This is a genomic window from Photobacterium sp. Hal280 (assembly GCF_037162255.1).
In the GTDB taxonomy this organism is placed as follows: domain Bacteria; phylum Pseudomonadota; class Gammaproteobacteria; order Enterobacterales; family Vibrionaceae; genus Photobacterium.
Genome location: NZ_JARLUO010000005.1, coordinates 1,651,667 through 1,767,009, shown reverse-complemented (window position 1 = coordinate 1,767,009; position 115,343 = coordinate 1,651,667). Strand labels below are relative to the sequence as shown.

At 49.3% G+C, this 115,343-nt stretch carries 100 protein-coding genes, 5 tRNA genes and 7 pseudogenes (2 of these 112 running past the window's edge); 72 read left to right on the top strand and 40 right to left on the bottom strand.

What is annotated here, in order from left to right:
- The 10 genes from P4S53_RS17500 to P4S53_RS17455 form a co-directional block, all read left to right on the top strand.
- Positions 1-191, top strand: the final stretch of a protein-coding gene (locus tag P4S53_RS17500; protein ID WP_337113677.1) for an imm11 family protein. 367 nt of this gene lie to the left of the window's left edge; only the last 191 of its 558 coding nucleotides appear in the window; its start codon lies off the left edge, out of view; its stop codon occupies positions 189-191.
- Positions 191-556 (top strand): hypothetical protein, encoded by a 366-nt coding sequence (locus P4S53_RS17495; RefSeq protein ID WP_337113676.1) that lies wholly within the window; start codon positions 191-193, stop codon positions 554-556. Before P4S53_RS17500 ends, P4S53_RS17495 begins: the two co-directional genes overlap by 1 nt.
- Before the next feature lie 2 nt (positions 557-558).
- Positions 559-1,188 (top strand): hypothetical protein, encoded by a 630-nt coding sequence (locus P4S53_RS17490; protein ID WP_337113675.1) that lies wholly within the window; start codon positions 559-561, stop codon positions 1,186-1,188.
- Between the two features lie 122 nt (positions 1,189-1,310).
- Positions 1,311-1,910 carry a hypothetical protein gene (locus P4S53_RS17485; RefSeq protein WP_337113674.1) on the top strand — a complete coding sequence of 200 codons (600 nt, stop codon included), beginning with the start codon at positions 1,311-1,313 and terminating at the stop codon, positions 1,908-1,910.
- A 141-nt stretch (positions 1,911-2,051) separates the two neighbouring features.
- On the top strand, positions 2,052-2,648 hold the full coding sequence (locus P4S53_RS17480) for a hypothetical protein (RefSeq protein ID WP_337113673.1): 597 nt from the start codon (positions 2,052-2,054) through the stop codon (positions 2,646-2,648).
- A 123-nt stretch (positions 2,649-2,771) separates the two neighbouring features.
- Complete coding sequence (locus tag P4S53_RS17475) at positions 2,772-3,398, top strand: imm11 family protein (protein WP_337113672.1); 627 nt, start codon at positions 2,772-2,774, stop codon at positions 3,396-3,398.
- A 98-nt stretch (positions 3,399-3,496) separates the two neighbouring features.
- Positions 3,497-3,898: a hypothetical protein gene (locus tag P4S53_RS17470; protein ID WP_337113671.1), complete on the top strand. Its 402-nt coding sequence runs from the start codon at positions 3,497-3,499 to the stop codon at positions 3,896-3,898.
- Between the two features lie 59 nt (positions 3,899-3,957).
- Positions 3,958-4,653, top strand: coding sequence for an imm11 family protein (locus tag P4S53_RS17465; RefSeq protein ID WP_337113669.1), 696 nt, complete (start codon positions 3,958-3,960; stop codon positions 4,651-4,653).
- A 58-nt stretch (positions 4,654-4,711) separates the two neighbouring features.
- The gene (locus tag P4S53_RS17460; RefSeq protein WP_337113668.1) at positions 4,712-5,308 is read left to right on the top strand and encodes an imm11 family protein; all 597 of its coding nucleotides are present in this window, start codon (positions 4,712-4,714) and stop codon (positions 5,306-5,308) included.
- Positions 5,309-5,431: 123 nt separating this feature from the next.
- On the top strand, positions 5,432-6,055 hold the full coding sequence (locus tag P4S53_RS17455; protein WP_337113667.1) for an imm11 family protein: 624 nt from the start codon (positions 5,432-5,434) through the stop codon (positions 6,053-6,055).
- Positions 6,056-6,103: 48 nt separating this feature from the next.
- Here the strand turns inward: P4S53_RS17455 and P4S53_RS17450 are convergent, their stop codons facing one another.
- Positions 6,104-6,712 (bottom strand): sugar O-acetyltransferase, encoded by a 609-nt coding sequence (locus P4S53_RS17450; RefSeq protein ID WP_046221333.1) that lies wholly within the window; start codon positions 6,710-6,712, stop codon positions 6,104-6,106.
- 185 nt (positions 6,713-6,897) lie between these two features.
- Here P4S53_RS17450 and P4S53_RS17445 point away from each other — a divergent pair, with 185 nt between their 5' ends.
- From P4S53_RS17445 to P4S53_RS17400, 10 genes are all read left to right on the top strand, one after another.
- Complete coding sequence (locus P4S53_RS17445; RefSeq protein ID WP_337113666.1) at positions 6,898-7,758, top strand: hypothetical protein; 861 nt, start codon at positions 6,898-6,900, stop codon at positions 7,756-7,758.
- 26 nt (positions 7,759-7,784) lie between these two features.
- The gene (locus tag P4S53_RS17440) at positions 7,785-8,369 is read left to right on the top strand and encodes a DUF6151 family protein (protein ID WP_161456972.1); all 585 of its coding nucleotides are present in this window, start codon (positions 7,785-7,787) and stop codon (positions 8,367-8,369) included.
- Positions 8,370-8,502: 133 nt separating this feature from the next.
- Positions 8,503-9,570: an endonuclease/exonuclease/phosphatase family protein gene (locus P4S53_RS17435; protein ID WP_337113665.1), complete on the top strand. Its 1,068-nt coding sequence runs from the start codon at positions 8,503-8,505 to the stop codon at positions 9,568-9,570.
- 94 nt (positions 9,571-9,664) lie between these two features.
- On the top strand, positions 9,665-10,264 hold the full coding sequence (locus P4S53_RS17430; RefSeq protein ID WP_337113664.1) for a DJ-1/PfpI family protein: 600 nt from the start codon (positions 9,665-9,667) through the stop codon (positions 10,262-10,264).
- 3 nt (positions 10,265-10,267) lie between these two features.
- A complete protein-coding gene (locus P4S53_RS17425; protein ID WP_337113663.1) occupies positions 10,268-11,017 on the top strand; it encodes a PhzF family phenazine biosynthesis protein in 750 nt (249 codons plus the stop codon).
- A 64-nt stretch (positions 11,018-11,081) separates the two neighbouring features.
- Positions 11,082-11,498, top strand: coding sequence for a GNAT family N-acetyltransferase (locus tag P4S53_RS17420; RefSeq protein ID WP_337114522.1), 417 nt, complete (start codon positions 11,082-11,084; stop codon positions 11,496-11,498).
- Between the two features lie 28 nt (positions 11,499-11,526).
- Positions 11,527-12,030, top strand: a complete 504-nt coding sequence (locus tag P4S53_RS17415; RefSeq protein WP_337113662.1) for an AAA family ATPase — start codon at positions 11,527-11,529, stop codon at positions 12,028-12,030.
- Positions 12,027-12,455, top strand: a complete 429-nt coding sequence (locus P4S53_RS17410; protein WP_337113661.1) for a VOC family protein — start codon at positions 12,027-12,029, stop codon at positions 12,453-12,455. Before P4S53_RS17415 ends, P4S53_RS17410 begins: the two co-directional genes overlap by 4 nt.
- Entirely contained in the window at positions 12,455-12,871 is a 417-nt protein-coding gene (locus P4S53_RS17405) for an NUDIX domain-containing protein (protein WP_337113660.1), read from the top strand. The genes P4S53_RS17410 and P4S53_RS17405 overlap by 1 nt, the downstream gene beginning before the upstream one ends.
- A 77-nt stretch (positions 12,872-12,948) precedes the next feature.
- Complete coding sequence (locus P4S53_RS17400; protein ID WP_337113659.1) at positions 12,949-13,437, top strand: GNAT family N-acetyltransferase; 489 nt, start codon at positions 12,949-12,951, stop codon at positions 13,435-13,437.
- Here P4S53_RS17400 and P4S53_RS17395 read toward each other — a convergent pair.
- Positions 13,400-14,272: a LysR family transcriptional regulator gene (locus P4S53_RS17395; RefSeq protein ID WP_337113658.1), complete on the bottom strand. Its 873-nt coding sequence runs from the start codon at positions 14,270-14,272 to the stop codon at positions 13,400-13,402. The two genes, P4S53_RS17400 and P4S53_RS17395, sit on opposite strands and share 38 nt — an antisense overlap.
- A 149-nt stretch (positions 14,273-14,421) precedes the next feature.
- On the opposite strand from P4S53_RS17395, the gene kynA reads away from it, so the two are divergent.
- The 6 genes from kynA (at position 14,422) to P4S53_RS17365 (ending at position 20,073) form a co-directional block, all read left to right on the top strand.
- Positions 14,422-15,300, top strand: a complete 879-nt coding sequence (kynA, locus tag P4S53_RS17390) for a tryptophan 2,3-dioxygenase (protein WP_337113657.1) — start codon at positions 14,422-14,424, stop codon at positions 15,298-15,300.
- Entirely contained in the window at positions 15,293-15,922 is a 630-nt protein-coding gene (gene kynB / locus P4S53_RS17385; protein ID WP_337113656.1) for an arylformamidase, read from the top strand. The genes kynA and kynB overlap by 8 nt, the downstream gene beginning before the upstream one ends.
- A gap of 28 nt (positions 15,923-15,950) precedes the next feature.
- Complete coding sequence (gene kynU / locus P4S53_RS17380) at positions 15,951-17,192, top strand: kynureninase (protein WP_337113655.1); 1,242 nt, start codon at positions 15,951-15,953, stop codon at positions 17,190-17,192.
- 209 nt (positions 17,193-17,401) lie between these two features.
- Positions 17,402-18,802: a sodium-dependent transporter gene (locus tag P4S53_RS17375; RefSeq protein ID WP_337113654.1), complete on the top strand. Its 1,401-nt coding sequence runs from the start codon at positions 17,402-17,404 to the stop codon at positions 18,800-18,802.
- A gap of 137 nt (positions 18,803-18,939) precedes the next feature.
- Positions 18,940-19,362: a MarR family winged helix-turn-helix transcriptional regulator gene (locus P4S53_RS17370; protein WP_337113653.1), complete on the top strand. Its 423-nt coding sequence runs from the start codon at positions 18,940-18,942 to the stop codon at positions 19,360-19,362.
- A 96-nt stretch (positions 19,363-19,458) separates the two neighbouring features.
- Positions 19,459-20,073 carry an MliC family protein gene (locus P4S53_RS17365; RefSeq protein WP_337113652.1) on the top strand — a complete coding sequence of 205 codons (615 nt, stop codon included), beginning with the start codon at positions 19,459-19,461 and terminating at the stop codon, positions 20,071-20,073.
- Positions 20,074-20,131: 58 nt separating this feature from the next.
- On the opposite strand, the gene P4S53_RS17360 is transcribed toward P4S53_RS17365, so the two are convergent.
- Together P4S53_RS17360 and P4S53_RS17355 are read right to left on the bottom strand one after the other, a co-directional pair.
- Complete coding sequence (locus tag P4S53_RS17360; RefSeq protein WP_337113651.1) at positions 20,132-20,503, bottom strand: hypothetical protein; 372 nt, start codon at positions 20,501-20,503, stop codon at positions 20,132-20,134.
- A 59-nt stretch (positions 20,504-20,562) separates the two neighbouring features.
- Positions 20,563-22,260, bottom strand: coding sequence for a BCCT family transporter (locus tag P4S53_RS17355; RefSeq protein ID WP_337113650.1), 1,698 nt, complete (start codon positions 22,258-22,260; stop codon positions 20,563-20,565).
- A gap of 704 nt (positions 22,261-22,964) precedes the next feature.
- Here P4S53_RS17355 and mglB point away from each other — a divergent pair.
- From mglB to galM, 7 genes are all read left to right on the top strand, one after another.
- Positions 22,965-23,942, top strand: coding sequence for a galactose/glucose ABC transporter substrate-binding protein MglB (gene mglB, locus P4S53_RS17350; protein ID WP_337113649.1), 978 nt, complete (start codon positions 22,965-22,967; stop codon positions 23,940-23,942).
- 78 nt (positions 23,943-24,020) lie between these two features.
- Complete coding sequence (mglA, locus tag P4S53_RS17345; protein ID WP_337113648.1) at positions 24,021-25,529, top strand: galactose/methyl galactoside ABC transporter ATP-binding protein MglA; 1,509 nt, start codon at positions 24,021-24,023, stop codon at positions 25,527-25,529.
- A gap of 11 nt (positions 25,530-25,540) precedes the next feature.
- On the top strand, positions 25,541-26,551 hold the full coding sequence (gene mglC, locus P4S53_RS17340; protein WP_337113647.1) for a galactose/methyl galactoside ABC transporter permease MglC: 1,011 nt from the start codon (positions 25,541-25,543) through the stop codon (positions 26,549-26,551).
- A 92-nt stretch (positions 26,552-26,643) separates the two neighbouring features.
- A complete protein-coding gene (locus P4S53_RS17335; protein WP_337113646.1) occupies positions 26,644-29,799 on the top strand; it encodes a beta-galactosidase in 3,156 nt (1,051 codons plus the stop codon).
- A gap of 202 nt (positions 29,800-30,001) precedes the next feature.
- Positions 30,002-31,105 carry a UDP-glucose--hexose-1-phosphate uridylyltransferase gene (locus P4S53_RS17330; RefSeq protein ID WP_337113645.1) on the top strand — a complete coding sequence of 368 codons (1,104 nt, stop codon included), beginning with the start codon at positions 30,002-30,004 and terminating at the stop codon, positions 31,103-31,105.
- Positions 31,102-32,310: a galactokinase gene (galK, locus tag P4S53_RS17325; protein ID WP_337113644.1), complete on the top strand. Its 1,209-nt coding sequence runs from the start codon at positions 31,102-31,104 to the stop codon at positions 32,308-32,310. The genes P4S53_RS17330 and galK overlap by 4 nt, the downstream gene beginning before the upstream one ends.
- On the top strand, positions 32,300-33,370 hold the full coding sequence (gene galM / locus P4S53_RS17320; protein WP_337113643.1) for a galactose-1-epimerase: 1,071 nt from the start codon (positions 32,300-32,302) through the stop codon (positions 33,368-33,370). Before galK ends, galM begins: the two co-directional genes overlap by 11 nt.
- A 151-nt stretch (positions 33,371-33,521) precedes the next feature.
- Here the strand turns inward: galM and P4S53_RS17315 are convergent, their stop codons facing one another.
- The 3 genes from P4S53_RS17315 to P4S53_RS17305 form a co-directional block, all read right to left on the bottom strand.
- Complete coding sequence (locus P4S53_RS17315; protein WP_337113642.1) at positions 33,522-34,526, bottom strand: substrate-binding domain-containing protein; 1,005 nt, start codon at positions 34,524-34,526, stop codon at positions 33,522-33,524.
- A gap of 221 nt (positions 34,527-34,747) precedes the next feature.
- Positions 34,748-35,416, bottom strand: a complete 669-nt coding sequence (locus tag P4S53_RS17310) for an SDR family NAD(P)-dependent oxidoreductase (RefSeq protein ID WP_337113640.1) — start codon at positions 35,414-35,416, stop codon at positions 34,748-34,750.
- An 18-nt stretch (positions 35,417-35,434) separates the two neighbouring features.
- Positions 35,435-36,592 carry a glycosyltransferase gene (locus tag P4S53_RS17305; RefSeq protein ID WP_337113639.1) on the bottom strand — a complete coding sequence of 386 codons (1,158 nt, stop codon included), beginning with the start codon at positions 36,590-36,592 and terminating at the stop codon, positions 35,435-35,437.
- Between the two features lie 392 nt (positions 36,593-36,984).
- On the opposite strand from P4S53_RS17305, the gene P4S53_RS17300 reads away from it, so the two are divergent.
- Positions 36,985-37,944 (top strand): hypothetical protein, encoded by a 960-nt coding sequence (locus P4S53_RS17300; protein WP_337113638.1) that lies wholly within the window; start codon positions 36,985-36,987, stop codon positions 37,942-37,944.
- Between the two features lie 53 nt (positions 37,945-37,997).
- Here the strand turns inward: P4S53_RS17300 and P4S53_RS17295 are convergent.
- The 6 genes and pseudogenes from P4S53_RS17295 to P4S53_RS17270 form a co-directional block, all read right to left on the bottom strand.
- A tRNA-Val gene (locus P4S53_RS17295) sits at positions 37,998-38,074 on the bottom strand.
- Between the two features lie 46 nt (positions 38,075-38,120).
- A tRNA-Val gene (locus tag P4S53_RS17290) sits at positions 38,121-38,197 on the bottom strand.
- 48 nt (positions 38,198-38,245) lie between these two features.
- A tRNA-Val gene (locus tag P4S53_RS17285) sits at positions 38,246-38,322 on the bottom strand.
- A 161-nt stretch (positions 38,323-38,483) separates the two neighbouring features.
- On the bottom strand, positions 38,484-38,744 hold the full coding sequence (locus tag P4S53_RS17280; RefSeq protein WP_027252100.1) for a DUF5062 family protein: 261 nt from the start codon (positions 38,742-38,744) through the stop codon (positions 38,484-38,486).
- Positions 38,745-38,882: 138 nt separating this feature from the next.
- Positions 38,883-39,874: pseudogene (locus tag P4S53_RS17275) on the bottom strand (DUF3080 domain-containing protein).
- A 178-nt stretch (positions 39,875-40,052) separates the two neighbouring features.
- On the bottom strand, positions 40,053-41,423 hold the full coding sequence (locus tag P4S53_RS17270) for an MATE family efflux transporter (protein ID WP_337113637.1): 1,371 nt from the start codon (positions 41,421-41,423) through the stop codon (positions 40,053-40,055).
- 298 nt (positions 41,424-41,721) lie between these two features.
- Here P4S53_RS17270 and P4S53_RS17265 point away from each other — a divergent pair.
- Positions 41,722-42,329: pseudogene (locus P4S53_RS17265) on the top strand (riboflavin synthase subunit alpha).
- Between the two features lie 60 nt (positions 42,330-42,389).
- Here the strand turns inward: P4S53_RS17265 and P4S53_RS17260 are convergent.
- Positions 42,390-42,593 carry a CPXCG motif-containing cysteine-rich protein gene (locus P4S53_RS17260; protein WP_337113636.1) on the bottom strand — a complete coding sequence of 68 codons (204 nt, stop codon included), beginning with the start codon at positions 42,591-42,593 and terminating at the stop codon, positions 42,390-42,392.
- A gap of 75 nt (positions 42,594-42,668) precedes the next feature.
- Between P4S53_RS17260 and P4S53_RS17255 the strand changes: the two genes are divergently transcribed.
- Positions 42,669-42,908, top strand: coding sequence for a hypothetical protein (locus P4S53_RS17255; protein ID WP_337113635.1), 240 nt, complete (start codon positions 42,669-42,671; stop codon positions 42,906-42,908).
- Positions 42,909-43,034: 126 nt separating this feature from the next.
- Here P4S53_RS17255 and hxpB read toward each other — a convergent pair whose 3' ends face one another.
- The 6 genes and pseudogenes from hxpB to hutC form a co-directional block, all read right to left on the bottom strand.
- Entirely contained in the window at positions 43,035-43,688 is a 654-nt protein-coding gene (gene hxpB, locus P4S53_RS17250) for a hexitol phosphatase HxpB (protein ID WP_337113634.1), read from the bottom strand.
- Between the two features lie 85 nt (positions 43,689-43,773).
- Positions 43,774-44,648: pseudogene (locus P4S53_RS17245) on the bottom strand (fructosamine kinase family protein).
- 462 nt (positions 44,649-45,110) lie between these two features.
- Positions 45,111-46,796 (bottom strand): urocanate hydratase, encoded by a 1,686-nt coding sequence (gene hutU, locus P4S53_RS17240; RefSeq protein ID WP_337113633.1) that lies wholly within the window; start codon positions 46,794-46,796, stop codon positions 45,111-45,113.
- Positions 46,797-46,820: 24 nt separating this feature from the next.
- On the bottom strand, positions 46,821-47,828 hold the full coding sequence (gene hutG / locus P4S53_RS17235) for a formimidoylglutamase (protein WP_337113632.1): 1,008 nt from the start codon (positions 47,826-47,828) through the stop codon (positions 46,821-46,823).
- A 12-nt stretch (positions 47,829-47,840) separates the two neighbouring features.
- Positions 47,841-49,070 (bottom strand): imidazolonepropionase, encoded by a 1,230-nt coding sequence (gene hutI / locus P4S53_RS17230; RefSeq protein ID WP_337113631.1) that lies wholly within the window; start codon positions 49,068-49,070, stop codon positions 47,841-47,843.
- A gap of 261 nt (positions 49,071-49,331) precedes the next feature.
- A pseudogene (gene hutC, locus P4S53_RS17225) lies at positions 49,332-50,038 on the bottom strand (histidine utilization repressor).
- Positions 50,039-50,323: 285 nt separating this feature from the next.
- Between hutC and thrS the strand changes: the two are divergent.
- From thrS to rplT, 4 genes are all read left to right on the top strand, one after another.
- On the top strand, positions 50,324-52,252 hold the full coding sequence (gene thrS, locus P4S53_RS17220) for a threonine--tRNA ligase (RefSeq protein WP_337113630.1): 1,929 nt from the start codon (positions 50,324-50,326) through the stop codon (positions 52,250-52,252).
- A gap of 3 nt (positions 52,253-52,255) precedes the next feature.
- On the top strand, positions 52,256-52,807 hold the full coding sequence (infC, locus tag P4S53_RS17215) for a translation initiation factor IF-3 (protein WP_205576862.1): 552 nt from the start codon (positions 52,256-52,258) through the stop codon (positions 52,805-52,807).
- A gap of 95 nt (positions 52,808-52,902) precedes the next feature.
- Positions 52,903-53,097 carry a 50S ribosomal protein L35 gene (gene rpmI, locus P4S53_RS17210; protein WP_027252113.1) on the top strand — a complete coding sequence of 65 codons (195 nt, stop codon included), beginning with the start codon at positions 52,903-52,905 and terminating at the stop codon, positions 53,095-53,097.
- Between the two features lie 40 nt (positions 53,098-53,137).
- Positions 53,138-53,491: a 50S ribosomal protein L20 gene (gene rplT / locus P4S53_RS17205; protein WP_027252114.1), complete on the top strand. Its 354-nt coding sequence runs from the start codon at positions 53,138-53,140 to the stop codon at positions 53,489-53,491.
- A 90-nt stretch (positions 53,492-53,581) separates the two neighbouring features.
- Here rplT and P4S53_RS17200 read toward each other — a convergent pair whose 3' ends face one another.
- Complete coding sequence (locus P4S53_RS17200) at positions 53,582-54,892, bottom strand: polysaccharide deacetylase family protein (protein ID WP_337113629.1); 1,311 nt, start codon at positions 54,890-54,892, stop codon at positions 53,582-53,584.
- Positions 54,893-55,298: 406 nt separating this feature from the next.
- On the opposite strand from P4S53_RS17200, the gene pheS reads away from it, so the two are divergent.
- The 8 genes and pseudogenes from pheS (at position 55,299) to P4S53_RS17165 (ending at position 62,870) form a co-directional block, all read left to right on the top strand.
- Complete coding sequence (gene pheS, locus P4S53_RS17195) at positions 55,299-56,282, top strand: phenylalanine--tRNA ligase subunit alpha (protein ID WP_337113628.1); 984 nt, start codon at positions 55,299-55,301, stop codon at positions 56,280-56,282.
- 20 nt (positions 56,283-56,302) lie between these two features.
- On the top strand, positions 56,303-58,690 hold the full coding sequence (gene pheT, locus P4S53_RS17190; protein WP_337113627.1) for a phenylalanine--tRNA ligase subunit beta: 2,388 nt from the start codon (positions 56,303-56,305) through the stop codon (positions 58,688-58,690).
- 438 nt (positions 58,691-59,128) lie between these two features.
- The gene (ihfA, locus tag P4S53_RS17185) at positions 59,129-59,425 is read left to right on the top strand and encodes an integration host factor subunit alpha (RefSeq protein ID WP_027252117.1); all 297 of its coding nucleotides are present in this window, start codon (positions 59,129-59,131) and stop codon (positions 59,423-59,425) included.
- Positions 59,426-59,638: 213 nt separating this feature from the next.
- Positions 59,639-60,607: pseudogene (locus tag P4S53_RS17180) on the top strand (succinylglutamate desuccinylase); the annotation flags it as partial.
- Positions 60,573-60,731, top strand: coding sequence for a succinylglutamate desuccinylase/aspartoacylase domain-containing protein (locus P4S53_RS22660; RefSeq protein ID WP_442958672.1), 159 nt, complete (start codon positions 60,573-60,575; stop codon positions 60,729-60,731). The pseudogene P4S53_RS17180 and the gene P4S53_RS22660, both read left to right, overlap by 35 nt.
- Before the next feature lie 162 nt (positions 60,732-60,893).
- A pseudogene (gene btuC / locus P4S53_RS17175) lies at positions 60,894-61,885 on the top strand (vitamin B12 ABC transporter permease BtuC).
- Between the two features lie 4 nt (positions 61,886-61,889).
- Positions 61,890-62,672 (top strand): vitamin B12 ABC transporter ATP-binding protein BtuD, encoded by a 783-nt coding sequence (gene btuD, locus P4S53_RS17170; protein ID WP_337113625.1) that lies wholly within the window; start codon positions 61,890-61,892, stop codon positions 62,670-62,672.
- Positions 62,673-62,796: 124 nt separating this feature from the next.
- A tRNA-Cys gene (locus P4S53_RS17165) sits at positions 62,797-62,870 on the top strand.
- Positions 62,871-62,959: 89 nt separating this feature from the next.
- Here the strand turns inward: P4S53_RS17165 and P4S53_RS17160 are convergent.
- Positions 62,960-63,271 (bottom strand): high-potential iron-sulfur protein, encoded by a 312-nt coding sequence (locus P4S53_RS17160; protein WP_337113624.1) that lies wholly within the window; start codon positions 63,269-63,271, stop codon positions 62,960-62,962.
- A gap of 307 nt (positions 63,272-63,578) precedes the next feature.
- Between P4S53_RS17160 and P4S53_RS17155 the strand changes: the two genes are divergently transcribed.
- From P4S53_RS17155 to P4S53_RS17120, 8 genes are all read left to right on the top strand, one after another.
- Complete coding sequence (locus tag P4S53_RS17155) at positions 63,579-64,235, top strand: haloacid dehalogenase-like hydrolase (protein WP_337113623.1); 657 nt, start codon at positions 63,579-63,581, stop codon at positions 64,233-64,235.
- A 159-nt stretch (positions 64,236-64,394) separates the two neighbouring features.
- The gene (locus P4S53_RS17150; protein ID WP_337113622.1) at positions 64,395-64,760 is read left to right on the top strand and encodes a hypothetical protein; all 366 of its coding nucleotides are present in this window, start codon (positions 64,395-64,397) and stop codon (positions 64,758-64,760) included.
- A 232-nt stretch (positions 64,761-64,992) separates the two neighbouring features.
- Positions 64,993-65,403 carry an ester cyclase gene (locus P4S53_RS17145; protein ID WP_337113621.1) on the top strand — a complete coding sequence of 137 codons (411 nt, stop codon included), beginning with the start codon at positions 64,993-64,995 and terminating at the stop codon, positions 65,401-65,403.
- Positions 65,404-65,877: 474 nt separating this feature from the next.
- A complete protein-coding gene (locus tag P4S53_RS17140; RefSeq protein WP_337113620.1) occupies positions 65,878-66,588 on the top strand; it encodes a helix-turn-helix transcriptional regulator in 711 nt (236 codons plus the stop codon).
- Positions 66,589-66,867: 279 nt separating this feature from the next.
- The gene (locus P4S53_RS17135; RefSeq protein WP_337113619.1) at positions 66,868-67,668 is read left to right on the top strand and encodes a transporter substrate-binding domain-containing protein; all 801 of its coding nucleotides are present in this window, start codon (positions 66,868-66,870) and stop codon (positions 67,666-67,668) included.
- 88 nt (positions 67,669-67,756) lie between these two features.
- A complete protein-coding gene (locus tag P4S53_RS17130; RefSeq protein WP_337114521.1) occupies positions 67,757-68,368 on the top strand; it encodes an HAD family hydrolase in 612 nt (203 codons plus the stop codon).
- 127 nt (positions 68,369-68,495) lie between these two features.
- Entirely contained in the window at positions 68,496-68,831 is a 336-nt protein-coding gene (locus P4S53_RS17125; protein WP_051288043.1) for a hypothetical protein, read from the top strand.
- Positions 68,832-69,000: 169 nt separating this feature from the next.
- On the top strand, positions 69,001-70,623 hold the full coding sequence (locus P4S53_RS17120; protein ID WP_442958671.1) for a peptide ABC transporter substrate-binding protein: 1,623 nt from the start codon (positions 69,001-69,003) through the stop codon (positions 70,621-70,623).
- Positions 70,624-70,861: 238 nt separating this feature from the next.
- Here P4S53_RS17120 and P4S53_RS17115 read toward each other — a convergent pair whose 3' ends face one another.
- The 3 genes from P4S53_RS17115 to P4S53_RS17105 form a co-directional block, all read right to left on the bottom strand.
- Positions 70,862-73,396, bottom strand: coding sequence for a glycosyl hydrolase family 18 protein (locus P4S53_RS17115; RefSeq protein WP_442958670.1), 2,535 nt, complete (start codon positions 73,394-73,396; stop codon positions 70,862-70,864).
- A gap of 521 nt (positions 73,397-73,917) precedes the next feature.
- Positions 73,918-75,399, bottom strand: coding sequence for an alanine/glycine:cation symporter family protein (locus P4S53_RS17110; RefSeq protein WP_337113618.1), 1,482 nt, complete (start codon positions 75,397-75,399; stop codon positions 73,918-73,920).
- A 748-nt stretch (positions 75,400-76,147) separates the two neighbouring features.
- Positions 76,148-76,223 (bottom strand) — tRNA-OTHER (locus P4S53_RS17105).
- Between the two features lie 567 nt (positions 76,224-76,790).
- Between P4S53_RS17105 and P4S53_RS17100 the strand changes: the two genes are divergently transcribed.
- On the top strand, positions 76,791-77,096 hold the full coding sequence (locus P4S53_RS17100; protein WP_337113617.1) for a hypothetical protein: 306 nt from the start codon (positions 76,791-76,793) through the stop codon (positions 77,094-77,096).
- A gap of 380 nt (positions 77,097-77,476) precedes the next feature.
- On the opposite strand, the gene P4S53_RS17095 is transcribed toward P4S53_RS17100, so the two are convergent.
- From P4S53_RS17095 to P4S53_RS17080, 4 genes are all read right to left on the bottom strand, one after another.
- Positions 77,477-80,299, bottom strand: a complete 2,823-nt coding sequence (locus tag P4S53_RS17095) for an Hsp70 family protein (RefSeq protein WP_337113616.1) — start codon at positions 80,297-80,299, stop codon at positions 77,477-77,479.
- 123 nt (positions 80,300-80,422) lie between these two features.
- Positions 80,423-82,258 (bottom strand): Hsp70 family protein, encoded by a 1,836-nt coding sequence (locus tag P4S53_RS17090; protein WP_337113615.1) that lies wholly within the window; start codon positions 82,256-82,258, stop codon positions 80,423-80,425.
- On the bottom strand, positions 82,258-82,872 hold the full coding sequence (locus P4S53_RS17085) for a DUF2760 domain-containing protein (protein WP_337114518.1): 615 nt from the start codon (positions 82,870-82,872) through the stop codon (positions 82,258-82,260). Before P4S53_RS17085 ends, P4S53_RS17090 begins: the two co-directional genes overlap by 1 nt.
- A 398-nt stretch (positions 82,873-83,270) precedes the next feature.
- Entirely contained in the window at positions 83,271-83,564 is a 294-nt protein-coding gene (locus P4S53_RS17080; RefSeq protein ID WP_027252143.1) for a winged helix-turn-helix domain-containing protein, read from the bottom strand.
- Between the two features lie 560 nt (positions 83,565-84,124).
- Here P4S53_RS17080 and lpxL point away from each other — a divergent pair.
- Positions 84,125-85,054, top strand: coding sequence for an LpxL/LpxP family Kdo(2)-lipid IV(A) lauroyl/palmitoleoyl acyltransferase (gene lpxL / locus P4S53_RS17075; protein ID WP_337113614.1), 930 nt, complete (start codon positions 84,125-84,127; stop codon positions 85,052-85,054).
- 63 nt (positions 85,055-85,117) lie between these two features.
- Here the strand turns inward: lpxL and P4S53_RS17070 are convergent.
- The 5 genes and pseudogenes from P4S53_RS17070 to P4S53_RS17050 form a co-directional block, all read right to left on the bottom strand.
- Positions 85,118-85,958 (bottom strand): annotated as a pseudogene (locus tag P4S53_RS17070) (pirin family protein).
- 122 nt (positions 85,959-86,080) lie between these two features.
- The gene (locus tag P4S53_RS17065; RefSeq protein ID WP_337113613.1) at positions 86,081-86,698 is read right to left on the bottom strand and encodes a DNA-J related domain-containing protein; all 618 of its coding nucleotides are present in this window, start codon (positions 86,696-86,698) and stop codon (positions 86,081-86,083) included.
- Between the two features lie 239 nt (positions 86,699-86,937).
- Positions 86,938-88,560 (bottom strand): glycoside hydrolase family 19 protein, encoded by a 1,623-nt coding sequence (locus tag P4S53_RS17060; protein WP_337113612.1) that lies wholly within the window; start codon positions 88,558-88,560, stop codon positions 86,938-86,940.
- A 271-nt stretch (positions 88,561-88,831) separates the two neighbouring features.
- Positions 88,832-89,317, bottom strand: a complete 486-nt coding sequence (locus tag P4S53_RS17055; protein WP_337113611.1) for a YajQ family cyclic di-GMP-binding protein — start codon at positions 89,315-89,317, stop codon at positions 88,832-88,834.
- A gap of 85 nt (positions 89,318-89,402) precedes the next feature.
- On the bottom strand, positions 89,403-90,455 hold the full coding sequence (locus P4S53_RS17050; RefSeq protein ID WP_337113610.1) for a 3-deoxy-7-phosphoheptulonate synthase: 1,053 nt from the start codon (positions 90,453-90,455) through the stop codon (positions 89,403-89,405).
- 270 nt (positions 90,456-90,725) lie between these two features.
- Here P4S53_RS17050 and P4S53_RS17045 point away from each other — a divergent pair, with 270 nt between their 5' ends.
- Entirely contained in the window at positions 90,726-91,649 is a 924-nt protein-coding gene (locus P4S53_RS17045) for a putative PEP-binding protein (RefSeq protein ID WP_337113609.1), read from the top strand.
- Between the two features lie 83 nt (positions 91,650-91,732).
- Here P4S53_RS17045 and P4S53_RS17040 read toward each other — a convergent pair whose 3' ends face one another.
- Positions 91,733-93,202: a protein adenylyltransferase SelO gene (locus tag P4S53_RS17040; RefSeq protein WP_337113608.1), complete on the bottom strand. Its 1,470-nt coding sequence runs from the start codon at positions 93,200-93,202 to the stop codon at positions 91,733-91,735.
- Positions 93,203-93,355: 153 nt separating this feature from the next.
- On the bottom strand, positions 93,356-94,699 hold the full coding sequence (locus P4S53_RS17035) for a hypothetical protein (RefSeq protein WP_337113607.1): 1,344 nt from the start codon (positions 94,697-94,699) through the stop codon (positions 93,356-93,358).
- 301 nt (positions 94,700-95,000) lie between these two features.
- Between P4S53_RS17035 and P4S53_RS17030 the strand changes: the two genes are divergently transcribed.
- Together P4S53_RS17030 and P4S53_RS17025 are read left to right on the top strand one after the other, a co-directional pair.
- The gene (locus P4S53_RS17030; protein WP_337113606.1) at positions 95,001-95,840 is read left to right on the top strand and encodes a CvfB family protein; all 840 of its coding nucleotides are present in this window, start codon (positions 95,001-95,003) and stop codon (positions 95,838-95,840) included.
- Between the two features lie 212 nt (positions 95,841-96,052).
- Positions 96,053-97,669, top strand: coding sequence for a peptide ABC transporter substrate-binding protein (locus P4S53_RS17025; protein ID WP_337113605.1), 1,617 nt, complete (start codon positions 96,053-96,055; stop codon positions 97,667-97,669).
- Between the two features lie 85 nt (positions 97,670-97,754).
- Here the strand turns inward: P4S53_RS17025 and P4S53_RS17020 are convergent, their stop codons facing one another.
- Positions 97,755-98,660, bottom strand: coding sequence for an HARLDQ motif MBL-fold protein (locus tag P4S53_RS17020; protein ID WP_337113604.1), 906 nt, complete (start codon positions 98,658-98,660; stop codon positions 97,755-97,757).
- 81 nt (positions 98,661-98,741) lie between these two features.
- On the opposite strand from P4S53_RS17020, the gene P4S53_RS17015 reads away from it, so the two are divergent.
- Both P4S53_RS17015 and P4S53_RS17010 read left to right on the top strand, forming a co-directional pair.
- On the top strand, positions 98,742-99,170 hold the full coding sequence (locus tag P4S53_RS17015) for a LysR family transcriptional regulator (RefSeq protein WP_337113603.1): 429 nt from the start codon (positions 98,742-98,744) through the stop codon (positions 99,168-99,170).
- Complete coding sequence (locus P4S53_RS17010) at positions 99,146-99,643, top strand: LysR substrate-binding domain-containing protein (RefSeq protein WP_337113602.1); 498 nt, start codon at positions 99,146-99,148, stop codon at positions 99,641-99,643. Before P4S53_RS17015 ends, P4S53_RS17010 begins: the two co-directional genes overlap by 25 nt.
- A 68-nt stretch (positions 99,644-99,711) precedes the next feature.
- Here P4S53_RS17010 and moeB read toward each other — a convergent pair whose 3' ends face one another.
- Both moeB and moeA read right to left on the bottom strand, forming a co-directional pair.
- The gene (gene moeB / locus P4S53_RS17005; RefSeq protein ID WP_337113601.1) at positions 99,712-100,458 is read right to left on the bottom strand and encodes a molybdopterin-synthase adenylyltransferase MoeB; all 747 of its coding nucleotides are present in this window, start codon (positions 100,456-100,458) and stop codon (positions 99,712-99,714) included.
- A 24-nt stretch (positions 100,459-100,482) separates the two neighbouring features.
- Positions 100,483-101,718: a molybdopterin molybdotransferase MoeA gene (gene moeA / locus P4S53_RS17000; protein WP_337113600.1), complete on the bottom strand. Its 1,236-nt coding sequence runs from the start codon at positions 101,716-101,718 to the stop codon at positions 100,483-100,485.
- Positions 101,719-101,898: 180 nt separating this feature from the next.
- Here moeA and folE point away from each other — a divergent pair, with 180 nt between their 5' ends.
- The 9 genes from folE to P4S53_RS16955 all read left to right on the top strand — a co-directional run bounded on the left by folE (position 101,899) and on the right by P4S53_RS16955 (position 114,333).
- On the top strand, positions 101,899-102,552 hold the full coding sequence (gene folE, locus P4S53_RS16995) for a GTP cyclohydrolase I FolE (RefSeq protein WP_046221259.1): 654 nt from the start codon (positions 101,899-101,901) through the stop codon (positions 102,550-102,552).
- Positions 102,553-102,873: 321 nt separating this feature from the next.
- Positions 102,874-104,640, top strand: coding sequence for a L,D-transpeptidase family protein (locus tag P4S53_RS16990; protein ID WP_337113599.1), 1,767 nt, complete (start codon positions 102,874-102,876; stop codon positions 104,638-104,640).
- Between the two features lie 167 nt (positions 104,641-104,807).
- The gene (locus P4S53_RS16985; RefSeq protein ID WP_337113598.1) at positions 104,808-106,217 is read left to right on the top strand and encodes an FAD-dependent oxidoreductase; all 1,410 of its coding nucleotides are present in this window, start codon (positions 104,808-104,810) and stop codon (positions 106,215-106,217) included.
- Positions 106,218-106,634: 417 nt separating this feature from the next.
- A complete protein-coding gene (locus P4S53_RS16980) occupies positions 106,635-108,035 on the top strand; it encodes a peptide MFS transporter (protein ID WP_337113597.1) in 1,401 nt (466 codons plus the stop codon).
- Between the two features lie 224 nt (positions 108,036-108,259).
- Entirely contained in the window at positions 108,260-109,630 is a 1,371-nt protein-coding gene (locus P4S53_RS16975; protein WP_337113596.1) for a hypothetical protein, read from the top strand.
- 95 nt (positions 109,631-109,725) lie between these two features.
- Entirely contained in the window at positions 109,726-110,169 is a 444-nt protein-coding gene (locus P4S53_RS16970) for a GNAT family N-acetyltransferase (RefSeq protein ID WP_337113595.1), read from the top strand.
- Positions 110,170-110,231: 62 nt separating this feature from the next.
- Positions 110,232-110,606, top strand: a complete 375-nt coding sequence (locus P4S53_RS16965; RefSeq protein ID WP_337113594.1) for a GFA family protein — start codon at positions 110,232-110,234, stop codon at positions 110,604-110,606.
- Between the two features lie 606 nt (positions 110,607-111,212).
- Positions 111,213-111,482 carry a hypothetical protein gene (locus P4S53_RS16960; protein WP_337113593.1) on the top strand — a complete coding sequence of 90 codons (270 nt, stop codon included), beginning with the start codon at positions 111,213-111,215 and terminating at the stop codon, positions 111,480-111,482.
- A 94-nt stretch (positions 111,483-111,576) separates the two neighbouring features.
- Positions 111,577-114,333 carry an immune inhibitor A domain-containing protein gene (locus P4S53_RS16955; RefSeq protein WP_337113592.1) on the top strand — a complete coding sequence of 919 codons (2,757 nt, stop codon included), beginning with the start codon at positions 111,577-111,579 and terminating at the stop codon, positions 114,331-114,333.
- Between the two features lie 70 nt (positions 114,334-114,403).
- On the opposite strand, the gene P4S53_RS16950 is transcribed toward P4S53_RS16955, so the two are convergent.
- Positions 114,404-115,343, bottom strand: partial view of an oligosaccharide flippase family protein gene (locus P4S53_RS16950; protein ID WP_337113591.1) — the 3' portion only. Its footprint extends 368 nt past the window's final position; only the last 940 of its 1,308 coding nucleotides appear in the window; the start codon falls outside the window, past its right edge; it ends in the stop codon at positions 114,404-114,406.

Genomic DNA, 115,343 nt, shown 5'->3' with positions numbered 1-115,343 from the left:
ATTTTGAGACATATGGATTTATCATGGATATGGTATTTGATTCAAATAAAGTGAATAAAGTGAATATTAAGCATGATGTATTCAGAGTGAAAGAGTTTAGTAGCTCAATTGTTATCAATGAAAAAGTCAAAAGAATCATTGAAGAGAACAATATCACCGGTGTTGTTGCTTTTCCTGTGGAGATCGTCTAATGGAAAACTGGATCAAACAAAGCTTTCAACAACCGGGTCTGCTAGCGGAAGTGGCAAAGACAAAATTTTATTCAGACGAGCCAAGAGTTATCCTTGATTTCACTCTTTTTCCTGGCATTTACATCAGCGATGAATTAGATATTACTGAGAATATCGATACCCTGCCGGCTATGGTACGTTTCGATGAAGAGGATTGGGAATACGAGTTTGTTCAGGCAAAGCCATTGCATAGGGTCGCGGCTGCCATTCAATCTGGAGAACAAGTTTGGTTGGCCTATGATGATGAGGCATTATATTTTCATCCAGATTTGGCGTATAAGATTCAGCATGCAGATCAACATATTCGGATTCACCGGAAGCTGTAATCATGAAATACGACAGTCAGTATTATCTTCTGGAAGAGAGTGGTGAATCAACTGGCTATATGCTAAACCAAATTGAAGGTTCAGATGATGGATTAGAGAGGTTAATGTCTCTTTTCCCTATTAACAGAAAAGTGCTGGGGCCAGGGCGAGTGGGCATATCGGAGGGTAACCGGGCTAAGTTTCAGCCATGTGATTACCATGAAACCGCAGAGCAGTTGGTCTCTGAAAAATTCAGGCAAGTTCTGGCGCCCTTTCACTTACCTGGCGTGGATTTTTATCAAACCAATATCGTCAATGGTGATAAAATTTGGTCAGAACACTATTACATGCATATCTGGAATCATCATCAAGCGATTCATAAGAAGCGGAGTGAAATACTAGGGACTTATATTGATGACCGATTTACCCTACTGAAGTTGTCTTTAGATGAAAAAGTCCTTGATCAAGTCTCTTTAGAAAAAAGGCTTGTTTTCATCACCTTGGAAGAAAAACCTGTTTTTTTGTTTCATGAATCTGTCGTTGCAGCCCTCAGAGCCGCTGACCTCAGCGGCTTAGGCTTTCGCCGTGTGGATAGCTGGTCTATCGGATCTGCCTTTGAAGACGACGACGATGATTTTTATGATGATTTATAATTGATATAAATAATGCTATAGATGTGGCCCCTTCAGTGGGGCTTTAATGATATATGCGCTGACTGTAATAACCTCTGATTGAGAGACCTGTGGCTAGTTAAGTTCATCTGGAAGTTACTTATATGAAATATGATAAACAATATTATTTATTGACGGGTGATTCTTTATCTGGTTCATACATGTTATCTGAAAGTGAGAAATCAGATGAAGGTCTTGATGATTTGTTAGTGATGCGTTCAATAAAATGCAAAGTTCTCGGTCCAGGATATGTGCATATTACCTATGGGGATGATGGTCATTTCAGCCCCTGTGATTATCATGAGGTTTTACCTGCTGGGCTGATTTCTGAGAAGTTTAAAAATGTTTTAGAATTATTTCAGCTTCCTGGAGTGGATTTCTATCCAACATATATTGAAAACAGGGGGCGGACTTGGGATGGCCGTTATCTACTTCATATCTGGAAAAATCATCGAGCTTTGCACCCAAAACGTTCTTTTTATGATGGAACGTATGAAAATGATCGCTTTCAGTTAGAAAAAATGTGCTTAAATGAAGATGTGTTAGATAAAGTATCTTTAAATGAACGGCTTGTCTTTCGACTAAACGAAAAGCCTCATTATCTATATCATGAGTCGGTTGTCGTTGCATTAAAGGCAGCAGGGTTAACTGGTGTTGGGTTCTTGAATGTTCAGGATTGGGGCCCCAATAGTGCTTTTATTTAAAATTACTTTATAAGTACATTTTCCGCCACAAGAAGTGGCGGATTTTTAAGCTTACTAAGTGATACAGTACTTCTGTTTGATATCATCGAAGTAATATAGCAAGTAGACCAGCATATCCAAACGCATCGGAAGTCGTAAATAATGAAATATGATAGCGATTATTACTTTTTAAGAGAAAGTGGTAACTCATCCAGTTACATGCTAGAACAAAAAAGAACTTCTGATCAGGGGTTAAGGCATTTGATGTCGATTCGTTCAATTAAACATCGTGTTCTTGGTCCAGGTGTGGTTGAAATTATTGAGGGAAATCCAGATTTATTTACACCATCAGATTATCATGAGACTGCAGAGCAATTAGTTTCAGAAAAATTCATGCAGGTGTTGCAAGGGTTTAATTTGCCTGGTGTGGATTTTTACCAAACAAATATTGTTAGCGGAAATAAAATTTGGTCAGAACATTACTATATGCATATATGGAATAACTATCAGGCAATTCATAGAGGTAGATCAAAAATTGATGGAACTTTTGTGGATGATGATTTTATTTTAGAAGTATTATCATTAGATGAAAATGTACTAGATAAAATCCCCTTAGAAGAACGATTAGTATTCACATTGGAAGAGAAGCCAAAATTCCTGTTCCATGAAACAGTTGTACTAGCACTTCGTGAGGCAAATCTCACAGGTTTGAGTTTTCAGCGGTTAGATGAATGGTCAATTGGTTCGGCCTTTGAATAACAGACTATTACGACACTGGATACCATAAAATGTTTATGGTGGCCATATGTTTTTTCAATATTCTGGATTGTCAACTGTTTGAGAAATGGTCAATGAGAAGACGAATCGTGTGATGGCAAGAAAATGAAATATGATAGTCAATACTACATGTTAAAAGAAAGTGGTCGTGCAGCGAGTTATATGTTAGATCAAGTTGAAGGTTCAGATGAAGGTTTAGGAAGACTCATGGCCATTCATCCAATTCACAGAAGAGTGTTGGGACCGGGAAGAGTTGGTATTTCAGAGGGTAATCGCGCAAAGTTCCAACCATGTGATTACCATGAAACCGCAGAACAATTGGTCTCTGAAAAATTCAGGAAAGTTCTGGCTCCGTTTAACTTGCCGGGCATAGATTTTTATCAAACTGACATTGTTAATGACGATAAAACATGGTCTGATTATTACTTTATGCATATCTGGAATCATCATAAAGCGATTCATAAAAAACGGAGTGAAATCAAAGGAACCTATGTTGGCAACAGATTTACTTTATTAAAGCTTTCCTTACATGAGAAAGTCCTGGACCAAGTACCTTTAGAAGAACGGCTTGTTTTCACCTTGGAAGAAAAACCTGTTTTTTTGTTTCATGAATCTGTCGTTGCAGCCCTCAGAGCCGCTGACCTCAGTGGCTTAGGCTTTCGCCGTGTCGATAGCTGGTCGATCGGATCTGCCTTTGAAGACGACGACGATGATTTTTATGATGATTTGTAATTGATATAAATAATGTGATTGATATTGGCCCCTTAAATGGGGCTTTAATCAACCTTGATTCAGAGGCCTGTGGCTAGGTAAGTTCATCCGGAAATGACATGCAAGAAAATAATATGAAATACGACAGTCAGTACTATATATTGAGAGAAAACCATGAGTCTGGGGCCTATATGCTCGGCCAGGATGAAGATTCAGATGAAGGATTAGAGAACCTAATGTCACTTCGATCGATTAAACGGCGTGTATTCGGACCCGGTATTGTAGAAGTGTTGGAGGGTGATTCTAGAAGATTTACTCCATGTGATTACCACGAAACAGCTGAACAGTTAGTCTCAGAAAAATTTAAGCATGTTTTGTTGCCATTTAATTTACCTGGTGTTGAGTTCTATCAAACAAATATAATTTGTGATGATAGCATTTGGAAGGGACATTACTATATGCATATCTGGAATCATCACAGAGCAATTCATAGAAGAAGATCCAATATTCTTATTCCATGAAACAATCGTTCAGGCACTTCGTGAGGCTAATCTCACTGGTCTAAGTTTTGAACGGGTAGATGAATGGTCAAATTTTATTGATTACTAACGGGTTGAGAGATGATCGACTTGAAGACGAATTGTGTTATGGCAAGAATATGAAATACGACAATGAATACTATATCTTGAGAGAAAACTCAGAGTCTGGTGCTTACATGCTAGGTCAGCGTATGGATTCAGATGAGGGGTTGGAACACCTAATGTCAATTCATTCAATTCGTCGTCGTGTGTTAGGGCCTGGTAAAGTTAAAGTTTCACATGGTGATATGAGTAATTTTAAGCCTTTTGATTACCATGAAACAGCAGAGCAGCTGGTATCTGAAAAATTCAGACAAGTTTTGTTGCCGTTTAACTTGCCTGGTGTTGATTTCTATCAAACAGATATCATTCATAATAATAGTGTCTGGCATGATCATTATTTTATGCACATATGGAACCATTATAGTGTGATCCATAAAGGCCGCTCAAAAGTAGATGGTACATATAGAAATGATGATTTCATATTAGAGGAGTTATCATTAGATGAAAATGTGCTAGATAAAATACCCCTTGAAAAACGATTAGTATTCACATTGGAAGAAAAACCTAAGTTTCTGTTCCATGAAACTGTTGTAAAAGCACTCCGTGATGCTAATGTAACTGGTGTGAGTTTTATTCGTGTTCATGAGTGGTCTATTGGATCAACATTCGATGATGAATTGTATGACAGTCTTTAGTAGTAAAAATCTGGAAAAATTAAATCGATATATTTGAAGCTATAGGGTATGTGACACCATGAAATATGACAGTCAGTACTATATTTTGAGAGAAAATCATGAGTCAGGCGCATATATGCTTGGACATACAGAGGGTACTGATGAAGGATTGTTCAGTCTGATGTCATTGCGTTCGATTAGTCGTCGAGTTTTAGGACCAGGAAACGTGAAAGTATATGATGGTAATATATCAAAGTTTTTCCCTTGCGATTATCATGAAACGGCAGAACAATTGGTTTCTGAAAAATTCAGGCAAGTTCTGGCACCGTTTAACTTACCTGGCGTGGACTTTTATCAAACCAATATCGTCAATGGCGATAAAATTTGGTCAGAACACTATTACATGCATATCTGGAATCATCACAAAGCAATCCATCATGGAAGATCAAAAATAGATGGTACTTATGTTGATGATGATTTTACGTTAGAGGTGTTATCGTTGGATGAAAATGTACTAGATAAAATCTCCTTAGAAAAACGATTAGTATTCACATTGGAAGAGAAGCCAAAATTCCTGTTCCATGAAACAGTTGTGCAAGCACTTCGTGAGGCTAATCTCACAGGTTTGAGCTTTCAGCGGGTAGATGAATGGTCAATTGGTTCGGCCTTTGAATAACAGACTATTACTACGATGGCTGCCATAAAATGTTTATGGTGGCCATATGTTTTTTCAATATTCTGAATTATCAACAGTTTGAGAGATGGTCAATGAGAAGACGAATCGTGTGATGGCAAGAAAATGAAATATGATAGTCAATACTACATGTTAAAAGAAAGTGGTCGTGCAACGGATTACATGTTAGATAAAATAGAAGGATCAGATGAAGGGTTAGGGCATTTGATGTCTCTATGGTCCTTGAAAAGGCACGTTATTGGACCGGGAAGAGTTGGTATTTCAGAGGGTAATCTCGCCAAATTTCAGCCGTGTGATTATCATGAAACGGCAGAGCAATTGGTCTCTGAAAAGTTCAGGAAAGTTCTGGATCCATTTCACTTACCTGGCGTAGATTTTTATCAAACCAATATCGTCAATGGCGATAAAATTTGGTCAGAACACTATTACATGCATATCTGGAATCATCATCAAGCGATTGATAAGAAACGCAGTGAAATATCTGGAACCTATGTTGGTGACAGATTTACTCTATTGAAACTGTCGTTAGATGAAGAGGTGCTGGATCAAGTGCCTTTAGAACAAAGATTGGTTTTCCGGTTGAGAGAAGACCCAACATTTTTGTTTCATGAGTCTGTCGTTGCAGCCCTCAGTGCCGCTGACCTCAGTGGTTTAGGCTTTCGCCGTGTTGATGACTGGTCTATCGGATCTGCCTTTGAAGAAGACGATGATATTGATGACGATTTGTAATAGAGAAAACGATATCCGTTGTCAGCAATGATGTTCAAGGGTGGGCAATTACGCTTTTAACCCTAATTGCTGATATAACGCCTGAATCTCTTCTTCTGTGGGTAACTGACCATGATCGATGCGTCTGAGAACCTTGCAGGGGTTACCGGCAGCGATCACATTTGAAGGGATGTCTTTTACCACGATACTGCCTGCGCCAATCACTGTGTTATCGCCAATCGAAACCCCTCCCAGCACAATGGAACCAGCACCAATCCACACATGATTGCCAATCGTAATGGGATCGCCACAGGCATAGGGTTGTACCCGTTCTGATAACAGCACCGGATGGCCGGCTGCACAAAGCTGAACGTTTGGGCCTATCAGCACATGGTCGCCAATCGTGACGGGTGCAATATCCAGCACAATCAGACCGTAATTAATGAACCCGTCTTTGCCAATCGAGAGGTTGCTGCCCATGTCGCAGCGAAAGGGCGGTTCAATATGTGTGCCCTGGCATTGTTTGAGGATCTTGCTCAGGATGTCTTGCCGTTTTTGCTGCTCACTGGGGCGCGAGTGATTAAAGTCGTACAGCAATTCTCTGCAGGCGATTTGATGATCAATTAACGCCTGATTGATGAGCAGTTTGGTACTGAAATCGTTGAGCTTATCCGGCATTGATGTGTCTCTTTCACTGGCAGGTTGTCACACTATAACTGAGGTCAGCCAAAATGTGTCTGTCCGGGATAAGTTGAAATCGTTGAGTTGAGGAAATGTGCATTGCCGCACATTAACCTTAATATCATGCGATGTTATGCATCATGATTGTTATAGTGAATTCTTCTGAGTAGCGAGAATCTGATGTGTTATCTATCTTATTGTATTTTATTGCTTTAACGCTTGCTTTTGATGGTGCCGCTTCATCGAATCAGTTGCAGTTGCCTGAATGCGAAATGACGGACGTGGTAGATACCCCGATTACCTTTTTTGTGTCGAAAGAAGCAATGGAGGATTATTCACCGTTTGTCAGGAGCGGTATTATCGACAGTTGGATACAAACATCTAACCAGATTCTGAAAAACTCCTGCGTGCCTATGCGCCGTACATTACACCAGATTGTGGTTGCTGATGAACTGAATCTTGCAGAGTTTGATGAGATTACACTTGTCCATGATTTGCTTGAGTACCATCACTTTGATCAGATTGAGACGTTCGCGTCCAGACCCAACCATTTTTACGGCGTGTTGTTCAGCACTAAGCGATCTACAAACACATTACCGGAACAGTGCGGGATGACATATGTGGATGTTTATCCTCAGTTCTTTATTGCTGATTTAGCCTGTAGCAGTGACATACTTGAACATGAGCTAGGACACCTGGCCGGTGCCGAGCATGATATAGATACTCTCTCAGATCAGATACATGTGCGAATAGATGAATTGAAAGAGACCACGGCATCACATCAGCAACACGCATTCCGGCCATATGCATTTGGTTATCGATGTGGCGGGAAAGGTACTGTGATGGCCTATGCAGATGAGTGGCTTCCTGTTTATTCAAGCCCAGATATTACTTACAAAGGGATAGCATGTGGCGGTGAAAAGTTTGCGAATAATGCAAAGCGTCTGAGAGAGTATGCCTTACAGTTGCAAGAGCGGATGGTGTCGGACTTGAATGCCAGTATGGCAGACGTGAAAGAAAACCCATCAGCGACAACACAGTAAATCTCATTGAACAGGGAGAAAGCAGCATGGCGACAATTCAACTGAGTTGTGAATGCGGTCAGATACAGGGAAAAGCCGATGTGCCTACGCCGTCGTCCGGCAACCGTGTGGTGTGTTATTGCAAAGATTGTCAGGCATTTGCCGAGCAGTTGTCGCCTGAACGGATACTCACGGCACATCGGGGTACGGCAATTTTTCAGCTCAGCCCGGCCAGTGTGCAATGGACAAATGGCAGCGAGCATATTCGCTGTTTACGGTTGACGCCGGAAGGCTTATTTCGCTGGTATGCCGGATGTTGCAAAACGCCGATAGCAAATACCCTCAAGCCTGGTTTTCCTTTTGTAGGTTTGATCGAAAAAGTAATCGCAGCACAAGACAGAACGGAAGAGCGGCTTGGCCCGGTGCGTGCGCATGCCTACCCGCAACATGCCAACCCGCCATTACCTGAAGACATACTGCGCAATAACCGTGTCTGGCCGATGATGATTCGCGTATTGCTGAAAATTCTGAGCTGGAAGCTGACCGGGAAAGGGCGCCCGAACCCCTTTTTTGATCGCCATGCGCAACCTATGAGCCAGCCAGAGATTGTGAGTAAAAAAGCGGACGAATGATGCGTCATTGTGAAACGGATCTAGCTGAAATATCCCCAGTGTGAAAACACCTTCTAAACTCAATACTTAGGGCAGGAAGCACTACCTTCCTGCATGGGCCGAATGGTGAATGTTGGGTTTCAGAGCAAATGTTATGGTTGATGCGCTAACGTTTCTGACGTTGTTCCTTGTGATTGTCACACTGTTGCCTTTATGGCGACAGTCGCACTGGCTGGTGCGCGGCTGGGATTTTCCTCGTCTGCAACTGGCAGTGTTTGCCTTGTTTGTGCTGATGGCGAATGTTTTCGCTCACGCGCACTGGCTGGCGATTGTGGTGTGCTTTGTGTGTCTGGGCTGGCAGTTGTGGTGGATTTTGCCTTATACGCGGCTCTGGCGTCAGGAGGTGAAGACGGCGAACGGTGAGAACGGGCATAGGCGGTTGCGCATCATCACAGCCAATGTGCTGACACCGAACCGTCAGGCATATAAGCTCATCACATTGGTGCATCAGTTTCAGGCTGACGTGCTGGTGACGCTGGAGTCGGATGACTGGTGGCAGTCTCAGCTGGAGACGCTTGAAACGCAACTGCCTTATACCATGAAGTGCCCTCTGGATAATCTCTACGGCATGCATGTTTATGCCCGCTTTCCTTTAGAGGATACCAGCGTTGAGTTTTTGATCGAAGACGACGTGCCTTCCATGCATGCGTTGCTGGTGCTTCCCTGCGGCGAAAAAATCAGAATGCATTTTCTGCATCCTGCGCCACCCAGCCCGACAGAAAATCCGGCCTCTGCCGAACGGGATGCCGAACTGATACTGGTGGCACGCAGTGTATCTGACAGCGCACAGCCGATTATTGTGACCGGGGATCTGAACGATGTTGCCTGGTCGTCGACCACACGGCTGTTCCGGAAGATCAGCGGCTTACTGGATCCGCGCGTGGGGCGGGGCATGTTTAATACCTTTCATGCCGACTATCCGTTTCTGCGCTGGCCTTTGGATCATATCTTTCACAGCCACCATTTCAGACTGCGCCAGATCCTGCGTCTGCCGTCGATCGGATCGGATCATTTCGCTCTGTTTACTGAACTGTATCTTGAACCATCTGCCGTACAAAAGGAGAACGGCCTGCAAGCTGAGGCGGAAGATGAGGAGTGGGCGGAAGAGATAATTCAGGAGCAGAATGTCAGCGATGAAAAAGTGCCGCGTCCCGGACAGTGAAAGGGTGATTTCGGGCTGGTAACTGGCTGTTCAATCAGGGTAATCTGTCTTTTGTTACTCTAGCGTACCATTCTGATTTGCAAAGGATGCTGCAATGAAAATAGCCATACTGACTTTCGATGGATTCAATGAACTCGATTCACTGGTTGCTTACTCAATCCTGAATCGGGTCAAAAGCGAGAACTGGCAGGTGCAGATCACCAGTCCCACGCCGACAGTGACCTCAATGAACGGATTAACCATCTCCGCCCACCAACCTCTGGCCTACGCCAATCAGGCCGATGCAGTCATCATCGGCAGCGGGTCGCTGACCCGGCAGATCGTGGCCGACCAATCACTCATGAGCACATTGACGCTGAACCCGCAAAAACAGCTGATTGCGACGCAGTGTTCGGGGGTGCTGCTGTTGCCGGCACTGGGTATATTGGATAACGCGCCTGTCTGTACCGATCTGACCACACAGCCCTGGGCGATGGACGCCGGATTAGTGGTGCTTGAGCAGCCTTTTCATGCCTCTGAGTCGGTCGCAACAGCAGGAGGCTGTCTGGCATCTCAGTATCTTGCCACCTGGCTTATCGCGAAATTAGCGAGTGTGGAGGCCGCCAAAAACGCAATCCACTATGTGGCGCCGGTTGGAGAGAAAGAAGACACGGTCAATCGTTGTTTGTCTGTGGTTGAACCTTATCTGGACTGAAAGATGCACATTTATAACGTATTTGGTAAACGCAGAGGTGTCGGCGGGAATCTGATGGCTGTCTCTGAGGTACCGGAAAATCCGATGGATTCTGGCCTTCCTGTGACTGTTGTGATCTCACCCAGCGAGCAAGCCGATGTCCGGTTTCGTTTCTTTTACCCGGATTCAAAAGAAGCGCCGATTTGCGGTCACGCCCTGCTGGGGGCGGCAAGTCATATCGATCAGGCGGCGTTTCGTGTCGAAACCGGGGCGGGCATCAGCAACGTACGAAAATCCGGAGATGTGGTCAGCGTCAGCATGGCCTTGTCGACGGCAGTCACTCCCGATTTTACCGGTCAGCCTGAGCCTGGCTGGTTTGGCCTGGAGGCCAGCCAGATCCTGAGTGCAGGAATTTTCAGTGCCGGTAAACCCAAATGGTGTATCGAACTGAAAGACATCTCCGCCCTGAACGCCGTCCGATTTGATCTGGATGCGTTGGCAGCGTGGAACCGGGGGAAAAACTTCAGCGGTTATATATTGTACGTGTCTGCGAGCAGCGGCTGGCATGCCAGAGCCTCTAATCCCTTGTATAACATACCGGAGGATCCGGCTTGCGCAGTGTGCTGTGCGGCGCTGCCTTTGCCTCTGGAACAACCGGCTTCCGTTCACATGGGGTATCCGGAATATTCGAATCTGATTCATCTGGAAGCCAAAGACGGTAAATTATGGGTTGGCGGCAAGGTGTATCGGTATGAACAGAGCGGAGCCGTCTGACATGGTCGTCAATGACACGAACACCGTTGCAAAACCGGGTGCGGAAAGCGTGGTGATACGCTTGATGGATATTCAAGATTATGACGCCATCATGGCATTGTGGGCAGAAGCTGAAGGGCTGTCACTACGCGACGCCGACTCAAGGGAAAGCATCGCCCGGTATCTGGCGCGAAACCCGGCAACCAGTTTTGTGGCTGAAATTGATGGCAATATCGTCGGCACTGTATTGGCCGGTACGGATGGCCGCAGGGGATATCTGCAGCATCTTGTCGTGAGTGAAACGCTGAGATCTCAAGGGATCGGACAGATCTTGGTTGAACAAGCCATTGAAGGGCTGGCAAGTATTGGGATCGCCAAAACACATCTGTTTGTCTTCTGCGATAATGTCGCGGCACAGCGATTCTATGAACGTATGGGATGGTTTGCACGGGATGAGGTGCGAATGTATTCCTTTAACGCTTCAGACAATCTGAATGTCTGATAATCATATGACATACAAGGAGAAGCGAATGACTGCGATTCCGACACTGCATTTTATGTGCGGCAAAATGGCGGCGGGAAAATCGACATTAGCGACACAGATTGCCCAAACACATCAGGCCGTGTTGCTGGTCGAAGATGACTGGCTCAGCACCTTATACCCGGAAGAGGTTCGCAGTCTGGCGGATTACATTCAGTATTCAGAGCGGCTCAAGAAAACCTTACAGCCGCATGTTGAGGCTTTACTCGGCAAAGGGATATCGGTTGTGCTGGATTTCCCGGCCAATACGGTATCGCAGCGCCAGTGGTTTACCGGCCTGATTGCCGCGACAGGGGTTGAGCATTGCCTGCATTATGTCGACAAACCGGACGAGGTTTGCAAAGCGCAGTTGAAAATTCGCAGCCAAAATTTGCCTGCGGGCAGCCCGTTTACCACGGATGAGGCGTTCGATGCGATTACCCGTTTTTTTGAGCCGCCGCAAAGCAGCGAAGGCTTTATGATTCAGCACTATCAGCAGGATACACCGATATGAAACAAGCCATAGTGCATATTGCGCTGGTCGTTGATGACTACGATGAAGCGATCGACTTTTACGTCAATAAGCTTAAATTTGAGTTGATTGAAGATAGCGATCAACCCGAACAGGATAAGCGCTGGGTGGTGGTGTCGCCACCGGGCTCCAACGGTGTCACTTTGTTATTGGCGCGAGCGTCAAAACCTGAACAGCGTGATTTTATCGGCAATCAGGCCGGAGGCCGGGTATTTCTGTTTCTGAGCACAGACGATTTCTGGCGAGATTATGAGCGTATGGTATCCGAGGGTATCCGGTTCGTGCGTCCGCCTCAGGAGCAGGACTACGGCACAGTCGCGGTGTTTGAAGATTTGTACGGGAACTTGTGGGATTTGCTGCAATTGCACCCGGATCATCCCATGGCGAGAAGAGGAAGAGCAGAATAATGCAAAGAGAAGTACATGATTGCGTGTCATTTTTGCTGATACGCGGTGAAGAGGTCTTGCTTGAAAAGCGGAAGCTGAGCAAAGTGGTTGATCCTGGCCTGATGGCCATTCCCGGCGGGCATGTCGAAGCTGGAGAGAGCCTGGAGCAGGCACTGCACCGTGAAATTGCCGAAGAGCTGACGGTGACAGCGATGGCCTATTTTCCGTTGTGTACGCTGTATCATCCCACCACCGAATTACAGCGGCTGCATTATTATGTGGTGACCGACTGGACGGGTGAGCTGTCGGCACAGGAAGCGGAAGCGGTGATCTGGACATCTATCCACGAGCCGGACGCTGCCACCGTAGCGGCGGATAACATTGCGCTGGCAGAATATCGGCGTGTGATTTTACCGCTGTTGAATGAGCAGTGCTAAAAGAGCAATGCTAAAAGAGCGGCGCTGACAGAGCGACAGTAAAACGATTCAGCAAATTGCGGCAGGAGGGGAAGCGCATGACAATCAGACGGATGACGGCAGAGGATGCCGGCGAGGTTGCAGCGTTAGTGAAAACCAGTTTTATGGCGAGCGCGGCCAAGCAACTCGCACCGGCGGGTATTGATACTTTCTTTAAAGTGGCTTCAAAAGAAGCGCTGTTGCTTCGCCTGCAGGAAGACAACCTGATGCTGGTGTATACGCAGCAGGGTAACATTCTTGGCATGGCAGAACTCAAGCAAGGGGCACATCTGGCGATGTTATTTGTGTTACCGGACTGGCAGGGAAAAGGCATTGCGACTCAGTTGCTGCAAGCTTTACTGCCACAGGTGCGACATGCTGAGCTGACCGTGCGTGCTTCTTTGAATTCCGTCTCTTTTTATCAAGCCCAGGGATTTCGGGTAACGGATGCGGCGGCAGAACTTGCCGGCCTGCGATACCAGCCCATGTCACTGACCATGGCCAGCACAGTCACAGTGCCGGCAGATCCGTCCGCTTCAGCGCTTTAGCAAAGGTTACGATGGGTGAATCGGAGCGCTCATCTTTCCGAATCAGGGCCTGCCAGTTCAGGTAGAGCCCTTGCTCTGTAACCCGGGCAGTCCGCAACTCGCCGCATTTCAGATACGGCTTGATCACCCAGCTCGGCATGATGGTTATCCCCATACCCGCTCTGACAAATTCCACGACCGCTTCGGTCACACCAGCCCGGATGACTTTCGGCGGCAACAGGTGATTCGGGCTGAACAGTTGTTCGTATTCACGCCCGGGGCCGGGTGTGGTGTGATACGTAATGTAGGTATCGGCGGCGATTTCCTGCGGCGTCAGCCAGGATTTTCCGGCATTCGGATGGTCTTGATGCATCACAGCGATCATTTCATCCCGAAACAGTTTCAGCACCCGAAAGCCCGTCTGGGTCACCGTACCGGAGACAATTGAAATGTCGATCGTCCCGTTGCGTAAAGCCGTAAACGGGTCGAGTGAAACATCGGGAATGATTTCGACCGAATAGCTGGGAAATTCCTGATGAAACAGCTTGATGAAGGGCGGCAGCCAATGATAACCGCCGTAGGCTTCATTCCCCACCCGAATCACGTGCTCTATCCCCACCGACAGTTTATCGATGTCATTTTCAGCTCTTTCCAGCTCACTGAGGACCACAGTGGCCGATAGCAGCAGCCGTTTGCCGGCACTGGTCGGAATGAGCTTTTTATGCTGGCGGTAGAACAGCTCGGTATTTAACAGTCGTTCTGCTTCGCGAATGCGGTGGCTGAGCGCAGATTGCGTCAGGCCAATCTGACTGGCCGCTTCCGACACACTGCCTGCCTTTGCCACAGCCATGATCATTTGCAAGTGTCTTGTGCTGATTTTTGTAGCCATAATGTATGAAAAAAGTTAATGAGTTTTGAATATTTTATGAAATTTACAGTGAAAAAGGCGTCTCGTAAACTAATAAATGAATGGTCAATAGCCTCTGACAGGCAAGGAAATTGTTGATGAACAAAATGGATAAAAATCAGACTGCGCCCACGCTGAAAGTGGACCTGGACAATGAAAAAGTGCATTGGGATCAGGACATGAGCTATGGGCAGTATCTCGCCCTGGGACCATTACTCTCCTGCCAGCATCCGGTAACCCAACAGCACGACGAAATGCTATTTGTGGTGATTCATCAGGTGTCTGAACTATGGATGAAGCTGTGTCTGCACGAAGCCTACGGGGCGGTGGAGAATATTCGTCAGGACAAGCTGCGTCCAGCCTTTAAAATGATGAGCCGCATGGCACGCATTCAGTCTCAGATGCTGAACGCCTGGGAAGTGCTGGCCACCATGACCCCGGCCGATTATGCCAGTTTCCGCGATGAACTGGGCCAGAGTTCGGGATTTCAGTCTTATCAGTACCGCGAACTGGAATTTCTGCTGGGTAATAAAAACGAGGCCATGATTCAGGCCCACCGCGCACACCCGAAATATTACGATCACCTGAAATCTGTGCTTCATGCGCCCAGCATTTATGACATCACGCTGCAGCTGCTCAAAGCCCGCGGATTTGATGTGCCTGAGTCGCACCTGAGCCGGGACTTCTCCCAGCCGTATCAGGCCTGCGAAGCCATTGAACGTATCTGGGCGGAAATCTACAACAACAGCAACGAATACTGGGATCTCTATGAGCTGGCCGAAAAGCTGGTCGACATGGAGTTCAACTTCCAGAAATGGCGCTTCAGCCACATGAAAACTGTTGAGCGCATCATTGGCTATCGTCGCGGTACGGGCGGCACCTCGGGGGTGAAATACCTCAATAAAGCGCTGGAGCTGCAATTTTTCCCGGAACTGTGGTCGGTACGTACCTCGATTGAAGGGCCGAAGCATGACTAAGATCTGGGATATTTCGCAAACGCTGCGACAGGGATTACCGGTCTGGCCGGGCGATACGGCATTTACTTCACACTTCCATTGGGAAATGAGCGAGGAATGCCCGGTTAACGTGGGTCAGTTTTCCCTGTCGTGTCATTCAGGCACTCATGCCGATGCGCCTGTGCATTACGATGCCCAGGGTAAAACCATGGAAGCGGTCAGCCTGGAGTGTTACATCGGGCCGTGTGTGGTGATTGATGCCACCCAGGCAGTTGGCTGGGTCAAACCGCAGGACATTATCGATCAGTTGCCTGATCAGGTCGAGCGGGTGATTTTCAGAACCTACCGGCAGTTTCCGCACCATGAGTGGCGCTCTGATTTTACGGCGGTGGCCTCAGAGACAATCGACTTACTTGCAGAGCGTGGTGCCTGTCTGATTGGCATCGACAGCCCGTCACTGGACCCGCAGACCTCAAAAACCATGCGTGCCCACAATGCGGTGAAGCGTCATCGCATGGCGATATTAGAAGGCCTGGTCCTGGATGATGTCCCAGCCGGAGCGTATGAGCTGATCGCCCCGCCTTTAAAACTGGATGCACTGGATGCGTCCCCGGTACGGGCACTGTTGCGCAGTGTGGCCTAGTCATCGGATAAATCAGGAGTCATTGAACATGCAAACACTGGACAGAGCCTATTTCGAAGCACTGGATCGCGACGATCCTCTGGCAGCGTATCGAGATCAGTTTGATTTGCCCGCCGGGCATATCTATCTCAACGGAAATTCCCTGGGTGTGTTGCCCAAGGCGGCAAAAGAAACAGCCCGGCAAGTGGTGGAAGAGCAGTGGGGCCAGGGCTTGATCCGCAGCTGGAACACCCATGATTGGATCCGCATACCGCACCGGGTGGGAGATAAAATCGCAGGCCTGATCGGGGCAGACGCAGGCGAAGTGATCGTGGCGGACTCCACCTCTGTCAATCTGTTCAAGATGGCGGCGGCAGCGGTGAAGCTGAACGCAGGGCGCCATAAGATCCTGTCTGAACCGGGCAATTTCCCGACGGATCTTTATATCTTGCAAGGACTGGAACAGTTTCTGGATGGCAAAGTGCGTCTGGTGACAGAGCATCGCGATAACATTCTGGATGCCATTGATGAAGACACCGCGGTCGTGGTGCTGACTCATGTGCACTACAAGAGTGGTGCCATGTTTGACATGGCGGCCATTACCGCCAGAGCGCACGAAAAAGGCGCTTTGGTGATCTGGGATCTCAGCCACAGCACAGGCGCAGTGCCGGTCGAACTGAACCGGGTGGGGGCCGATTTTGCCATTGGCTGTGGCTACAAATATCTCAATGGCGGGCCGGGTGCTCCGGGGTTCCTGTTTGTTGCCAAGCGCCATCAGGCTCAGTTGCAGCAACCGCTCAGTGGCTGGTTTGGTCACGCGAATCCCTTTGCAATGCGCGATGACTATGAAGCGGCACCGGGCATTGCCCGTGCACTGTGCGGCACCACCCCTGTTGTAGGGGCCAGTTTGCTGGAAGTGGGGGTGGATATCATGGCCTCGGCTGACATGCACCAGATCCGTGAAAAGTCCCTTCGTATGGGCCAGTTGTTTATTGAGCTCATTGAGCAGCGCTGCAGCCAGTACGGCTTCGGGCTGGCATCGTCAAAAGATCCGGCGGTGCGGGGCAGTCAGGTTTCCCTGACCCATGAACAGGGCTTCGCCATCATGCAGGCCTTGATTGCACGCAATATCATCGGCGATTTCCGAGCACCGGATATTCTTCGCTTCGGCTTCACGCCGCTGTATGTCCGCTATGCCGATCTCTGGGATTGTGTGGAGGCGCTGGTCGACATCATGGCGAACGATCGCTGGGATCAGGCGGCATTCAAAAAGCTCACCGCAGTGACCTGATGTTCATCGTTGCAGAGTCTGTCAGGTCTCAATATTCAAAGCAGGAGCACTAAAAGCAATAGCACCAAATCCAATTACATCAAACCCGTACACAAGAAGCACTGAACCTGTCTTGCCGGAGAGGGTAAACCGGCAGGACAACCTGCACTGATTTCAAATCCGGTGCGGGGTTCAGAATGATAATTATAAAAGTTAAAGGACGAACGAAGATGCAAAAGAATGCGACCGCATCCATCAATACAGCGGCGAACGCGGGTGGTATGCCTGCAGCTGGCCGACTGAACTGGTCAACCCGAATGGCATTTATCCTGGCGGCGACCGGCTCGGCTGTCGGCTTGGGTAATATCTGGAAATTTCCCTACATCACAGGTGAAAACGGCGGCGGTGCTTTCGTACTGCTGTACCTGTTCTGTATCGCGTTAATTGGTATCCCATTGCTGATTGCCGAGGTCATGATTGGCCGCCGCGGGAAGCACAGTCCGCCAGATGCGATGCGGGCGCTGGCAAAAGAAGCCGGCGTCAGTCGACACTGGAGCCTGGTTGGCTGGATTGGCGTGATCACCGGCTTTTTGTTGCTGAGTTTCTATCTGGTTGTTGCAGGCTGGGCGGTCTCTTATATCTTTACCGCGGGCACCGGCGCTTTTAACGGCGCCTCGGGGGATGAGATTGGCGCTATGTTTGGCGGGCTGGTGGGCGATCCGGTTGCCACAACCGTCTGGGGCAGTGTGGTGCTGCTGATCACCTCGGCTATCGTCATCAAAGGCGTGAAGCAAGGGCTGGAGCGTGCCGTCACGACCATGATGCCGGGACTGCTGGTGCTGTTGCTGGTCTTAGTGGGCTATGCCATGACAACCGGTCATTTTGCCGAAGGGGTGAATTTTATGTTTAACCCTGACTTCAGCAAACTGACCGGCACCAGTGTGCTGGTGGCGCTGGGCCATGCTTTCTTTTCACTCAGTCTGGCCGGTGGCGGCATGATGACGTATGGCTCGTACCTGGGTAAAGATGTCTCGCTGGGGAAAACCGTACTCACGATCGGTGTGCTGGATACCCTGGTTGCCCTGATCGCCGGTCTGGCGATTTTTCCGATTGTTTTTGCGAATAACCTTGAGCCGGGTGCGGGGCCGGGCCTGATTTTCGTCACCTTACCGATTGCCTTTGGCCAGATGCCGATGGGGCAGGTGGTCGGTTTGCTGTTCTTCATTATGTTGTCGTTTGCGGCGCTGACATCCGCCATTTCGCTGATGGAGCCTGCCGTCTCGTTTCTGACCGAAAAGAAAGGGTATTCACGCCTGAAAGCGGGCTCGATGACAACAGCAGGGATCTGGGTGCTGAGCCTTGGTTCGGTGTTCTCATTCAATATCTGGCAGGATCATACCCTGTACGGGAAAACCTTCTTTGACGTACTGGATTATCTGACCAGTAGCTGGATTATGCCGCTGAGCGGTTTAGCCATGGCCGTTTTCACTGGCTGGGTCATGAAGAAAACTGCAACGAAGGAAGAGTTGCCACACGGAATGACACACACACTGTGGCGGTTCCTGATTCGTTACGTCACGCCAGTCGGCATTCTGGCGGTCTTTCTGAATGCCATCGGTGTGATGGGATAAAAGCTCCCTTCCTGTCACGTGGGGACCAAGCCGGGTGCATTGTATGCTCCGGCTTTTTTTATCGCTTACAAAAAAAGCTTGATGCAATACCAATCATTGATCAATACTTGACTGGTCAAATAAATGGTGAGGTATTTATGTCTGTAATGTCAATCAATGGTCAGCTGATTACCGAGCTGGCAGTAAGGTATTCGGGAATGTTGAAATCCATCGACAGAAAACTGAGTGCGCATGGTATCAGTCTGTCGGAATTTCTGGTTTTGCATCAGCTGAGTGCAGCAGCAGAGCACTCGATGAGCCGGATAGCCCTCGCGGAGACTGTCGGGCTGACAGCGTCTGGCGTGACGCGGCTTCTGAACCCGATGGAAAAAAATCATCTGGTCGAAAAAGAAAAGAACAGCCGGGATGCCCGAATCAGTTTGGTGAAACTGACTCAAACCGGTGCGGAGGTATATCAGGATGCGCTGGTGAGTTTTAATCATGGCGCTGAGGCGATGACGGACAGACTGACATCCGCACAGCTCACACAACTGCTGACCCTCATTGGTAAGCTGAATTAACCTGGCCCGGAGCTGGCGTTGTCACGTTATACCTGACGGACAGCCTCTGATTGCCTATAGTTGATGGGGAGCAGGCTGATCCGTTCAGGAGTCCGGATGAAAATCAGAAAATTCAGAGTTGGCTGGGTGGTTTTCAGTCTCAGTGCTGCAGCTGTGCTGGTATATCACCAGGTGAATGCCGCGGAGCCGTCGTTTGACTGCACAGCAGTGGCAGACGGCAGTATTGAGGCAATGATTTGTCAGGACCAAGCATTAGCGGCGTTAGATAACAAGCTGTCTGAGGTTTATCATCAGGCTGCTGACAAAGCGACCAATGAGTACCCCCCGACCTTGAAAGCAGAGCAACGCGGCTGGGTGAAAGGCCGCAATGAATGCTGGAAAGCCGATGATAAAAAGTCATGTGTTGCGTCTGAATATCAGTGGCGTATTGCTGAGTTGCAGGCCAGATACGGCTTAATTCGGCCCACAGCAAGCGTCACCTATCTGTGTACGGATCAACCGGGCAGTGAAGTGATTGCGACTTACTACCCGACGGATCCGCCAACCCTGATTGCCGAACGGGGTGACAGTGTCTCGCTGATGTATCTGCAGGAAAGCGCCAGTGGCACAAAATATGTCGGACGCAATGAAAGCCTGTGGGAGCATCAGGGCGAAGCAAAAGTCACCTGGGGATACGGTGCGCCAGAGCTGGACTGCAAAGTGAAGCCCTAGCGCGATAAAACATGAGCCGGATAAAACATGCTTCCTGCAGTCAATATCGGGCTCACGTTTACAAAATGATGTACACCATAAAAGCGCCGAACAGTGTTGCAAATATGCCTGCGAATCGTCCCTGAATGTCGTTCAGATCAACTGCCCAGCTGATGAGCTTTTTAAAGTTTCCCCTGCCGAGAATTAACAGAAAAATCGCCGCAATAATGGATATCCAGCCGATGGCGGCGACCACAAAGGGAATGTCGGTATTATCTGCATACTCAATTAACAGATAGCCAATCAGCAAGCGCACAGCAACCGCCATAAAATGCAGCCAGAGCTGTTTTTTGTGCCTGTCGATAAAGTCCAGAATCAGCCTGGGCTCAGCGGCAATGACCAACCCTGAAAATGCAACAGCGACACCTATCAGGCCAATCAGTAATCTCATATCCGCTCTCCTGTGATGGGAGAAAAGTCAGCAAGGGTCAGCCGGTCCAGAGACAAGGTTTACAGCCTTGACGGGTGGCTGTCCGGATCCCCTTCGATATGAGGTTTATCACCATGAGAGACACCGTGCTCTTCCGGTCCTTCCTGATCCCAGGAGCCTTCTTCGGTCCAAGGGTCGTCATCCGGTAATTCTTCGATATAGATCTCTTTGTCCTCATAATCGGGTTGATAGCGAAGATCAAAGTGCGCAGCGCGAATAATGGAAATGCACAGCAGCAAGGCGACGAGAAGCAAAGGGACGCCCCCGATCACACTGGCTGTTTGCAGAGTATCCAGCCCGCCGATGAACATCAGGGTAATCGGCATGACCGACAGCGCAAATGCCCAGAACAGACGGTTCCAGCGCGCCGGCTCTTCATCGATCTCTTTTTGCACCACGGCGGCCAGAATGTAGGAAATCGAATCGAAGGTAGTCGCTGTGAAGATCACCGCCAATATGGTAAAGGCGAAAATCACCAGTTTACTGAGGGCCAGGGTGTGCAGCATGGCGAAAATCGCGGCAGTGGCCCCCTGGTTGTTCAGTATGGAAATGACATCTAACTGCCCGGAAAGTTGTAGGTAAATGCCATAATTACCCATGATCATGAAAAACAGAAAACAGCCCAGCGTACCGAAAAAAATCGAGCCGACCACCATGGCTTTGATGGTTCGCCCTTTGGATATCCGGGCGATAAACAGCCCTACACTGGGCGCGAATACCAGCCACCAGGCCCAGTAGAATATGGTCCAGTCCTGAGGGAAATGGGTATCCGGGAACTGCCGGAACTGGGCAAAGGGTTCTGTCCAGGTGGCCATTTCAAACAGGTTGTTGATCATCCGGCCCAGTGAGTCCAGCCCGGTGTTCAGCATGAAGAGGGTCGGCCCGGTAACAAAAATAAACAGCAAGATGCCGACGGCCAGCCACATGTTGATATTAGACAGTAACTGGATGCCTTTTTTCAGACCGGCATAAGCGCTGTAACCGAAAATGGCGGTACACACAATCAGCACCACGATGCGGGTATAGAGGTTATTGGGCACGCCAAGAAGCTCATGGACACCCTGATTAATCAAGGGGGCGGCAAGGCCGAGCGTGGTTGCCCCGCCTCCCAGCATACCGAAGATAAAGAACACATCGATGAGCTTACCCAGCCATCCGCGCGCCCGCTCTTCACCCAGAACCGGCATTAAGGCTTCGCTGATTTTCAGGACGCTGTGGTTACGAACATAGTAGAAATAAGCAATCGGCAGCGCAGGGATCAGATAAATAGACCAGGCCAGCGGCCCCCAGTGGAAAATGCCGTAAGTGACTGCCCATTTGGCGGCTTCGTGCGTGCCGCCGGGAATGTCGAAAGGCGGGGTCTGATAATAGTAAGCCCACTCAATCATGGACCAGTAAAGAATCGACGCGCCAATACCAGAGCAAAACAGCATCGCAGCCCAGGAGAAAGTGGAAAATTCCGGGTTTTCATCCGGGGTGCCCAGTTTGATCTGGCCGATATCACTGAAGGTGATGTACACCATAAAGAGAAACGCACCCAGGCCAAGAATCAGGTAGAGCACGCCAAGCTGATCGGTCACAAAATCTTTGGCGCTCAGTACCCAGGCCGCACCGGCTTCGGGGAAGAAGACTAAAGGTAAGGTCACAGCCAGTAGCAGAAACAGGGAACCGAAAAAGGTGGGTTTATCGATGATGTCATTGAATTTGGTGGACGACATCGCGGCCTCCGCACAAAAATGGGTGTGTGATTCGTCCGTGAGCTGGGTTGTATATGCGTCGTATTGTTCATTCTTAGAACATAACGTCCGGAAAACCAATGCCGATCCATAGAGCCGATTACGAGCTTAGTATAGTCGAGTTGTCAAACCGCGTTGATTCAAAGCCGATTCTCGCCGGCTGTGTTGAGCCGTAATCGACTGGATATAGTGATAGTAATGTTTTGGTATCGTTTACACTTTTCGTTTGAATTCCTACTCATTTCTTCTATCCGCTCGATTAGTCCTCGCTGGGCTGATCTTTGACTGTCATGATGTTTCTGCACATTTTGTGAGGCTCATCTGGGTGGTTTTTGTTACACAAATGGAGTGAAAAGGGCAGCAGTGATCCGTTTTAACCCTTTATAATTCTCTGTATTTGATGTTTTATTTATCTAAGTTTCTGATTATAAATGCTTTATTTTTATTGCAGTCCATGTGTCCTGCCTATCGTCCTATTTTGCTGCTTTGATACTTGTCAGAGAGGTTTGTTACATAACGGAGGTTTTATCTGTGCTGGGGAAACGTTTACATTTTTGGCGTTGATCACTTTTTATTAACCTTTGTCAGGTTAGACTCGCCGCTGTTAGGTCGGATAAGCGAAGTGAATCGCATGACCTCAACCCTACACCCAGCCGTATACCAATAATGAATACAGGACGAGTTTGATGAAAAAATTAACCTTGCTAGCAACCCTTTGCGCGGGCGTTACACTCGCTTCATCAGCTACAGCAGGCACCACAGTCGGCGTGACTGTGTATAAATATGACGACAACTTTATGTCGGTTGTGCGCCAGGCGATTGAAAAAGAAGCCAATCAGGACGGTGATACCCGCGTCATGATGAATGACTCACAAAACAGTCAGTCAATGCAGAACGATCAGATCGACATCATGCTGGCAAGGGGCGTTCAGGCGCTGGCGATTAATCTGGTTGACCCGGCGGCAGCACCGGTTGTGATCAGCAAGGCGAAAATGGACGATGTGCCGGTTGTGTTCTACAACAAAGAACCGAGTGCCGCCGTTCTGGCCAGCTATGACAAAGCGTATTATGTCGGCACAGATTCAAAAGAGTCGGGCGTCATTCAGGGCAACCTGATTGCGAAACAATGGAAAGCGCATCCGGAATGGGACCTGAACAAAGATGGCAAGCTGCAGTTTGTGATGCTGAAAGGTGAACCGGGCCATCCTGATGCGGAAGCCCGCACAACTTTCTCAGTGAAGACCATTAATGAGAACGGTATCGAAACCCAGCAACTGCATATGGATACGGGGATGTGGGATACCGCGATGGCAAAAGACAAAATGGATGCCTGGATCTCGGGTCCGAACGGCAACAAGATCGAAGTCGTGATTGCCAATAATGACGGTATGGCGATGGGCGCCGTGGAATCACTCAAAGCCGTTGGTAAAAGCCAGCTCCCTGTCTTTGGTGTTGATGCCCTGGATGAAGCGCTGAGCATGATCAAAAAAGGCGAGCTGGCCGGTACGGTCTTGAACGATGCCCAGAACCAGGCCAAAGCAACGTTTGAGCTGGCACGTAACCTGGCCAACGGCCGTTCGGCAACGGAAGGCACCCACTGGAAAGTGGTGAACAAAGTGGTTCGCGTGCCTTACGTCGGTGTTGATGCCAGCACTTTGAAATAACCACGCCTTGTTCCATCCTGGCCTGGAGGAGCATGTGACCGCCTCTCCGGGCTTCCAGCCGCACATTGGTAAGACTGTATGACAATACAAAATGATGAATTCCTGCTGGAGATGTCAGGGATCAGCAAGGAATTTCCCGGCGTAAAAGCCCTGGATAATGTCAATCTCAAAGTCCGTCCTCATTCTATTCATGCCTTAATGGGGGAGAACGGAGCCGGGAAATCGACCTTATTGAAGTGCTTGTTTGGTATTTACGAGAAAGATGAAGGTGAGATTGTTTTTCTGGGTAAACCGGTCAATTTCCAGTCATCGAAAGAAGCGCTTGAATCTGGCGTGTCTATGGTTCATCAGGAATTAAACCAGGTCCTCCAACGCACAGTGATGGATAATATCTGGTTAGGCAGATACCCCAAAAAAGGGCTGTTTGTTGACCAGAATAAAATGTATGAAGAAACCAAGCGTGTTTTTGAAGAATTAGATATTGATATCGATCCGAAAGTAAAAGTTTCGACACTTTCCGTCTCTCAAATGCAAATGGTCGAGATTGCCAAAGCGTTTTCATATCACGCCAAAATCGTGATTATGGATGAACCGACTTCTTCTCTGACTGAAAAAGAAGTGAACCATCTGTTTACGATTATTAATAAGCTGAAAAACAAAGGCTGCGGCATTATTTATATTTCACATAAAATGGAAGAGATCTTTTCGATTTGTGATGAAATTACAATATTGCGTGACGGACAATGGATTGATACCCGGCCGCTGGAAGGCCTGAGCATGGATGACATCATCAGCATGATGGTCGGCCGTGAACTGACGCAGCGCTTTCCTGAAAAAGATAACACACCGAAAGAGCCCATTCTGGCAGTGAAAAACCTGACCGCACTGAATCAGCCTTCGATCAAAGACGTCAGCTTTGAGTTACGCAAAGGGGAAGTGCTTGGTATTGCAGGGCTGGTGGGGTCCAAGCGGACCGATGTGGTTGAAACCTTGTTTGGTATTCGTGAGCGAAGTGACGGCGAAATCCTGCTGCACGGCAGGCCTGTGGCGAACCGTGACGCGCATGAAGCCATAAAAAACGGCTTTGCCCTGGTGACAGAAGAGCGTCGGTCAACCGGGATATACGCCAACCTCGATATCCGATTTAATGCTTTGATTGCCAACCTGGACGATTATAAGCAAAGCACAGGTTTACTCAGCAATAAAAAAATGTCGAGTGATACTCAGTGGGTCATTGACTCGATGCGGGTAAAAACGCCTTCACATAAAACCACCATAGGTTCTTTATCAGGGGGCAATCAGCAAAAAGTGATTATAGGTCGCTGGTTATTAACCGGACCTGAAATACTGATGCTGGATGAACCCACCCGCGGTATTGATGTTGGCGCCAAGTTTGAAATTTATCAGCTGATATTAGAACTGGCGAAAAAAGATAAAGGCATCATGATTATTTCGTCTGAAATGCCTGAGTTGCTGGGAATAACCGATCGTATTCTTGTGATGAGTAATGGTCGTGCAGCAGGTATTGTCGAGACCAGAAATACGACACAAAATGAAATTCTCAGCCTTGCTTCCCGCTATCTGTAAGGGTTATGAACATGGAAATATTCAAAAAATTAAGCATGATGCGCTACCTGAAAGCCGGCGGTATTTATGCAGTGCTTTTTATTCTGCTCGCGATTATCGTGATTCAGGAACCGTCTTTTTTAAGTTTGAGAAACTTAAGTAATATTCTGACGCAGTCGTCCGTTCGTATCATCATTGCACTGGGTGTGGCCGGGCTGATTATTACTCAGGGCACAGACTTGTCAGCTGGCCGCCAGGTGGGACTGGCAGCAGTGCTGTCTGCGACTTTGCTGCAGGCATCAGATAACGTCAACAAAGTTTTCCCGGATCTGGGTCAGATCCCGATTGTTGCTGTCATTATTGCGGTGTGTGCCGTCGGCGCCCTGATAGGTTTGGTGAACGGCTTCATCGTGGCCTACATGCGGGTCACGCCGTTTATTGCCACGCTGGGTACGATGATCATCGTCTACGGGGTGAACTCGCTGTATTTTGACTCAGTGGGAGCCTCGCCAATTGCCGGTTTTGACCCTCGTTTTTCTGAGTTTGCACAGGGGTTCATCCGGCTGGGCAGCTTCAGACTCTCATACCTGACGTTTTACGCCGTGATTGCGATTGGTCTGGTGTGGGTCCTGTGGAATAAAACGGTATTTGGCAAAAATATCTTTGCGATTGGCGGCAACCCGGAAGCGGCGAAAGTCTCGGGCGTGAATGTGCCGGTCACACTCCTGAAGATTTACGCGCTGTCTGGTGTGTTTTACGCCTTCGGCGGCATGCTGGAAGCGGGGCGAATCGGCTCGGCAACCAACAATCTGGGGTTCATGTACGAGCTGGATGCCATCGCGGCCTGTGTGGTTGGCGGCGTGTCCTTCGCCGGTGGCGTCGGCAGTGTGATCGGTGTGGTAACCGGGGTGCTGATTTTTACCATCATCAATTACGGGATGACCTATATTGGTGTCAGCCCTTACTGGCAGTACATCATTAAAGGCGGCATCATCATCTTTGCGGTCGCCCTCGACTCAATGAAGTACGCGAATAAGAAATAAGCGAACCCGATGCAGGCAGCCCATCAGTCTTTTATCCTGGTGTTGCTGTCTGCGTGCATTGTTAACGAATCGGAAAATGCTGAGGACACTCCATGCTGTCTTTTTCTGAGATTCTGGCGCGCCGCGACTGGGAAAACCCGCATTCGGTTCAGAGAAACCGTATCCAGGCGCACAGCCCATTATTCAGTTATGCGTCTGAAACCGACGCTTTGCACCAAGGCGACAGTAATCGCTGTTCTCTCAATGGTGACTGGGCGTTTTGCCTGTACGATAAACCCGAGTCAGTCCCTGCTGATTTTCCCGGCTCCGCTTTCGATCAGTCTGGCTGGACGACGATTCCTGTGCCGTCCAACTGGCAGCTGGAAGGGCATGACAGACCCATCTACACCAATATCAAATACCCGTTTGCGCTGAATCCGCCTTTTGTCCCGTCAGAGAATCCGACGGGCTGTTATCGCCGTCAGTTTCGCATGAATGATGTCCAGTTATCCCAGCGGACCCGGATTGTTTTTGATGGGGTCAATTCCGCTTTCCATCTGTGGTGTAACGGCCATTGGGTCGGTTATTCCCAGGACAGTCGTTTACCTGCCGAATTTGATCTGAGCCCGTATTTGCAGCAAGGCGAGAATCTCCTTGCGGTCATGGTGATGCGTTGGAGTGACGGCAGTTATCTGGAAGATCAGGACATGTGGTGGCTGAGCGGGATCTTTCGCGATGTTTACCTGCTGACCAAACCAACCCTGGGGATTGAAGATGTATTCATGACACCCACTCTGGATGCCTGTTACCGGGACGGCCGGCTGGATATTGTCACCCGGCTGTCGAAACCGGGGGAATATCAGGTTACTGCGCAGCTGTTTTACCGCGGTGAGCCCGTCACTGAAAGTCTTTTCGCCAGGCCAAACGATCGCGTGATCGATGAAAAAGGGGGCTGGAACGACAGGGTGTACCATCAGTTAAGCGTGACCGCGCCACAGCAGTGGAGTGCGGAGTCACCGAATCTGTACCGCTGCGTGATCACGCTGCTCGATACCTTAGGACAGGTCGTTGATGTTGAAGCCTATGCTGTCGGATTCCGGCAGGTTGAAATCCGGCACGGACAACTTTGCCTGAACGGTCAACCCTTGCTGATCCGCGGCGTGAACCGTCATGAGCACCATCCGGAACGCGGACATGCCGTGACCGAGGCTGACATGATTGAAGATATCCGCCTGCTCAAACAGGCCAATTTCAATGCGGTCCGCACGGCGCACTATCCCAATCACCCGCGCTGGTATGAATTGTGCGACGAATACGGGCTGTACGTGTGCGATGAAGCCAATATCGAAACGCACGGTATGTTTCCGATGGGACGACTGGCCAGCGACACTGACTGGCAGTCTGCCATGATGGCGCGCTATACAGGCATGGTTGAGCGGGACAAAAATCACCCTTGTATCATTGTATGGTCCCTGGGTAATGAGTCCGGATACGGCAGCAGCCATAGCGCTATGTATGCCTGGTCAAAAGACAGAGATCCCTCTCGTCCGGTTCAGTATGAAGGGGGCGGGGCTGACACCGCAGCGACCGATATTATCTGCCCTATGTATGCCAGGGTGGATCAGGATCAGCCGTTCGAGGCTGTGCCAAAATGGGCGATAAAAAAATGGCTGTCGTTACCGGGTGAGCAACGCCCGTTAATCCTGTGTGAATACGCCCATGCCATGGGAAACAGTCTCGGTGGCTTCGCCGATTACTGGCAGGCTTTTCGTCAGTACCCGCGCCTTCAGGGCGGTTTTGTCTGGGACTGGGTTGATCAGGGCATCAGCCAGTTTGATGACAATGACCGTCATTTCTGGGCCTATGGCGGTGATTTCGGGGATCAACCCAATGATCGTCAGTTCTGTATCAATGGCCTGATGTTTCCGGACCGCACGCCGCATCCGGCTTTTTACGAAGCCAGATGCTGTCAGCAGTATATTCAGGCACAGCTCACGGGCACAGAACACAGCGAGCGAGGCATTCGCTGTCAGGTGTCACTCACCAGCGAATGGCTGTTTCGTGCCACAGACAACGAAACCTGTTTGTGGACGCTGAAAGAAGACGGAAAGCCTGTGGCAAGCCAGAGGCAGACTTTACTGCTGGGGCCGGGTGAGACGGCCGCTTACGATGTGTCTTTTGAGGTGAGTTGCCAGGCAGGAAAGCTGTATCACCTCGATCTGGATCTGGTGCTGACACAAGATTGCCGCTGGGCGGAAGCAGGGACAGTCATTGCAACGGAACAGTTTTGTGTGCCCAATCCACTTGCGCAGTTATCCGCGATCCCTGCCGAACGCTCACTCGGCACATTCCGATCGGTGCTCCAGTCTGACAGCGCTATTTCAGTCTCCGGACAGGATTTCAGCCTGAGCTGGGATCGCCGGACAGGGTTGCTCACCCACTGGTTAGCAAAGGGCAGGGCAAAGCTATCCGCACCGATGACAGACAACTTTTTTCGCGCCCCGTTAGACAACGATATTGGCACCAGCGAAGCCGATAACATTGATCCCCGGGCCTATGTCAGTCGCTGGGAGAACGCAGGGATTGGCCATTGGGAAAGACGCTGTGTTCGCTGCGAGGCCAGCCAGGTATTTCCCCTTAACAGCCAGACCCCCGCGACGATCAAAGTCAAGTCGGATTTTGAATACTTTTACGGTGAAAAGCGGGTCGCCGTGACGCACTGGCAATACACCCTGGATACCGAAGGCAAGGTGTCGGTTGATATTCATGTCAAACCGGCGCCGCATTTGCCCCCGTTACCCCGGGTGGGCGTGGCGTTCACGCTTGATGGTTTTGTTGTTGAGCAGACAGGCCTGAGTTCTGCCATTGTCTGGCAAGGACTGGGGCCGTTTGAAAATTACCCGGACAGATCTGAAGCGGCGCGGTTTGGCGAATATGAGGCTGGAATCGACGATCTGCATACGCCTTATATCTTTCCGTCAGAAAATGGTCTGCGCTGTCAGACGCGCATGCTGGCGGTGGGAGAGTTCGTCATCCGTGGCGAATTTCACTTCAGCGTCAGCCGTTATCCGGCCCATATGCTGGCTCATGCGAAGCATGACCACCAGCTCAAAGCCGATGGTCAGTGGTATGTACAGCTTGATCATCAGCACATGGGTGTGGGGGGCGACGATTCCTGGAGCCCGAGTGTGAAGCCGGATGATCTGCTCACACAGCCAGAATACCGCTACCAGCTTCGTTTTTCTTCTCAGGGAGAATCGTCCTGTTAAGGGATATTTTTGATAGACGTTTACACAGGGTTAATTTCGGCTATTACTAGCCTTGGTAAGATTTAATCTGAACATGATCTGTAATTTTTAATTAATTTTGTAAACGTTTCCACTGTGTGAGAAAGGTAACAGTCTCCCTGAGCTGCGGATTGCTACACTGCTGCACATTGTTGGAATCACGAATAAAAGGCATTCAGTCACTATGTTTACAGACGTATTTGATGCAAGCGAACATCCGCACCGGCGTTTGAACCCGCTGACCGGTCAGTGGGTGCTGGTGTCACCCCACCGTGCGAAAAGGCCCTGGCAGGGCGCCGATGAATCGCCAGCGGCGGCACCGGAGCAGCCTTACGACAGCGAATGCTTCTTGTGTGCAGGCAATACCCGGGTATCGGGTGATGTGAACCCGGCCTATACCGGGACTTATGTCTTCAATAATGATCATGCTGCGTTAATGCCGGACACGCCGGCTGCCAGCAGCCAAGGAAACAGCAGCGAAAGGAGCAGTCTGTTCCAGTTCGAATCCGTTCAGGGCTTGAGCCGGGTGGTGTGCTTCTCGCCGGATCACAGTAAAACGCTGCCTGAATTACCTATATCGGCCATTACCGAGGTCGTCAATACCTGGGATAGCCAGATTGAAGCGTTAGGTCAGCGCTTTCTCTGGGTACAGGCTTTTGAAAACAAAGGCGCCATCATGGGCTGCTCGCAACCGCATCCGCACGGGCAAATCTGGGCCAACAGTTTTCTGCCCAACGAAGTGGCGGTGAAAGATCAGCATCAGCGCGACTATTTCCAGCGGCACGGCAGGCCGTTGCTGGTGGATTACGTCCGATCGGAACTGGCCGATGGCAGCAGAACTGTGGTTGAGACTGAGCACTGGCTGGCGGTGGTCCCTTATTGGGCCGCCTGGCCGTTTGAAACCCTGCTGCTGCCGAAAACTCACATTCGTCGCATGAGTGAGTTGTCGGTTGCACAGCGGGAAGATCTGGCACTGGCGCTGAAAAAGCTCACCAGCCGCTATGACAACCTGTTTCAGTGTCCATTCCCATATTCGATGGGATGGCATTTCGCTCCTTTCTTTGAGCACAGCGACACTGACAGTCATGATCTGGACCACTGGCAATTGCATGCCTTGTTTTACCCGCCATTGTTACGCTCAGCGAGTGTCAGGAAATTCATGGTTGGCTACGAAATGCTGGCAGAAAGCCAGCGCGATTTAACACCCGAACAGGCCGCAGAAAGACTGCGGGCTGTCAGCGATGTGCACTATCGCGAACAAAATACCAGTAAGGAAAAGCAGTCATGACGACAAACAGCCGGGAAGAGCAGCTCGCCAATCGCCTGGAAACCGCTTTTATTGAGGGGTTTGGTTATTCACCTTCCTACCTGATCCAGGCGCCGGGACGCGTGAATCTGATCGGGGAGCACACCGATTACAATGATGGCTTTGTCCTGCCGTGTGCCATTGATTATCAGACCATGGTAGCTGCCGCCCGACGCGACGATCAGTGTGTCCGGGTGATGGCCATCGACTATCAGGGCGAGTTGAATACGTTCGATCTTTCCCAGCCACTGGCGTTTGATAAAGACTGCCTGTGGGTCAATTACATTCGTGGCGTGATTGATTGTTTGCAGTCACGCGGCTGTCAACTGGGTGGTATTGATATTGCGGTCAGCGGTAACGTGCCTCAGGGGGCAGGGCTGAGTTCATCCGCGGCGCTGGAAGTGGTGATCGGGCAAACCTTTAACACCTTGTTCGATTTGTCACTGACACCGCAGGAGATCGCGTTAATCGGTCAGCAGGCTGAGAACCAGTTTGTCGGGTGCAATTGCGGCATCATGGATCAGCTGATTTCTGCCGAAGGTGAAGCCGGACACGCGCTGCTAATCGACTGCCGTTCTTTAGAGACTAAAGCCGTTTCTCTGCCGCCTGAATTGTCGGTGGTGATCATCAACAGCAACAAACAGCGCGGCTTAGTCGGCAGTGAATACAATACCCGTCGTCAGCAATGCGAAGCGGCTGCGCAGGCTTTTGGCGTGAAAGCATTACGGGATGTGGATTCAGCCAGCTTTCTCAGCAAAGCGGATCAGCTCGATCCAGTGGTTGCCCGCCGGGCCAGACATATCATCACTGAAAATGCGCGTACCCTGCAAGCGGCCCAAGCTTTAGCGCAGGGCGATCTGGCAACACTCGGCCAGCTGATGGCGGCCTCTCATCAGTCGATGCGCGATGATTTTGAAATCACAGTACCGGAAATCGACACCCTGGTGGACATTGTGAAAGCAGCAATTGGCGAGCGGGGTGGTGTGCGCATGACAGGCGGCGGTTTTGGCGGATGTGTGGTCGCGCTGGTGCCTGCGGAACTGGTCGCCTCAGTACAACAGGCGGTTGAGAGCCAGTACCAAAACGCAACCGGGCTGAAGGCCAGCATCTATGTCTGCCAGCCAATGGTCGGCGCCGGTGTGCTGAAAAGCGTTTCGCTGCAACAGGATATGCTCAATGCTCAGTGATGACTATCTACCGCAACTGACTGTCAGCCTGACCTCAGATGCCGCCCGCGACGGGCAACCGGCTCAGGTGTTTACCTTATCCAATGGCAATGGCATGACGGCCACCTTCATGGACATAGGGGCAACCTGGGTCAGTTGCACCTTGCTGCTGCGCGGTGGTCGGCGTGAAGTGTTGCTGGGCTGTCGCACTCTGAGTGACTACCAGCGTCAGACCGCCTATCTCGGCGCTACGGTGGGACGCTTTGCGAACCGGATCAGCAACAGCCGGTTCAGCCGTAATGGCAAAGTATTCAGTCTGTCGGCGAATGAAAATGCCCATTGCCTGCACGGCGGTCCGCACGGATTTGATCAGCAGCGCTGGCAGGTAGAGCAATGTTCTGATTCTTCTATACGATTCAGTTTGTCATCACCGGCTGGCGATCAGGGCTTCCCCGGCCATTTGACGCTATCCGTGACGGTGTCACTTAGTGAGTCTAATCAGGTGATCTTTGACTACCTGGCACAAGCGGGTGAAGACACGCCGGTGAATCTCACCAATCATGCTTATTTTAATCTGTCTGGGGCAGAGTCGGGTTCTGATTGCCTGGGTCACCGTCTGACCGTCAATGCACAACGTTATGTCGTAACCGATTCGGATAGGATTCCAACCGGCGAGCTGCGGTCGGTCGCCGGAACCGGATTTGATTTTGGCAAGGGCAAGCCTGTTTGCCGGGATTTGCTGCTGGATGCGGATCAGCAACGGGCTGGCGGTTATGACCATGCCTTTGTGCTCAATGATGACGTCATCGGCGTGGGCACAGCCGTTGAACTGGTATCAGAAGACGAGCAGGTCGCAATGACAGTAATGACCACCAAGCCCGCGGTTCAGATTTATACCGGCAATGCGCTGGCAGGCACACCCGGACGTGATGGGTGCTATCAACCGCATCAGGGCATTGCGATTGAAACCCAGTTTTTGCCGGACTCTCCCAATCATCCGGAATGGCACTTCAGTGATCCCTGGCTGATTGCGGGGGACAGTTATCAGCACACGACCTGCTATCAGTTTGATTTTGAGTGAAGGGATGTCCGGCTTTACAGCCGGTTGGTGATTGCTTCGGAGGCAGATGAAATCACAGCAGCGAGTGTGCGGATTGCCACTCGCTTTTTTCATTCTGTGTTTTTTCAGTCCTTCCTTGTTTCAGTCCGTCCCTGTTCATTCCGTTCTTTTTTCAGTCCGACAATGCGCGTACGGATAAGCGACGCACCAGGGTGGGGGCATATAAACGGCTGTCGGGGCTGATGGCTTCATTCTTGGCTAATTTCATCGACAACATGGCAGCTTGCTCGGCCATGATCTGAATGGGGTAGCGTACGGTTGTTAATTTCGGATGCAGGTATCTTGCCAGCGCGCCATCGTCAAAGCCAACCAGTGATATGTCTTGCGGTGTGCGGATACCGTTTTCATCCAGCACTGAAAGCACGCCCGCGGCCATGAAGTCGTTATAGGCGACAATCGCCGTCACAGGCAGGTTTTTCGCGAGCAGATTTATGGCTGCGCTTTCTCCGCCTTCACCGTCCGGTGATCCAAACTCAATATAACTTTCACGAAATGGAATACCGAGTTCTGTCAGCGCTTTGAGGTAACCGTTTTTGCGCTGTTCTCTGTCTTCGATCTCATGGTTTGAACTGACATAACCAATATGCTGGTGGCCGTGCGAAATAAGAAATTTGGTAGCGAGATACGTGCCGCGTTCGTTATCAAGCGCGATGCATCGGTTGGCAATCTCAGGAATAAACCGGTTGATCAGTACCATGCTGGGTACTTCTCGAGCAAATTCGATTAATTCGTCATTGCTGAGTGCTTTGCTGTGGATGACGTAGGATTCACACCGACTGTTGAGCAGCAGCTCTATCGCTTCGCGCTCCTGCTCGGCATTGTGGTATCCGTTACCGATCAGCAGATGTTTCTTTTCCTGACGGGCAATGCCATCAATCGCTTTGACCATAGCGCCAAAGAAGGGATCCGAGACATCACCCGCAAGGACGCCCAGAGTGTTGGTACTTTGGTTCACCAGTGCTCTGGCGTTGGCGTTGGGCCGGTAACCCAGAGTCCGCATGGCCTGAGTGACGGCATCAACGGCCGTCTGACTGGCTTTGGGCGATTTATTGATCACGCGGGATACGGTTGCAACAGACACACCCGCGTGTTTTGCGACATCTTTGATCGTTGCCATGGTGACCTCATTCAATATTTCAGCCTATTAAACAACGCGGGTGTAATAGTTTCAATCAAAGAATAACAATCAAGTGTGACCATGGCTTAAGTTAATGAATAAAATGGTTTTTATTGAGTGTAACCGTTTACTTATTTACCGGGGGAATTGGCAAGCATCTCTCGCAAGCTGCCAGTCCGGTCAGCCTGCGAAAGAAAGTGGGGGTGAAGCGTACGGTAGGATCAATAACGATTGATCGTTATATCAGAAACATAGCCGTGCTCTGCATGTTGCAGCGCTTTCTTGAGCATGGTGGCGGTTTCTTCAGGTGTCATAAAACTGCTGAGATCCATTGCTTTACCACTGCTGGCCCAGAATTCGGTTGCCATGCCACCAGGATACACCCCGACCAGTTTCATTGGCTTACCTGCTAATTCCAGCCGGGTTGATTCCACCAGTCCCTTGACGCCCCATTTGGCCGCGCAATAGGTTGATTCGCCGGCTTTTGCCACTTGAGCTGCCGTCGACATCACCATCGCGCAGGTCAGGGGCGTATTGCGGTAGCGTTTGACCGCTTCTCGCAGGAAATAGGTCGCAGACAGCAAGTTATCATTGATCAACTGTGCAATGGCATCAGGATCCTGTTTCTCCAGCGAGCCGAAATAGCCACTGCCGGTACAGAAAATCATGATTTCAGGTGCGGATGGCAGTTTATCGAACAGAGATGAGACTGAGCTGGCATCTGAAAGATCGGCAGTCAGGGTACAAATATTGGCTGGCTGACATTGACGGGCGATGTTATGTAAGCGTTCGTCGTTTCTGCCTGTCAGTGTCAGTGTGTGGCCATCGGCGGCATAAGCGGCAGCCAGAGCTGCGCCCAGACCACTGCTGGCACCTGTGATCAGAATCATTGTTATCCTCTGCTTTTATCAGGGTTTATTCGGCAAAGTATAGCGACATTTCGGTCGGTGGGCAGGGTTGGTAGTCTGCTGATGGTTATCCATACAGAATGAGTTTTCCTGATAACACAGCGCATCGTAAGCCTCGGCCATAGTGCGAACATCGTGGTGTTGTAAAATATAGCGGCGAGGGCTGATACCCGGTTTCTTAATCAGCGCGGTATGGATTTGGTAAATCAGCGTCCGTTCATCGTCCGTATTGAGCGGGATACCATTGAACGGACAAAGAACATCGCGACAGGCGCCCATATCGGTTAATGCCGCAGGGATTCCGCAGGCTTGTGCTTCAAGGAGAGACACAGGATAGTCTTCCTCTTCCGAGGTGATACAGAACAGATCCAGCGCCTGATAAAACTCCGGCATATTCTCAACGTGCCCCATGAAATGGACTCGGTGACTCAGCGACAGTTTGATTGCCAGCATGTGCAGCGTTTGCGCAAGCGCGCCTTCACCTGCCAGGGTCAGATGCACGTTCTCCGGTAAGCAGCTCAGCGCATGTATCAACAGATGTTGCCGCTTTTCCGGGATCAGCCTGCCTGCTGTGCCGATGATTTTCGCCCCTGTGGGTAATCCCAGCCGGAGCCGGGCCATACTCTGGTTGCCCGGCTGGAATCGCTGAGTATCAACACCGTACGGAATCGTGATGATATCCCGGCGGCTCAGAGACGTTTGCAACCTGTCATTCATTCTGCCGCCGCTGGTCACCACGACCGGGTGCATACAACTCAGTGCCATTTTCATCAAACGCGGATGTTTGACGCCTTCCCGCAGCCAGTTATCGTGCTCGCTGTGTATTAAGGTTTTAACGCCAGCCAGTCTGGCTGCAATCCCAGCCTGATACAAAACTGTGCTTTGATGGGTATGCACAACACCGGCGTGGTATGACCGAAATAGTTTGACCAGGGAGTGGACGACGCTTGCTGTTGTTTCAGATTCTGCATCAAGGAAAATCAGTTGACCGATGACCTGTTTCAGGTATGGCCATCGTTCAAGCGTTTCACTCATCGTGCCTTCCAGACAGACGATAAAGCGCCTTTGTCGCAATGCAGAGAATTGCTGAATATTTATCGCCGCAATGCCCACCATTCCCGGCGTTAAGTGCTTTACAACCTGGATCACAGTATTCATAGCGACCGCCTTACAACATCTGTCTGTATAGGCTGAGGCAAGAGTCATGCCAGGCGTCATGTGGCGGGTCGTGCCTGTTTGCGTTTTAGGGCAAGCAACGATTGGGGTGATATTCGCATTCTGCAAACCAAGTTGGGATAAGTTGAGAATGGCAAACTGGGATTGAAATGAGTGTGCAATTTATCAATGAAGGAATGACATGGACCCCATGTCTGCTTTTCTTGTCCTGTTGGTGTGTGTTTCTGGTCTAAGCTGGAAAGTGATTTTCCAGGCCCGGTGTGACTGTTGAGTATTGAAAGTTGTTGAGTCATGGATGGTACAAGGGCTATCGGAACAGGACAGGCAGTGACATTGCTCTGCCACATTCATTTCAGTTCAGGAGAAAACGAGACATGACGACCATCAGCGTAAACGCATCGAGTCAAACGGAAATCACGCTCAAGAATGATGCAGAGTCCAGCAGCAAGGTCGCGCTTGCGGCTTTTAATGGCAGGGTATACATGGCTTACCGTGGCTGGGGCAGTTCTAAAAGTTTGTATATTTGCTCCACCGCCGATGGGGTGAGCTGGTCTCAGCAAACGAATATTACCGACGATAATGGCGCCAAAACCCAGAACAGCCCTGCGTTGGCAGCATTTAATGGCAGGTTGTATCTGGCTTATCAGGGCTCAGGCTCTGATAGCATTTATATCTGCTCAAGTGCCGATGGCGTCAATTTTGGTGATCAAACAAAAATCACCTCACAGAATGATGCTGAAACCGATTCCCCGCCAACCCTCGCTGCGTTTAACGGCCGGCTTTATATGGCATACCGGGGGGAAGATTTATCGAGCAACCTTTACGTTTGTTCATCGGCAAACGGCACTGACTGGGATTCACAGGTGAATGTCAGCGACCAGAATGGCGCATCAAGCACAACGACAGCCGGACCCTCATTAGCCGCTTTCAACGGGAAACTGTTTTTAGGTTGGGAAGGGGCGGGCGGAACCGCTATCAATGGCTCTGCCATTTATGTGTGCTCTTCTTCAGACGGTCTAGAGTGGGGGCCGCAAATCAACCTGGAAGATGCGAACGGGGCAGAAGGCTATGACGGTGTGTCGCTGGCAGCAACCAGTGATACTTTATTTGCGCTCTACCACGGAGCCCACACCGCACAGTTATACGGCTGTGCCTTTAATGGCACATCCTGGAGTACCAATCAGATTGATTTTACAGAAATCAATGAAGCGGGATCTCAGTGCGGCCCGGCTCTAGCTGCAACCAATAATACTTTTTATGCTGCATATCCCGGCATAGGGGCTTCGAATGATCTGTGGGATTTCACCTTTACAGTGAACTGGAACAACGCGTAAAGGCCATCTTCAGACAAACAAAAAGCCCGTTCTTTCGAACGGGCTTCTCTGTATGGTGCGTCTGAGTGGACTCGAACCACCGACCCCTACCATGTCAAGGTAGTACTCTAACCAGCTGAGCTACAGACGCTTTATTCAGTTTTTGCTTCAACACGCTTTGGCATATTGAAAAAATTTGGTGCGTCTGAGTGGACTCGAACCACCGACCCCCGCCATGTCAAGGCGATACTCTAACCAGCTGAGCTACAGACGCAAATGCTATGTTTTGATTGTTTAGCAACAATGTTTCTAATGCAGGATTTGGTACGACCGAGTGGACTCGAACCACCGACCCCCACCATGTCAAGGTGGTGCTCTAACCAGCTGAGCTACGGTCGTATCATTCATCGTCCTGCTTGAGAACGGGGTGAATATTAGCGACTCAGACCCACTCGCGCAAGTGTTTGAGTTGGCTTTTTTTATTTTTCGTGACTGTTTGATTGTTAGTTGTACTGCCTGATGCTGAATCAGGCACTGAGTGGTTGTTTTCAGGGTAAAAATTATTGCAAAAGCTCATGATCCGGCGGTAGTAAGCGGGAGATCCAGATGGCCAGTTTGTGTTTCATATTGGGGCCGTCTTCCTGATCGGGAGAAAGCGGGGTGATCTGCTTCACATCAACCAGTAACCGGTAGATACATTCCACTTTTTCTTTATCTGAAATGCCTTTGTCGAAGTCTTCGTAACCCTGTTTTTTGGCAAAGGCGATGCCTATTTCCATGGCTTTCTTAATCAGTTTTTGCTCGTTTTTGATTTTTTTCATTGTATCTCGTTCCCTGACGTTGACCTGCACATCAAGCATTGTAGGGGTTGTTGATCTTTTAAGCCATGTTCATTCATCGGTAAGGTGGTTCGGGTGTTTTGGCAACACGATGATAATGAGCGACAAAGACCGGCAGCCTTATGCTTGTCCGACGTTTATCCCACAGCGCTTGAACAAGGTCTGCCAGTATGAGACGTGGTTGAGAGTAGCGTCACGAAATTGGCGGTGTATGTCACCGTCGATATAAAAGCTGTGATACTCGGCAAGCGCGGCAGGGCGGTTGGGGAGAGCAAACAGGGTTTGCAGATCCGGTTGCATGTCCTGATAGCGGGCATCAAGGTTGGCAAGGTATGGCTGAATATCCGTCACGAAAAATTTATAGAAGACGTTCTCAAGAAAGTTGGCTTTTTGCTGATTTCGGTTGGGTCCGCACACGACTGTGGCGTCGTTTTGGTTCAGCAGCGCGGTTGTGGTATTCAGCCAGTCGGTAGCGCGGGCCATGGAGTAAAAAGCTGACCAGGATAACGCGAGGTGTGGATGTTTTCTTCATCGATGAGCAGGCGTTCAGCGGACTGGGCAGAGACGCTATGCTGCGCCGAGATCTGACTGGCAATATGCGCTAAACCCCTCATTGCCTGCAACGTGGTCGTGGCGTCGGGAATGGTGTCCAGTGAAAAGGCGACGTGTGTCGGCTTAAACTGTTTTTGCCATTCTTCACCAGTGAGCACCATGTTCCACACGTATTTAGGCAGGTCATTTTGTTTCGTGGCCTGAACCTGTATCAGTTGCGCTCTGAGAGTATTGTCTTCGGGCATTGTCGCGATACAGTGGCCGATACCATCTAATAACAGCAGTTCGTAGCGTAACTGGCGGGTTCTGTCCTGTACTTTTCCCAGCACGGAGTTTCGCTCTGCGATGAGATGAAACAAGCCGCATTTTCTGAGCTCATAGGCGTCAATCAGGACCATTCGGACATCTTCAGTGCGCTGCAGCAGATCGCCGACCTCGGGAAGAGGCGGGATTCGGGTATCCGGCGATTTCGGTGCACTCACATCCAGCACAGAAGCAAGACGCTCAGCATAGTTGGCAAACTGATTGTCTGAGGATTGCCTGTCGCAACCGGCCAACATGATGAGCAGGCCGCACATTGTGAGTTGAATCAGCAAGTTGTTTATATTGAGTGGATTTGAAAGTAAGCGTCGGCGCATGATCGTTATTCTGGGATTTTTATAACAGTATAAGCTCACAGATTGAGTTTTCAGATAAAGAAAAGGCAGCGTTTGCTGCCTTAGGAAGAGGGGAACCCGATTATTGTACAGACATTGCCAGCTGGAAATCATGGTCTTGGCGTTGCAGCCAAAGCAGTCGCACCGTCAGCATTAATGCTGCAGCGGTTAAGCCAACAATCGTACCAATCCAGAAGCCGTGTGGTCCCATGGGTTCTGTGATCAGGTGGGTCATACCCAGTGCATAGCCGATTGGCAGACCAAACACCCAATAGGCAATAAAGGTGCGGATGAAAATGGCACGCATATCTTTGTAACCACGGAGTGCACCGGCAGCAACCACTTGAACGGCATCGCTGCACTGATACACCGCCGCAAGGAACAAGAGCTGTGTCGCCAGCAGAATCACCTCTGTGTTGTCGGTATATAGCAAGCCAATCTGTTCGCGGAAAATGATCGTCAACACAGCCGTTGCCACAGAAATTGCAACACCCACCCAAATACCGCAGTGGCTGGATATTCTGGCGCCATCAAAGTTTTGTTCACCTAACTGATGCCCGACCCGGATGCTGACCGCGGCACCTAAACTCATCGGTAACATGAAGACCAGCGAAGAGAAGTTGATCGCAATCTGGTGGGCGGCGACCACAATCGAACCCAGTGGTGCAATCAACAGTGCGATTGCTGCAAAGATCGAGACTTCAAAAAATAATGCCGCCGCAATCGGAAAGCCCATTTTAAACTGGCGCAGAATCGCTTTCAGTTCTGGGCGATACCAGGTGTGGAAGAGTCCGACGCGGCTGAGTTTCCGGTTCACCAGTACATAAACCAGCATCGAGAAGTACATCAGCCAGTACACAATGGCAGTGGCAACACCACAGCCGATCCCGCCGAGCGCCGGTGCACCGAATTTACCGTAGACAAAGATCCAGTTGAGCGGGATGTTGGCTAACAAACCGATGAAACCAATCACCATGCCGGGAACGGTCAGTGACAGGCCTTCAGAAAAGCTGCGCAATGCCTGGAAAAGCAGCAGGGCCGGAACCGCATAAAGAACGGCGTGTAAGTAACCAATGGTTTTCTCTGCCAGTACAGGCTCAACGGCCATGTAATCAATTAAGATGCCCGCATTATAGAGCACCAGTATGATTGGGACCGACAAAAGTAAAGATAAGACAAAGCTTTGCTGAACCTGAAACGGAATTTTCTCTTTCTGGCCGGAGCCGTTAAGCTGGGCCACAATGGGCACCATCGCGAACAGCACACCAATGCCAAACAGAATGGCAGGCATCCAGACGCTGGATGCGACCGAGACAGCGGCCATATCAGTGGCACTGACGCCGCCAGCCATCACGGTATCAATAAAGCTCATTGCCGTCTGCGCGACAGAGGCGATCAGAACAGGAATAGCGAGTTTCAACAATCGCTTAGTTTCTAGACGATAAAGATGCACGAAATGCTCCAGAGGGCAGGTAATCTATTATTGGAATAATGTTCACAGTGGATTATATCGGCTTCACTGATACTGACAATGATTTATTCAATCTGTATCACAATTCAGCATTTTTCTGCTTTTTTCTGTGTCGCCGTACTGTTTGAGGATATCACAATGCCGCGGGACTGCAGGACTGGCTAAGTAAAACGGGTCAGTGATAGGATGCTGGGCAGAGATTCATTATGTAGCACAGTATTGTTTTGTATCCGATTATGCGAGTGCTTATCGCTTTCAGATTCAGTTCTCTGGAGGAAAAATGTTTACAGGTATTATTCAGTGCACAGCTGAAGTTACTGAAATTAAAAAGAAAAAGATTTTCAGACCCACGTTGTTCAATTGCCTGATGATTTGCTGCCGGGATTGGAAATTGGCGCCTCCGTGGCGCACAACGGGTGTTGCCTGACGGTGACACACATCAACGGAAATCATGTTTCTTTCGATCTGATGCAGGAAACACTGCGTGTTACCAACCTGGGTTTGCTCAATCCCGGTGACAGAGTGAATATTGAACGAGCAGCGAAGTTTGGCGATGAGATAGGCGGCCATAGTATGTCGGGCCATATCATGGCCACTGCGGTGGTAGATGAGGTCATTGAAACAGAAAACAATCATCAGATTTGGTTTTCTTTGCCTGCCGCCCTGATGAAATATGTGTTCACGAAAGGCTATATCGGTATCGACGGGGCCAGCCTGACCATTGGTGATGTGGATGGCCAGCGATTTAACGTCAACCTGATCCCGGAAACCCTGAACAGGACAAACCTGTCTGCGCGCCAAAAAGGCAATGTAATCAATATTGAAATTGATCCTCAGACGCAGGCTGTGGTGGATACGGTGGCAAGGGTCATGGCAGCGAGAGGCTAAAGGAAGTCGTGTGTCTCAATCAACACGCCCTCTTGTGAAAGGGGCGTGTTGATTCGGATGTTAAAAAATTTGCTCGTCGTCAGCATCGACAAACAGGTGAATGGTTTTGTGTAATTCATCAACCTGCATGTTTAAGTGAATCGCATGGCAACACGCGGGGCAATCATCGTAAAACTCCTGACTGCCGGCACTGCTGTCCAGGGTAATTCGGATATGGTGGCCACAATGCGGACAAATCACACTCTGCTCACTATAGTTCTTCATTTTCTACTCCTTACATTATGTACCTGATACTGATTGGCACATTCATACCGCTGCCAGTGTCCTTACTGGTGAGTCATGACTCTTTCGTCTTGGAAGCCACTGGCTGGTGAAAACGCAGAAGGCGTTTCTTACCTGGCAATCGCTGCAAAAACGATGGGTATAGGTTTGCTAACCGTTAAGTTAATCCTAGCGATGCGGATTAGTTTTTGCCGTGAATTAACTGCAAACTTTGAATTGCTGAGAAGTTTTAACTACGAGGGCTTTGTTGCCTGCAAAGTTGATAACAAGAGAGTAGACAAGCGAACGGTAATGTGAAATTGATTGATTTGAAATGGGCCTATAGTGACGCTTTTGACCGCGCTTTGGATGCGTATTTTGTGAAGCAGAATGATCAGCCTGTTTGTGTGTCGCGACAAACAGGCCAACCATTCCTCAGCCTGATTAAAGGCTGGTGATTAATGCTTTATTTACTTCGAGCAGCGAGTTAAGTTTTTTGTCTGCGATTGACCAGCGCAGATCGGCACTGTGTTGCTGCTCCGGTACGACAATGCTTTTCATGCGGGCAGCCTTGACGGCCAGCAAGCCGTTGAGGGAATCTTCAAAGGCGACACAGTGGAGCGGATCGACACCCAGGTCATGGGCCGCATTCAGGTACACTTCCGGGTGAGGTTTACCATAGCGAAGGTGCTCGGCAGAGAACAGGGCGCTGAAATGCTCGGTCAGTGACAGGGCATCTAAGGTGGCATTGATCAGGCTCATGGGTGATGATGACGCCAGCGCAATCGTCAAGCCCATCTCCTGACACGTCTGTATTGCTTCACGCACACCAGGCAGCATAGGTTTGTGCGCCTGAACCAGTTCTTCCACACGCTTGGTGATCATGGTGTTGACGTCCTGGCATGTCGGGCCTTGCCAAGGCTGACGTTCGAACCAGAGATCAACAATGTGATCGATTCGCAACCCCATGGTTTCCAGCGTTTCCTGCTGTGAAATTGTGACACCCAGCGAAGAGAATACCTCAACCTGGGCACGTTGCCAGAAAGGTTCTGAGTCGACCAGAAGGCCATCCATATCGAAGATTGCGGCTTTTAACATACGGTTCCCGTCTTGCGCTGAAAGGATAAAGAATGTGAACTTTATCACTTCAACTCTGGAGACGGTAGACCGGAGTCCCGATTAATTACGACCCGGGATTAGTCAGATTCAGCCGGCGAATGCAGCGTTCTGCCTGATCCAGATATTCCCCGCCAAAGAGATTGCAGTGGTTCAGCAGGTGATAAAGGTTGTAGAGGTCGCGACGTTGTTTGTAGCCATCATCCAGCGGAAAGACAGACTGATAGCCATTGTAGAAACTGTCGGGAAATCCTCCGAACAGCTCTGTCATGGCAATGTCGCACTCTCTGTCACCCCAGTAGCAGGCGGGGTCATAGATCACCGGGCCATCGACACTGAGCGCCGTGTTGCCATGCCATAAATCGCCGTGCAGGAGGGAAGGTTTGGGCTGATGTGCCGACAAGATATCAATGACCCGGCCTGTAATGATATCAATGCTGCCAAAGTCGATGCCTTTTTCTTCACAGAGTTGCAACTGCCAGGCAATCCGCTGTTCAGCGAAAAAGCGGCACCATTTCCGGCGCCATTGATTGGGCTGAGGGTCAGGCCAATAAAGTTATCCATATCAAAGCCGTATTCCGGCTGTTCACCCCATTGATGAAGATGCGCCAGTTGCTGACCAAGGGTGTGAGCCGATTCTGTATCCAGGCTTTTCATGGGCATGAAATCGAGGACAAGGAAGGCTTTGTCCCGGCTGATGCCCATATGCCGGCTTATTGGCACTGTGACTGAGTTTGTTTCCCGCAGGACCCGCAGACTTTCCGCTTCTGCTTCAAAAACAGGAAGCTGATCTTTCTCATTCAGCTTGATGAAGTACCTTTGATCGCCATCACTGATGCAATAGCATTCATTCACGTCCCCGCCAGGGAGCGTATCTCGCTCGCGTATGGTAAAGGGTTGATCAAGTACGTCTGAAAGCTGATGGGAAATCGCTTGCCACATAGCATCCTCCGGGTACAAACCAGTTTGGGTACAAATCATAATAAACAATAAAACAGCACCTGGGCTGGATTATATAAAGACAGTGACGCCAAATCTGTTGGGGTAATTCTGTTCGGGGACAGGCAGACTCAGATATCGGGAACCTTGTTCGAGCCTTAGCCCACCGCTGCGCCGGACTGACGTTATTGGAGTATTTTTTGTCCGTCGCCCCGTGCTTTACCTCATCACAGCATAGACTATATGTTTACTGCTCCGCAGACTTAAATAACAAAAACAGTCAATTAAAAAGTGCAGGGCAGTAAAATTCATAACAAAGCCGTTTTCATAACGGATTCAGATAAAAAAGCCGGGAGGGATCCCGGCTTGGTGGTATTGATGAATGTTGATGCCCCTGAATCAGAGACTTGGCACAAAAGATACCGACGTTTACGGCCAGAATCACCCGTGAGCCTGATACTGGAGTTATTTATCGGTGATCATGGGCAGATCCAGGCCTTGCTCTTTGGCACAGTTGATTGCAATGTCGTAGCCGGCATCAGCGTGACGCATCACACCAGTAGCAGGGTCGTTACGCAGGACGCGGCGGATGCGCTCTTCGGCTTCATCGGTACCGTCACACACGATCACCATGCCTGAATGCTGGGAGAAGCCCATACCGACGCCACCACCGTGATGCAGCGAAACCCAGGTCGCCCCGGACGCCGTGTTCAGCAGGGCATTGAGCAGTGGCCAGTCGGACACTGTGTCTGAACCGTCCATCATGCCTTCTGTTTCACGGTTCGGGCTGGAGACAGAGCCTGAATCCAGGTGGTCACGACCAATCACAAGTGGCGCTTTCAGTTCACCGTTCCGTACCATTTCGTTAAAGGCCAGACCCAGACGTGCACGATCTTTCAGTCCCACCCAGCAGATACGTGCCGGCAGGCCCTGGAACTGAATCCGCTCGCGCGCCATGTCCAGCCAGTTGTGCAGGTGCGGGTTATCCGGGATCAGCTCTTTGACTTTCTGATCGGTTTTGTAGATGTCTTCCGGGTCGCCGGACAGAGCAGCCCAGCGGAACGGCCCCACACCTTCACAGAACAGCGGACGAATATAAGCCGGCACAAATCCCGGGAAGTCGAATGCGTTTTCAACACCTTCTTCCAGCGCCATCTGGCGAATATTGTTGCCGTAATCGACGGTTGCAGACCCCGCTTTTTGCAGATCCAGCATCGCCTGTACCTGAACCGCCATGGATTCCTTTGACGCTTTCACAACCGCGCCTTCGTCTGTCAGGCGCATCTCTGCCGCGTGCTCCATGGTCCAGCCTTTTGGCAGATAACCGTTCAGCGGGTCGTGGGCTGACGTCTGGTCAGTGGTGCAGTCTGGTACGATGCCGCGCTTCACCAGTTCAGGGAAGACATCTGCCGCGTTACCCAGCAGGCCAACAGAAACCGGCTTGCCGGTTTGTTTGGATTCTTCAATGATCGCCAGTGCTTCATCCAGCGTGGTGGCTTTACAGTCCACATAACCGGTACGCAGACGGTAATCGATACGTGACTCATCACACTCAACGGCGATCATAGAGAAACCCGCCATGGTCGCAGCAAGAGGCTGAGCGCCACCCATGCCGCCAAGACCGCCGGTCAATACCCAGCGACCTGTCGCATCACCATTAAAGTGTTTACGCGCCATCGCCACGAAGGTTTCGTAGGTGCCTTGAACAATGCCTTGCGAGCCGATGTAGATCCAGCTGCCTGCAGTCATCTGGCCGTACATCATCAGGCCTTTCTTATCCAGCTCGTTAAAGTGCTCCCAGTTTGCCCAATGCGGCACGATATTAGAGTTGGCAATCAGGACGCGTGGCGCATTGCTGTGGGTTTTGAATACACCGACAGGTTTACCGGACTGAACCAGCAGTGTCTCATCGTCTTCCAGACGTTTCAGGACTTCCACGATCTTGTCATAACACTCCCAGTTACGGGCAGCACGGCCAATCCCACCATAGACCACCAGTGAATGCGGATGTTCTGCCACATCCGGGTGCAGATTATTCATCAGCATACGCAGCGGGGCTTCTGTCAGCCAAGACTTGGCATTCAGTGCGGTGCCTGTTGGTGCTTGGATGGTACGTGTCGTGTCCAGACGTGGATTCTGCTGTTGCGTCATTTTGCTCTCCTTGCCGTTCTTCGGTTAACGAATCGCGCGGGCGATTGTCCAGGCCAGCCGTGCAGCTAACCGTGCAGTTTGATTATTAATGTCAAAACGTGGGTTGTACTCAGCCAGATCCGCGACCAGGATTTTCGACTCACCTTTCGGCGTTCTGGCTTTTAATATCGGTTCCAGCAGCATTTCAACGATATCGAATGGCACGCCGCGCGCAGCCGGGGCACTGACTCCCGGTGCCACAGAGGCCGGGAAAACATCCAGATCAATGGTCAGATACAGGTAATCACATTGATCAATAAATCGCTGAAGCTCTGTCAGCGTCTGCTCCATTTTGTGATGAACCAGTTCATGGTCATCTTTGTACAGCACGCCTAAACGGTCGGCTTTTTCATACAGCGCTTGGGTGTTACTGGTCCGTGCCAGTCCCAGACAGGCATATTTGAATGGCCAGTTATGCATTTCGCAAAAACGGGCAGCCTGATGGAATGGGGTGCCTGAACTGCCTTTCTCAGATTGCTTGCCACCCGGCGGATTCCGCAGGTCAAAGTGCGCATCAAAGTTGATGATGCCAACACGCGGTGGCTGCTGCGCTTCAGTGGCATTGCCGGCAACATGCTGTTTTTGCACCAGATAATTACCTATGCCCTGAAACGATCCCCAGGCCACTTCATGCCCGCCGCCAAAGACGATCACTTTGTGACGCTGACGCAGGGCACGGCTCACGTCTTCAGCCAGCCGGTATTGCGCCAGTTCGAGATTGCTGTCGTCGCAGCTGATATTTCCGCCGTCATAAACGGGCCCTTCGTGATGCCAGGCCAGGTTGGCCAGTGCACGGCGAATCGCAACCGGTGCATCATAAGCACCGGTACGGCCTTTATTGCGTGAGACGCCTTCATCACAGGCAAAGCCGAGCAACATGATGCCGTTTTCATTCGCATCGTCAGCCGGTTGCACTTTCTGGTGCCAGCGCAGACCCTTGTTGCCGTCTTCAGGATCACTGCGTCCTTGCCAGACACTCATATCAATAGGCATACAGCCTCCTGTTTACTGATTCTTGGGTTGATAAAATATGTTGCCATCCACAACCCGGGCGATTAAATCCGGTACACCCATGCGGTAGGACAGCTCTGCTGGTGAGTCGAGATTCCACAGCGCCAGATCTGCGGCCATCCCTGTGCGGATCTGTCCGCATTGTTCACTCAGGCCCAGTGCCTGAGCGGCATGCGCGGTCACACCTCTCAGACACTCTTCCGGTGTCAGGCGGAAGAAGGTACAAGCCATGTTCATCATGGTCCGCAGCGAGGCAATCGGCGAGGTGCCAGGGTTAAAGTCGGTGGAAATCGCCATCGGGACCCCTTTTTCACGAAGCAGGGCAATTGGTGGCTGCTGCGTTTCACGCAGGAAATAGAAAGCGCCCGGCAGCAGGGTCGCGACTGTGTGATGGGCTGCCAGCGCTTCCACACCGGCTTCGTCCAGATATTCAATATGGTCAACGGATGTTGCACCCATACTGGCAGCCAGTGCACTGCCGCCTAAATTTGAAAGTTGCTCAGTATGCCCTTTAATCATCAGGCCATGCGCTTTGGCCGCTGTAAAAACCCGCGCACTTTGTGCGGTAGAAAAACCGATGCCTTCGCAGAACACGTCGACGGAATCTGCAAGGTTCTCTTTTGCTGCTGCAGGAATTATTTCGTCACATACCAAAGTAATATAATCGTCGCTGCGTCCGGCATATTCAGGCGGCAGAGCATGCGCGGCCAGCAGTGTGGTCGAGACTTTGATATCGGCCTGCTCGCCAATTCGGCGGGCAACACGCAGCATTTTCAGCTCATCTTCGGTCGTCAGGCCATAACCGGATTTGATTTCGATGGTCGTGACGCCGTCACGCTTAAGGCCTGCCAGACGCTCTGTAGCCAATTGATACAATTCATCTTCAGTGGCGGCTCGCGTGGCTCTGACGGTAGACAAAATACCGCCGCCGGCCTTGGCGATCTCTTCGTAAGGCACACCGTTCAGACGTTGTTCAAATTCGTTGGCACGATTGCCTGCAAACACCAGATGAGTATGGCAGTCAATCAAACCCGGGGTGACCAGAGCCTGTTTGCAATCGACGATGTCAGCCTGGCTGTCGACGGTATCCTGCCAGTCTGACTGCTGCGGACCGGCGTAGCTGATCTTACCCTGACGGATAATCACCATGGCGTTATCCATGATCTGATAACCGTGTTCCGGTTCCATGGTGACGAGTTTGAGATTGGTCAGAATACGTTCCATAGCGAGCAGAGTCTCTTGGGTTGTTTAATATGTATATACAAATTAAAGTCTGAAATCAGGTAAAACTCAAGATGTGATGTAATAAAAATGTGATCGATGTTGAAGGATTCTATTAACCGTAGCGCATCCAGCAGCGGGAGAGGGATGTATCAGATAAAAACGATGAAGTAGACAAAAGCCTGACCACAGAGTGAACCGGCTTTTGTCTCAATACGACAGGTAAGAAATAGTGAGGAATTCAGTGCCTGAAGACGAGTCAGGTTAAATGACCCGTGTTCTGGAGCTGAGCTTGTATTTATCACCAGGGTGGTACAGCAGCGCGGTACTGATGAGATTGGTGTTACTCCAGGTACGACGATTGAGCAGTAAACAGGGCGACTCAAGATCCATTTCCAGTAACTCACTGATATGCGAGGGGGCAGAATGGCTTCGACAGTATGCTCGATATCACTGAGCGGGCATGTCTGCATCAGGTACTCATTGGGGGTCTGAGTCGTAAAATCCTGCTGGATATAATCGGGCGCAAAGTGCGGATTCACCCAGCGTTCTTCTAACTGAATCGGCACTTTATTTTCGTAATGGACGATTTGAGTGAAATACACGGTCGTGTCATGGCGGACGCCTAAGCGCAATGCAATTTCATCGCGGGCTTTCACCTGTTGCTGTGTGATCACTTTACTGGAGTACTGATGGCCCCGGCTGGTGACCTCCGCTGCAATGTTCCGAATTTCCATCAAAGGAGATTCGGCTTTTTTATTGCAGACAAAAGTGCCTAAACGAGGTGTGCGTTCCAGAAACCCTTCATTTACCAGTTCTTTGATCGCTTTATTGGCCGTCATCCGGCTGACTTCAAACTGCTCAGACAGCTCAATTTCGGTGGGGATCTTATATCCGGGAGGCCATTCACGGCTCTGGATCTTCTGGTCGAGGTACTCTTTGATTTGCTGATAACGCGGTGCGCTTGCCATGGTGTTGTCTCTGCGTCATTTTTGACTGTAAATTGCCTATACAAATGAAAGCAACTTTTCCCTTATTTTGCAAGCGGCTCACAGGTAACTGGCTTTTGTATCTTTAGTTTTGTGAGTCAATCCATTACAATTCGCCTTCTGTCTGGGGTCAGCAATTTTGATTTGTACCAAAATTCACACCGAAACAGACATTATCTCATCACCGTACTGCGCCTTGGCAGGCGGTAAAATAAGAAATTGCATGTGCTACTTGGTATGTGGCACCACTGAACAAAGGATCAATGCATGCCTGTAATTACTCTTCCTGACGGCAGTCAGCGTCAATTTGATAACCCGGTTTCAACTCTCGATGTGGCGATGTCTATCGGCCCTGGCCTGGCGAAAGCCTGTATCGCCGGTCGTGTTGACGGTGTTCGCGTTGATGCCTGTGATGTGATTGAAAACGACGCAAAACTGGAAATCATCACCGCAAAAGATGAAGACGGTCTGGAAATCGTTCGTCACTCTTGTGCGCACCTTTTGGGTCATGCGATCAAGCAATTGTATCCGGATGTGAAAATGGCGATCGGTCCGACGATTGATTCCGGCTTCTATTATGACGTCGATCTGGAGCAACCCTTGACGGCTGACGATCTGGAAAAGATCGAAAAGCGCATGGTCGAGCTGGCGAAAACGAAATATGACGTAATTAAGAAGAAAGTCAGCTGGCAGGAAGCACGTGATACCTTTGAGTCTCGCGGCGAGCCCTACAAAATGGAAATCCTGGATGAGAATGTTTCTCGCGATGATCGTCCGGGTTTGTACCATCACGAAGAATACATCGACATGTGTCGTGGCCCGCACGTGCCGAACATGGGCTTCTGCCAGCATTTCAAACTGCTGAATGTAGCGGGTGCATACTGGCGTGGTAACAGCGATAACAAGATGTTACAGCGTATTTACGGCACAGCCTTCCATGATAAGAAAGCACTGAAAGCGCACCTGACGCGTCTGGAAGAAGCGGCGAAGCGTGACCACCGCAAACTGGGTAAGCAGCTTGATCTGTATCATATGCAGCAAGAAGCGCCGGGTATGGTGTTCTGGCATCACAACGGCTGGACCGTGTTCCGTGAGCTGGAAGTGTTCGTCCGTGACAAGCTGACTGAGTATGACTACCAGGAAGTGAAAGGTCCGCTGATGATGGACCGCGTGCTGTGGGAGCGCTCGGGTCACTGGGACAAGTACGCAGAGAACATGTTTACGACTGAGTCGGAAAAACGTGAGTATGCGATTAAGCCAATGAACTGTCCGGGTCACGTTCAGATCTTCAATCAGGGTCTGAAATCATACCGTGATCTGCCATTACGTATGGCCGAGTTTGGTAGCTGTCACCGTAACGAACCGTCAGGCGCACTGCACGGTCTGATGCGTGTTCGTGGCTTTACTCAGGATGATGCGCACATTTTCTGTACGGAAAATCAGGTGCAGGAAGAAGTAACTTCTTGTATCAAGATGGTTTACGACACGTATGAAACCTTTGGTTTCAACAATATTGTGGTGAAGCTGTCGACACGTCCAGAGAAGCGTGTTGGTTCCGATGAAATGTGGGACAAAGCTGAATCTGACCTGAAAATCGCACTGGAATCAATGAGCATTCCTTACGATATTCAGGAAGGTGAAGGGGCGTTCTACGGCCCTAAAATTGAATTTACTTTGCATGACTGCTTAGATCGAGCTTGGCAGTGCGGTACAGTTCAGCTAGACTTTGCTCTGCCTGAGCGTCTGGGGGCGACTTATGTCGGTGAAGATAATGAGCGTCATACGCCAGTAATGATTCACCGCGCAATTCTTGGTTCCCTGGAGCGTTTCATCGGTATCCTCATCGAAGAGTACGCGGGTTATTTCCCAACCTGGTTGGCGCCACAACAAGCAGTGGTCATGAATATTACTGACAGCCAGTCAGAATATGTTCGAGAAGTCGTAGAAAAACTGCAAAAAAGTGGAATCAGAGTCAACGCGGACTTGAGAAATGAGAAAATTGGCTTTAAAATCCGCGAACATACTTTAAAGCGAGTTCCGTATATGCTTGTCTGCGGTGACAAAGAAGTCGAAGCAGGTGAGGTTGCGGTTCGTACTCGCAAGGGTAACGATTTGGGTAAATTCAAGATTGATGACTTTGTTGCGTATATGCAACAAGAGATTAGCAGTCGTAAGCTCAATGTTTTGGAGGAATAAGGTATTAAAGGCGGAAAAAGAACTCAAGCACCAGTTAAGCAAAACGCACACCGTATCAATGGCGAAATCCGTGGCGTACGCGAAGTTCGTTTAACTGGTATCGATGGTGAGTCTATCGGTGTTGTTTCTATTGAAGAAGCAATTAGTGCAGCGAATGAAGCTGGTGTCGATCTGGTTGAAATCAGCCCTAATGCCGAGCCACCAGTCTGTCGAGTGATGGACTATGGCAAGTACCTGTTCGAAAAGAGCAAGGCTGCTAAAGAGCAAAAGAAAAAGCAAAAACAAATCCAGGTGAAGGAAGTTAAATTCCGTCCTGGTACAGATGAAGGCGACTATCAGGTAAAACTGCGCAACCTGACTCGCTTTTTAGAAGAGGGCAACAAGGGTAAAGTCACACTGCGTTTCCGCGGTCGTGAAATGGCCCACCAAGGTCTGGGTATTGATCTTCTGAACCGTATTAAGGATGAACTGGTCGACATCGCTGTCGTCGAGAGCTTCCCTAGTCGTGTCGAAGGTCGTCAAATGACCATGATGCTTGCCCCTAAGAAGAAGTAATTCAGGCCTTCAAGTAGCAAAAGCGCTGCTCAGTGCAGCGCTTTTTGTTCGCCTGATTACTATGTTATTAACTATCAACAATGCGGAGTCTCATCATGCCTAAGATGAAATCCAACAAAGGTGCTGCTAAGCGTTTCAAGAAAACTGCTGGTGGTTTTAAGTACAAGCGTGCGACCAAGCGTCACATTCTGACTAAGCGTACTACTAAGAACAAGCGTCAGCTACGTCCAAACTCTCTGCTTCCTGCATGTGAAGTAGCAGCAGTAGCACGTATGCTTCCGTTCGCTTAATCGTTTTTAGTTTTCGTATTTATTTAGTTAGGAGTTTCCTATGCCTCGCGTAAAACGTGGTGTACAAGCGCGTGCACGTCACAAAAAAGTTCTTAAACAAGCTAAAGGTTACTACGGTGCACGTTCACGTGTCTATCGTGTAGCTTTCCAAGCAGTTACTAAAGCCGGTCAATACGCTTACCGTGACCGTCGCAATAAGAAACGTACTTTCCGTCAACTGTGGATTGCACGTATCAATGCAGCGGCACGTCAAAACGACATGACCTACAGCACCTTCATCAATGGTCTGAAGAAAGCATCTATCGAAATCGATCGTAAGATCCTGGCTGATATCGCTGTTTTCGACAAAGCGACTTTCACCGTTCTGGTTGAAAAAGCGAAAGCTGCACTGTAATTTCAGTTCAGTTTGATGAAATAAGGAGAGCCCAGGCTCTCCTTTTTTTGTTTCAATTTACACAAGCTCTCTCTGGGTCACTTGAGTCCGTTAACCGTTACAGCCAGTTTGTGCCTGCCACGGGCTGTCGGGAGTATGGCCGGGAATCTCTTGTGCAGTCCACCATTTTGCTTTCCAGTACTCCCCATTAAACTGAACGATATCTCCGGCACGGTATGTGCTGTGCGCTGACCAGACAGCCTGTTCACAACTCAGAACTGGCACAGGGTTTTGCATCCATTCAACCAGCTGACGATGCGATACAAAACGCACCTGCTGTTTCGACAACGCGTATTCAATGAATTGCTTCAGCACTGTCTGCCTGTCAGCGACGCTGGTTTCAGGCATCCCGAAATGTTCTCCACCATTTAACTGACCGTAAAAAGCAGAGTGCAGGCCCAGCACCAGAGGCGCGCGATTACCGGATAAATGCAGGTCGAGATTGTATTTGTATAAGGTAAGCACATCTGCAGCGTTCAGGCCGTATCCACCCCAATCCGGCGTGGTATAGAGATTCCAGTCGAAGTTGTCAGCCTTTCGTGCAGTCGGATCATAATAAGGGACACGGCTGGCAATTTTGTCGTTGAGCGAATAGGTGAGTCCGTACTCTGCGGCTTCTTCATCCGTCGGAACAATCAGTGCTTGCAGCGGCACTTCCCATAGCCCGAGGACATTCTTTACTGCTGGTTTCCAGCCGCCTTGCTGGGCGGCGGATTGTGACGGACTCCCTTGATCAAGCGTGTGTGGCCAGTAGTTGTTGGTGCCATTCTCTTCTCCGGTGATACCGGCCGGGTAGCTGACATCATATTGGATGGCATTTGTCGTCAGAGCATCAAGCGTATTGTCGTTAAATGTTAAAAAGGGCGCCCGAAATCCGGCAACCGCAGGGGCACCAACACCGCCTTGTTCGACAGGCTGAGTCAGAAAATCATTACAAAGCGCAACCTCTTGTTGCCATTGCTCAGCTGTCATCCAGGACTCGAAAGGGTTGTAGTTTATCTTATCGTCCGGATGGGTTTCTGTGTGGTTGGCGATGTCATGACCGTTCGTGTTCAGTTTTCGCCAGAGATCGATGATCTCAGGCTGGTTTCGGGCAGGCTGGCAGTGCATGAAGAAACTGGCTGTCAGTTTGGTTGCGGCAAATGCATCCAGCCCATTTGGGTTTTTACGGTGATTGAGCAGTTCACTGACCCAGATCAATCCATCTGCCTCGATATTGTCATCAAAGCCTAAAGCAATAAACATAGGTGTTTTGGATGTTTCAATCGGGCTGGACTGCGTAGCAGGGTAAAAGCTGGTGTCTGCGCTGGCAAAAGAGCTAACTATCAGTAACGATAATAGGGCAGGTGTATGTTTTTTCATCATGGTTCCTTTGAGTGTGAAGAAAATATATTGATTAAAAACATAATTTTATGGATGCATGGTGAACTTGCAGACCAGAGAAAGAAGTAAAAAGTGATTTTCAGAGCGATATGGCAACTAAAGTGCGAAAAAATTTTTGTTGCAGAACTGAAAGTGACTGCCGTTACGCGAATGGATGTCGCGGTCGTCTTTGATTGCCAACAGTGTGAACCTGAGCTTTCTGGCGACCTGAAAGGTACAAAAGTGTCTGCTTGCGTTGTTTAGGACGATTTTTCCGGAAAATTTTTTAGCAAATACACAGCTAAGTGGCGATTGCGTTTGGATTTAGCACCAGCTTTCTTTAATATGTATCGTTACGCGAATTTATCTCCCTGAAGGACGCCACCAGTGTGTGGATGAGGAAACGATGCAACATCTAGAAGAGATTATTGCCAACGCAACGGCAGCAATTGAGCAGGCTGACTCAGTCGCTGCTCTGGACGAAGTCCGTGTCCATTATATGGGTAAGAAGGGTGAACTAACCCTTCAACTGCAAAGCCTGGGTAAATTGCCACCTGAAGAGCGTCGCGAAGCCGGTCAGCAGATTAACCTGGCAAAGCAAGCTGTTCAGCAGGCAATTGCCGCTCGCAAAGACGCACTGCAGCGCGCTGAACTGGAAGCCAAACTGGCGGCTGAAACCATTGATGTGACCTTGCCTGGCCGTCGTATTGAAAATGGTGGTCTGCACCCGGTAACCCGTACGATTGAGCGTATCGAAAGCTTCTTTGGTGAACTTGGCTTTACTGTTGAGTCCGGCCCGGAAATCGAAGATGGTTTCCATAACTTTGATGCTTTGAACATTGCCGAAGATCACCCGGCTCGAACCGATCACGATACTTTCTTCTTTAATCCTGAGCTGATGCTGCGTACGCACACTTCTGGTGTACAGATTCGTACCATGGAAGAGAACCAGCCGCCGCTGCGTTTTATCGCACCAGGCCGTGTGTACCGTAATGATTACGACCAGACGCATACCCCAATGTTTCATCAGGTCGAAGGTATGCTGGTTGATGAGAATGTCAACTTCGCACAGCTGAAAGGTATCCTGCACGAATTCCTGCATAACTTCTTTGAAGAAGATCTGGAGATTCGTTTCCGTCCTTCATATTTCCCGTTTACAGAGCCTTCTGCAGAAGTCGATGTACGCCGTAAAGGCGGCAAATGGCTGGAAGTGTTGGGTTGCGGAATGGTTCACCCTAATGTATTGCGTGCCGTGAATATCGATCCTGAGAAATACTCAGGTTTCGCATTTGGTATGGGTGTCGAGCGTCTGACCATGCTGCGTTACGGCGTGAATGACCTGCGTGCATTCTTCGAAAACGATCTTCGTTTCCTGAAACAGTTCAAGTAAGCATTAGGGGCTAGCAAATTATGAAATTCTCTGAATCTTGGCTACGCGAGTGGGTCAATCCTGCGAACAACAGCGAAGAACTAGCTCACCAGATCACCATGGCGGGCCTGGAAGTTGACGGTATTGAACCTGTCGCAGGTAGCTTTAGCGGTGTGAAAGTTGGTCAGGTTGTCGAATGCGGTCAGCACCCGGATGCCGACAAACTGCGTGTGACCAAAGTGGATGTGGGTGAAGCAGAACTGCTGGACATCGTCTGCGGCGCACCAAATTGCCGTCAGGGTCTGAAAGTAGCTGTGGCAACAGTCGGTGCTGTTTTGCCGGGTGATTTTAAAATCAAGAAAGCGAAACTGCGTGGCCAGCCATCTCATGGCATGCTGTGTTCTTTCACTGAATTAGGCATCGATGTTGATTCAGATGGCATTATGGAACTACCGGAAAGCGCTGTGATTGGTACAGATTTCCGCGAATTCCTGAGCCTGAACGATGTCATCATTGATGTTGATCTGACACCTAACCGCGCTGATTGCCTGAGCATTGCGGGTCTGGCACGTGAAGTGGGCGTATTAAACCGCGCTGAAGTGACTGCGCCATCCTTTGATGCCGTTGCACCGACCATTGACGATAAAGTTGCTATCGAAGTGAAAGCGCCTGATGCGTGTCCGCGCTATCAGGGACGTATTGTTCGCAATGTGAACGTGAAAGCCGAATCTCCGTTGTGGCTGCAGGAAAAACTGCGCCGTTGTGGTGTGCGCTCTATCGACCCAATCGTTGATATTACCAACTATGTGATGCTGGAGCTGGGACAGCCAATGCATGCGTTCGATCTGAACCAGATCGACGGCGGCATTGTTGTTCGTATGGCAGAGCAGGGCGAGAAACTGACCCTGTTGGACGGCACTGAAGCGGAACTGAACAGCGACACACTGGTGATTGCCGATCAGTCAAAAGCATTGGCAATGGCGGGCATTTTTGGTGGTGAGCACTCAGGTGTCAGCGAAAACACCAAAGATGTGCTGCTGGAGTGTGCGTTTTTCACCCCGGATGCCATTCGTGGCCGTGCGCGCAGCTACGGTCTGCATACTGATTCGTCTCATCGTTTTGAGCGTGGTGTGGACGCAGGCCTGCAAACCAAAGCCATGGAACGTGCGACTGCCTTGCTGGTTGAGATTTGCGGTGGTGACGTTGCGCCAATCGTAGAAGCTGAATCTGAACAGCATTTACCTCAGCAAAACAGTATCGTGTTGCGTCGCAGTAAATTAGACAACCTGCTGGGTCACTTTGTCTCTGATGAAGACGTCGTTGAGATTCTGAGCCGCCTTGGCTGTATGGTCGAACCGACTGATACCGGCTGGCGTGCAGTTGCACCAAGCTGGCGTTTTGATCTGGCCATCGAAGAAGATCTGGTAGAAGAAGTTGGCCGTATTTACGGTTATAACAATATTCCTGCACAGTCGCCGGTTGCTGCGTTGAGCATGAACCTGCACCAGGAAGCCAACCTGCCACTGAAGCGTGTTCGCGATCTGCTGGTTGACCGTGGCTACCACGAAGCGATTACTTATAGCTTTGTTGAGCCAGAGCAGCAGAAACTGATCGTGCCGGATACGGACGCGATCATTCTGCCGCACCCGATTTCTGCTGAAATGTCGGCAATGCGCCTGAGCCTGTGGTCGGGTCTGCTGAACACAGTTGCCTTCAACCAGAAGCGTCAGCAGCCTCGCGTGCGTCTGTTCGAATCAGGCATGCGTTTTGTGCCTGATGCAGCTGCTGAAAATGGTATTCGTCAGGAAACTATGCTGGCTGGTGTGATTGCCGGTGCACGCAGTGAAGAGCATTGGGATATCGCGACTAACACGGTTGATTTCTTCGATCTCAAAGGTGATTTGGAAGCGGTTCTGGAACTGACGGCCAAAGACGCTGAGTTTACATTTACGCCCGCCAAACACCCGGCTCTGCACCCGGGACAGTCAGCAGCTATCGTCGTAGACGGTAAGGAAGTTGGCTTTATCGGTACGGTTCATCCTGAGCTTGAGCGTAAGTTCGACCTGAACGGACGTACCGTTGTGTTTGAAGTTGAGTGGAATGCTATCGCAAGTCGTGCGATTCCTCAGGCTAAAGCTGTGTCTAAGTTTCCTGCGAACCGTCGTGATATCGCGTTAGTGGTTGCAGAAGAGATTGCTGCGGGTGATGTGTTGCAGGTTTGCCGGACGCAAGGTGGCGAGTTGCTCACTGATGTAAACCTGTTCGATGTTTACCGCGGTAAAGGTGTTGAGGATGGCCAGAAGAGTCTGGCGATTGCTTTATACCTTCAGTCTGCTGACCGAACGCTGGAAGAAACGGATATCAATGGTGCCGTAGAGTCGATTGTTGCGGTTCTTGGCGATCAGTTTGGTGCAGCGCTTCGCGATTAACTCACTGTTATCATTTGATAATTGATGAAAAAGCAGCCGATAGGGCTGCTTTTTTTTGATTTTTTTCAGTTAGAGCTAAGATTTTGATAAATAGTAAAAATTCTCTGTGCGATTCATTTTTGTGGTTTTATTGACTGCAACTGACTTTAATTTTGGTTTTTATTGTTGCTTCTCGGCAAGCGTAAGCACAACCAGGTGCATGTCTGCATGCTTGTCTGGAATATAAGAATCAATCATTTTACGGTAAGTTTACCTAAAAAAGTTGGCGGAAATCAGCTAGTTGGCATAAACTTGTCTCTAGTTAAGGTCAGCCACTGATGAGAAGGCTATAATGCACTTTAGTGCACGGGTGGGCAGCCTGGCTACATATGAAGTATTCGCAGTAAGCATAATTGATATGTTTACTATTCGTTCAACATAGTCTTGAGGGAGTTATCTATGGCGCTCACAAAAGCCGAGTTGGCTGAGAACCTGTTTGAGAATGTCGGACTAAGCAAACGGGACGCCAAGGATACGGTGGAAGTCTTCTTCGAGGAGATCAGAAAGGCACTTGAGTGTGGTGAACAGGTTAAGTTATCCGGTTTTGGTAATTTTGATCTGCGCGACAAAAACGAGCGACCTGGACGAAATCCTAAAACTGGTGAAGATATTCCAATCTCGGCACGGCGAGTGGTGACCTTTCGCCCTGGTCAGAAGCTTAAAGCACGCGTTGAGAATATCAAAATCGAAAAATAAGTGGTTTGAGCCGACAAGAAACCCAAGTAAGCGAATTGTTTACTTGGGTTTTTCTTTATCAGCAGTAAAAAGTGTATACCCTGGTCTCATTCTTGCCTGCAGTCATCAATATAGTGTTGAAACTATGTAGCCAGGATGTATAGTAAAAGCAGTTTATTTCACTGATTTTCTTTCATCTTTTAGTGTTCCTTATTGGTTATTATTCGTGCAATCATGAAGTCGCCTGTAAGAACATGCCTGTTACAAGGACGAGGAGGTATCATGGCTTTGTTAAAGGCAGTGCAAAACGGGGAATTTCTTTCTGCGACTCTGGATTTATCTTCGCCGTTTGAGGCGGGGGAGTGGCAGTTAGACAATGGTGTATTGTGTCAGTTGACGGCGCGTGGTGTTTTAACCGTTATTCCACCTGGCTTGTCCGCTGCCAGTAAAGACATCGTCATTTCATCCGGGGTACACGGTGATGAAACCGGTCCGATTGAACTGCTACAGCAGTTAGTGAAAAAAATCCTGCTTGGCGATTTAATGCCTGAGCATCGTTTACTGCTGATCATTGGTCACCCTGAAGCCATTAATGCTCATACCCGCTTTATTGATGAGAATATGAATCGGCTATTTGGCGGTATCAATGATGAAAAGAATGTTGATTGTATTCGCGCCAACTTACTTCAGCGCTCAGTGGATGCATTCTTCCAGAACTCGCCATTAAAGAATGCCGAACGCTGGCATTTGGATCTGCATAGTGCCATCCGTGATTCACAGCACTACACCTTTGCGGTCAGCCCTTTTAGTGAGCATAAAACCCGGGGCTTAGCACTGTTTAATTTTCTGCATCACGGCGAGATTGAGGCGATGATGCTCTCTGGTTCCGCGGCACCAACATTCAGCTGGTACAGTGCTCAGAACTATGGCGCGCAGGCACTGACGATGGAGCTGGGTAAGGTGGCACGGCTGGGTGAGAACGATTTAGAACGGCTTGAAGCTTTTAACCAGGCGATGCTCGCACTCGTATCACAACAATCTCTGCCAGACTATCAGGGCGATAAGCGTGTGTGTGTGTATCGGGTAACTCGTACTTTGACTAAGCACACAGATCAGTTCGCTTTCACCTTTCCGGCGAATCAGGCTAACTTTACCTATTTTGAAGAAGGTGCGGTGCTGGGGAGCGATAACGGTGAAGAATTCGTGGCTGCCAAAGGGGGAGTCTGTCGTTTTCCCGAACCCCAATGTAGCGCTGGGACAACGGGCTTGCTTACTGGTCAAGCAATCAGACGTTGATCTGACTGATCAGGTCGTTGCTAAATTCTAAGTGCTGAGTGATTAGGCTCTGAAGGACTGAAAACAGTCAGATAATCAGCAGCCGCAGTATAAATACTTTTGAAAGCAAGCCAATTTAACTGGCTTGCTTTTCATTTTTCAAAGACCCTGTATGTTTCCCCTTTGGCTCTCACTGACGAAAACACAAGACATCATGCACTTAGACCGTATCCTTCAACAGCGTCGCTATAAATGGAAAGTGAGCTTTTGGCTTGTTGCGATTTTGCTTATCAGTTGCGGTCTGTTTTCATTGTCGGTGGGCGAAATCTGGCTGAACCCCTGGCAGCCATTTGGCGAGCTTGAGAAGCAATTGTTATGGCAGCTCAGAATGCCAAGGTTAGTGGCCGCGATGGCAATTGGGGCTGCGCTGGCAGCCTCTGGTGCTGTGTTGCAGGTGTTACTGGGCAATCCGCTGGCGGAGCCCGGTGTGCTGGGTATTTCGGGGGAGCCAGCCTGGCGTTGGTTCTCTTATTGTTTTTGCTTCCCTCGGTGCCGAGTCCCTGGCTGACCATGCTGGTAGCCATGGCGGGCGCACTGCTCTTTACTTTACTGCTCGTTGGTCTTGCCCGTATCCGACGGGTGTCTACCGCGCGTTTGCTGCTCATAGGCGTTGCACTGGGTATTTTGTCCGGGGCGGTTGTGACCTGGGCGTTTTATTTCAGTGACGATCTGAACCTCAGACAACTGATGTACTGGCTGATGGGAAGTGTAGCCGGTGTTTCCTGGGCGCAGCTTAGCGTGCTGATTATTCTGCTTCCCGCATTAATCTGGCTATGCTCCCGTGGCCGGCAACTGGACATCCTGATGCTGGGTGAAACCCATGCACGACAGTTGGGGCTGGATGTGGCTGCACTGCGCTGGCGATTGATATTGATTATCGCCCTGTTAGTGGGAACATCAGTCGCTATGGCTGGTGTGATTGGCTTTATTGGTCTGGTGATTCCTCACTTGTTGCGTTTGGCGTTGGGGGCGGAAAACCGATACCTGCTACCGCTTTCTGCCTGCTTTGGGGCTCTATTGCTGGCGGTTGCCGATGTATTGGCGCGGGTACTGCTGCCTGCTGCAGAATTGCCTGTGGGCGTTGTGACCACGACATTGGGCGCCCCTGTGTTTATCTGGATGCTGTTGCGTTCGCAAGTGGAGTAAGCAGATGGTAACCCGTTCAGATCTGGATTGTGTATTACAAGCTGAAAATATAGCGTTAGCCCGGCGATTACTGCCGGTCAGTTTCTCGGTAAAGCGCGGTGAAGTGGTTCATTTGATTGGCCCTAACGGTAGCGGGAAAAGCACGGCTATTCAGTGCCTGTCCGGGCTGTTTCAGGGGGCCGGCAAGGTAACACTGGCAGGGCAGTGCCTGTCAGAGATGGATCTTCGCGACATGGCCCGGTACCGCAGTTATTTGTCGCAACAGGATAAACCGGGTTTTGCCGTTGGTGTTTATCATTACTTGCAGTTAGCCGTATCCGCGATACCGGAAGTAAACGCCGAGAAGGTGAATCAGGCTATTCAGGATGTCAGTCAGTGGCTTTCGATCGACGACAAATTGGATCGCCATATTCAGCAACTGTCCGGAGGCGAATGGCAGCGGGTCAGATTAGCGGCTGCCTGTTTACAGGTCTGGCCGGGACTGAACCCGGATGGCTGCCTGCTATTGCTTGATGAACCGTCAACAGCGCTTGATATCGGACAGGAAGTCTCTTTATACCGACTGTTGCATTTTATGGCCGGACAAGGTATTGCTGTCGTGATGGCGAACCATGACCTGAACCGGACGCTGCAATTTGCAGACAGTGTCATCCTGCTGAAAGGGGGAAGCTGTGTTGCGAAGGGAAAACCTGAAGAGGTGATGTCGAATGAACGGCTTGAGCAGACGTTTGCCACTCAGGTTGAACGCGTGAATCATAACGGAAGAGTTGGACTGTTTTTTAGCTGATTTCACGCTGAAAGTTGCTGTTGGCCGGAAAAGTAATCAGTTAAAGGGTTTCAGTCAGAAAAGGCTTGTACTTCTCATCAGGATTTGGATAATGCGCTTCGTCTTCTGAGACAAGCTTCATTAAGGCGCGTTGGCAGAGTGGCTATGCAGCGGATTGCAAATCCGTGGACCTCGGTTCGACTCCGGGACGCGCCTCCATTCTTATCGAACTCCATCACCTGCAAGCAATGTTTCCGTGTTTTTTCTGAGGGTAAAAAGCCCGCAGTGACTACGGGCTATGTCATTCATCAAGCCGGTTTGGCCGTCCAGGCAGAGCACCAGCCATTAATGTTCACCGCTTTACCGGGGAAGATTGAGCAGGGTCTCCATTCATCACCTTCATTACCTTGTAACAACATACAGTTACCGCAATGACTCTCTTCATGAGGCGACTGATGCGTGTATTGCAAGGCAGTTGCCTGAGCATCATCTTCTGCCAGATGTGGCAGTTCTTCACTGGCCAGCGCTTTACGCTGCAGGATCTGATCACCCAGTGTGATGCCTATGATGCCTGCCATAGTCAGGCGCAGAAAGCGCCGACGGTCAGTTGAGGTTTTCATCACATTTTCCTTTTATCGTCATTTATGCTCACATGCTGTTCACCGGATTTACTCAGCGAACTGATTAATTGTGGGAAAGAATCGGCAAATCCGCTAAAAAATCACAGTGTTAAGTTTTTGAGGTCAGTTGCGATTTGTTATCAATATCTGAACAGCAAAAGATTTTGATGCATAGGAATGAGCGCTAAGAGTTTGAGATTACGCAAAAAATGATAATTTTTAATAAATCATTTATTGAAACATTTTGTTTACATCTTCATTCTGTACGTCATTATCACCGATGATAAAAATCAATGAAGGTATAGGGATGAATCTGTTGTTAGTGGATGTGGATGGTGCTTTGGTGAATGCCAGGGAAATGGATATGATGTGTTTTCAGCAAGCCGTCGAAGCCGTTCTCCACATCACTTTGGATAAATCGCGTTATCAAGAGCGAGTGGTGACGGATTCGGCAATGTTAGATGAGATCCTTCATCAGTATCCTGTGCTTTCAAGCCGCTCTATTGTTCACCGCCAGGTGGAACAAAAGTACCTGGAGAATCTCACCGCCAGGCTGCATGCGGTCCCTCAAGAGTTTGTGCTGAGTAAAGGCGCCAGAGAGTTTCTTGAGCAAATGGCTGTCCGGGATGATACGCACGTTGCGATCACCAGTGGCGGATGGGCGGCGGTAAGCCGCCTGAAATTGAAAGCGGCGGGAATAGATGCAAGTAAAATGACCTTTGCCTCGTCATCAGACGCTGCCAGCAGAACGGAAATTATGGCACTTGCTGCATTCAGAGCGAAGCAGGATACCGGGATGACCTTTAAGCGACGGATAGTGTTTGCAGAAGGTGAGTGGAATCAGAGAGCTTCTCAGGAGCTGGGTTATGAATTTGTCGCTGTCGGCAAAAAGTTAAGTCACCATACTTATATTCCCAGTTTGTCGTTTTATCAGGCTGTTCTTCCCAAGTTCGACATCAATTAGTGACTGAAGAATGTTACCAGGCAGACAAAATGTCTGGTAACACGGTGAAGCCATTACGCAATCATGAGAGTGTATTACCATGTTTGGATGTAAGTCTTCGTATGGCGTGAGAACACATGGTAATGATGGCTCTGATTCAGCATAGGGAGCCAAGTGGTTATGATGCCTTTCATCCGTCGGACTGTGTTTATTGTGGCTATGCTGTGTGGTTCCGGCACTGTGCTTGCAGCCAGCAGCAATACATTCTGTGCAACACCGCCACACACAATAAGGCCTGATTTATCCCAGATCATGGCGTCGAACACGCCAGAAACAAGCATAGTGATTTTTCAGTCTATGTTACGGCAGGCAAGTAAATATCATGATAAAACAGCCCTGATTGAGTTGCTTGGCGCAATCGCGCATAACTATTATCTGGTTGGGAATAACGAGCAAGCACGCTTCTATTTAAAGCAGGCTGAACCTTTTGTATCCGATGCGGCAGATACCACGAAAACAAATACCAGCCTGGTGAATACCATGTAGAACGCAAGAAATAACAGATTTGATATTCATGATTGTTCATAGGACACAAGGTAATTGATAAATTTGACATTGAGCGAAGTTATTTGTTTGTTTTACATTCCGGTATAGGATTTGATGAGGGCCTGAGATAAATTGGCGTGAAGTGAATGTTGCTGTATCTTTGCAATGAAGATGGGCCTGTTTTCTTGTGGCAGGGGTTGTTTGTGTCTGAAGTCGTGAGGTGGAATCTGTAATGGCAAGGGAGGATTGGATTGATGCCTGGTTCCTGGATATCTGGGCAAATGCGAGTAGTTCCAGCCTTGCTGAATATGTCTCCGATCCTTTTGTTTTTCACTTGCCGGGTGGTCGTCGGCACCCACTGTCTCATGAAAGCTACCTTTCCTATTTGTTGTTATGGCGGCAAAAATTTAAGTCTGTCGCTTTCTCGATCTCAGATGTCATTAGCCAGCCGCCACTGACAGTGGTCAGATATCGCTGTCAGGCTCAATATCATGGCGGATGGTTCAATTTACCGGGTAAAAAACAGACGATACAAATGACAGGTATGATCCAGTTCCGGCTGCAAGATGGCGTGATCGTTGAGTGCTGGCTGGAAGATAGCAGCTTTGAGCTCTATAAACAGTTATCAGGCGCCGTGAAGTAATTTATGTCACTCATACTCTAAAAGAGAAGAACATACGGCTGAAATAACAGTATTTTAGATGTCAAAAGGCCATGTTTATACACCTTTATGTCAGACATTTTTGTCATAGAGACTTTTTTTGCGACAAAGATGGAATGTCAAAAAGTTAGATTTCTTTGTGATAAAAAATGCACCTATATAATCCTAAGTAATAATAAACCGCACAAAATCGCCATTGGAACTTGTTCAACTCATTGAAGTCTTATAGGTAGCAGAGTTTTTTTTCATTGTTGCTTATATTTGAAACAAACACGAGCGGCTGGATTTATTTAGTTTATTGATCGTTAATTATTATAAGTAAATACATTTTTGCCCTGATATTCATACGAATTCTTATCAGTACATTTTTATTCATCGACAAGGAGTGTCAACCGCCATCCATGCACTTGATCATAAGAGCATGGGAATATGACACTAGCAGTTTAAGGTGAATATGTGATTTGGGTTAGCAGTAGTCATCATGACAAGCAGGTTGAAGCGAAAGAAAATTTGAAGCTTTCGCACAAGGTCATTGAGATTTCTCCTTACGAGTTATTGTCATCAATGACGGGGCAAGAGCTGATTTTTCTTGAAGTGATTGATTCGACATCGGAAGGATTTGAGCTGCTGCGCGCAGTGAAAAATCGTTTCCCAGCCGCAAAGGTTGTTGTCGTATACCATAACCTGGATGGGAGTCTGGCACTTAATGTATTAAGAGCCGGTGGTGAAGATGTGCTGGCGGCCAATGCCAGCAGGCAAGAGCTGGAGGAGTGTTTTAGCAGACTGCATACGCATAATATTGAAAATGAAGCTGAGCCTGGTTTCGAAAACCGTGAGCTTTCAATCCGGCCTGCACTGAAAATTATTGATGAAAACCTGAGCTCACCACTGCGCGAGGAAGAACTGGCGAGTGCTTGCCATTACTCACCGACCTACTTCTCTCGTTTATTCCATAGCATTATGGGCGTCACGCTGAAACAGTACATCATCAAGAAACGGCTGGATCTTGCGTGTGGATTATTAAGCTCTGATCGCGAGAAAATTTCTCAGATCGCAAATTCTTCAGGCTTTAAGGATGTTTCCTATTTCTCCCGTGTTTTTAAAAAGCACATGGGATGCTCACCGGGTGAGTTCAGAATGAGGAAGCACAATTTAAATCACAATTAACCTGTTATTGGAGTGTTTATTCGCGTGTCTGTAAATATAAATACTTCTGTATAAATTCCTTCATTGTGTTTACTGCATTGCGAAACAATGCAGTTTTTTTACGCACAATTTCTCATAAATAAGACAACGTATTGGCATTAATGGAAATCACAAAAAAATACAGAAACTTTCAATTTTGACACACAATTATTCTGTCCTCAGATGAAAATGATCACACAGACACTGCTATCTTTATTTCAATGCTGAGTAAGCGTGTTCTGTTGTTTCCGGAGGTGTCCGATGCGATTCACCTTATCTTTTAGGTTGCTGCTGCTGTCTTTAGCACTGTTTCTGGTATGTGTCAGTCAGGTTCATGCGGCGTCGAGCCGATTACAGAAAGTCATGGACAGGGGAGTGCTCCGGGTGGGGACTACCGGCGACTGGGGGCCAATGACCATGAGGGATCCTGCGACAAATTTCTACAAAGGATACGATATTGATATCACGACTGAGCTGGCCAAGGATCTCGGTGTGACTGTTGAATACGTGGCCACGGACTGGAAAGCCTTGGTCAGCGGAATTGTCACGGAAAAATATGACCTGACCGGCAGTGCGGCGCTCAATATCAGCCGGGCGAAGATAGTTGGCTACAGCCAGCCTTACTATTACCTTGCCTTTGTGCCGGTGACGCAGAAAACGAACCAGAATCGCTTTCGTTATTGGGCCGATTTTAACGCTTCATCGGTAACGGTGGCTTCCCGCCGGGGAGCTGCTGAGGAAACGATGGTAAAAGAATTCTTTCCCAGAGCCAGGCAGCAGGTCATTGAGAGCGGAAAATCTTATCAGGAATTACTGGCAAACCGTGCCAATGTCATTGTGACGTCCAATATTGAGGCCGCAATGCTAATCAGCCGATTTCCACAGTTGACCATTCCCAAGGTGCAGGGGATGCGACGGGCGACACCTTTGGCGATGCTGATGCCAAGAGATGATCAAGTCTGGATTAATTTCATTAACCAATGGATAGAATTAAAGAAAACGCAGGGATTTTTTGACCGGATAGCCGAAAAATGGGGACTGGCCGTCATGGATATTGAGTAACCAGTCTGTGCTGTGTCGGAATCTAAGTCATTCACTCTGGATCTGTACTGGCCACTGCGTCACTATGGTGAAAAGTACTGATTTGGAGGTGGATATGGATTTGTCACGGTATCAGGGATTAATTTTCGACATGGACGGCACACTGATTGACTCAATGCCAGCCCACATAGCAGCCTGGCGCTATGCCTGCGAGCAATTCAACATTCCTTATGATCCGCAGTGGCTGATGAGTCTGGGGGGATCGCCCACGATCAAAACCGCGCAAATGATGAATGAAAAATATCAGACCGATCATGATATCCAGGAAGTGGCGGATACCAAATGGCGCTTTTTTGAAGCGCTGGAACACAAGGGAGAGACGATTCCGGCCACTGTTAATCTTTTATTGCAGTATAAAGGCCAAAAGAAAGTGGCCGTGGGTACCGGATGCCGCAAGGTGAATGCAGAAAATTTGCTGACCATAACCGACATTTTGCCCTTACTTGACGCCTTAGTTACTGCTGACGATGTCCGGAACCATAAACCTCACCCGGATACTTTCCTTGAAGCTGCTCACCGTATTGGGCTGGCACCTTATCAGTGTGTGGTTTTTGAAGATACCGATTTAGGTCGGCGGGCGGCATTAGCTGCAGGGATGGACTGTTTTCTTGTTGTCGATGGCGCAATCACAGAATTCACCTCAGCAACGCCAGTGAGGTAGCGCTACATTAGGGTTGACTAAATTTATGATTCTATGTGATTTATTTTTTATTTAGTGGCAGGATTTTAATGCGTTTTTATGCTGGTCGCACTACAATCAAAATATAATATTAAGTAAGGAGGTGATTGTGAAAGCCTTAACAACAATAGTAGTGGGATTATCTGGTCTGGCTTTAGCAGGATGCAGTGCATCTATCGATGAGCGTGCCAATGATTTCGTCGATGTCAGCTATTCCTTATGTGGTGCAAAAGTCAAAGCCTTTTCTCAGAGTGATGACGGAAAAATCCGCGTGGTGTGTGAAAACGACAGCTATTTTTCTGTCAATAATCAACAAACGCTGACAGTCATGAATGAGATTAACGGCGCATATTGCCATGGACGAGGATTCAGCCATTTTAATGAGCGCTCAGACTTTTATACGTTCACCTGCATGAATGACAAAAACTTCAACATTCCCAAGTAACTGATTTTCTTTTATTTGCCCAGATCGTTGACTCGAGACCCGCATACGCTGCGGGTCTTTCCATAAATTGTTACTGAGTTTGTCTTCTTGATGCGGCTCATAGCGTTTACTGATTTCCTTGTTAGTATAGATTTGGTTCCAGATAGTAATGCCACAAAAGGATTTCGCATTGAATCAGAAATTTATCACTGCCAGCATCGGGCTGGCCATCTCCGCATTTTCACTACATTCCGTTGCCGCCAATGTGCCTGAAGGGGTTGTTTTAGCCAAAGAGCAGCATCTGGTACGAGCCAACGGCGCAGAGCCGAGTACATTAGATCCGGGCTTTGTGGGTTCAGGCAGCCCGGGTGATGTCATCGTGAATGACTTGTTCGAAGGGTTGCTGATTGAAAATCTGCAGGGCGAAATCACGGCAGGGCAAGCTGACAGCTGGGTTGTGTCTGACGACGGCAAAACCTACACGTTCAATCTGCGTAAGGGCCTGAAATGGTCTGATGGTCAGCCATTGACCGCCATGGATTTTGTGTTTGCGTGGCGTCGGGCGGTTGATAAATCGACAGGCAACAATACCGGATTCAATTTGGTCACCGCCAACATTACCCATGCCCAGGACATACTGAATGGTGAAAAACCGGCATCCGAACTGGGAGTGAAAGCGCTCAACCTGCATCAGTTGCAGGTGACATTAAGCCGCCCGACGCCGTATTTCCTTAGCCTGATGAGCATCAAAACCTTCTTTCCTGTACCGGCACATGTGGTGAGTCAATACGGTGATCTGTGGACCCGTGCCGATCATTTTGTCTCAAATGGTGCCTATGTTCTGAAAGAATGGGTGCCAAACGAAAGGGTTGAAGTGGCACGGAACCCTTATTACCGTGATAACGCATCTACGGTTATCAATGATGTGACCTATCTGGCGCTCTCGTCACAAAGTGCTGAGCTGATGCGTTACCAGGCGGGTGAAGTGCATATGACGAACCGTGTCCAGCTGGAGTATTATCAGAAATTACTGAAGGACAGCCCGGAAGAGATCAAATCTCTGCGCTTATTGGGCTCTTATGTGTATGCCTTTAATACCCAGCAGCCTCCATTTGATAATGCCAATGTACGCCGCGCGCTGAGTATGGCAATCGACCGTGATTTGCTCGTGCAAAAAGTAACGGGACAGGGCGAGCCCGAGGCTTTTTCTGTCGTGCCGGATATCATTCCAAACTATCAGAATTTCATCCCGGCATTTAAGTCTCAGACTCATGACGAGCGCATTGGTGAAGCGAAAGTGCTGCTGGCAAAAGCGGGCTATAGCAAGAGCCATCCGTTGAATGTCACGCTGACTTACAACACCAGTGAAAATCATAAAAAGCTGGCACTGGCGATTGCCTCGATGTGGAAGTCTCTGGATGTGAGTGTAAAGCTGGAAAACATGGAATGGAATGCTTACCTGGCGGCAAAAGCGGCGGGTGATTATGCCGTTGCGCGTTCGTATGCCTTTGGTGATTATGCAGAGCCATCCTCTGTGCTCAGCAGTTTCACCTGCGGGCATGTCAGTAACGAGACCGGATTCTGCAACAAGGAATTTGACGCCTTGCTCAAGCAGGCCGCTGATATGGCGGATGAACAAGCACGGTATGGCATTTACCGTCAGGCAGAGCAGATTCTTGATCAATATTCGCCGATCATGCCAATTTACCATTACAACCACACACGGCTGGTGAAAAGTCACCTGAAAGGGTTTCCGGACAACAATCCGAAGGGCAACATTTATGCCAAGGACATGTATTTCATCGCAAAGTGATTCGAAAAGCCTGTTTTTACAGGCTTTTTTATATCGCTGATATCCGTATTCTTTTGTCGGTCAGAATGACAGACAGACCCGACTGTAGTTCATCTGTCAGTGCGGTTACTGATACTTAAGCCCGGATGATTGGACATTGTGAAACGCATTAAAAAAAGCCACTCGCTGTAAAACGAGTGGCTTGACTTTAGATGACCCCTTTAGGGATCAATATCTGTTCAAGCGTGACGGTGAATCATTAAAGCTGAGTCCAGGCATCCTGCCAGTACACGCCCACACCTGGTTCATAGGCCCAGGCAGCACCTGAACACCAACCAGAATAAGGGTAGGGTTTACACTCAAAGTTCAGGCCACCGTTGGACACTTGATCACCGGCCTGGTACGCAGTGCCTTCCACATAGGCTGGGAAATCACCTTCACCACCTGTTCCGCTATTGTCTTTTGCTACTGTTACTGTCAGAGCGGCGGAATCGCTAACCGTTCCGTCAGAGACGCTCACACTGAAAGACAATGCGGTGTCACTCGTATAGCTACCGGCCGTAAAGCTCAGGCTTGAACCATTAATCACGGCGTTCACACCTGCAGGTACAGTCCAGTCGTACGTCAGGGTATCGCCATCGGCATCCGTGGACTGTGAGGCATCCAGGGTCACCACATCACCGGCATTGGCTGTACCAGGGCCCGTTAATGATGCAACTGGCGCGGTGTTTTGTGCACCCGGTGCTTTAGCAGTGACTGTGATGCTGTCGGTTGCCGTCGCCCCTTCGTTATCAGTGACCGTCAAGGTAAAGACATACTGCGTATCAACCGTAACCTCTGGCACAGCAACGCTTGCAGAAGCAGTGTTCGCACCCGACAAGGTCAATGCCGGTCCGCTGGTCTGTTCCCACTGGTAGCTGGCAATCTGACCATCACTGTCTGTTGATGAAGCACCGTTCAGAGTCACAGTGGCTGCAGTATTGACTTGCTGATCAGCGCCTGCACGTGCAACAGGAGCACGGTTGCCAGCAGGTGCGCCAGCCAGGGATTCTTGCATCGCATTCAGGATGTCGCCATTATCCGCATCAATTTCCCACGCGAACAGACCGGCAAGTCCCAGATCCCGAGCATATTGACCTTTGGCCATGATAGAACGCGGGCTGTCGTAGGTGATTAAATCGCCGTTACTTGGGTCATAAGCCCAGGGTGCTTCAGCCTGCTCATCGTAGCCTAATACGACGCCGGCTTTATTCTCATAGCGTGTGACAACATCTTTATAGTCGATCACGCCTGCTTCCCAGGAACCTGCGACTGGACCATTACCCACACCTGTCATCGGGTTGGTCGGATCTGTCATGCTGGCTTGGGTTACACCTGTCCAACCGCGGGCATACATGGCTGCGCCCACCACCAGTTTGTTGGCAGGTACCCCCTGAGCCAGCAGACGCTCAACACCATGCGCAGCGGTGTATGCCGGGCCTTGGCGCGGCTCACCGTTTTCATCAATACCCGTGCCGTTACATTGGTCAGCAGTCAGATGGCTGCCACAGTTCAGCGCTGTCTGGTGACCGAGGATATTGTTGAAGGCACCGTAGAAGTCGTAGCTCATGTTGAAGATGTAGTCCATGTACTGAGATGCCTCAGCGTAGTTCACCACATCAATTTTGTCATAACCTACGCCAATCGCAGAAGTCAGTTCAAACTGACGGCCTGTTTCGGCTTCCAGTCCATCCAGCATGGTGCGCAACTCGCGCATCAGCGCGACGTATGCCGGGCCGTCATTCACCGGATCGCCCAGCGTCGTATTGGCGCCTTTGCCGCCTGGGAATTCCCAGTCGATGTCGACACCATCAAAGAATTTCCAGGTTTGCAGGAATTTCTTCACACTGGCTACAAAAACATCACGCTTGGATTTGTCGGTGAAAGAGAAGAAAGGATCAGACAGTGTCCAGCCACCAATCGAAGGGATAACCTTCAGATCCGGGTAGCGCTGCTTCAATGCCATTAACTGGCCATAATTTCCTTTGTAAGGGGTGCTGTAGGTATGGCCAGATTGTGGTTGTGGCATCTGGACAGCAGCCCATGGGTCGTGAATGGCGACTTCAAAATCAGGTGTGCCGGCACAGGCACGGTTCAGCGCAGCCAGGCTATTGCCATTTTCAATTTCGCCCAGTGATGCATTCGGACCACAAATTGGGATGAAGCCATAAAGAATGTGTGTCAGGTTCTGGGCAGGGATCTTGTCGACGGTGAATTTACGGCCAAAAACACCCCACTCAACAAAATAGGCACCAACAACGGTATCTGCAGGCGTTGCGTAGTTGCCGTTGTTCGGATCGACATTCATGGGGAGTGGATCAAGATGGCTGCCGTCTGTATCTGCGACGACGATGTTGGTTGCAGGACTGCTGCTACATGCTTCTTCAGCGTCAGCACCACGACATAATTCGACGGTTAACGCATACTGGCCACCCTGAGAGACGGACAATGTCGTGGAGCCCTCACCACTGGATGCCGGGTCAATACTTTCCTCAAAGACCACACTACCATTGAGTTTTACTTTCCAATGGTCTGCCGTTTCGCCTGAATAACGCTGCCAGGCTACGGGGACTTCAGCCGCATTTTTCAGTGTGACAAGATCTTTGTAGGTTGTTGCAGCCTGATCGACTTCAACGATGGCATAGTCTGTTTCCATCCATGCGAGTTGAGGGGTACCCGGTGCGGCAAGCACGCTGCAGGACATAGTCGCGGCGGCAACAGAGAGTGCCACCAAGCTAAACTTGTTGAATAACATTGCTTTCTTCCTTGAGTTGAAACAATCAAAAAGGGCAAATGACATCTCGGTCATTGCACTTCAATAAATAGAACAGTTTCTTTTTTTCTCAAAGTAAGAAAGTTAAATAAATGATAAAAATGTTAATTAATGTGATCTTTTTTGCATTTGTGGTGTATTTTTAACCGAAATAAGTCTGTGGTAATGATGTTAAAACGAGAAATCCTTTGTTTTTAATTTGGTTTATAAAGAAATTAAAATAAGTTCACTGCAATATGATGGTTATGAATAGGGGGTGCCATAAAAGCAATACTTATTAATTATCAAAGAGATGTAATTGCTCTACTCCAGCAGGAGCAGAAGCACGAGCAGAAGCAAACGGGTGGACTGGGTTTACGTGCTGACGAGAAAAGCACATCAGTGGATCAGGCGGGCTTGCAACCTTCTTATCAATTCGAAACGTCTGAACAAGAAGATAAGCGCCAGTTAAAAAACAAGCCAGAATAATTCTGGCTTGTTTTTATTAGCATTGTCTTGCAGATTTAGCGTAATTCTTTCGCAGTATCAGGCTTAGGGTGCCAGGCACCGTTTAGATCGCTCAGTTCCGGGAACTTATTGCGGTCAAACGTTGGCACTTGACCATTTTTCACTTGTACTTCGTAATCTTTGATCACCTTGATAGCCAGATTAGACAACAACACAAGTGCAGCAATGTTAATCAGTGCCATCATGCCCATGGAAGCATCGGCCATGTTCCATACAACAGGCAGCGAGGCAACTGAGCCAAATAACACCATAGCCAGTACGATGATTCTGAATGTGAACAGGCCTTTCTTCGTATTGCCGTTGAGGAACATGATATTTGTTTCTGCGTAACTGTAATTCGCAATAATGGAAGTAAAGCAGAACAGAATGATAGCAGCTGCCATGAAATAGGTTGTCCAGCTGCCTAACTCGTTGGTCAGAGCTTGTTGCAGCAGACCGATACCAGAAGCAGCATCAGGCTGATCCATCACACCTGACAGCATGATCATCGCGGCTGAAGCTGTACAAATGACAATGGTGTCTGCAAACACGCCCAGCATCTGTACAAAGCCTTGTGATGCAGGGTGGTTAGGGTTGGGTGTTGCACTGGCTGCAACATTGGCCGCTGAGCCCATACCCGCTTCGTTCGAGAACAGGCCACGAGCGATACCACTTTGCATCGCCTGCGCAATGGTATAAGCCACGCCGCCAGCTGCAGCTTCCTGCCAGCCGAAAGCACTTTTCACAATCAGCGAGATTGCGGCAGGCAGCTCAGACATGTTCATGATGACAATCAGACAAGCAATAGCCAGGTATCCGACAGCCATAACCGGCACGATACGAGCAGAAGCTTGAGCGATAGATTTTAATCCGCCCATGATGAAGAAGGCAGAACACGCCACAATCACCAGCCCGACATACTTACGGTCGATCTCAAAAGAATGGTTGAGGGCAGCGGTAATGGTGTTTGCCTGAACGGCATTGAAGACTAATCCGAAAGCAATAATCAGACAGACAGAGAACAGGGTGCCCATCCAGCGGGCGCCAAGTCCCTGCTCCATGTAATAGGCCGGACCACCGCGGTATTGTCCGTCTACGTCTTTGACTTTATAGACTTGCGCAAGTGTGGATTCTACAAAGGCGGTCGCCATTCCCAGCAGGGCCATCACCCACATCCAGAAAATGGCACCCGGCCCGCCGACTGTCAGTGCGACAGCGACACCAGCCATATTGCCGGTACCCACGCGGGCCGCCATCGAAGTACAAAATACCTGATAAGAACTGATTCCAGATTCTACATCTCTGCCTTTTTTCAAGACACTGATGGCATGGCGAAACTGTCTAATCTGAATGAAACCGAGGCGAAAAGTAAAATAGATACCTACAGCAACCAGCAGATATACAAGAAGGTGGCCCCATAGTAGTCCGTTAATGTCGCCAATGATGCCCATTAATTGTTTGTTGAGAATGGCGAGCCAATTGTTAATCGTTGCATCCATAGAATGATCCTGTGATGTCATATTGACTAAGAAGCAGGACAACAAGCATTGTCCTAAATGAAGGGAATGATTCAGCTCACTGGCTTATGCAGCGAGATGAAGTGGTGTTCCCGAATGTGTATTAGTGACTTAATTTTCGTGCGAGAAGGTAGCACAAAATCCCGCAAATGGCTCAGGATATAGATCACGTTTTTAATGGATTTATACTGCTTTCAATGAGGATTATTACGCTGAATTTATTTTTTTGTGTTTTAAAAACAGTTGCTTATTGAGTTTTTGCTGTCTGTGCTGTAGGCGAAAAATCAAAATGAGATTAATTTGTCATTAACGGAATTTTAAACTAAATTTAACGATGATTGTCAGTTTGTAACACTTTGACGTTTAGATTGATGTTGTGCTTTGACCTGATTGAAAGGCGCTGTTTTGTTGATGATGCCGTCTGATTAATGGACTTGATAATCGAGAGGTGGAGAGGGAGAAGGGCAAGGAGACGTCATTGTCTTTTGCTTCGTGCTGATTGAGATACAACTGAATTGGTAACCACATATGCAAACGAACAGATGTTCATTGATGACAATGAACTCTTCGTGTTGTCCGCATTTTTTGCAATATGGTGCCTGTTCCATATCATGCTCCTTGGGGAATCGAGCCAATGATAGACTGAAGCAGCAGTTGCTAAAAAAAGTTTTGACAAAAATTCGAGGGGAAACAAATTAAAGAAGAGAGGAATGAAACAGAAAAAGCCTTTTGGTCGGACATACTGGATTTGAACCAGCGACCCCTACTCCCCAGAGTAGTGCGCTACCAAACTGCGCTAATGTCCGCCAAAAGGCTTGCTAACTGACGAGTATAGTACCAATACTGACTGCTTTTGGCAAAGCTAAATTGCTGAGAAACAGGCTATTATTTCATCGATTGAACAGCTGCCGGCTGATTTTGAGGGTGATTTGAGGATGAAAGGGTATTTGTGGTGGCCGCGACAGCGCAGAAGGTATCCGGCAGATTTGCTAAAATAAATGTGTTGTAGTGGCAACTGAGAAACTTAGCCCGATAATCGCAGAAATCATTTTTTGGTCAGAGAATTGTCAAGGACACAAAAATTATGTTCACAATAACGAAGACTGAGAGTATTATTTAATTACTGCTGCTACTCTTACATCCTCGTTAGAGTTCTCTATTATAATTAAGTGAGCGTACTACTCTTCTCACATACGCGCAGCAGAAGTCATAGCGTTAGTTTTTCGGCAGAATACGGATCTTATGAGATATCTGGGGATCTTGGTTTAATTTTATTAATTTTGCTCTATTTCAAATAGCACAACAAGTGTCATGAATCTGTTAGTCGATGGCAAGAAAGTGCTCTTTATAAGAATAGTGTTTAGAGGTAATTCATGGCTAACTTTTCGGATGCGGAAAAAGCACTCAGTGCGATGCTAAAGAATGTTGAAAACGGTAAACATCTGCAAGAGACCAGAACTGACTATCGTCAGGCACTGATTGACTTTGCAGACGAAGTACCTGGCAGACAGCGTGCTGTCATCAAGCGAATTCCGCTGCAGAAAATAAATGATTTAATCGCTGTATTGAACGAATTTAAAGAAGAAGCTCGTCAGGTAAGAATGATTGAGATTCTGGCGTTGATGGAAAAAGACGGTGTACACCCTGAAGAGTTGATGGACTCTCAGACAGAGGAATAACCGAACGTCTATCTGATTGCTATTGATAATAAAAAAGGAGAGTATTACTCTCCTTTTTTATTATGCTTCAGTGACTGTTGTGATGTAGTCGACTTCATTTTTATATTTGCGGACATTCCGTGAGAGAGTCCCTTTGGGTACACCATATCGCTTCTCGGCTTCATAGCTTGATAACCCTTCGAAGACGACAGCCTCAACAGCAGTACGTTGATTTTGGGACTTGAAAATTCGCTCTGAGATTACTTTAAATTGTTCACGTGTCATAGCCAAAACTACTCGCTTGTTATTCCTTTATAGGCCTGCTGGGTATGACTGACCGGCAGTTCTGATTCCCGGTATAGTAGCAGTCATACCCTAACGTAAGCTTAATAAGCGAATATTTACTCCAGGAGTATCAGGCCGGTGGGAAGCGAATCGCCGTAAACACGCTGGTTTTCTTCCTGGGTCAACACTTTATGCTCTGCGACCATGTCGATCCAGCGCTCTGGCACCTTGCTTGCCTGCAGTTTACTGATGACTTTTTGGCGTAACTCATCATCAATATCAAGCGTTCGGTCGCCAGTTTTGCGGCACATCATTACAGCGGCAAGGGCGATATCTGGTTCATTTTTCCAGTCTGAATCTAATAATTCTGGCAGGCAGTAGCTGATATGCTGAGCCGTTAACAGGTTATGCCGACTTCCATAGAGCGGGAAGCGACTGCCAATCCTGCCAATTGCCCACCAATGCGCCTGCGCAAATTGTGGTTTTTGCAATCGTGAGAATAACCACTCGATCAGTTGCAGTTTCTTTTCAAATGCAATGTGCTCAAGAGAAGCCGCTAAACGCACCATTTGCTCATAGCCACGCTCTTGCATCTCTTTCGCTAATTTAGGGGTGCGGGTCGCGCTCGGATTAATGTATTTGGCGATGTCTTTGTAAATGATTTCTTGCTGCGCCTGATTGAGACCACCAGCCACACGGCGCCAGAATATCCACCAGTCATTCCAGCTCTGAGCCGATTGGTGAAATTGCAGATTGTGCTGATACAGCGCCCAGACTTGATTCATGCGCCAGTCATCAACCGGATCACCAAAACCGGGTCTTAAGGTATAACCTGTCAGCTTCAGCCAGTTTCGCTCATGCACAGCGGAACGGCGTCGCCGCTTTTTGCTGTCAAGTAAGGTGTCGGCTAAGGATCTCAATGCTGGCATTTCCCAGTCTTCACGCTTACCCAAATACTTTTCCAGATCACTTCTGAGTGTTTTGACAGGTTTTTCATCCGCGTGTTTTTTGCTGCCGCCATACGCTTTCTGAATGGCGACTCGGGCTGATTGCAAAGCGCTTGGATGAAGCATATCGTCAATTTCATCAGTGTCATTATCGCCAGCGGCAGTTTTCCGTACGGAAAACTCGACCTGCCATCGTTTACCAGGCATATCTACGCTGACGCATTCTAATTGCAATGTGCCCACTTCCGTGAGCTGACAGGCCAGTGTCACGTCAACTCTGTCTTTCTGGTTTGCTGCCAGTGATTCTCTGTCGGTTTCGCTGTCCAGGGTAATCACAAAAGGGGGCAGCGAGGTCATATGAAGATTATCCAGAGGAAGGATATCCCCGGCCGAGATCAGCGTATCCTCAGAGGAGGCATACAGATCAAAACGAACCGGTTCGCCTAATGTCAGCGAGAACTTTCTCTCTGACAGTAAAACTTCAATACCTTCTTCAGTGCCTCGCGGTAACAGGCAAATACCAGAATGATCGGGCTGGGTATGCAGGTCGAGGAAAAATGAGCGCGCCGATCCACCGCCAATCTTCAACTGTGCGCCGTGTCTGGCTTTTGCATACGCGACGGCGCCGTATGCGACAGCCAGATCGGGATGCGGATTGTCCAGACAGGTGACGCTTGATCCTTTCCAGTGGGCAAAAATATCCTGAACACGTCCGGACAAAACAGGGCTGTTGAACACGCCGCCATTGAGCAGAATCGCAGGGGGAATCGCCTGAATCGTTTCCTCGCTGCTGGCTTCGGTGAATCCCAGAGCCTCACGGCAGGCGGCATGATGTTCACTGATGAAATGGGCCAGATGCCTGGAGATAGCCGGATCTGAGGCGTAGGGTAAACCGAATTCCACAACGGCACTTTGACGTTGGTTTGGCTGTTCATCAAACGCACTGACCGGGAAAAAACCGTCGAGCGCAATGTGGTTGACTTGCGCCTGGGTGATCACCGCAGAGCGGCTGCCGCCAATCAGCTTCGATCCACTGCCGAGCAGTGTCACGCTCACCTGATCGGGTGCATTGTCTGCCAGTAGTTGTTCCTTTGCGCGTCGTGTTTGCTGAATAAGTTTCGACAGACCCGCAGCGCTCAGCCGTTTGCCACCGGTGTGCAGGTTATTCTCTGCCTGATGGGCGAGTGCTAAATCCAGGTTATCCCCACCCAGCATCAGGTGGTCACCCACGCCGATGCGATCAAGCTTAAGCCTTTCATTCTGGTAGCTGACTTGAATCAAGCTGAGGTCTGTGGTACCGCCGCCAATGTCGCACACCATCAAAAGCGGTATATCTTTCAACAGGGTTTCCGCTTCATGGTGGTGACGGGAATACCAGTCGTAGCACACAGCCTGCGGTTCTTCGAGCAACACCATATGACTCAGACCGGCCAGTCTGGCCGCTTCTATCGTTAGCGCTCTGGCGCCTTCATCGAAAGAAGCGGGTATGGTGATCACAACATCCTGGTGGGCAAGTTTGTCTTGTGGATGATGGTAGTCCCAGCACTGACGGACATGATTCAGGTAACTGGCACTGGCAATCACCGGGGATACTTTTTGCACACCGCTGCTGGCTGCCCATGGCAGAATCGGTTGGTTGCGATCAACGCCCGTATGAGATAGCCAGCTTTTTGCACTCGTGACTTGCCGGCCTTCAACTTTGGCCCCTAATTCGCGGGCATATTCACCGATGATCGCTTCTGGAAAGTCGCCATTCACTGGGTTGTCATCCCAGGGCAGAACACACAGATCAGGTGCTATTTCACCGCTTGTCGGATGGTATCTGAACGAGGGTAAAAGGGGTTTGCGTGCCACTTCACCAGGGGCGATGAGCTGGTCGATGTCAAAAATCTTTACAGCTTCATGTTGAAGATCTGAAGTAATCGGGCAGTAGGCGACAACGGTATGTGTTGTACCTAAATCTATACCCACTAAATATCGGGGAGAAGACATGTAAGACTCCGTACCTGTTTTTACTCAGAGGTTACCGCGTAACTAGCATGTGACTGAGACTGGGTAAGCCGGGTAAAATAACGGCGCAATGAATGCGCCGTCGAAATTTCATCTGAGAAAGTCTCAACTTTCCCGAACGTCAAACTCTACTTGCCATTTCTGTCCGCCATCGGTTGGAATGGCTTCCAGGCATAAGGTGCCCAGCTCTGTCACCCGTGCAGCCAGTGAAACGGGAACAATTTGCCCCGCAGTACGGCCATCGGAGACCGGCAGGGTCACTTGAATCGCTGGCAGTTCCTCCAGCTCTTCCGGTTGCCACCAGTCAAGCAGGACACCCGGCTCATCTTCCCGGCGAACGGTTGAACCGAAGAAACGGAAGGTCACGGGCTGACCAATGATCAAGCCGAATTCTCTGTCTGACACTTCTGCATGACTGCCTTCTTCCATACCAAAAGGCGCCACGCAAAGTGCTTCTACAGGTGGCGCCATCCCCGGAATGGCTGGCATGGCACTCTCAATGCCAACATAGTAGCTGCTGGCAATACCACCGCGTATGCGAACACCTTTGCCCTGACGCACTGATCCGTAATAGGAAGCCCCATGGGCAACTGCCAGATCCAGATCCAACCCTTGCAGGCGCTTGGCTTTCGGACTGCCGGCCTGAGTCAGCCATTGATTAATGGTGGAAGTCAGGCGTTGAGAAAGCAGCTCAGATTTCAGCACGCCGCCGTTGAACAAAATCGCAGTCGGGCGAATGAAGCCGTCGTGAATTTGCTCAAAGCTATCAAAAAGCTCATCTACTGCGGAGGATTGACGGCTCAGAAAACCGGCAATATGGCGCGTGATCGCGGCATCTTGTGCGTAAGGCAGTCCCATTTGTGTCAGGGCACCGCGCTGCATTTCAACCGGATGCTCTTCAATACCAGTTTGCGGGAAGAAACCTTCCACCAAGGTTTGTTGTACTTCTTCTTGTGTCAGTTCTGTTTGCAGTGTGCCGCCCAGCAGCTTTGAACCCCGGCTTGGTACCACAATGGGAACCGCATGCAGCGTATTGTCTGTCAGCAGCGCTTCTTTCGCATCACGGCAAGCGTGGGTAATGGCTTGGATCTGCCAGGGCTGTAACGGCTTGCCTTCCTGAGCCAGTTTGGCTTTCAGGCGGTAAGCCAGCGCCAGGTCCATGTTATCGCCGCCCAGCAAAATATGATCACCGACAGCAACGCGGTTGAGTGTCAGGTTGCCATCTTCTTCTGTCACGGCGACCAGAGAAAGGTCGGTGGTACCCCCACCGATATCGACAACCAGAACGACATCGCCCACGCTGACCTGATCACGCCAGGTGTCATCGTTGTTTTTGATCCAGCTGTATACCGCTGCCTGAGGCTCTTCCAGGAGTGTCAGGTGCTTGAAGCCTACTTCACGCGCCGCTTCTGCAGTTAAGTCACGCGCCGCCGGGTCGAAAGAGGCGGGGACGGTTATGGTGACATCCTGATCGAACAGTGACGCATCAGGATGTGTATGATCCCAGGCTTTGGCCAGGTGGGATAAATAAGCGCGGGTTGCTTCCAGTGGAGAAACTTTCGTCACTTCGTCTGGCGCATTCAGCGGCAGAAACGCATCCCGACGGTTAATACCACCATGGCACAACCAGCTCTTGGCACTGGTGATTAAACGAATCGGGGTTTTGCTGCCTAAATGGCGTGCCATCGCACCCACAATCGCATTCGGCTGGGCATCCCATGGCAGGGCAGTATCCCCGGGTGCCAGTTCGGATTCATGTGCCTGATACATGAAAGAAGGCAGTTGCGATTTTTCTTCTACATTGCCCGGGGTGGTCAGCTGCGCAATTGGCATCACTGTGACCGGTGCATCGTCCTGTTGTAAATCAACATAAGACAGAACGCAGTGGGTCGTCCCAAGGTCGATACCCACACTGTATTTATGTTCTTGATGTGCTTGCATTATAGCTCAACCTCAGCAGCCGACAGGATACGCGGGTCGTGTCCGTCTGACATTTTAGGTAAATGAATTTCTGTAACTTTCCAGCCGCGGTGAATGAGAGTGCCAGTGAAAGGTGCTTTACCTACCACATTGCCTGTCAGGCGGACTTCAGAAGCATTAAAGCCTTCTGGTAAGGTGATGCGGGTTTCTTCTTCTTCACTGCGTACTGGCGCGAACCGGAAATATTCATCCAGTACTTTTTTACCGCCTTCGTGAATCACCCGGGCAGCTGCGCCAATTTCGGCATCAGCAAAGCCTTTCAGGTCTTCTTGCATAAAGTCGATGAAACGTGCTTCTTTTTGCAGCAGAGACAAGAGCTGAAGGGCAGCGTCAGGCGTTGCGGTTTTGAGCTTAGATTCCACCTCAACAATTTTCTCTACTTCAACAATCTTTTCGACCGGTTTTTCGACTTCGACAATTTTTTCAACCTGGACTTCTTTCTCGACGACTTTTTCAACTTCTACTGGTTTGCCTTTCTTTGTCACGTATAGCAGTAAAAGAATAACAACCAGAGCGGCCAGTACGCCATGTGCCATATCAATCGTGGTTGGCATTGCGGATAAATCCACCGTCATTTTTGAAAAGTCTAAAGCCATATTTATCTTCTCTTTTGTCCGTGACAAGCTGAAAAATTTTGGCCCGAATATTAACACAACATATTGCTAATAGAGCCAGTAAACACGCCATTTTTAGCGCTAGTTTCTCGAGAAACTGTCTCTTAGGTTACTTTGCAACCAAGTCAATATGACATTTTTCTGTCACAGGTTACATACTCTTATGATAAGAGCGGCAGTGGTAAGGCTCAAAAGCACTGAATGAGGCTGGAGTTTACCGCCCTTTATTACTGTTTAGCCTATTTTTTGAACCTGTGTGGAAATCACGTCAACTTTACCGGGGTGTCTGAAAATCAAACAGGCAAAATGCAACGCAATTTGAGTTGCAGGCTGCGATAATTTGTCCGGCAGAGACTCTGTCAGGGATAATCTAGCACTGCTTTTATGTCTGTGAGATTGTCGGCAATCCATTGTTTGTTGATGGCGCCCCATTCCTGAATTTCATACCGTCCGCTTCGGTGACGTTCTCCCTCTGCCTGTTTAAATTCACACACAATATCAAGGTCGGAGAGGCTTTTAATGGTGTCTTGTGCTGTGCGCCGCGGCATACCCGTATACTCAAGCAAAGCGGGCACTGTCGCGATGCCTTGGTCGATCAGGTGGGCGACGTACAAGCGACGATAAAAGCTGGATTTGGTTTTACTGATGGACATAGCGACCGTGTTAACTCCGTTTAAGCATCTTGACTGACGTTGCCAGAGTATCACCAATTTCAGCCCGGATGAACGGCGTTTTAAGGCGGCCTGACAGGACTTATGACTGTCGGAGAGTTTTACAGGGGCGGAAGTCCCCAGATGTGCATCACTGTAACTCACTGAAATGAATACCTTGAAAAAGTTGGCCCGAATAGTGCAGTTAAAAATGAAACCAGATACACCAGAAACAAAGTGCGTATTGCGTGAATGTTAGTGTAGTGATGTGAAGAAGAGGGAGTATCTGATATCACTGCTTCAGGGCTTAGGGGAAGCGCTGATACTGTGCAGGGATTCAGAATAATAATAACAACAGACTAAAACTATAATTTTCAACTGGCCACCTTCGGGTGGCTTTTCTTTGTTTCGTACTGCAGGGAGATCAGCCAGGAGAACAGACCAGGTGTTCTGGTTCTTGCAAGCTTGCCATGCTGGTATACAATACATTGTTCTTTTCCTGTCTGCCCACGACGATGACAGTGCAGGCTTCGCTTCAAACAATAAGGAAAATCGTCTCTGTTATGAGCAAATTGACGGCACCGGAATTTAAGGCCGAACTTCTTCACCCCCGATACTGGCCGACCTTGTTGATGATCGGCACGATGAAACTCATCAGTTTACTTCCTTACCGCATTCAGTTTCTGATGGGCAAAGGGGTTGGCAGGCTGGCCATCAAACTGCTCAAAAAGCGCCGTTATACCATTGAGCGTAATCTGGAACTCTGCTTTCCAGACATGCCAAAGGATGAGCGCGATGCGCTGATTCAGAAAAATATCGACAATGCCGGCCTGGCTTTGTTTGAAACCGGTATGGCCTGGTTCTGGCCTGAATGGCGGGTCAAACGACACATTCGGTTCGAAGGTGTTGAGTATCTGGATGAGCTGGATAAGCAAGGAAAAGGTGTACTGCTGGTGGCCGTTCATTCCATGAACCTGGAAGTCGGAGCGCGTGCCTTTGGTCTCCGGGCTCCGGGGGTTGGCGTCTACCGTCCGAATAATAACCCTTGTTTTGACTATTTCCAGTTTAAAGGGCGGGTGCGTTCTAACCGTTATATGCTGGATCGCAAAGATGTTAAAGGGATGTTCCGTGCCTTGCGTGAAGGGGAGCGGGTCTGGTATGCCCCTGATCATGATTATGGTCGTCGCCGTTCAACCTTTGCGCCCCTGTTTGCCGTTGAGAAGGCGTGTACGACGGTCGGCACCAGTTTGCTGGTTGATGCTACAGATTGTGCCATTGTGCCCATTGCCCTGGTCCGAGACACCGATGACGGTATGTATACGCTCAGAGTGTTTAAACCGTTGGAAGACTTCCCGCATCATGATCCGGATGCGGCGGCAGCGTACATTAACAAACACGCGGTTGAACCGATGATCATGCAGGCACCCGAGCAGTATATGTGGCTGCACCGGCGGTTTAAGACCCGTCCCGAAGGCGAGGCCAGTTTATACTGATTGGCAACAGATAAAAAAACAGCCCGCTTTGCGGGCTGTTTTTTTAGAGCGAGTGGATATCCGTCAGTCGGTCAACTGGCCGGTCTGATAGTCACGAATCGCTTGCTCGATCTCTTCCATGGTATTCATGACAAACGGGCCGTAATGTGCCACTGGCTCATGAATCGGGGTACCCGAAAGCAAGAGCAGCCCGGTCTCTTCTGTCGCCGTGATTGCCAGGCCTTCCCCGGCGGTTAACATCACCAGTTCACCAGCTTTGGCGTGTCGTCCCTCAATACTGACTGCACCCTGGTAAACATACAGCATAGCCTGGAAATCCGGGTTCAGGCAGCTGTTCAATTGCTCACCGGCGGCGGCACGCCAGTCTGCAATCGTGGTGGGGACACCCGTTTCTTGCAGCGGACCGGTCAGCGTGTCGCCGTCAATGGTGAGATCGCCGGCAATCACGCGAATCAGATTCTGCTCACTGAGCTGTTTCTCAGTAATCACGTCAGACTGGAAGTCATGGTACTGAGCGGGCAGCATTTTTTGCTGGCAGGCAGGTTTATCCAGATTTGAAAACCATGTAATTGCCCGTCGGACATAATGGGCATCTCACTGTGAATCACCCCTTTACCCGCTGACATCCACTGCGCGCCACCGTCTTTCAGCTCACCTTTGTTGCCCATGTGGTCCTGATGCTGGAAGTGGCCACGTAACATATAAGTCAGTGTTTCAATGCCTCGGTGCGGATGGGGGGAAACCCGCCAATATAGTCAGCGGCCTGATCAGACTTGAGTTCATCAACCATCAGAAAAGGCGAAAATGCCGCATTGTCGAAACCATGCACGCGTTGAATTTTGACACCATCACCATCAGAAGATGGGTGAGAGCGCAGGATTTGTTGAATTTGTCTGATTGCCATGATTGCCTCCGAATATCAGCTTCCGGCGTATTTTGAAAAAGTGTACGCCGGGCAGAGGCAACAGAACAGTTCAGGCTGACGAACAGCTTATTAGAAAAATTTGAATGAGTTGGCGCTTGGGGTTAGTTGTGGAGGCGGCTTTGAATGCGCTGCCAGGCTTCACAGGCTTGCCGGAACTTGTCTGTATTGCCCTCTGGACGGTCTGGATGCCAGCGCAGTGCCAACCTTCGCCATTGTTTGCGTATTTGTGCCGGGCTGGCGTCAGCGGGAAGTTCAAGTACGGCCAGATCCTGTTGCCAAGAGGCATTTGTCGTAACACTCAGGTTGCCAATGTGCTGCTGATACTTTTGCCAGAAGGTCGACAGCAGATCGCGGATGGTGTGGGTATCAGACTGATAATTTTGCCAGTCCAGATAATACTCCCTGAGCGGATCTTGCTCGTCGACTTGCTGATCACCCTGATTTTGCATCAGTTTGATGTCCATTGCCTGCGCCTGCAGCCACTGGCCGGGCAACAGCATTTGCTGCAACTGGTATAACGCATTCATCAGCAGAAAATTTCGTTTGAAAAGATCCTGTTCTGCGATCTCATCTAAGGTGTTCAGTAATCCTTGCTGCTTCAACGACTCTGCCAGCGTGTGCACCATCCATCCATCGGGTTGTTTTTCCAGCAGGCCGAGAATGGGCCAGATAAGCGGATTTTCAGGTTGTTCGTCAGATGGACGCTCTGGCAGGGTCATTCAGTGTTTCCGTCAGTTGTGAAAAAAGTGTCGCCTGATCATCGTCTGCGACGACAGGCAGTGGCACTCTAACAAACTCGGGTGTGAGACAAAAAGAAATCAAGGGATAGATAGCGGATAGGGGAATCGGTGTCACAGCTTGCGCATTTTCAAGCGATTGCATGAAAAAATCCGGGATAAGTGCATGACGCTGTTCATTATCCCGGAATGCTTATCTGATGTTGCTGGAGTGAGTGGTGTTACTCAATCGTGACGCCGTAATATTTCTGGATACACTTGGCATAATCGCCTTTTTTCAGCGTGGTATGCGCGGTTTGATAACCCGATTCAATCCGGCAGGCAAAGCTGCTGCCACCCGGGTTATCCGGGTAATAGCTCCAGTCATTTTCCCAGTACAGGCCAAAGGTGCTTTCGCCTGTTTTCTTGAACGCTTTCATACCCGCACAGCCCAGCTGTTCATCTGCGGGAATGGCAACACCCAGAGCGGCAGCGTGGCCACGGTAGTATTGAATACGGTTGACTGACTGGGGCTTCTCGGTTTCAAGCGTACACTCAATACCGCCATTGATGATCATCGTGGTGACACCAAAACCGGGCACGCGCTTCTCAGCAATATCGGTCGCTGTTGGCTGCCATGTCCCGTCAATGACATGCAGCATGGAAGGTTTCGGTGGCTGCGGATACACAAAGAAGAACACGGCAGACGCCAGGTTCAGCCAGCTGTCTGCAACACGATCCGGATCCTGCAGCAGTACGTTCACATCGTTAAAGATAAAATCAGAAAATGGTCCGTAGTTGTAGTGGTAAGACAGTTGTTTGGCACCACGGCCGAAATACTTCACAAAACTGCCGTCGGGGTTGGTGCCGCAGGGCCACTGTTCAGTCTGCCAGTTACTGGCGGCACATTCACTGTTGTAGCCACAGGAAGAGGCCTCTTCAGAACAACCGGCTTCGCGTACAAAGTACAGGCCCTGCCGCCATTCTTCGAAAGGCGAGTGAGGATTATGGGCGCCGGTTTCCTGAGTGAAATGCGCAAACATGACGGCCAGAGATTTGGCACAAATAGCATCTGATTGTGCGGCGCGCTCATCGGTATAGGTGGCACAAAAACCTTTGAATTTCGCGACGGCTTTCAGGAAGTTATTGTAGGTATAGGCGGCGTTGCGCTCCGGGAACAGCGTATCCCATTTTTGCTCACTGATTAAGGCTTCAACCCGTTTGACGTTATCCGGGTTGGTGGACAAGCCAGGCACAACGGCCTCTACAATGGCGTTGTCGCGTGTGCTGATGGAAGCCAGTACTTCTGTGAATTCAGGTGAGCTGGTCAGCTCGGCTTCACGGGCATCCAGATAGGCTTTGCTCATGATATAGCTGCCGTCCGGGTTCTGCCCAATGATCCCGTTGGCCGGTGTCGGTTCAGGCGTGGGATCCGGATCAGGGCCGGGGCCAGGGTCCGGGTTATTGTCTGCACTGACCCATTCCCAAACGCCTGTGCCGGGTGTGGCGTCTGGTGCTTCTCCTTGTGTCCACCATTTCGCTTTATATATCTGACTGTTGTAAGAAACATGGTCGTCACCGACATACACAGCACTGCTTTGGTATGCCGGATAAGTTGTCGTGGTTGCTGAGGCCGCGCTCAGCGTACTGACCGGTTGCCAGGCATCGCCCAGATACGTATCGGGGGCCTCGTTTTCTGTGGTGCGCAGTGCCTGATAGGTGGTTCCCTGATAGAGGACTTGTTCACCAGCGCTGTAGACGCCATCGGGGTTGTAATTCGCCGTGGCCATCACACTGGCAGAGAGTAAAGCACTGCTGAACAGGACTGTTTTCAGCGTCCTTTGCAGTAAGTGTCTGTGATTCATTGTTGGTTCCTTAAGTGCAGTAAAATCCGGCCAGTTGGCCGAAAAAATGTACTGCAAATTAAGGTATCGCTTATGGCGGTTTTGTCGTGAGGTGAAATGACAAACTGTGATAGCAAGCAATAGGAATTAGTGTAGGAGTCAGAGGCTTGCTGAGAAGTTGTGATAACGCACTACAACTTAATTGGAGTTGTGCAAAAAGTGTTGATGTTGGCACTGATGATGATCAGGAAGGCTTTGATCGCCTTCCTGAAATCAATAGAGAATGGGTGAATCAGTCGCGGAAGTTTTCAAACTGGAAAGGCTTATCCAGTTCTTCTGAGCTTCGTACCAGCGCCATTGCCGCTTGCAGATCATCGCGTTTTTTACCGGTGACCCGGACTTTGTCGCCTTGAATGGAGGCTTGCACTTTGATCTTGGAATCTTTCAGCATTTTGACGATTTGCTTAGCCACAGGAGTATCAATCCCTTGCTTAAACATGGCTTCCTGTGAATAGGTTTTCCCAATATGAACCATATCTTTGGTTTCCATTGCGCGGGCATCAACGCCGCGTTTGGCTAAGTTTCCACGGAGGATATCGCGCATTTGCAGCAGCTGAAACTCAGCTTCAGCAGACATTTTCACGATTTCTTTATTCAGGCTGAAAGTGGCTTCCACATTGCGGAAATCGAAGCGGGTGTCCAGCTCGCGGTTACTGTTATCCACCGCATTTTTCAGCTCAACGGTATCGACTTCAGAAATAATATCAAAAGAAGGCATGGTGTATTCCTGCTCATCATTGTTAATGGGCGCTTTTATATCATAAAACGCCAGATTATTGTAACTCGTGGCTTTATGGCCTGGTTTATGGGTTTTGGACTGCAGCAGCGAGCATGGCAAGCATCTCTTCAGTATCTTCCCAGCTGATGCAAGGGTCAGTGATGGATTGCCCATAGGTCAGGCCTTTTTCCTGGCCGCTTTCCAGTGACTGATTCCCTTCGACAATAAAGCTTTCCGCCATGATGCCCGCAATGTAACGGCTGCCATCTGTCAGCTGTTTGCAGATGTCGGCTGCCACATCAAGCTGGCGTTTATGCTGCTTCTGACAGTTTCCATGGCTGAAATCGACAACCAGCTTAGTTGGCAGCGCAAATTCTTCCAGCGCATCACAGGCTGCCTGAATATCTTCTGCGTGATAATTGGGCATTTTTCCGCCACGCAAAATAATGTGGCCATGCGGATTGCCAGCCGTTTTGTAAATCGTCATCTCACCATTTTTTGCCGGGGAGCAAAAAACGTGCGGTGCACGGGTGGCACGAATTGCATCGATTGCAATTTTTACATTCCCATCGGTGCCGTTCTTAAATCCTACCGGGCAGGAAAGCGCAGAGGCCATTTCACGGTGTATCTGAGATTCAGTGGTCCGTGCGCCAATCGCTCCCCAGCTGATTAAATCCGCAATGTACTGACCTGTGATCATATCAAGGAATTCTGTCGCTGTTGGCATACCCAACTGATTAATATCGAGCAGCAGTTTTCTGGCTTTGTACAAGCCGGCGACTAAATCCAGACTACCATCCAGATGGGGATCGGAGACCAGGCCTTTCCAGCCAACAACCGTGCGCGGTTTTTCGAAATAGGTGCGCATGACAATGCACAGTTTTTCCTGATATTTTTTCTTCAGTGTCAGCAGGCGACGTGCATAGTCCAGAGCTGCTTCCGTATCATGAACTGAACAGGGACCCACGATGACCAGGAGGCGGTTATCTTTGCCTGTCAGAATGTTTTCGATCTCACGGCGGGAATGAGCAATGTGTTCAGCAATGGGATCTGTCATCGGGTGGGCGGCTTCCACCTCGTCTGGGGAGGGCATACGTCCTAGACTGACGGTACGAAGTTCATCGGTTTTTTGGGGCATTTGGGCGCCTGCTTTTCAGGTATAACATTGATGACGAATAAAGATAGCCTAAAAGGCTGCAGGAATAAACCAAACGATTAATATCCATCACCTTTATGCCCTGATTTTACTGGGATCTGAAGAAAACCAGAATAATGGTTGCGCCGGATAAAAGTGAATTGTTATGTTTCCTGCAAGCATAAAAATTGTGCTTGCCTTTCAGAGTAACTCGGATGCTGAGCTACTTTGGTTGAATAACAGAGAATAAACAGCAGTGTAAGGGAGATGGCTATGATGTCCGCAGAGGAGTGGGCGACCCATGTTGTCGCGGGTAAAGCAATCGCATTAACGCGCTCGCAATTGGTATCAAGGTCAACAGATGAAGTCAGCAATACAGCCTTGATAGGGTTAGATGCGTTACTGGCAGAAACCGGGATTCATCTCAGCGCTGTGTGTCAGCCGGATGCGCTGAATGACATTGAGAAAGCCGCGTTGTCAGCGATAACAGGCGGCAAAGATACAGAACAATTTCTGATTGACAGTCTGGTCAGTGATTTGTCTGAATTTGCTCAGAAACGGATTGCGGCAGGACAGACCAAACCGGTACTGAAGCTGAGGCTCAGCGGAGCGGAAATTGCCAGCGAAAGTTCGCAGATTGGCAGTCATCTAGTGCCAAAAGAAGAAAACCCTGTGATGGGGCTGCGTGGTGTGGCGCGCTACCTGCACCCGCAGTGGGCCAGAGTGTTTGCACTGCAGTGTAAAATTATTAAGCAGCTGCGCCATGTGACCGGTGATCTGCCAATCGCCATCGTGATTCCTTTTGTCCGGACATACAGCGATGCGGCATCCGTGCATGATTTGCTGGCAGAGCAAGGTTTGTTTCGCGGAAAGTCAGGTTTGCAGGTGCATCTGATGTGTGATTTACCAGCCAATGCTGTGATGGCAGATAAATTTCTGCACTACTTTGATGGCGTGGTGATCGATTTGGATCATCTGGCACAACTGACGCTGGCGGTCGATCCGGCAAATGACACGCTGGATTATGACGAACCTTATAGTGACGCTGTGTTATCTCTGGCGGAGCGGACGCTGAAAAAGAGCAGGGAAGTGAATAAGCCCTGTGAGTTTCTGTCATGCTCTGCAACGGTTCAGCCAAAGCTTCAGCGCTGGCTATCGGAGCACGCGGTGTCGAGTCTTATCTGCAGCCCACAATAACTACGAAGAGCCTGAGTATTCAGGCTCTTTTTTCTTGCCGCTCTTTTCTAACGTGTCGGAATTGTGTCGGAAAAGCGTGCTTACTAAGACGAGCAACTGATTTCCAGCGCTTTTCCCCATTGCGGTGGTTTCACTGCCAGATGCTCACAGCCAGGATGTTCATCATAAGGGCTGGCCAGAACGTCCAGCAGGTTTTCAACCATGGCATAGTCGCCCCTTTCCGCCTGCTCAATGGCTTGCTGGGCTAAATAGTTCCGCAATATGTATTTGGGATTATGCAGCCGCATGAGCGCGAGTCGTTCGGCATCATTGCTTTGCTCGCGTGCCAGGCGTTTTGCGTAAGTGTTCAGCCAGGCTTGCAGCGGAACAGGATCGTTCACCAGATCCGAAAACAGGTGACTGCTGTCCGTCAGTTTATCGGCTGGTATGCCCGTCAGTGTTCTGAAGAACAGGGTGTAATCTATCGCCTGATTGGCGAGCAGCTCAAACATCTCGCTGAACAGGGCGCTGTCTTCTTCATGGCGTTCCACGATCCCCAGCTTATTGCGCATCCGGATACTGTATTCCTGTTGAAGGCGAGACTGATAGCTGTGTAATGCGGTATCAATCTCTTCTTTGTCGAGTAATGGGGTGAAGGCGTAGCCAAGCGCAGACAGATTCCAGAGCGCGATAGACGGTTGCTGGTTGAACGCGTAGCGGCCTGAATAGTCTGAATGGTTACAGATATAACCCGGCTGATAGTCGTCCAGGAATCCGTAAGGGCCGTAGTCGAAGGTCAGTCCGAGCACGGACATGTTGTCGGTATTCATCACACCATGAGCAAACCCTACGGCTTGCCAGTCGGCAATTAAGGTGGCGGTCAGATCGACGATACGCTGGAACATGGCAGCATACGGTGTGGCATGGGAAAGCAGATCGGAAAAATGATGCCTGATCAGGTAATCCGCCAGCAGCTTCAGCTCCGCGTGCTGCTGGGTATAGAACAGGTATTCAAAGTGGCCGAAACGCAGGTGGCTTTCGGCGACCCGGATCAGTGTGGCGCCAGGCTCCACTTTTTCCCGGTAAACGGGGGTGTCGCTGGCTAATACGGCCAGGGCATGCGTGGTTCGGATCCCCAGACCTTTCATGGCCGCACTGGCCAGATATTCACGAATGCTGGAGCGTAATACCGCACGGCCATCCCCCATGCGGGAATAAGGCGTCTGCCCGGAGCCTTTGAGGTGGATGTCCCATTTTTTGCCTTTTGAGGTGATCACTTCCCCCATCAGCAGGCCGCGTCCATCGCCTAAATCCGGATTGTACTGACCGAACTGATGGCCTGTGTATTTCATGGCCAGTGGGTCAAGTCCGTTCAGTGCTTCGTTGCCGGTAAACAGTTCGGCAAAGAAAGGGGTCTGCGCTTCGGCAGGATCCAGTTCCAGCATGTCACAGACGGCAGGATTGACACTGACCAGGTAAGGATTATCCAAAGGCTGAGGGATCACCCGCGTCCCGAACACACTGGGTAATTCACTGTAAGTATTATTGAAAATCAATTCGGTCAGTTTGCGCATAATAGCCGCCAGGCAGATGAAAGTGAGGGGTAGCGTATCAAGTTACGGCCTGTAAACAAGGCATAAAATGTAGGGTTAATGACATCGGAAAGCGGGCCTCCTCATCACATAAGCATAGAAGAGGCCAACAATTGTGTCAGTTAGCGGAGAAAATCAATCAATCGCTTCAATATCGACGATCTTTGAACGGTTCATGATGATCTTCCAGCGCTGGATTTTAGGTTCCTGATCTTCGTCACTCTCTCGGGTGATCAGGTTAATCAGATGCCGTTTTTCAACTGATTCTCTCGCCACCTGGCCGTCTCGCATGACATAAATTTTCTGCGAGCCTTTCTCCATCAGTGTGGACAGAAACCGCAGATCAAAAAGAATTGATTCTTTGGTTTGCTCATACCCGGTCAGAAACTTGGTCGTCGACATTCTGGTGGTACTTTTGTAATGCAAAATGGCTTCTTCTTTCGCCGACACCTTGTGCTTGCGCGCTTTCTTGATGTCGTCATCCAGGGTGTCGTACCGCATGTACTCCAGCCATTCCAGCTGGCGTCCAATCAGTTTATTGCTGTCGCTGTCAAAAAATTGTTTACGCCACTTGGGCTTGCCTTTTCGAACCCAGCGCCACAGTGCATGCTTAAGATCGTCTTTGAACACCTCGCGGGCGGCATAAATGACCGACAGCACCAGAATAAACGACGCGGTAATGTCGCCCAGCACCCCGCGGGCTTCAATCAACATGATGGTGACAAAGATCATCACAAAACCAGCTGCAAATCCGGTCACGACTTTTTTGGTGGTATTGCCCAACACGGTCGTGCTCTCTTTCATCGTGACCGGGTATTCGATCAAGCGCCGCAGCAGTCGCATTTTGTTCGACATACGGGTTGGATCAGCGGTTGCACGCTCAGAGTTATAGTGATTGGATAAACGATGATCAGATTCGGACTGACAGAAATCCAGATACAGTGTTTTAATTTCGCTGTAGTTTTCCGCTCTTGGCAGGTGAGCGACTAACGACAGGAAGCGCTGTTCCGTAAACCAGGATAAATAGTTATCTATGTTCTGGTAATACTTGAGCAGTTCTTCATCACTCGGCACATTCCGGCGCAAACGCTTGAGGATACCCGCCGAGACACTGGCGACTTCTTCCAGCTCCTCGGTTGTCCGTTCAACTTTTTCATCAAGCAGCTGGTGGACGGTTTCTTCCAGCGCGACCGCAAACTGGTAAGCAAACAAACTCAGGCTCAAGCGGTACTGGCCGGATGGCAAATTGCCTCGACTGGCGAGCCGGCTGTGGACCAGTGGCAGGTGATGTACATCACTGAAGTAAGTTCGCTTACCGTGAATCACATTATGATAGAACTCGTCTTCAGACATGATATTGGCGTTCAGGCCAAGTTCACCGGGAATGAAAAGAAATACATCAAGCTGACGGTTTTTTGCCTCATGAATGACATGCGACATTTTCAGGTTATGGCCATCTTTCTTTTCAACGGTGATCACTTAATTTTGTTCCTCTCTGAAGGTTCTGTAGTGTGGTTCGGCTGGATTCAGTTGCTGTTAGAATTTTAGTGTAAACTCATGTGAAATAGCACTACCAGACAACGAGTTATGGCTCGACAGCTGAAATTTTGGTCAGATACGCCTATTTTGGTCAGGCAGCCTGAATCAACATCACGTATAATGCGCGTTTCAAAATAGCGTGCTTTCTCCTGTACAACGTTAGTTTCGTGTCAGAAACCCTGTTGACCGGAGATTGAGGCGGATAACCGCTGGAATAGTTTACCCTGAGAGTGACATATTTATGATTAAAATTGGTCAGTACAACACGTTGGAAGTCGTAAAAATTGTAGATTTTGGCGTGTTTCTGGATGGTGGTGAGGATTTTGGCAATATTTTGCTGCCGAAATCGTCTGTGCCTGAAGGCACATCTCTGGGGGATCAGCTGGAGGTGTTCGTCTATTTTGATTCTGAAGATGACATTATCGCGACGACGAAACAACCGCTGGCGCAAGTCGGCGATTTTGCGCTGCTGAAGATAGTCGGCATTTCCGGTGTGGGTGCCTTTGTCGACTGGGGGCTGGATAAAGATCTGCTGGTCCCCTTCAGTGAGCAGCGACGCCGGCTGGAAGTCGGCCAGAATATTCTGGTGCGCATCTATACCGATAAAGCATCCGGGCGCATCGTTGGTTCGACCAAACTGAACCGCTTTCTGGACAAAACACCGGCCCCTTATCAGGTTGGTGATGAAGTGAAAGTCTTGATCGCAGAAACCACTGAGCTGGGTTATAAAGCGGTGATCGAAGATTTGCACTGGGGACTTTTCTTTAAAACAGAAGCCTTTGGCAAGCTGTTTGTCGGTAAGAAACTGAAGGCCTATATCAAAGAGATCCGTCCGGATGGCAAGATCAATTTGTCATTACAAAAAGCTGGCAAAGCGAAAGTGGACGATCTGGCGGATAAAATTCTGGCCACGCTGGAGCGGCAGGGCGGCTTTCTGCCTTTGAGCGATAAATCGGCACCCGATGATATCTTCAAAGCGTTCAGAACCAGTAAGGCAACCTTCAAGAAAACCATTGGCAGCTTATACAAGAAAGGCCTGATCATCATCGAAAATGATGGTATTCGTCTCAACGATAATTGAAAGTGCTGCAACTCTGACTTAAGCCGGTGAAACTCACCGGCTTTTTTGTGACCGCTGTTATTCTCTCTTGCTCAATATGAGCGTATGTTTATATTCCTGAATGGTTACCGTTTTGGACCATTTATCGTCATTGATTGTGAGTAAAGAACAGTCAGGTTCCATCCAAGGCTTATTCAACCCTGACAACACACTACAATTGACAAGGAAGAGACATGCAAGGAATGAAAGTGAAAGCGTTGGCAGCAGGTATTTCCCTGCTGATGTCTGGCGCGGCTTATGCGGCCGATGTGCCTGCGGGCGTGACGCTGGCAGAGAAACAGGAAATTGTCTGGAGTCTGGGCGGTGAGGTGCCAACCTTAGATCCCACCATGACCACAGATGACTCAAGCAGCAAAGTAATCAGCGATTTATTCGATGGTTTAGTGTCAGAAGATAAGGAAGGCAATATTATTCCTGCCCTGGCGACGCACTGGGATATCTCAGCCGATGGTAAAACCGTGATCTTCCATCTTCGTGACGGCCTGAAGTGGTCGAACGGTGAGCCATTAACGGCACACGATGTGGAATACAGCTTTAAGCGCAATGCCGATCCGGCCTCTGCAGCGCCTTATTCCTGGTATTTGGGCACCGCGAATATATTGAATGCTGTTGATATCACCGATGGCAAAAAAGACAAAGACACTTTGGGTGTCAAGGCGCTGGATGACAGCACTGTGCAATTCACGCTGACTCAGCCAACGCCTTATTTTGTCAAAATGCTCTCACATCCATCAACGTTTCCTGTCTACCGCAAAGCGGTTGAAAAGTATGGCGACAACTGGACCAATCCGGATCATATCGTCAGTTCAGGCGCATACACGCTGACCAACTGGGTGGTGAACGAGCGCATTGATCTGGTACGTAACCCGGCATACTGGAACGATGCGAAGACGGTGATTAACAAAGCTGCCTATCTGGCGATTGAAAACCAGACCGCAGAATACAACCGCTACCGTACCGGTGAAATTGACATCACAGCAACATTTCCGCTCGAACAATATAAGCAAATTAAGCAAGAGCGTCCTGATGAGCTGCTGACCATGCCATCGCTGGCGACCTATTACTATTTGTTCAACTTAGATAAGAAGCCATTTGATGATGTCCGCGTCCGTAAAGCACTGGCTTACGCGATCGATCGTGATGTGGTGACTCAGTTTATTCTGGGGCAGGGGCAGATCCCAGCCTACGGTGTGACACCGCCTGCCGTGGCGGGTTTTGATGCGCCGGAATTGGCCTGGGCTTCGCTGTCTCAGAAGGAACGTAACCAAAAAGCGCGGGAATTGTTGAAAGAAGCGGGCTATTCGAAAGATAACCCGCTGAAATTTGAGCTGGTCTATAACACCAATGAATCGCACAAAAAACTGGCGCTGGCGATGCTGTCGATGTGGAAACAGAGCCTGCCGGTAGAAGTGGATCTGGCCAATCAGGAATGGAAAACCTTCCTGCAGAAGCTGGCTCAGAAAGACTTTAGTCTGGCGCGATACGCCTGGGTAGGGGACTACAACGAAGCATCAACCTTTCTGTCGTACTTTGAAAGTAAGGGCATGAATTATTCGCGTTGGGCCAACCAAGCCTACGACAAAGCCATGGCAGACGCCTTAGCGGCGAAATCTGATCAAGAGCGGAACCACTTCTATCAGGAAGCGGAACGTATTTTTGCTGAAGATATGCCGGCTATCCCTGTGTATTTTTATACCAAGACCGTCATCAAGTCGCCCAAAGTCGGCGGGTATTCGACAACCAATGCCTCGGCAAACCGTTACACCCGTGATTTGTACATCATGAAGTGATGTGCTTGCGCACGCTGCTGGAGAGCTAAAGGCAGAATGCCGTTCTTGAAAATGAACGGCATTCTTTTATCTGTTTTTAACTCTGTTATTTGTTTATGGAATCTGTGCTTACGTTTTGCTGGTTGGCAAGCTGTTGCTCAAAACTTTTCCTTGATGCGTCGACGTAGTGTTTCAGCCCGTCTCTGTCAATGAAGGCCTCTTTATCACCGGAGTAGTAGCGACGTCGTTTGTCGGTTAATTTGAAACGGTTCCCTTTATTAGCAATGAAAATGTCTGGGCTCTGCGAAGCCAGCAGGTCAAAGCTGTACCGTAAATCAGCGACAAGATTGGGATAGTTTTTATTATTGATTAAATGGTATCCAGGGGTTGCCAGGCTGTCGGCATATAAAAGTTCTTGTCCATTGCTTAACTCTATTTTCCATGACGTTGCTCCAGGCAGATGTCCCGGTGTGAATAGGGCTGTTACCTGGATAGCACCCAGAGAAAAACTTTCTTTATCCTGAATAATTTTATCCACATGAACAGGGGGAAACGGAAGCGCATCCCCCAGGGCAAAATCAGATTTACCGCCGCGGGCCAATTGTGCCGCATTGTCGGGACTTGCGACTAATTGACCTCCGCTCCACATTTTTAACCGGGCAAGGCCACCGGCCTGATCCAGTCGTGCATGGCTATTCAAAAGATACTTGATGTCAGTGACATTAAACCCAAGCGATTCAATGTTGGTTCTGATTAATGCTGCATTGGTTTCCAGTGCGGCATCAATCAAAACATGACCTTCAGGAGAAGTGATTAAGACGGAAGATAAATTCTCTGTGCCGACATACCAGACATCTTGAGCGATCTGAAATGGATCTATGGGTTTTGCCCATGAATCGAAGAGTGACATCGGAGGAACCGCTGACAGAGGTTGCGTGGGATCAAGCGAAGCACAGGAAGAATCAGCAGATATGGCCATCATACATACAAACAAGAGTGAATAAGGGTTCATGAATGCTCTTTGTGTTGAAGTTTTAAGAGCGCGCAGTATAGTTGACATGAATTTAATACAGCTCAATAAGAATATTGCATCATGAATTTGATTCAACTTGATTTGAATTTATTAAAGGTGCTGTACGTACTTTTACAGACGGGATCAACAGGACAAACAGCCCGAAGGCTGGCCATTACGCCATCTGCAGTCAGTCATGCTCTGGGTAGATTAAGAGAAGCACTGAATGACCCTCTGTTTCGGCGTGAAGGAAATCAACAGATTCCGACTCCTTTTGCATGTACGCTGAAAGAAAAACTAGTGCCGCTTTTTGTTTCATTGAATGAAGAGCTATTTGGCGAAGATGAAAATGAGAAAAGAACCTTTCGTGTTGTGATTCCACCGGCAATTAATACGTTACTCACCCCGGTATTGGCCAATAAGGGGAGTATTATCAGGCCCAGGTGCAATGCATACCGTTTGAACGTCGGGCTTGGCGGGATGATTTGCTGGAAGATAAAGTCGACTTAGTTCTTGCTGTCGGTGATTATCAGAAAATGATTAGCGCGCTGCAGTATGAATTGGTTGGTAAAACGCGTTTGGTGGCACTCTTCGGCAATCCGTTGCGAAAAAAACTGCAAGAGAGAGACAGCCTCAGTATGTCTGAGCTAAGCCAGTTCAGGCATTGCTATTGTCACCCTTGGCCACAGGAAATCAATGAGCTGGATCGTCAGATGATGCGTGATGGTGAGTCCCGTCATTTGGCGTTTATTTGTAATGATTATGGACAACTGGCGCCAGCAGTACGTGCTGCCCCTTTCATGGCTGTCGTGCCTGAACCCTGGTTTATCAACCTTGCTGATAAAGAGGGTTTATTCATTTTACCGTTGGAAGGAGACAAGGTCGAAGGTGGGGTGTTTATGCAGTACAGAAGGTCAACAGTTGCATGGAAAATGCGCTTTATTGATGCGATTCGACGAAAATTGCAGGAATATTACGTGTAACAACACGAATACTGTGATGTTCTTTGATCACAGTATTCGTGAGTATGGTACCTGCGCTGTTTGACGTATTAACCGCAAACCGGGCAGTTCGCCTGTTTCATCAGCTTCATTTCCTGCCAGTGCATGGTCATGGCGTCCAGCAGCAGAATTTTGCCTGTCAGCGGTTTACCCATCGCCGCAATCACTTTGATGGCTTCCATCGCCTGCACCGCACCGATAATCCCAACCAGCGGTGACATCACACCGGCTTCGACACAGGTCAGGTTTTGTTCGCCGAACAGGCTGCTCAGGCAGGCATAGCAAGGCTGATCGTCCTGATAGGTGAAGACACTGACCTGGCCTTCCATGCGTATTGCCGCGCCGGATACCAAGGGGGTGTTTGTCTGGTAACACAGGCGGTTCAGCTGGTTTCGGGTCGGCAGGTTATCGCTGCAGTCGACAACCAGCGTGTGCTGTTTGATCAGATCGAGCAGGGCGGCATCATCCAGTCGCTCGCCAATGGCGCGAACAGTACAGTGCGGATTCAGCCGCTCAAGTGCCTGTTTTGCGGAGTCGACTTTCAGCATGCCTACAGTCGCGTCGTGATGGAGTACCTGGCGTTGCAGATTGGACAGCTCAACCTTGTCGTCATCAATCAGGGTCAGTACGCCAGCGCCGGCCGCAGCCAGATACTGGCTCGCGGCGCAACCTAAACCTCCGGCACCCAGAATCAGGATGCTTGCTGCTTTTAAGGCTTCCTGACCCTCAAAGTCGAACTGACGTAAAATGATCTGCCGGTTGTAACGCAGCATCTCTTGATCAGATAACTCTTCCATGACTGGCTCCTGCGCTATCGTCATTTAATACATACTGGCGTTAAAAGGTTCAATCGTGACGGTTTCACCCGGCTGCACTTTACCGCGTTCTTGTTCCAGAATGACCAGGCAGTTGGCCTGATGCATGGAACTGAATGCGCCTGAACCCTGATTGCCTGTGGTGGCCACTTCAATTTGTCCTTTGCTGTTTACCTGGTAAATACCGCGCTGGAAGTCAGTGCGTCCAGGGCGCTTTTTAAACACGGTACTGGCAATGGCCGGTAAGCGCTGAGGCGCCTGATACTGGCTCTGGCCAGAAAGCTGCGCCAATACAGGCTGAACAATCTGATACAAAGTCAGCATGGCTGAAACCGGATTGCCCGGCAGGCCACAGAACCAGCAGTCGCTGACTTTTCCGAAGGCAAATGGCTTACCGGGTTTCATGGCAATTTTCCAAAAACCAACTTCGCCTTGCTGGGTCAGGATATCTTTTGTGTAATCTGCTTCCCCGACACTGACGCCACCTGAGGTGATTAACACATCTGCGGTGCTGGTGGCTTTTGCAAATGCCGCTTCCAGTTGGGCAGGATCGTCAGGAATAATCCCCAGATCCAGTACGTCACAGCCGAATTTATCCAGCAGCGCCCGAATCCCGTAACGGTTGCTGTCGTAAATCTGACCGGCGGCCAGCGGCTCACCGAGCGGGCGCAGTTCATCACCGGTCGAGAAGAAAGCGACTTTAGGACGTTCAAACACAGGTAAGCTGGCAATGCCCAGTGAAGCGATCAGCGGGAGTTCTCGCGCTGAAAGTCTGTGGCCTTTGGCAACGACCACCTCGCCGAGTTGAATGTCATCGCCGATCGGGCGAACATTATCTCCGGCCTGAGGTTTCACCTGAAAGCGGATTTGATCGCCGAGAACTTCTGTCTCTTCCTGCATGATCACGGTGTCTGTTCCCGCCGGCAGCTCAGCGCCTGTCATAATACGGATGCACTGGCCAGATTGGCATGAACCGTTGAAAGGGGTACCGGCAAACGACTGGCCGGCCAGAGTCAGGGTATCTGTTTTGTCTAAATCAGCACGCTGAAGGGCGTAACCATCCATGGCGGAATTGGCGAAGGGCGGGACGTTAATCGGGGAGGTCACATCCTCTGCCAGTACCAGTCCCAGTGTTTCTGCCAAAGGTAATCTATTGGTTTTGCTGATGGGTTTTACCACTGACAGCATTTTCTCAATGGCTGTTTCTACCGGCATCAGGCCCGGCGCATCACACGAGTCCATTTGTTAATCCTTCATTCGTTATGCTTAATTGCTGACTATTATGACAAAAAAACTCACCGGAACTAATTCCCCCAGCAAATACGAGGTGTAATTGTTGCCAAATGGGGGTATCCTTCGGGCTCAGTTTTACTGGCAAGGCAGTGTTGTTCGATCATCAGCCTCAGTCAGTTGGAGGAGAAAATGACAACATTAAGCGAATCAGCATTGAAAGTCCGTCAGGCGTTAGAAACGCGCGGACTGGAAACCCCGATGACAACCGAATTGGTTGGCAATGCCGAGAAGAAAGAACGTATTGAATTCCACATGCGTGAAATTCTGGGATTATTATCTCTGGATCTCACGGATGATAGCTTGATGGATACCCCAAAACGTATCGCGAAGATGTATGTAGACGAAATTTTCTCCGGTCTGGATTACGCTAACTTTCCGAAAATTACGGTCATTGATAACAAAATGAACTGTGATGAAATGGTGCGGGTGAAAGACATCACTCTGACAAGCACCTGTGAGCATCACCTTGTAACGATTGATGGTAAAGCGACGGTGGCTTATATTCCGCGCGGAAAAATTATCGGCTTGTCGAAGATCAATCGTATTGTTCGTTTCTTTGCTCAGCGCCCGCAAGTGCAGGAACGCATGACGCAGCAAATCTTAGTGGCATTACAAACATTGCTGGAAAGTGATGATGTTGCAGTGAGAATTGATGCGACGCACTACTGTGTGAAAGCTCGCGGTGTGATGGATCAAACCAGCGAGACAACAACGACTGCACTCGGCGGCATTTTTAAACGCATACCTGCGACCCGGGCAGAGTTCCTTCACGGACTGCGTTAACCGCTTTTCGTTAACCAGTCTGCGGTCGTAAAAAAGCCAATACAGCTAACTGTCTGTATTGGCTTTTTTTATGGCAACTATTTCATATCTGCAAGACAAAATTACGTAATCAATATTAGAAATAGCGAATATAGCGTCAATCATTACTGCACAGATACATTAATGTTTATCTAACCTGAATATTAGCGATTATTAAATATTGAACACTTTACGGCAGGCGGCTTGGATAAACTTAGGCTAAGAAAAGCCGGATAAAAGTGAGTTCACCACGACTGACTTTTAGTGCGAATAATGAAGAACGTAAGGTGGGGATGTCAGGCTATGCTCAATTTCAAAAGCGGCAAAGTGACACGACAGGCAATGGATGTTGCTGTCTCTGGTTTCGTGAAAGGAACAGCCGGACTGGCTGCAGCAGTGCTGATGTCTGCGTATTCGCTGGCAGCAGATGAGGGCGTGATCAGGCTGGTTCCTGCTCAGAGTTCGATTGTTTCTGCCACGCTGACTGTCCCTCAACTCGGCAGGCATGGATTGGAATCGGTTTCCATTCTGAGCACTCGCCAGCTTTGTCCGAGCCAGACAGATCAGCTGTGTTTTCCAACCGCGTTGCAACATCTCTACGCCAGCAATGATTTTATGCCTCTTTGGCGTGATTCCGCGCTGCTTGATGAATTACTGCTGCAGATAACAGCACTGGCAGAAACCCGTCGGGTGCCGGGCTTATTGCAGCGAGTTCAGGAGCTGCAACAACTCTCGCAGCAGGATGATCAACGTGGCCTGGATTTGCTGGCGACGGATACTCTGATGGTCTATCAATCTGCCGTTAACCAGATGCTCAGTGACCCGAGCTCGCTCTATCGCCCGGCCAGTTTTACTCTGGATGCACAACATCTTGCTTCAGCCCCGATGATCACTGTGCCACTGACCATCACCTCACTGCAACGACTGCGTCCGACAGAGAAGCACTTTGACGCGCTGGTTGCCGAAATGCAGACGCTTGAACAGGCTCAGCCGCATGGTGTGTATCTGTCGGGACGCCCGGCCATTAAATTTGGCGCTGAGATACCGAACGGTGACAAGCTTGCGCGTATGTTCAAAACCTATGGTGACTTGTCGGATCAGGATTTTGCCAATGTCATGAAGACGGAGCAGGCAACCGGTGAATCAGCAGCAAACCGCTTCACCAATACCGGTGTACTTCATCAGGCCATCCGGCAGTTTCAGCAGCGCCATGGCCTGACTGATGATGGCGTCATTGGCCCTGAAACCGCGCAGAATATGGCGCGTTCTTACGAACAGGTTGCCCAGCTTCTGGCCTTGAATATTCAGCGCAACCGCGTTCTGCAACGGCATGGGCAGAGCGAGGTGCTTCAGGTGAATATTCCGGAATTCATGTTGCGGATTATGGATGATGAAAATGTGATATTTCAGTCCAAAGTCATTGTAGGCAGAAGCAGCCGGCCAACGTATTTATTCTCTTCAGCCATCAATCATATGGTGGTCAATCCAACCTGGAATGTCCCTGAAACCATCAAGGAAGAAGATGTCATACCCAGCATGAAACGATCGCCTGACTACCTGACGCGGCATAACATGCGGATGGTGTCGGGGTGGAGTGATGTCCAGACGATTGACCCCGCACAGATTGACTGGAGTACGGTATCGGCCCGTAATTTTCCTTACGAATTTCAGCAAAGACCGGGCCCTGATAATGCACTTGGGCAGGTGAAATTCATGATGCCGAATGACTTTTCGATTTATTTACACGATACGCCGGCTAAACGTCTGTTTAACAAAAGTAAAAGGAATTTCAGCTCGGGCTGCGTCAGGGTGGAAAAAGCGCATGATCTGGCCTACTTCCTGCTGGAAAGACAGCGGGCAGGGCAAAGTGCAACCTATGATAATTTATTAAGAAAGCGCAATCCGGCGACGATCAATCTGCGAAAAACACTGGCAGTGGATTTCATTTACCGCACCGCCTGGCTTGATGAGCAAGGTAAATTGCAAGTCCGTGATGATATCTATGGTTACGATGATGATTCCACCGTGCCGCAAGAACACGACTATATCGCCATGATGAACTATCGCTGACAACAACTGCACAGCGCGGGGAAGACATGAGATCTTTGTGTTTTCCCCGACAACGAACTTCCCGCCTTAGATGAATTTTCTGTGTCAATGCGCTGCTTGCTATTGAGCCTGGGCAGGCAGGTTACGTAGAGTATACGCAATTTTGGTCTATACCACTTGGTGATGCAATGCAATCGACACAGTACAGCTCATTTTGGTTTCAAGAAGCTCTGGAAAGCGAACCTGAAATTCAACCCAGGCAATTAGAGACAGACACAACAACCGATGTCTGCATCGTCGGTGGCGGGTTCACCGGACTGTGGACGGCCATCCAGCTGAAAATGAAACAGCCGTCTCTGGATATCCTTGTGATTGAAAAAGATCTCTGCGGCAGCGGGGCATCGGGTCGCAATGGCGGCTGCATGCTGACCTGGTCAACCAAGTACCTGAGCTTGAAAAAACTCTACGGTGAAGCAGAAGCCATTCGATTGGTGAAAGCCTCTGAAGCGGCGGTCTATGACATCGCGGCCTTTTGTCATGCGCATGGCATTGAGGCGCAGATCCGGTTAGACGGCACCTTGTATACTGCCTCAAATCAGGCGCAATTAGGGGTCATGGCGCCAGTTCTGGCAGCGTTGGACAAGCAGTCGATCAATGCCTGGCAGCCATGGACCAAGGAAAAGGTGCAATCAGAATCGGGATCCGAGGTGCATCTTGAGGGCCATTTTTCATCAGCGGCAGGAACCGTTCAACCCGGATTGCTTGTCAGAGGTCTCAAGCGTGTCGCAGAAAAAATGGGCGTGACCATTTTCGAACACACGCCAATGACGGCGATCCATCGGCAGAAAACTCCGGTTCGGATCGTCACGCCCGGCGCGACGATTCAGGCAGGTAAAGTGGTGCTGGCATTAAATGCCTGGACGCCATCTTTATTCCCTGAATTGAAACACAGTGTGGTGTTGGTCTCGTCTGATATGTTGATCACTGAACCTGCCCCAGAACGCCTGAGCACACTGGGATTAAGTGACGGAAAGTCCGTGATCGATGGCCGAACCTTTGTTCATTATTACCGTACAACGCCGGATGGCCGGTTGATGCTCGGCAAAGGCGGCAACTATTTTTCCTTTGGTAACAAAGTGAGCGCCGTGTTTGATCAGCCAAGCCGTTATCAATCCATACTTGGCGCTGCTTTCCGGCGATTTTTCCCTGCACTGCAATCTGTTCCAGTCGCGACGACCTGGACCGGTGCCTCCGACCGCTCTGCCACAGGCATGCCGTTTTTTGGTCGTTTAGCGGACAACCCTTCTGTTGTGTATGGTTTGGGCTATTCCGGTAATGGGGTCGTGCAGAGCTGGATCGGAGGCCATATTCTCTCTTCTCTGGTGCTTGAAGAAGACAATGACTGGACACGGTCTGGCTTAGCGTCAGGACCCAGAGGCTCATTTCCACCTGAGCCGATTCGCTGGCTGGGGGCCATGCTGGTCAGAAACGCGATACGGCGAAAAGAAAGCGCAGAAGATGAGAACATGACGCCGGGATGGCTGGATAAACAGCTCTCAAAACTGGCTCAATCCGCGGGTAAATCGGATAAGGGCTAACGCGCGTCATCCATTCAGAATGAAACACGAAGCAGGTGAATACGCCTGCTTTTTTTATTCACCCTGTTGCAAAATTGTTTCCACACCGACTGGATGAACGTGACTGGTTTTTGACCATTCGGTCAGGCATAAATGTAATAATCATGAATAACCCTGAAATTCAAACATAAAATCTGATTTATATTTATTTTTTGGAACTTAAGTCTGTGTGTTAATCATTTATTGGTTGATAAATCTTGCATGTCAGTAAAAAGTAAATTTCCATTTTTGGTTGGATTTTTTGTTGTTATAAAAATCAATAACTTGCGTTGTTTGTATTTTGTTCTGATCTTGTTAAAATTTGCAGTGTTTTAGTTTGTAATTTATAAATTGAGCCGCATTTATGGATACATAACTACCTCAACGAAGAGAATAATTATGAGCAACAAAGGAAATGGGACCCTGATGGGACACCCTAAAGGCTTGTTCCTGCTGTTTGGTACCGAGCTTTGGGAACGTTTTTCGTACTATGCAATGCGCGCTATTCTGGTGCTGTATCTTACCGATAAAACAATGAACGGTGGTCTTGGTTGGTCAACGGAAGACGCGCTCAGTCTCTATGGTATCTATACCGGTCTGGTTTATATCACGCCCTTGATCGGTGGTTGGGTCGCCGACAATTTCTTAGGACAGCGCCGCTCGATTATCATCGGTGGTGTTCTGATGGCTTTAGGTCAGTTCACGCTTGCACTGCCACATTCTCTGGTTGACCCGAATGCCACAACAGCCTTTTATCTCGGCCTGGCATTGTTGATTGTTGGTAATGGTCTGTTTAAGCCAAACATTTCAACCATGGTGGGTGATCTGTACTCCGAAGGCGATCACCGTCGTGACGGTGCTTTCACCATTTTCTACATGGGCATTAACCTCGGGGCACTGCTGGCCGGTATTATCGCGGGTTCCGCGTCCACAGCTTATGGCTGGAAAGCCGGCTTTCTGGCTGCAGGGATAGGTATGGTATTCAGCCTTGTGATCCAAATGCTGTTTGCTGAAAAGCTGCTGGGAAATATTGGTAAAGTGCCTGCTGCCAAACGTGCGGCTGCTATGTCGGATAACGGTAAGAAACAGCCACTGACTAAAAAAGAAATCGATCGCCTGAAAGTGGTGATGATTATGGGACTGTTTGTGGTTGTCTTCTGGGCCGGTTTCGAGCAGGCCGGCGGACTGATGAGTATTTATACTCAGGAATACGCAGATCGCATGATTGGCAGCTTTGAAGTTCCTACTGCCTGGTTCCAGTCTCTGAATCCATTCTTTATCATCACAATGGCACCCTTGCTGGCTGCACTGTGGGTGAAGATGGGGCCGAAAGAACCAAGTTCTCCAATCAAGTTTGCCATTGCACTTTTCTTGCTGGCGATGGGCTTTGTATGCATGGTTGGTGCTGTGATGGAGCAGGGGGGCGATATGACCGCCAAGACCTCGATGCTGTGGATTGTCGCGGCGTACTTCTTCCATACGATGGGTGAGCTGTGCCTGTCGCCAATTGGCCTGTCTATGATGACGAAGCTGGCGCCGTTACGACTGGCGTCTCTGATGATGGGCGTATGGTTTGGTTTCAATGCAGTTGCGAACTATGTCGCCGGTATGATTGGTGCCCATGTGGGTGAAGCCGGTCCAATGGCTATCTTTGGTGGTATTGCGATTACCGCAGCCGTCTCGGGTCTGATTCTGGTTGTTTTCTCAAATCAGCTGATTCGCTGGATGCATGGTGCTGAAGGGAAAACAGTGGTAGATACTACCGACGTGCCAGCCAACGCAAAACCGGCACAAGCTTAATGTAAAGATCCAAAGTGGATAAGATTGCGGGAGCCAACAGGCTCCCGTTTTTTATATCTGAATTTCCCCTCTTATTTTCCTGATCTTGCGATTCAAGTCACAAGTTGTGTATGCGATTACACGCACGTTGTCATTATGCGCAAGTGGACATATCGCACCGAAAACTCATAACCTATGTGAATATTGTTTGATATTTATTCAGTTTTTATTTTTGAGGGGCGCGCATGAGGAAGTCGCTTTTATCGGTTGTGGTGGCAGCAACCATTTTATCGGGGTGCGGTGGTTCGGACTCAGATAATGACGATGGGAAGAATCTCGACGGCAAGGTCACTGTTCAGGTGATCGACGGTTATTTGTCGAATGCGCAACTGTGTGTCGACCGAAATCGCAATGCGCACTGTGATACAGACGAACTGCTCACTGAAAAAACCAATGGCAACGGTCAAATCACCATTTCTGAAAGCGACAGCCAGTATCCTTTGATTGCCCGAATCATTGCCGGTGAGACGTCTGACACTGATCACCCTGGTTTTGTCTGGCATGATGCTGAACTCTATGCGCCAGCCGGCCAGACAATCCTGACCCCTTTTTCGACCCTGGCTTATTTAAATGATCAAAGCCTTGCCGATTATGCGGCCAGTCTGAATCTGGATGCCAATCTGCTCAGTCAGGATTATGTGGCTTTAAAATCATCAAATCCCGATGCGAAGAAAGTCCATTTGTATGCGCGGACGATGCACGCGATGCTCGGTAAAACCTTGTCTGATACCGATCTGGCAGGGCAGAAAATCTGGATTCGGAACCTGAAAAACAAAATTCAGGAACTGGAAAACAATCACGTTGATTTTGATACCGTCACGTTATCGCTGGATAAGGATAACGGGCAGTTCACTCAGTCCGACCGTGTCAAAGGTATCCAGCCATTTCTGGAAGGAAACGGAGGCATGAAATTCCTGGAGTGGCTCAATGCTTCAATCGATATCCCACACAATCTCACATTTACGGATGGAAAAATTACCGACAGCAGTATTGGATATATTCAGGTTGGTACGGATTATCAGGTTTCAGGTACATCCGTGACATTGGCTTCTCAGCCAGAAACGAAGATCGATTTTGTGTATGTTTCCCCGGATATCGCCTTGGGTTATGTCTATAGTGATCCTTCGAAGAAGTTTCTGACGTTCTGGCAATCCAAGGAGGATTATCTGAACGGGCGCACTGATCTGGCCCAAGAGGATTTCACGGGGCAAATCTGGTACCTCCTGAGAGATGCCGCCGGACCAGAAGCAAAAGAAGAAGAGCCCCCGGTTCCTGAACTCAATGAACTCGTGTTTATTTCTGCCACACACGTGTCGATCAATCCAATGGGGTCGGATGCCGATGAAGCGGAGTGGAGTTTTACATCTGATCCAAATGAGACTTTCCAGACCCTCACAATTCAGTTCAGCAATAACAACTTAATGATTCTGGATACGGATGTATCAAAGGCTGGGGTAACGTTGTTGAAGCAGCAGATTGTTGATGACAATCCTCAGAATATCCTTATGACACAAAACAAAGCTTTAGCGAAAGCGTTACACAAGCATTGGCAATAAACCTTTCATCTTGAACGGCATGACGATGATGTGGGAACTGGGGTAAGGTATGGAAAACCGAGTCCGAGTTCCCACTTCATTGAAAGGATTTCTTCATGTATTCACCTCAGCTTTACATCCGTCCTGCAACGCCTGCCGATACACCTGCGCTCACGCGTTTGTTGGCCCAATTGGGTTATGACACTGAGCCGGCATGCATCGAGCAGATGATTTATCTTGCAGATTCTGATTCTGAACAGATCACGGTCGCTGAAATCAATAATCAGTTAGTGGCGGTGATGTCGCTGATCTTTTTTGATTATTTTCCTGCGGCTGCGCGGTATGCGCGTATCACCGCTTTGGTGGTTGATGCTCAACACCGAAGTAAAGGGATAGGCTCAGAGCTGCTTGAATATGCCAGAATCAACGCGGCGGAACGTGACTGTGCCTGCATTGAAGTCACCAGTTCAGTGGCACGAGAGGACACCCATGCTTTTTACGCACATGCCGGCTTTCACCATGAATCGTTAAAGTTTGTCCTGCCGATCGGCTCACACTGACATTTTTTATTGTGTCCTGTGAGTGATCGATACGTGCTCAGGACATCACCAGGGAGAATTTCATGGTTATTCAACCTGTACACAGAGCGAGCTGCCACTGCGGCAGTGTGGTACTGGAACTGTCATTACCGAAAGGGTTAGTTGATCCCAGACGTTGCGACTGCTCCATGTGCCGCCGACGAGGGGCGATTGTCGCTTCTGTTCCGCTTGATGGTATCACTATTATAAAAGGTGAAGACAAACTCAGTCTTTATCAGTTTAATACCCACACCGCGAAACATTATTTTTGTTCGGTCTGCGGTATTTACACGCACCATCAACGTCGATCGCATCCGGAACAATATGGTTTTAATGTTGCCTGTCTTGAAGGTGTGAATCCCTTTGAATTGGATCATGTCCCCGTGAATGACGGTGTGAACCATCCCGCCGATCGCTAATCTCTTCTTTTTATCAGGCCTTATCTGTTCAGGGTGAGGCTGATTCCTTTCTGTTTAAAAAACAAACTTTTCTGATTTTTTCTCTTACGGCGATACAGATGTGATTGCCGCCGATTTTTTATTCATGTTGAGTCGCGGCGTATTGCATCGCTTAAATATTCTTATTGGCCAATCACTCAATGAAAATGACAGCGTAATTCACTGGTATTCATTCATTTTTCGTTGATTGATAGTGATAGAAGCATTTATTCGACGCGCGTCAAATAAACCAATCAAAATAGTTACACAATGTTTCGGAATATAAATTCAAACTGATCCGACCTGTATTGGTGGTTTTTATTATAACGATATAAGAATGAAGGTGATTATTGCTCGAACGAAAGGAACTATTGCTCAAAGTGAACTTTCATTAATGATAGATATGTTGACTATCTATGCTGTTGTTTTGACTAAATAGTTGGTATTTAAGTGATTGACTTATTATAGATAGTTTACTGTTTATGTTTAAGTTGTGATGCTCAGCCAAACAGCCCGTTTTGGCATATTGATGGGCAATATCGTTGCATATAGTTTGTTACACATTGTTTACATGTGTTGAGGTAAGCCGTGAAACGTGCATGCTTATTCACCCTCTTGTTGGTTTGTCCGCTGCTATCTTTCGCTCAGGTTCAGCCGGACGATGAGCGGTTACTTCGTGCATTGGAGGAGCAGGGCATTATATGCAAAGGACTCTCATACGAAGAAAAACAGGAAGCGTTGCGAATTTACTTACATCGTAAAGCCACGATGAAAGATAAAAAACAAAAAGACAATGACACAACCGGGCAACCGTCCAATTTGGGCGACACTAAAAAAACGTGTATTTCACCAGAATAATAACGCATTAAAAAATGTTGTTAACCGCTGAGCACTATGTGCAAAGCCGGGGTTTTGACAGCTTCACGATGGAAATAATAAATAAGGACAGTAAATGAAACATATGAAGAAAACATTGCTGGCTTCAGCAATGTTCACTTTATTTAGTGGTAGTGGCTATGCGCATACACCCGTTGATATGGGCGTTGTTAATGAAGACAAACTCATTGAAATGCTGGTCAGAAATGGCGTTGTTGATGCGGATGCTTCAGAGGAGCAGAAGCGTCACGCGCTGGATAAATATCTGGATAATAAAATACGTTCAGGTTTTAAAGGGGATGCGCAGTTTGGTAAACAGGCTTTAGAAAAAAGAGCCAAAGTGCTGAAAGCGATTCAGAAAAATAAAGGAAACCAGCGTGCCAATATTTTTGCACTGGATGTTGGCCAGAAGCGAACAGATAAAGTGCTGGCACTGTTAATTGATTTTCCTGATCTGCCGTGGAATGACAACCGCCTGACGAAAGACCACACCGAAATGCTGTATGACAGCTATGAACCGGGTCATTATCAGGATTTGCTGTTTTCAGGTGCCGGCTATACCGGGCCAAACGGTGAAAACCTGATTTCAATGCGTCAGTTTTACGAGGCGGAATCCGGGGATTCCTACTCCGTCATGGGACAGGCTGCCGGTTGGTATCGCGCATCGAAAAATGCGGCTTTTTATGGTGGAAATTCACCCACCACGGATAACGATCTGAATGCACAGGAACTGGTGCGTGAAGCGCTGAACCAACTGGCACAGGATCCTTCGATTAATCTGGCTGATTACGATGTAGAAGACCGCTACGACTACGATGGTGACGGGAACTATCGCGAACCTGATGGTGTGATCGATCACCTGATGATATTCCACTCTTCCGTCGGTGAAGAAGCAGGCGGCGGTGTGCTGGGCGCAGATGCTATCTGGTCGCACCGTTTCAACCTGGGTCAGTATCACGTGCTGGCTGGTACGAAGAGTACGGTGCCGGGACGCTTTAACGGCCAGTATGCCGCTTTCGATTACACGGTTCAGCCAATTGATGCAGCAGCAGGTGTGTGCGCCCACGAATACGGTCACGATCTTGGACTGCCGGATGAGTACGACACCCAATATACCGGCCAGGGCGAACCTGTCTCTTACTGGTCCATCATGTCCTCGGGCAGCTGGGCGGGTAAAATTGGCGGCACGCAGCCTACGGCGTTCAGTTCCTGGGCGAAGCAATTCCTGCAGCAGTCCATTGGCGGACATTGGGTGAATGAACAGCAGGTTGCTATCGGCGAGCTGGAAAATGCTCCGCGCGAATTCACCCTGTTCCAGACAACAGATACCAAACAGCCAAACATGGTGAAAGTGTCACTGCCAAATAAACGCATTGAGACTCTGAAGCCGTTCGAAGGCCAGTATTCCTTCCATTCGGGTAAAGGCGATGATCTGCGCAACAGCATGACGCGTAAACTGACTGTGCCTGCAGGTTCAAAAGCGACCCTGAAATTTAAAGCCTGGTATCAGATAGAAAAAGACTACGATTTTGCCCGAGTGCTGGTCAATGGCAAGCCCGTCAGCGGCAATATCACGTCCATGGATGATCCGTATAACACAGGCCTGGTGCCGGCAATTGGCGGTGATTCAAATGGCTGGATCGATGCTGAGTTTGATTTGACCGCGTATGCCGGTCAGGAAATTACACTGAGCTTTGATTATGTGACAGATGGCGGTCTGGCGATGGATGGTCTGTATCTGGACAATATGGTGCTGGATGTCGATGGTGCTGTTACCGCGATTGACAATGGCGAATCTGGCTCAAGCTTTGCTTTTGCTGGTTACAAGCTGTCAGACGGTTATCACGATGCGGCGCATTACTATTTGCTGCAATGGCGGAGCCATACCGGTGTTGATGAAGGCCTGGCAAATATCAAGCGCATGGGTCAGCTGATGAGCTTTGAGCCTGGGTTGATTGTTTGGTATGTCGATGAGTCGATGACGGACAACTGGGTGGGCAAACACCCGGGTGAGGGTTGGTTAGGTGTTGTGGATGCGGATCAGAATGCGCTGGTCTGGGCTGATTCTGGCCAGGCTGCGCAGACGCGGTTCCAGGTACGCGACGCTGCGTTCTCATTGCAGGATCAGGCGCCTTTGCGCTTGGTAAACAGCAGCGGGGATGTGCTGGAAGACAGCAGCCTGATCGGTAATGCCTACTTCTCTGATGCGGACGATTACAGCGCTCCGATGGCACCGGATTCAGGTCGTAAGCTGACTGAATTTGGCCTGATGATTGATGTTGTCGAGCAAGGTCCGAACAACGAGTTTGGTGTGGTGCGCTTATCGAAAGTGGCATCCCAGAACGAGTTGCCAACGGCGAGTTTTGAACTGAAGGTTGATGGCCTGGCGGTATCGGCAACCAATCTGAGTGTGGATCCTGATGGCCAGATTACGGCCTATCAATGGGATTTCGGCAACGGCCAAACCAGTAGTGAAGCCGCACCAGCCTGGCAATATCAGCAAGCTGGCAGCTATGTTGTCAGCCTGACGGTCACCGATGACAAAGGTGCCACTGACACCTTCAGTTACACTGTCACTGTGGAAGCGCCGAATGCCTTGCCTGAAGCAAGCGCGGAATATATTCACCTGGGACGCTGGGTCACCATGTGGTCAACCAGTACAGACAGTGATGGTCGCATTGTGGATACTGAGTGGACATTGCCAAATGGCAAGGTGAAACGAGGTCGGGTGTTTACTTCGATTTTCCCGAGCTACGGCCAGCATGAAGTCAAGATCAGGATTATCGATAATGACGGTGGCATTACCACCAAAGCGATCACGGTTAACCTGTAACGAAAGTCCCATTTAGCTCCTGCAGCTTTGAGCGCAGCCAGTCTGGTTGCGCTCTTTTTTTGATCCTGATTTAACGCGGGATCTGCAGCGGAGATTTTCCGGTATGCATGACGATGACTTGATACCAGGTCAGAACAGAAGCCACAAACATTGCCAGACATGTTGCCATGGCCGCACCCGTCATGCCCATTTCAGGGATGAGCCACAGATTTGCCAGCGTGTCTGTCAGCAGAGTAAGCACACCGATAGTCATGACTTGCCGGCCTTTCCCGTTGTATTGCAGCCAGGTTGAGGCGAACGCACTCATGGCCCAGACGCTGTATGCGGCTGTCAGTACATTGAGCGAGAGCTCCGCCTGCGTGAAATCCTCGCCAAAGAAGGCTAATAGCCATGGCCCGCCAGTCATCACAGCAGCCGTCAGTATCACAGTCACGATAACTATGAGCCTTTGTGCCTGCCGGAACAGGGCTTTGGCGTTGTCAGGGCAGTCATCAAGTGCCGGGCCAATCAGCGGAAGAAATAACCCTGCAATAGTGACCTGAGCGACAGGTAACAGATGGGCTGTGGTGGCTGCTGCCGCGAAATAGCCGACTTCCTGTTCTTCGGCCAGAATTTCCAGCATGAAAAGGTCAATTTGATTTAAGGCCATGGTCACCATCATGGCGAGCATCATAGGAACGGACAGACTTAACAGCCTGCGTTTTTCAAGTTCATTTGTGCCAGAGTGGTCCGCACTAATCAAGTCTAACTGACGAATTTTATGCCATTGCCACACCACGATAGCGGCAACGGTTAAGCCTCCGGTCACAATGACATGCCAATATTCCACTTCGCTGATCGCCGACATGAGCAGTAACAGGAAACAGGTTTTTATCGCAGGCAGTGCAATTCGCCAGGGCAGATTTGACGCTGCCAGCAATTTTGCAGATTGCAGTACACGACTGAATAAAGCGCCAATGGCAATCAGAGGAATGACAAACGAGATGAGCATCAGTGGGTGATGGCTCAAC

Bases quoted from the DNA above. Each gene is read 5' to 3' on its own strand.
- P4S53_RS17200 (WP_337113629.1), bottom strand. From the start codon at position 54,892: ATGAAAAAACATACACCTGCCCTATTATCGTTACTGATAGTTAGCTCT.
- hutU (WP_337113633.1), bottom strand. From the start codon at position 46,796: ATGACGCAACAGCAGAATCCACGTCTGGACACGACACGTACCATCCAA.
- P4S53_RS17460 (WP_337113668.1), top strand. From the start codon at position 4,712: ATGAAATATGACAGTCAGTACTATATTTTGAGAGAAAATCATGAGTCA.
- P4S53_RS17310 (WP_337113640.1), bottom strand. From the start codon at position 35,416: ATGATTCTGATCACAGGTGCCAGCAGTGGTCTGGGCGCAGCTCTGGCT.
- P4S53_RS17155 (WP_337113623.1), top strand. From the start codon at position 63,579: ATGAATCTGTTGTTAGTGGATGTGGATGGTGCTTTGGTGAATGCCAGG.
- rplT (WP_027252114.1), top strand. From the start codon at position 53,138: ATGCCTCGCGTAAAACGTGGTGTACAAGCGCGTGCACGTCACAAAAAA.
- P4S53_RS17375 (WP_337113654.1), top strand. From the start codon at position 17,402: ATGCAAAAGAATGCGACCGCATCCATCAATACAGCGGCGAACGCGGGT.
- P4S53_RS17045 (WP_337113609.1), top strand. From the start codon at position 90,726: ATGATGTCCGCAGAGGAGTGGGCGACCCATGTTGTCGCGGGTAAAGCA.
- P4S53_RS17410 (WP_337113661.1), top strand. From the start codon at position 12,027: ATGAAACAAGCCATAGTGCATATTGCGCTGGTCGTTGATGACTACGAT.
- P4S53_RS17090 (WP_337113615.1), bottom strand. From the start codon at position 82,258: ATGCAAGCACATCAAGAACATAAATACAGTGTGGGTATCGACCTTGGG.
- P4S53_RS17095 (WP_337113616.1), bottom strand. From the start codon at position 80,299: ATGTCTTCTCCCCGATATTTAGTGGGTATAGATTTAGGTACAACACAT.
- mglC (WP_337113647.1), top strand. From the start codon at position 25,541: ATGGAAATATTCAAAAAATTAAGCATGATGCGCTACCTGAAAGCCGGC.
- P4S53_RS17020 (WP_337113604.1), bottom strand. From the start codon at position 98,660: ATGAACCCTTATTCACTCTTGTTTGTATGTATGATGGCCATATCTGCT.
- P4S53_RS17160 (WP_337113624.1), bottom strand. From the start codon at position 63,271: ATGAAAACCTCAACTGACCGTCGGCGCTTTCTGCGCCTGACTATGGCA.
- moeA (WP_337113600.1), bottom strand. From the start codon at position 101,718: ATGGACTCGTGTGATGCGCCGGGCCTGATGCCGGTAGAAACAGCCATT.
- P4S53_RS17150 (WP_337113622.1), top strand. From the start codon at position 64,395: ATGATGCCTTTCATCCGTCGGACTGTGTTTATTGTGGCTATGCTGTGT.
- P4S53_RS17300 (WP_337113638.1), top strand. From the start codon at position 36,985: ATGACGACCATCAGCGTAAACGCATCGAGTCAAACGGAAATCACGCTC.
- rpmI (WP_027252113.1), top strand. From the start codon at position 52,903: ATGCCTAAGATGAAATCCAACAAAGGTGCTGCTAAGCGTTTCAAGAAA.
- P4S53_RS17475 (WP_337113672.1), top strand. From the start codon at position 2,772: ATGAAATATGATAGTCAATACTACATGTTAAAAGAAAGTGGTCGTGCA.
- P4S53_RS16955 (WP_337113592.1), top strand. From the start codon at position 111,577: ATGAAACATATGAAGAAAACATTGCTGGCTTCAGCAATGTTCACTTTA.
- pheT (WP_337113627.1), top strand. From the start codon at position 56,303: ATGAAATTCTCTGAATCTTGGCTACGCGAGTGGGTCAATCCTGCGAAC.
- P4S53_RS16965 (WP_337113594.1), top strand. From the start codon at position 110,232: ATGGTTATTCAACCTGTACACAGAGCGAGCTGCCACTGCGGCAGTGTG.
- btuD (WP_337113625.1), top strand. From the start codon at position 61,890: ATGGTAACCCGTTCAGATCTGGATTGTGTATTACAAGCTGAAAATATA.
- P4S53_RS17085 (WP_337114518.1), bottom strand. From the start codon at position 82,872: ATGACGGTGGATTTATCCGCAATGCCAACCACGATTGATATGGCACAT.
- P4S53_RS17055 (WP_337113611.1), bottom strand. From the start codon at position 89,317: ATGCCTTCTTTTGATATTATTTCTGAAGTCGATACCGTTGAGCTGAAA.
- P4S53_RS16970 (WP_337113595.1), top strand. From the start codon at position 109,726: ATGTATTCACCTCAGCTTTACATCCGTCCTGCAACGCCTGCCGATACA.
- P4S53_RS17455 (WP_337113667.1), top strand. From the start codon at position 5,432: ATGAAATATGATAGTCAATACTACATGTTAAAAGAAAGTGGTCGTGCA.
- P4S53_RS16985 (WP_337113598.1), top strand. From the start codon at position 104,808: ATGCAATCGACACAGTACAGCTCATTTTGGTTTCAAGAAGCTCTGGAA.
- moeB (WP_337113601.1), bottom strand. From the start codon at position 100,458: ATGGAAGAGTTATCTGATCAAGAGATGCTGCGTTACAACCGGCAGATC.
- hxpB (WP_337113634.1), bottom strand. From the start codon at position 43,688: ATGTTAAAAGCCGCAATCTTCGATATGGATGGCCTTCTGGTCGACTCA.
- P4S53_RS17365 (WP_337113652.1), top strand. From the start codon at position 19,459: ATGAAAATCAGAAAATTCAGAGTTGGCTGGGTGGTTTTCAGTCTCAGT.
- P4S53_RS17465 (WP_337113669.1), top strand. From the start codon at position 3,958: ATGAATGGTCAAATTTTATTGATTACTAACGGGTTGAGAGATGATCGA.
- P4S53_RS17485 (WP_337113674.1), top strand. From the start codon at position 1,311: ATGAAATATGATAAACAATATTATTTATTGACGGGTGATTCTTTATCT.
- galK (WP_337113644.1), top strand. From the start codon at position 31,102: ATGACGACAAACAGCCGGGAAGAGCAGCTCGCCAATCGCCTGGAAACC.
- galM (WP_337113643.1), top strand. From the start codon at position 32,300: ATGCTCAGTGATGACTATCTACCGCAACTGACTGTCAGCCTGACCTCA.
- P4S53_RS17490 (WP_337113675.1), top strand. From the start codon at position 559: ATGAAATACGACAGTCAGTATTATCTTCTGGAAGAGAGTGGTGAATCA.
- P4S53_RS17450 (WP_046221333.1), bottom strand. From the start codon at position 6,712: ATGCCGGATAAGCTCAACGATTTCAGTACCAAACTGCTCATCAATCAG.
- P4S53_RS17470 (WP_337113671.1), top strand. From the start codon at position 3,497: ATGCAAGAAAATAATATGAAATACGACAGTCAGTACTATATATTGAGA.
- kynU (WP_337113655.1), top strand. From the start codon at position 15,951: ATGCAAACACTGGACAGAGCCTATTTCGAAGCACTGGATCGCGACGAT.
- P4S53_RS17065 (WP_337113613.1), bottom strand. From the start codon at position 86,698: ATGACCCTGCCAGAGCGTCCATCTGACGAACAACCTGAAAATCCGCTT.
- P4S53_RS17305 (WP_337113639.1), bottom strand. From the start codon at position 36,592: ATGAATACTGTGATCCAGGTTGTAAAGCACTTAACGCCGGGAATGGTG.
- P4S53_RS17400 (WP_337113659.1), top strand. From the start codon at position 12,949: ATGACAATCAGACGGATGACGGCAGAGGATGCCGGCGAGGTTGCAGCG.
- P4S53_RS17060 (WP_337113612.1), bottom strand. From the start codon at position 88,560: ATGAATCACAGACACTTACTGCAAAGGACGCTGAAAACAGTCCTGTTC.
- ihfA (WP_027252117.1), top strand. From the start codon at position 59,129: ATGGCGCTCACAAAAGCCGAGTTGGCTGAGAACCTGTTTGAGAATGTC.
- P4S53_RS17080 (WP_027252143.1), bottom strand. From the start codon at position 83,564: ATGTCCATCAGTAAAACCAAATCCAGCTTTTATCGTCGCTTGTACGTC.
- P4S53_RS17435 (WP_337113665.1), top strand. From the start codon at position 8,503: ATGGTTGATGCGCTAACGTTTCTGACGTTGTTCCTTGTGATTGTCACA.
- P4S53_RS17370 (WP_337113653.1), top strand. From the start codon at position 18,940: ATGTCTGTAATGTCAATCAATGGTCAGCTGATTACCGAGCTGGCAGTA.
- thrS (WP_337113630.1), top strand. From the start codon at position 50,324: ATGCCTGTAATTACTCTTCCTGACGGCAGTCAGCGTCAATTTGATAAC.
- P4S53_RS17260 (WP_337113636.1), bottom strand. From the start codon at position 42,593: ATGAAGAACTATAGTGAGCAGAGTGTGATTTGTCCGCATTGTGGCCAC.
- kynA (WP_337113657.1), top strand. From the start codon at position 14,422: ATGAACAAAATGGATAAAAATCAGACTGCGCCCACGCTGAAAGTGGAC.
- P4S53_RS17480 (WP_337113673.1), top strand. From the start codon at position 2,052: ATGAAATATGATAGCGATTATTACTTTTTAAGAGAAAGTGGTAACTCA.
- folE (WP_046221259.1), top strand. From the start codon at position 101,899: ATGACAACATTAAGCGAATCAGCATTGAAAGTCCGTCAGGCGTTAGAA.
- mglB (WP_337113649.1), top strand. From the start codon at position 22,965: ATGAAAAAATTAACCTTGCTAGCAACCCTTTGCGCGGGCGTTACACTC.
- mglA (WP_337113648.1), top strand. From the start codon at position 24,021: ATGACAATACAAAATGATGAATTCCTGCTGGAGATGTCAGGGATCAGC.
- P4S53_RS17015 (WP_337113603.1), top strand. From the start codon at position 98,742: ATGAATTTGATTCAACTTGATTTGAATTTATTAAAGGTGCTGTACGTA.
- P4S53_RS17425 (WP_337113663.1), top strand. From the start codon at position 10,268: ATGCACATTTATAACGTATTTGGTAAACGCAGAGGTGTCGGCGGGAAT.
- P4S53_RS17100 (WP_337113617.1), top strand. From the start codon at position 76,791: ATGGCTAACTTTTCGGATGCGGAAAAAGCACTCAGTGCGATGCTAAAG.
- P4S53_RS17330 (WP_337113645.1), top strand. From the start codon at position 30,002: ATGTTTACAGACGTATTTGATGCAAGCGAACATCCGCACCGGCGTTTG.
- P4S53_RS17355 (WP_337113650.1), bottom strand. From the start codon at position 22,260: ATGTCGTCCACCAAATTCAATGACATCATCGATAAACCCACCTTTTTC.
- P4S53_RS17415 (WP_337113662.1), top strand. From the start codon at position 11,527: ATGACTGCGATTCCGACACTGCATTTTATGTGCGGCAAAATGGCGGCG.
- P4S53_RS16975 (WP_337113596.1), top strand. From the start codon at position 108,260: ATGAGGAAGTCGCTTTTATCGGTTGTGGTGGCAGCAACCATTTTATCG.
- P4S53_RS17050 (WP_337113610.1), bottom strand. From the start codon at position 90,455: ATGCCCCAAAAAACCGATGAACTTCGTACCGTCAGTCTAGGACGTATG.
- P4S53_RS17395 (WP_337113658.1), bottom strand. From the start codon at position 14,272: ATGATCATGGCTGTGGCAAAGGCAGGCAGTGTGTCGGAAGCGGCCAGT.
- P4S53_RS17420 (WP_337114522.1), top strand. From the start codon at position 11,082: ATGGATATTCAAGATTATGACGCCATCATGGCATTGTGGGCAGAAGCT.
- P4S53_RS17335 (WP_337113646.1), top strand. From the start codon at position 26,644: ATGCTGTCTTTTTCTGAGATTCTGGCGCGCCGCGACTGGGAAAACCCG.
- P4S53_RS17405 (WP_337113660.1), top strand. From the start codon at position 12,455: ATGCAAAGAGAAGTACATGATTGCGTGTCATTTTTGCTGATACGCGGT.
- P4S53_RS17280 (WP_027252100.1), bottom strand. From the start codon at position 38,744: ATGAAAAAAATCAAAAACGAGCAAAAACTGATTAAGAAAGCCATGGAA.
- P4S53_RS17440 (WP_161456972.1), top strand. From the start codon at position 7,785: ATGGCGACAATTCAACTGAGTTGTGAATGCGGTCAGATACAGGGAAAA.
- P4S53_RS17430 (WP_337113664.1), top strand. From the start codon at position 9,665: ATGAAAATAGCCATACTGACTTTCGATGGATTCAATGAACTCGATTCA.
- lpxL (WP_337113614.1), top strand. From the start codon at position 84,125: ATGAGCAAATTGACGGCACCGGAATTTAAGGCCGAACTTCTTCACCCC.
- pheS (WP_337113628.1), top strand. From the start codon at position 55,299: ATGCAACATCTAGAAGAGATTATTGCCAACGCAACGGCAGCAATTGAG.
- P4S53_RS16990 (WP_337113599.1), top strand. From the start codon at position 102,874: ATGCTCAATTTCAAAAGCGGCAAAGTGACACGACAGGCAATGGATGTT.
- P4S53_RS17360 (WP_337113651.1), bottom strand. From the start codon at position 20,503: ATGAGATTACTGATTGGCCTGATAGGTGTCGCTGTTGCATTTTCAGGG.
- P4S53_RS17145 (WP_337113621.1), top strand. From the start codon at position 64,993: ATGGCAAGGGAGGATTGGATTGATGCCTGGTTCCTGGATATCTGGGCA.
- P4S53_RS17315 (WP_337113642.1), bottom strand. From the start codon at position 34,526: ATGGCAACGATCAAAGATGTCGCAAAACACGCGGGTGTGTCTGTTGCA.
- P4S53_RS17115 (WP_442958670.1), bottom strand. From the start codon at position 73,396: ATGTTATTCAACAAGTTTAGCTTGGTGGCACTCTCTGTTGCCGCCGCG.
- hutG (WP_337113632.1), bottom strand. From the start codon at position 47,828: ATGCCTATTGATATGAGTGTCTGGCAAGGACGCAGTGATCCTGAAGAC.
- P4S53_RS17030 (WP_337113606.1), top strand. From the start codon at position 95,001: ATGATTAAAATTGGTCAGTACAACACGTTGGAAGTCGTAAAAATTGTA.
- P4S53_RS17255 (WP_337113635.1), top strand. From the start codon at position 42,669: ATGACTCTTTCGTCTTGGAAGCCACTGGCTGGTGAAAACGCAGAAGGC.
- P4S53_RS17025 (WP_337113605.1), top strand. From the start codon at position 96,053: ATGCAAGGAATGAAAGTGAAAGCGTTGGCAGCAGGTATTTCCCTGCTG.
- P4S53_RS16980 (WP_337113597.1), top strand. From the start codon at position 106,635: ATGAGCAACAAAGGAAATGGGACCCTGATGGGACACCCTAAAGGCTTG.
- P4S53_RS17110 (WP_337113618.1), bottom strand. From the start codon at position 75,399: ATGGATGCAACGATTAACAATTGGCTCGCCATTCTCAACAAACAATTA.
- P4S53_RS17495 (WP_337113676.1), top strand. From the start codon at position 191: ATGGAAAACTGGATCAAACAAAGCTTTCAACAACCGGGTCTGCTAGCG.
- P4S53_RS17135 (WP_337113619.1), top strand. From the start codon at position 66,868: ATGCGATTCACCTTATCTTTTAGGTTGCTGCTGCTGTCTTTAGCACTG.
- kynB (WP_337113656.1), top strand. From the start codon at position 15,293: ATGACTAAGATCTGGGATATTTCGCAAACGCTGCGACAGGGATTACCG.
- hutI (WP_337113631.1), bottom strand. From the start codon at position 49,070: ATGGAACGTATTCTGACCAATCTCAAACTCGTCACCATGGAACCGGAA.
- P4S53_RS17040 (WP_337113608.1), bottom strand. From the start codon at position 93,202: ATGCGCAAACTGACCGAATTGATTTTCAATAATACTTACAGTGAATTA.